93 protein-coding genes, 8 tRNA genes and 3 pseudogenes are annotated in these 103085 nt (G+C 73.7%); 43 read left to right on the top strand and 61 right to left on the bottom strand.

From position 1 onward, the window contains the following. Positions 1 to 127 precede the first annotated feature (127 nt). From ACZ6S5_RS03770 to ACZ6S5_RS03755, 4 genes are all read left to right on the top strand, one after another. The gene (locus ACZ6S5_RS03770; RefSeq protein WP_465997412.1) at positions 128 to 595 is read left to right on the top strand and encodes a hypothetical protein; all 468 of its coding nucleotides are present in this window, start codon (positions 128 to 130) and stop codon (positions 593 to 595) included. After that, positions 592 to 2562: a copper resistance protein CopC gene (locus tag ACZ6S5_RS03765; protein WP_465997410.1), complete on the top strand. Its 1971-nt coding sequence runs from the start codon at positions 592 to 594 to the stop codon at positions 2560 to 2562. Before ACZ6S5_RS03770 ends, ACZ6S5_RS03765 begins: the two co-directional genes overlap by 4 nt. Positions 2563 to 2708: 146 nt before the next feature. Then, positions 2709 to 4367: an NAD(P)/FAD-dependent oxidoreductase gene (locus tag ACZ6S5_RS03760; protein WP_465997409.1), complete on the top strand. Its 1659-nt coding sequence runs from the start codon at positions 2709 to 2711 to the stop codon at positions 4365 to 4367. Beyond that, a complete protein-coding gene (locus tag ACZ6S5_RS03755) occupies positions 4364 to 5788 on the top strand; it encodes an ATP-binding protein (RefSeq protein ID WP_465997407.1) in 1425 nt (474 codons plus the stop codon). The genes ACZ6S5_RS03760 and ACZ6S5_RS03755 overlap by 4 nt, the downstream gene beginning before the upstream one ends. Before the next feature lie 18 nt (positions 5789 to 5806). Here ACZ6S5_RS03755 and ACZ6S5_RS03750 read toward each other — a convergent pair whose 3' ends face one another. The 3 genes from ACZ6S5_RS03750 to ACZ6S5_RS03740 form a co-directional block, all read right to left on the bottom strand. Then, positions 5807 to 7009: a low temperature requirement protein A gene (locus ACZ6S5_RS03750; protein WP_465997405.1), complete on the bottom strand. Its 1203-nt coding sequence runs from the start codon at positions 7007 to 7009 to the stop codon at positions 5807 to 5809. Positions 7010 to 7108: 99 nt separating this feature from the next. Next, positions 7109 to 7765 carry a peptide chain release factor H gene (gene prfH, locus ACZ6S5_RS03745; protein WP_465997422.1) on the bottom strand — a complete coding sequence of 219 codons (657 nt, stop codon included), beginning with the start codon at positions 7763 to 7765 and terminating at the stop codon, positions 7109 to 7111. Positions 7766 to 7779: 14 nt separating this feature from the next. Continuing rightward, positions 7780 to 8955 carry an RNA ligase RtcB family protein gene (locus tag ACZ6S5_RS03740; protein ID WP_465997404.1) on the bottom strand — a complete coding sequence of 392 codons (1176 nt, stop codon included), beginning with the start codon at positions 8953 to 8955 and terminating at the stop codon, positions 7780 to 7782. Between the two features lie 299 nt (positions 8956 to 9254). Between ACZ6S5_RS03740 and ACZ6S5_RS03735 the strand changes: the two genes are divergently transcribed. Together ACZ6S5_RS03735 and ACZ6S5_RS03730 are read left to right on the top strand one after the other, a co-directional pair. Next, positions 9255 to 10358 carry an SdiA-regulated/phytase-like domain-containing protein gene (locus ACZ6S5_RS03735; RefSeq protein WP_465997402.1) on the top strand — a complete coding sequence of 368 codons (1104 nt, stop codon included), beginning with the start codon at positions 9255 to 9257 and terminating at the stop codon, positions 10356 to 10358. Positions 10359 to 10491: 133 nt separating this feature from the next. Further along, positions 10492 to 11544 carry a cation diffusion facilitator family transporter gene (locus ACZ6S5_RS03730; protein WP_465997400.1) on the top strand — a complete coding sequence of 351 codons (1053 nt, stop codon included), beginning with the start codon at positions 10492 to 10494 and terminating at the stop codon, positions 11542 to 11544. A gap of 22 nt (positions 11545 to 11566) precedes the next feature. Here ACZ6S5_RS03730 and ACZ6S5_RS03725 read toward each other — a convergent pair whose 3' ends face one another. Together ACZ6S5_RS03725 and ACZ6S5_RS03720 are read right to left on the bottom strand one after the other, a co-directional pair. Continuing rightward, positions 11567 to 12781: a PP2C family protein-serine/threonine phosphatase gene (locus ACZ6S5_RS03725; RefSeq protein WP_465997398.1), complete on the bottom strand. Its 1215-nt coding sequence runs from the start codon at positions 12779 to 12781 to the stop codon at positions 11567 to 11569. A gap of 132 nt (positions 12782 to 12913) precedes the next feature. Further along, complete coding sequence (locus ACZ6S5_RS03720) at positions 12914 to 13930, bottom strand: LacI family DNA-binding transcriptional regulator (RefSeq protein ID WP_465997396.1); 1017 nt, start codon at positions 13928 to 13930, stop codon at positions 12914 to 12916. A 177-nt stretch (positions 13931 to 14107) separates the two neighbouring features. Here ACZ6S5_RS03720 and ACZ6S5_RS03715 point away from each other — a divergent pair. Together ACZ6S5_RS03715 and ACZ6S5_RS03710 are read left to right on the top strand one after the other, a co-directional pair. Next, positions 14108 to 14951 (top strand): annotated as a pseudogene (locus tag ACZ6S5_RS03715) (acetylxylan esterase). Positions 14952 to 15018: 67 nt separating this feature from the next. Beyond that, entirely contained in the window at positions 15019 to 15834 is an 816-nt protein-coding gene (locus tag ACZ6S5_RS03710) for a M15 family metallopeptidase (RefSeq protein ID WP_465997394.1), read from the top strand. Between the two features lie 37 nt (positions 15835 to 15871). Here ACZ6S5_RS03710 and ACZ6S5_RS03705 read toward each other — a convergent pair whose 3' ends face one another. Further along, a complete protein-coding gene (locus tag ACZ6S5_RS03705) occupies positions 15872 to 16912 on the bottom strand; it encodes a M4 family metallopeptidase (protein WP_465997392.1) in 1041 nt (346 codons plus the stop codon). Between the two features lie 101 nt (positions 16913 to 17013). Here ACZ6S5_RS03705 and ACZ6S5_RS03700 point away from each other — a divergent pair, with 101 nt between their 5' ends. Together ACZ6S5_RS03700 and ACZ6S5_RS03695 are read left to right on the top strand one after the other, a co-directional pair. Further along, complete coding sequence (locus ACZ6S5_RS03700; RefSeq protein WP_465997390.1) at positions 17014 to 17520, top strand: DinB family protein; 507 nt, start codon at positions 17014 to 17016, stop codon at positions 17518 to 17520. A gap of 102 nt (positions 17521 to 17622) precedes the next feature. Then, positions 17623 to 18663, top strand: a complete 1041-nt coding sequence (locus ACZ6S5_RS03695) for a zinc-dependent alcohol dehydrogenase family protein (RefSeq protein WP_465997388.1) — start codon at positions 17623 to 17625, stop codon at positions 18661 to 18663. 51 nt (positions 18664 to 18714) lie between these two features. Here ACZ6S5_RS03695 and ACZ6S5_RS03690 read toward each other — a convergent pair whose 3' ends face one another. The 3 genes from ACZ6S5_RS03690 to ACZ6S5_RS03680 all read right to left on the bottom strand — a co-directional run bounded on the left by ACZ6S5_RS03690 (position 18715) and on the right by ACZ6S5_RS03680 (position 20648). Then, the gene (locus tag ACZ6S5_RS03690; protein ID WP_465997420.1) at positions 18715 to 19440 is read right to left on the bottom strand and encodes an alpha/beta hydrolase; all 726 of its coding nucleotides are present in this window, start codon (positions 19438 to 19440) and stop codon (positions 18715 to 18717) included. 87 nt (positions 19441 to 19527) lie between these two features. Continuing rightward, positions 19528 to 20316, bottom strand: coding sequence for a permease prefix domain 1-containing protein (locus ACZ6S5_RS03685; protein ID WP_465997386.1), 789 nt, complete (start codon positions 20314 to 20316; stop codon positions 19528 to 19530). Next, on the bottom strand, positions 20313 to 20648 hold the full coding sequence (locus ACZ6S5_RS03680; RefSeq protein WP_465997384.1) for a PadR family transcriptional regulator: 336 nt from the start codon (positions 20646 to 20648) through the stop codon (positions 20313 to 20315). Before ACZ6S5_RS03680 ends, ACZ6S5_RS03685 begins: the two co-directional genes overlap by 4 nt. 172 nt (positions 20649 to 20820) lie before the next feature. On the opposite strand from ACZ6S5_RS03680, the gene ACZ6S5_RS03675 reads away from it, so the two are divergent. After that, positions 20821 to 21213 (top strand): hypothetical protein, encoded by a 393-nt coding sequence (locus ACZ6S5_RS03675; RefSeq protein ID WP_465997382.1) that lies wholly within the window; start codon positions 20821 to 20823, stop codon positions 21211 to 21213. Between the two features lie 224 nt (positions 21214 to 21437). Here ACZ6S5_RS03675 and ACZ6S5_RS03670 read toward each other — a convergent pair whose 3' ends face one another. Beyond that, positions 21438 to 22049: a DUF6058 family natural product biosynthesis protein gene (locus tag ACZ6S5_RS03670; RefSeq protein WP_465997380.1), complete on the bottom strand. Its 612-nt coding sequence runs from the start codon at positions 22047 to 22049 to the stop codon at positions 21438 to 21440. A gap of 32 nt (positions 22050 to 22081) precedes the next feature. Then, positions 22082 to 22768: a class I SAM-dependent methyltransferase gene (locus ACZ6S5_RS03665; RefSeq protein WP_465997378.1), complete on the bottom strand. Its 687-nt coding sequence runs from the start codon at positions 22766 to 22768 to the stop codon at positions 22082 to 22084. 85 nt (positions 22769 to 22853) lie between these two features. Here ACZ6S5_RS03665 and ACZ6S5_RS03660 point away from each other — a divergent pair, with 85 nt between their 5' ends. The 10 genes from ACZ6S5_RS03660 to ACZ6S5_RS03615 all read left to right on the top strand — a co-directional run bounded on the left by ACZ6S5_RS03660 (position 22854) and on the right by ACZ6S5_RS03615 (position 25787). After that, positions 22854 to 23444: a TetR/AcrR family transcriptional regulator gene (locus ACZ6S5_RS03660; RefSeq protein ID WP_465997376.1), complete on the top strand. Its 591-nt coding sequence runs from the start codon at positions 22854 to 22856 to the stop codon at positions 23442 to 23444. A 288-nt stretch (positions 23445 to 23732) separates the two neighbouring features. Next, positions 23733 to 23805 (top strand) — tRNA-Trp (locus tag ACZ6S5_RS03655). Positions 23806 to 23906: 101 nt separating this feature from the next. Beyond that, positions 23907 to 23979 (top strand) — tRNA-Pro (locus ACZ6S5_RS03650). Between the two features lie 32 nt (positions 23980 to 24011). Further along, a tRNA-Glu gene (locus ACZ6S5_RS03645) sits at positions 24012 to 24084 on the top strand. A 25-nt stretch (positions 24085 to 24109) separates the two neighbouring features. Next, a tRNA-Gly gene (locus ACZ6S5_RS03640) sits at positions 24110 to 24183 on the top strand. A gap of 33 nt (positions 24184 to 24216) precedes the next feature. Continuing rightward, entirely contained in the window at positions 24217 to 25416 is a 1200-nt protein-coding gene (locus ACZ6S5_RS03635; RefSeq protein ID WP_465997374.1) for an RtcB family protein, read from the top strand. A 42-nt stretch (positions 25417 to 25458) separates the two neighbouring features. Further along, positions 25459 to 25530 (top strand) — tRNA-Arg (locus ACZ6S5_RS03630). Between the two features lie 23 nt (positions 25531 to 25553). After that, positions 25554 to 25626, top strand: a tRNA-Gln gene (locus ACZ6S5_RS03625). Positions 25627 to 25631: 5 nt separating this feature from the next. Continuing rightward, a tRNA-Arg gene (locus ACZ6S5_RS03620) sits at positions 25632 to 25704 on the top strand. 12 nt (positions 25705 to 25716) lie between these two features. After that, positions 25717 to 25787 (top strand) — tRNA-Cys (locus ACZ6S5_RS03615). A 62-nt stretch (positions 25788 to 25849) separates the two neighbouring features. On the opposite strand, the gene ACZ6S5_RS03610 is transcribed toward ACZ6S5_RS03615, so the two are convergent. Both ACZ6S5_RS03610 and ACZ6S5_RS03605 read right to left on the bottom strand, forming a co-directional pair. Continuing rightward, positions 25850 to 26257, bottom strand: a complete 408-nt coding sequence (locus ACZ6S5_RS03610; protein ID WP_465997372.1) for a RidA family protein — start codon at positions 26255 to 26257, stop codon at positions 25850 to 25852. Next, a complete protein-coding gene (locus ACZ6S5_RS03605; protein WP_465997370.1) occupies positions 26254 to 27075 on the bottom strand; it encodes an NAD(P)-dependent oxidoreductase in 822 nt (273 codons plus the stop codon). Before ACZ6S5_RS03605 ends, ACZ6S5_RS03610 begins: the two co-directional genes overlap by 4 nt. Positions 27076 to 27163: 88 nt before the next feature. Between ACZ6S5_RS03605 and ACZ6S5_RS03600 the strand changes: the two genes are divergently transcribed. Further along, the gene (locus ACZ6S5_RS03600) at positions 27164 to 28063 is read left to right on the top strand and encodes a LysR family transcriptional regulator (RefSeq protein WP_465997369.1); all 900 of its coding nucleotides are present in this window, start codon (positions 27164 to 27166) and stop codon (positions 28061 to 28063) included. 73 nt (positions 28064 to 28136) lie between these two features. Next, positions 28137 to 28355 (top strand): hypothetical protein, encoded by a 219-nt coding sequence (locus tag ACZ6S5_RS03595; protein ID WP_465997367.1) that lies wholly within the window; start codon positions 28137 to 28139, stop codon positions 28353 to 28355. A 46-nt stretch (positions 28356 to 28401) separates the two neighbouring features. On the opposite strand, the gene ACZ6S5_RS03590 is transcribed toward ACZ6S5_RS03595, so the two are convergent. The 12 genes from ACZ6S5_RS03590 to ACZ6S5_RS03535 form a co-directional block, all read right to left on the bottom strand. Beyond that, complete coding sequence (locus tag ACZ6S5_RS03590; protein WP_465997365.1) at positions 28402 to 28614, bottom strand: hypothetical protein; 213 nt, start codon at positions 28612 to 28614, stop codon at positions 28402 to 28404. Beyond that, positions 28611 to 29054, bottom strand: a complete 444-nt coding sequence (locus ACZ6S5_RS03585; protein ID WP_465997363.1) for a hypothetical protein — start codon at positions 29052 to 29054, stop codon at positions 28611 to 28613. The genes ACZ6S5_RS03590 and ACZ6S5_RS03585 overlap by 4 nt, the downstream gene beginning before the upstream one ends. Next, entirely contained in the window at positions 29051 to 30892 is a 1842-nt protein-coding gene (locus tag ACZ6S5_RS03580) for a hypothetical protein (RefSeq protein WP_465997361.1), read from the bottom strand. The genes ACZ6S5_RS03585 and ACZ6S5_RS03580 overlap by 4 nt, the downstream gene beginning before the upstream one ends. Next, complete coding sequence (locus ACZ6S5_RS03575; RefSeq protein ID WP_465997359.1) at positions 30889 to 32232, bottom strand: lipopolysaccharide biosynthesis protein; 1344 nt, start codon at positions 32230 to 32232, stop codon at positions 30889 to 30891. Before ACZ6S5_RS03575 ends, ACZ6S5_RS03580 begins: the two co-directional genes overlap by 4 nt. 87 nt (positions 32233 to 32319) lie before the next feature. Further along, entirely contained in the window at positions 32320 to 33135 is an 816-nt protein-coding gene (locus tag ACZ6S5_RS03570) for a polysaccharide deacetylase family protein (RefSeq protein WP_465997357.1), read from the bottom strand. Next, a complete protein-coding gene (locus tag ACZ6S5_RS03565; RefSeq protein ID WP_465997355.1) occupies positions 33132 to 35540 on the bottom strand; it encodes a glycosyltransferase in 2409 nt (802 codons plus the stop codon). The genes ACZ6S5_RS03570 and ACZ6S5_RS03565 overlap by 4 nt, the downstream gene beginning before the upstream one ends. Continuing rightward, the gene (locus ACZ6S5_RS03560) at positions 35485 to 36528 is read right to left on the bottom strand and encodes a phosphotransferase family protein (RefSeq protein ID WP_465997353.1); all 1044 of its coding nucleotides are present in this window, start codon (positions 36526 to 36528) and stop codon (positions 35485 to 35487) included. The genes ACZ6S5_RS03565 and ACZ6S5_RS03560 overlap by 56 nt, the downstream gene beginning before the upstream one ends. Then, complete coding sequence (locus tag ACZ6S5_RS03555) at positions 36525 to 37841, bottom strand: hypothetical protein (RefSeq protein ID WP_465997351.1); 1317 nt, start codon at positions 37839 to 37841, stop codon at positions 36525 to 36527. The genes ACZ6S5_RS03560 and ACZ6S5_RS03555 overlap by 4 nt, the downstream gene beginning before the upstream one ends. A gap of 143 nt (positions 37842 to 37984) precedes the next feature. Next, entirely contained in the window at positions 37985 to 39094 is a 1110-nt protein-coding gene (locus tag ACZ6S5_RS03550) for a GNAT family N-acetyltransferase (protein WP_465997349.1), read from the bottom strand. Then, positions 39091 to 40404: a hypothetical protein gene (locus tag ACZ6S5_RS03545; protein ID WP_465997348.1), complete on the bottom strand. Its 1314-nt coding sequence runs from the start codon at positions 40402 to 40404 to the stop codon at positions 39091 to 39093. Before ACZ6S5_RS03545 ends, ACZ6S5_RS03550 begins: the two co-directional genes overlap by 4 nt. Then, positions 40401 to 41330, bottom strand: a complete 930-nt coding sequence (locus ACZ6S5_RS03540) for a glycosyltransferase family 2 protein (protein ID WP_465997346.1) — start codon at positions 41328 to 41330, stop codon at positions 40401 to 40403. Before ACZ6S5_RS03540 ends, ACZ6S5_RS03545 begins: the two co-directional genes overlap by 4 nt. 466 nt (positions 41331 to 41796) lie before the next feature. After that, positions 41797 to 43062 (bottom strand): MFS transporter, encoded by a 1266-nt coding sequence (locus tag ACZ6S5_RS03535; RefSeq protein WP_465997344.1) that lies wholly within the window; start codon positions 43060 to 43062, stop codon positions 41797 to 41799. Between ACZ6S5_RS03535 and ACZ6S5_RS03530 the strand changes: the two genes are divergently transcribed. Continuing rightward, positions 43061 to 44137, top strand: coding sequence for an ArsR/SmtB family transcription factor (locus ACZ6S5_RS03530; protein ID WP_465997342.1), 1077 nt, complete (start codon positions 43061 to 43063; stop codon positions 44135 to 44137). The two genes, ACZ6S5_RS03535 and ACZ6S5_RS03530, sit on opposite strands and share 2 nt — an antisense overlap. Positions 44138 to 44164: 27 nt before the next feature. On the opposite strand, the gene tnpB is transcribed toward ACZ6S5_RS03530, so the two are convergent. Together tnpB and ACZ6S5_RS03520 are read right to left on the bottom strand one after the other, a co-directional pair. After that, complete coding sequence (tnpB, locus tag ACZ6S5_RS03525) at positions 44165 to 45544, bottom strand: IS607 family element RNA-guided endonuclease TnpB (RefSeq protein WP_465997340.1); 1380 nt, start codon at positions 45542 to 45544, stop codon at positions 44165 to 44167. Beyond that, entirely contained in the window at positions 45541 to 46119 is a 579-nt protein-coding gene (locus tag ACZ6S5_RS03520) for an IS607 family transposase (protein WP_465997338.1), read from the bottom strand. The genes tnpB and ACZ6S5_RS03520 overlap by 4 nt, the downstream gene beginning before the upstream one ends. 52 nt (positions 46120 to 46171) lie before the next feature. Here ACZ6S5_RS03520 and ACZ6S5_RS03515 point away from each other — a divergent pair, with 52 nt between their 5' ends. Then, entirely contained in the window at positions 46172 to 46603 is a 432-nt protein-coding gene (locus ACZ6S5_RS03515) for an NUDIX domain-containing protein (RefSeq protein WP_465997336.1), read from the top strand. Here the strand turns inward: ACZ6S5_RS03515 and ACZ6S5_RS03510 are convergent. From ACZ6S5_RS03510 to ACZ6S5_RS03495, 4 genes are all read right to left on the bottom strand, one after another. Next, positions 46595 to 46732 carry a hypothetical protein gene (locus ACZ6S5_RS03510; protein ID WP_465997334.1) on the bottom strand — a complete coding sequence of 46 codons (138 nt, stop codon included), beginning with the start codon at positions 46730 to 46732 and terminating at the stop codon, positions 46595 to 46597. The genes ACZ6S5_RS03515 and ACZ6S5_RS03510 overlap by 9 nt on opposite strands. 126 nt (positions 46733 to 46858) lie before the next feature. Next, entirely contained in the window at positions 46859 to 47620 is a 762-nt protein-coding gene (locus ACZ6S5_RS03505; RefSeq protein WP_465997332.1) for a hypothetical protein, read from the bottom strand. 91 nt (positions 47621 to 47711) lie between these two features. Next, positions 47712 to 48287 (bottom strand): hypothetical protein, encoded by a 576-nt coding sequence (locus ACZ6S5_RS03500; RefSeq protein ID WP_465997330.1) that lies wholly within the window; start codon positions 48285 to 48287, stop codon positions 47712 to 47714. A 4-nt stretch (positions 48288 to 48291) separates the two neighbouring features. Further along, complete coding sequence (locus tag ACZ6S5_RS03495) at positions 48292 to 48912, bottom strand: HD domain-containing protein (protein WP_465997328.1); 621 nt, start codon at positions 48910 to 48912, stop codon at positions 48292 to 48294. A gap of 110 nt (positions 48913 to 49022) precedes the next feature. Here ACZ6S5_RS03495 and ACZ6S5_RS03490 point away from each other — a divergent pair, with 110 nt between their 5' ends. From ACZ6S5_RS03490 to ACZ6S5_RS03465, 6 genes are all read left to right on the top strand, one after another. Then, positions 49023 to 50855, top strand: a complete 1833-nt coding sequence (locus ACZ6S5_RS03490) for a glycoside hydrolase family 15 protein (RefSeq protein WP_465997326.1) — start codon at positions 49023 to 49025, stop codon at positions 50853 to 50855. Positions 50856 to 50998: 143 nt separating this feature from the next. Further along, positions 50999 to 51775: a class I SAM-dependent methyltransferase gene (locus tag ACZ6S5_RS03485; RefSeq protein ID WP_465997324.1), complete on the top strand. Its 777-nt coding sequence runs from the start codon at positions 50999 to 51001 to the stop codon at positions 51773 to 51775. A gap of 55 nt (positions 51776 to 51830) precedes the next feature. Next, positions 51831 to 52832, top strand: a complete 1002-nt coding sequence (locus ACZ6S5_RS03480) for a hypothetical protein (protein WP_465997322.1) — start codon at positions 51831 to 51833, stop codon at positions 52830 to 52832. Further along, positions 52829 to 53482 (top strand): hypothetical protein, encoded by a 654-nt coding sequence (locus ACZ6S5_RS03475; protein WP_465997321.1) that lies wholly within the window; start codon positions 52829 to 52831, stop codon positions 53480 to 53482. The genes ACZ6S5_RS03480 and ACZ6S5_RS03475 overlap by 4 nt, the downstream gene beginning before the upstream one ends. Positions 53483 to 53497: 15 nt before the next feature. Next, on the top strand, positions 53498 to 54403 hold the full coding sequence (locus ACZ6S5_RS03470; protein ID WP_465997319.1) for an inositol monophosphatase family protein: 906 nt from the start codon (positions 53498 to 53500) through the stop codon (positions 54401 to 54403). Between the two features lie 155 nt (positions 54404 to 54558). After that, positions 54559 to 55395, top strand: coding sequence for a polysaccharide deacetylase family protein (locus ACZ6S5_RS03465; protein WP_465997317.1), 837 nt, complete (start codon positions 54559 to 54561; stop codon positions 55393 to 55395). 41 nt (positions 55396 to 55436) lie between these two features. On the opposite strand, the gene ACZ6S5_RS03460 is transcribed toward ACZ6S5_RS03465, so the two are convergent. The 4 genes and pseudogenes from ACZ6S5_RS03460 to ACZ6S5_RS03445 all read right to left on the bottom strand — a co-directional run bounded on the left by ACZ6S5_RS03460 (position 55437) and on the right by ACZ6S5_RS03445 (position 57446). Beyond that, positions 55437 to 55838, bottom strand: coding sequence for an arsenate reductase ArsC (locus ACZ6S5_RS03460; protein WP_465997315.1), 402 nt, complete (start codon positions 55836 to 55838; stop codon positions 55437 to 55439). A 14-nt stretch (positions 55839 to 55852) separates the two neighbouring features. Continuing rightward, positions 55853 to 56347 carry a GNAT family N-acetyltransferase gene (locus tag ACZ6S5_RS03455; protein ID WP_465997313.1) on the bottom strand — a complete coding sequence of 165 codons (495 nt, stop codon included), beginning with the start codon at positions 56345 to 56347 and terminating at the stop codon, positions 55853 to 55855. Between the two features lie 20 nt (positions 56348 to 56367). Beyond that, positions 56368 to 57075: pseudogene (locus tag ACZ6S5_RS03450) on the bottom strand (aquaporin); the annotation flags it as partial. Then, on the bottom strand, positions 57072 to 57446 hold the full coding sequence (locus ACZ6S5_RS03445; protein WP_465997311.1) for an ArsR/SmtB family transcription factor: 375 nt from the start codon (positions 57444 to 57446) through the stop codon (positions 57072 to 57074). The pseudogene ACZ6S5_RS03450 and the gene ACZ6S5_RS03445, both read right to left, overlap by 4 nt. Before the next feature lie 119 nt (positions 57447 to 57565). On the opposite strand from ACZ6S5_RS03445, the gene ACZ6S5_RS03440 reads away from it, so the two are divergent. After that, a complete protein-coding gene (locus tag ACZ6S5_RS03440; protein ID WP_465997309.1) occupies positions 57566 to 58024 on the top strand; it encodes an ArsI/CadI family heavy metal resistance metalloenzyme in 459 nt (152 codons plus the stop codon). A gap of 147 nt (positions 58025 to 58171) precedes the next feature. After that, a complete protein-coding gene (locus ACZ6S5_RS03435; RefSeq protein ID WP_465997307.1) occupies positions 58172 to 58690 on the top strand; it encodes a GNAT family N-acetyltransferase in 519 nt (172 codons plus the stop codon). Positions 58691 to 58698: 8 nt separating this feature from the next. Here ACZ6S5_RS03435 and ACZ6S5_RS03430 read toward each other — a convergent pair whose 3' ends face one another. Then, positions 58699 to 59487: an SDR family oxidoreductase gene (locus ACZ6S5_RS03430; RefSeq protein ID WP_465997305.1), complete on the bottom strand. Its 789-nt coding sequence runs from the start codon at positions 59485 to 59487 to the stop codon at positions 58699 to 58701. A gap of 145 nt (positions 59488 to 59632) precedes the next feature. Here ACZ6S5_RS03430 and sigJ point away from each other — a divergent pair, with 145 nt between their 5' ends. After that, positions 59633 to 60517: an RNA polymerase sigma factor SigJ gene (sigJ, locus tag ACZ6S5_RS03425; protein WP_465997303.1), complete on the top strand. Its 885-nt coding sequence runs from the start codon at positions 59633 to 59635 to the stop codon at positions 60515 to 60517. A gap of 116 nt (positions 60518 to 60633) precedes the next feature. Further along, entirely contained in the window at positions 60634 to 61512 is an 879-nt protein-coding gene (locus tag ACZ6S5_RS03420) for an LLM class flavin-dependent oxidoreductase (protein ID WP_465997301.1), read from the top strand. A gap of 56 nt (positions 61513 to 61568) precedes the next feature. Here ACZ6S5_RS03420 and ACZ6S5_RS03415 read toward each other — a convergent pair whose 3' ends face one another. Genes ACZ6S5_RS03415 through ACZ6S5_RS03405 form a run of 3 tightly spaced genes read right to left on the bottom strand, consistent with a single transcriptional unit; the run spans position 61569 to position 63552 of the window. After that, positions 61569 to 62198 carry a class I SAM-dependent methyltransferase gene (locus ACZ6S5_RS03415; protein WP_465997299.1) on the bottom strand — a complete coding sequence of 210 codons (630 nt, stop codon included), beginning with the start codon at positions 62196 to 62198 and terminating at the stop codon, positions 61569 to 61571. Continuing rightward, positions 62195 to 62881: a TIGR04282 family arsenosugar biosynthesis glycosyltransferase gene (locus ACZ6S5_RS03410; protein ID WP_465997297.1), complete on the bottom strand. Its 687-nt coding sequence runs from the start codon at positions 62879 to 62881 to the stop codon at positions 62195 to 62197. The genes ACZ6S5_RS03415 and ACZ6S5_RS03410 overlap by 4 nt, the downstream gene beginning before the upstream one ends. Further along, positions 62878 to 63552 (bottom strand): glycosyltransferase family 2 protein, encoded by a 675-nt coding sequence (locus ACZ6S5_RS03405; protein ID WP_465997295.1) that lies wholly within the window; start codon positions 63550 to 63552, stop codon positions 62878 to 62880. The genes ACZ6S5_RS03410 and ACZ6S5_RS03405 overlap by 4 nt, the downstream gene beginning before the upstream one ends. A gap of 145 nt (positions 63553 to 63697) precedes the next feature. Between ACZ6S5_RS03405 and ACZ6S5_RS03400 the strand changes: the two genes are divergently transcribed. Further along, the gene (locus ACZ6S5_RS03400; RefSeq protein WP_465997293.1) at positions 63698 to 65188 is read left to right on the top strand and encodes a hypothetical protein; all 1491 of its coding nucleotides are present in this window, start codon (positions 63698 to 63700) and stop codon (positions 65186 to 65188) included. A 142-nt stretch (positions 65189 to 65330) separates the two neighbouring features. Further along, positions 65331 to 65813: a hypothetical protein gene (locus ACZ6S5_RS03395; RefSeq protein ID WP_465997291.1), complete on the top strand. Its 483-nt coding sequence runs from the start codon at positions 65331 to 65333 to the stop codon at positions 65811 to 65813. A 31-nt stretch (positions 65814 to 65844) separates the two neighbouring features. On the opposite strand, the gene ACZ6S5_RS03390 is transcribed toward ACZ6S5_RS03395, so the two are convergent. Continuing rightward, the gene (locus tag ACZ6S5_RS03390) at positions 65845 to 66906 is read right to left on the bottom strand and encodes an NAD-dependent epimerase/dehydratase family protein (RefSeq protein WP_465997289.1); all 1062 of its coding nucleotides are present in this window, start codon (positions 66904 to 66906) and stop codon (positions 65845 to 65847) included. 160 nt (positions 66907 to 67066) lie between these two features. Here ACZ6S5_RS03390 and ACZ6S5_RS03385 point away from each other — a divergent pair, with 160 nt between their 5' ends. Together ACZ6S5_RS03385 and ACZ6S5_RS03380 are read left to right on the top strand one after the other, a co-directional pair. Next, positions 67067 to 68386, top strand: a complete 1320-nt coding sequence (locus tag ACZ6S5_RS03385) for a molybdopterin-dependent oxidoreductase (protein ID WP_465997287.1) — start codon at positions 67067 to 67069, stop codon at positions 68384 to 68386. Next, positions 68379 to 68828 (top strand): hypothetical protein, encoded by a 450-nt coding sequence (locus ACZ6S5_RS03380; RefSeq protein WP_465997286.1) that lies wholly within the window; start codon positions 68379 to 68381, stop codon positions 68826 to 68828. The genes ACZ6S5_RS03385 and ACZ6S5_RS03380 overlap by 8 nt, the downstream gene beginning before the upstream one ends. Before the next feature lie 10 nt (positions 68829 to 68838). Here ACZ6S5_RS03380 and ACZ6S5_RS03375 read toward each other — a convergent pair whose 3' ends face one another. Both ACZ6S5_RS03375 and ACZ6S5_RS03370 read right to left on the bottom strand, forming a co-directional pair. Then, positions 68839 to 69162 carry a nuclear transport factor 2 family protein gene (locus ACZ6S5_RS03375; RefSeq protein ID WP_465997284.1) on the bottom strand — a complete coding sequence of 108 codons (324 nt, stop codon included), beginning with the start codon at positions 69160 to 69162 and terminating at the stop codon, positions 68839 to 68841. A gap of 25 nt (positions 69163 to 69187) precedes the next feature. Continuing rightward, positions 69188 to 69979, bottom strand: coding sequence for an SDR family oxidoreductase (locus ACZ6S5_RS03370; protein ID WP_465997282.1), 792 nt, complete (start codon positions 69977 to 69979; stop codon positions 69188 to 69190). A gap of 115 nt (positions 69980 to 70094) precedes the next feature. Between ACZ6S5_RS03370 and ACZ6S5_RS03365 the strand changes: the two genes are divergently transcribed. Continuing rightward, positions 70095 to 70598 (top strand): winged helix-turn-helix transcriptional regulator, encoded by a 504-nt coding sequence (locus ACZ6S5_RS03365; protein WP_465997280.1) that lies wholly within the window; start codon positions 70095 to 70097, stop codon positions 70596 to 70598. 6 nt (positions 70599 to 70604) lie between these two features. On the opposite strand, the gene ACZ6S5_RS03360 is transcribed toward ACZ6S5_RS03365, so the two are convergent. Continuing rightward, positions 70605 to 71444, bottom strand: coding sequence for a PhzF family phenazine biosynthesis protein (locus tag ACZ6S5_RS03360; RefSeq protein WP_465997278.1), 840 nt, complete (start codon positions 71442 to 71444; stop codon positions 70605 to 70607). Next, a complete protein-coding gene (locus ACZ6S5_RS03355; RefSeq protein WP_465997276.1) occupies positions 71441 to 72667 on the bottom strand; it encodes an ArsB/NhaD family transporter in 1227 nt (408 codons plus the stop codon). The genes ACZ6S5_RS03360 and ACZ6S5_RS03355 overlap by 4 nt, the downstream gene beginning before the upstream one ends. A 96-nt stretch (positions 72668 to 72763) precedes the next feature. On the opposite strand from ACZ6S5_RS03355, the gene ACZ6S5_RS03350 reads away from it, so the two are divergent. After that, positions 72764 to 78562, top strand: a complete 5799-nt coding sequence (locus tag ACZ6S5_RS03350) for a WD40 domain-containing protein (protein ID WP_465997274.1) — start codon at positions 72764 to 72766, stop codon at positions 78560 to 78562. A gap of 336 nt (positions 78563 to 78898) precedes the next feature. Beyond that, positions 78899 to 88582: a hypothetical protein gene (locus ACZ6S5_RS03345; RefSeq protein ID WP_465997272.1), complete on the top strand. Its 9684-nt coding sequence runs from the start codon at positions 78899 to 78901 to the stop codon at positions 88580 to 88582. A 52-nt stretch (positions 88583 to 88634) separates the two neighbouring features. Here the strand turns inward: ACZ6S5_RS03345 and ACZ6S5_RS03340 are convergent, their stop codons facing one another. The 17 genes and pseudogenes from ACZ6S5_RS03340 to ACZ6S5_RS03260 all read right to left on the bottom strand — a co-directional run bounded on the left by ACZ6S5_RS03340 (position 88635) and on the right by ACZ6S5_RS03260 (position 101004). Beyond that, on the bottom strand, positions 88635 to 89486 hold the full coding sequence (locus ACZ6S5_RS03340) for a PhzF family phenazine biosynthesis protein (protein ID WP_465997270.1): 852 nt from the start codon (positions 89484 to 89486) through the stop codon (positions 88635 to 88637). Between the two features lie 16 nt (positions 89487 to 89502). Next, positions 89503 to 90021 (bottom strand): GNAT family N-acetyltransferase, encoded by a 519-nt coding sequence (locus ACZ6S5_RS03335; RefSeq protein WP_465997268.1) that lies wholly within the window; start codon positions 90019 to 90021, stop codon positions 89503 to 89505. A 74-nt stretch (positions 90022 to 90095) separates the two neighbouring features. Next, the gene (locus tag ACZ6S5_RS03330) at positions 90096 to 91328 is read right to left on the bottom strand and encodes an RICIN domain-containing protein (protein ID WP_465997266.1); all 1233 of its coding nucleotides are present in this window, start codon (positions 91326 to 91328) and stop codon (positions 90096 to 90098) included. A 188-nt stretch (positions 91329 to 91516) separates the two neighbouring features. Then, a complete protein-coding gene (locus tag ACZ6S5_RS03325) occupies positions 91517 to 92032 on the bottom strand; it encodes a DsrE/DsrF/DrsH-like family protein (protein WP_465997264.1) in 516 nt (171 codons plus the stop codon). A 14-nt stretch (positions 92033 to 92046) separates the two neighbouring features. Continuing rightward, complete coding sequence (locus tag ACZ6S5_RS03320) at positions 92047 to 92361, bottom strand: TusE/DsrC/DsvC family sulfur relay protein (protein WP_465997262.1); 315 nt, start codon at positions 92359 to 92361, stop codon at positions 92047 to 92049. Between the two features lie 5 nt (positions 92362 to 92366). Then, positions 92367 to 93596 carry a type III sulfide quinone reductase, selenoprotein subtype gene (gene sqr, locus ACZ6S5_RS03315; protein WP_465997260.1) on the bottom strand — a complete coding sequence of 410 codons (1230 nt, stop codon included), beginning with the start codon at positions 93594 to 93596 and terminating at the stop codon, positions 92367 to 92369. A 79-nt stretch (positions 93597 to 93675) separates the two neighbouring features. After that, entirely contained in the window at positions 93676 to 94962 is a 1287-nt protein-coding gene (locus tag ACZ6S5_RS03310; protein WP_465997258.1) for an MFS transporter, read from the bottom strand. Next, on the bottom strand, positions 94959 to 95534 hold the full coding sequence (locus ACZ6S5_RS03305) for a helix-turn-helix domain-containing protein (RefSeq protein ID WP_465997256.1): 576 nt from the start codon (positions 95532 to 95534) through the stop codon (positions 94959 to 94961). Before ACZ6S5_RS03305 ends, ACZ6S5_RS03310 begins: the two co-directional genes overlap by 4 nt. 86 nt (positions 95535 to 95620) lie before the next feature. Continuing rightward, positions 95621 to 96073, bottom strand: a complete 453-nt coding sequence (locus tag ACZ6S5_RS03300) for an HIT family protein (RefSeq protein ID WP_465997254.1) — start codon at positions 96071 to 96073, stop codon at positions 95621 to 95623. A 41-nt stretch (positions 96074 to 96114) separates the two neighbouring features. After that, positions 96115 to 96600, bottom strand: a complete 486-nt coding sequence (gene smpB / locus ACZ6S5_RS03295; protein ID WP_465997252.1) for an SsrA-binding protein SmpB — start codon at positions 96598 to 96600, stop codon at positions 96115 to 96117. Between the two features lie 117 nt (positions 96601 to 96717). After that, positions 96718 to 97266 carry an SUKH-4 family immunity protein gene (locus tag ACZ6S5_RS03290; RefSeq protein ID WP_465997250.1) on the bottom strand — a complete coding sequence of 183 codons (549 nt, stop codon included), beginning with the start codon at positions 97264 to 97266 and terminating at the stop codon, positions 96718 to 96720. A gap of 178 nt (positions 97267 to 97444) precedes the next feature. Then, positions 97445 to 98389 (bottom strand): phosphotransferase, encoded by a 945-nt coding sequence (locus ACZ6S5_RS03285; protein WP_465997248.1) that lies wholly within the window; start codon positions 98387 to 98389, stop codon positions 97445 to 97447. A gap of 29 nt (positions 98390 to 98418) precedes the next feature. Then, positions 98419 to 98610 (bottom strand): DUF397 domain-containing protein, encoded by a 192-nt coding sequence (locus ACZ6S5_RS03280; protein WP_465997246.1) that lies wholly within the window; start codon positions 98608 to 98610, stop codon positions 98419 to 98421. Next, positions 98601 to 98699: pseudogene (locus ACZ6S5_RS03275) on the bottom strand (XRE family transcriptional regulator); the annotation flags it as partial. The pseudogene ACZ6S5_RS03275 and the gene ACZ6S5_RS03280, both read right to left, overlap by 10 nt. A gap of 117 nt (positions 98700 to 98816) precedes the next feature. Then, a complete protein-coding gene (locus tag ACZ6S5_RS03270) occupies positions 98817 to 99443 on the bottom strand; it encodes a lysoplasmalogenase (protein ID WP_465997244.1) in 627 nt (208 codons plus the stop codon). Between the two features lie 11 nt (positions 99444 to 99454). Continuing rightward, a complete protein-coding gene (locus ACZ6S5_RS03265) occupies positions 99455 to 100282 on the bottom strand; it encodes a sterol desaturase family protein (RefSeq protein WP_465997242.1) in 828 nt (275 codons plus the stop codon). Further along, positions 100279 to 101004, bottom strand: a complete 726-nt coding sequence (locus ACZ6S5_RS03260) for a FadR/GntR family transcriptional regulator (RefSeq protein WP_465997240.1) — start codon at positions 101002 to 101004, stop codon at positions 100279 to 100281. The genes ACZ6S5_RS03265 and ACZ6S5_RS03260 overlap by 4 nt, the downstream gene beginning before the upstream one ends. Positions 101005 to 101202: 198 nt before the next feature. Between ACZ6S5_RS03260 and htpG the strand changes: the two genes are divergently transcribed. After that, complete coding sequence (gene htpG, locus ACZ6S5_RS03255) at positions 101203 to 103035, top strand: molecular chaperone HtpG (protein ID WP_465997418.1); 1833 nt, start codon at positions 101203 to 101205, stop codon at positions 103033 to 103035. The last annotated feature ends 50 nt before the right edge of the window (positions 103036 to 103085 follow it).

Below are 103085 nucleotides of genomic sequence, written 5' to 3'. Positions count from 1 at the left end.
GGAGGACTGGATGGGGGGTTTCGGACGGGGGGGGGGGGTCTGTGGGTGTCGCCCCCCCCCCCCCCCCGGGGGGGGGGGGGGGGCGGGCCCCCCCCCCCCCCCCACCGTCCCCTGAGGAGTCCTGACCATGGTCGCGATCCCGTTCCGCATCCCGCGTCCCCGCCTTGGCCGGCTGATGCTCCCGCTGCTCGTCCTGGCGCTGGTCGCGGTGTCGATCGTCCGCTTCGGCGGGTACGCCGACGCCCGGCAGGGCTACGCCGTCCCGCACGACGGGCAGCTGGAGGCCCAGCTCGGCATCCGCTTCACCCAGGCGGCCGTGGTCGGCGACGGCGGCCTGGTGGAGCTGCGCTACGTGGTGCTGGACACCCAGAAGGCGTCGGCCTTCCAGAACGACACGAAGCATCCGCCCCGGCTGCGCAACGAGCGCTCCGGCAAGCTGGCCTGGCGGGCGGCCCTGATGAAGCAGGGCCACGAGCTGCGCCCCGGCCAGAGCTACTACCTGCTCTACCTGAACAACGGCGGCGCCATCAAGCGCGGCGACACCATCGAGATCACGTCGGGGCAGCGCCGCCTGGCCCACGTGCCGGTGCGGTGACCGGCGTGCCCCGGCCGGTCCGCCTCCTCGCCGCGCTCGCCGTGGCGGGCCTGGCCGTGCTGGTCGGGCCCGCGCCGGCGCAGGCCCACGCGTACCTCGCCGGCAGCGCGCCCGCCGACGGCGCGGTGCTGGACCGGGCGCCGGAGACGCTCACCCTCGCCTTCACCGAGCACGTGGAACTCGCCGCCGCCCGGATCACCCTGGTCGACGGCGACGGCCGGCACTGGGCGGTGACCGGGCTGGCGCTGCGCGACTCCGACGGCGCCCCGGCCACCGAGGACGCCGACAGCGAGGAGGCGGTCACCCTGGTCGCCGGCCTGCCGGCGCTGCCGCCGAACACGTACCACGTCGCCTGGCGGACGCTCTCCTCCGACGATCTGCACACCACCAGCGGCACCCTGGTCTTCGGCGTCGGGCGGCAGGTCACCGCCGCCGGCGTCGCCGGCCCGGTCGGCCCCGGCCCGCGGGAGACCGCCGCCCGCGCGCTCGGCCTGCTCGGCCTGTCGGTGCTGCTCGGCGGCAGCGCGCTCGCGTTGCTGCACGCCGCCGTCGCCCGCCGGCGGCCCGACCCCACGGCGGCCGCGCTGCGCCGCCGGCTGCTCACCGTCGCCGGGTACGCGGGTGTCGTCGCCCTGCTCGCCGCGCCCCTGCAACTGGCCGTCCAGCTCGCCGGGGCGGGTGACCGGTGGCGGCTCCTGGCCGACCAGCTCACCGGCGGCCGCTGGCTGCTCCGCGAGGCCGGCACGGCCGCGCTGCTCGTGGTGGCGCTGCGCGCCAGCCGCCGGCCCCGCGCGGTCGCCGCCCCCGACCCCTCGGGCGCCGTCCCGCCGGCCAGTCGCCCGGGTCCCGGCGTGCCGGCGTCCGTGGTCGTCGGGATGACCGGGGCGATCGCCGCGGCGGCGGGCACCGCGCTGCTCGGTCACCCGATGGGCGGGCCGTCGCGGACCGCGCTGGTCGGCGGCGTCCATGTGCTCGCGGCCGGCGGCTGGGCCGGCAGCGTCCTCGCCGCCGCTCTCGTCCTGCTCCCGCTGCTCCGGCACACTCCCGACCGGGCCGCCCAGGTCCGCGCCCTGCTGCGCGCCTTCGCCACGCTCGCGGTCGGCTGCCTCACCCTGCTCGTGCTCACCGGGCTGCTGCTGACCGGCCCCCAGGTGGCCACCGTGGACGCGCTGGTCGGCTCGCCGTACGGGCTGCTGATGCTGGCCAAGGCGGCGGTGGCCGGCGTGGCCGTGCTGCTCGGTGCCCGGACCGCCCGCCGGCTGCGCCGGGCCGGCCTGCCGGGGCGCGGGCTACGCGCGGAGGCGGCCCTGCTGGCGGTCGCCCTCGGTCTGGCCGGAGCGCTCGCCGCCACCGGCCCGGGCCGGGGGCCTGCCTTCCCGGTGGCCGCCGCCCGGGCCGAGCCGCAGGTCAGCGGCCAGGTCGCGGACCTCGTCGACACGGTGGCCGTACGCCCCAACCGGCCGGGACGCAACATCGTCAGCGTCGGCGTCGGGGACACCCGCCGCCCGGCGCCCGGCCCGGTGACCGGGGTGTCGCTGCTGCTCAGCGGGCCCAACGGGGAACGCGCGGTGCACCCGGTCACCCGGACCGCCGATGGCTGGGTGGTCGCCGTGGACGACATCCGTACCCCGGGACAGTGGCGGGTGGGCGTGACCGTGCTGCGCGACGGCCTGCCGCCGGTCACCGACACCCACCCCTGGCTGGTCCCGGCCGGCGGGTCGGCCGCCCCTCCCGTACGCGTCTCGGCGGCGCCACTGCGGCCGGTGCTGGACCGGGCGGCGCTGCTGCTCGGGGTGGCCGTGTTGGGCGCGGCGGTGGGGATCGGGTGGCGGTGGTGGCGCCGGCGTCGGGCCGACGGCGGCCGGGCCGGCGCCGGTGCCGAGCGACCGCCGGGGCACCGGCCCGGTGCCGACGGGGTGCCCGACGCGGAGGACCGGCAGCCACTGGCCTCGGCCGGACGTCGCTGATCGGCCGGGTCCCGCCGCCCCGCCCGCGCGGCGCCGGGCCGGGCTCCCGGCGCCGCCCGGGTCGGGTCGCCGCGCTCCGGTGGGCACCCGCCAACCGGCGGTCGCGAGCGCGAATCCGGCTCGACCGCCGTGCTTCACTAGACGGCATGCCCAACCCCGCGATCCTCACCGTCGACGACGACCCGGCCGTCTCCCGCGCGGTCGCCCGCGACATCCGTCGCCGGTACGGCGACCGGTACCGCGTGGTGCGGGCCGACTCCCCGGAGACGGCGCTGGAGGCACTGCGGGAGTTGAAGCTGCGCGGCGAGCAGGTGGCCGTGTTGGTCGCCGACTACCGGATGCCGCAGATGAACGGCATCGAGTTCCTCGAGGCGGCGATGGACCTCTTCCCCGCCGCCCGCCGGGTCCTGCTGACCGCGTACGCCGACACCGACGCCGCGATCAACGCGATCAACGTCATCGACCTCGACCACTACCTGCTCAAGCCCTGGCACCCGCCGGAGGAGAAGCTCTATCCGGTGCTGGACTCGCTGCTGGAGGCGTGGACGGCCAGCGCCCCCGCGCCCGCCACCGACCTGCGCGTGGTCGGGCACCGCTGGTCCGCCCCGTCCTTCAAGGCCCGCGACTTCCTGGCCCGCAACCTGGTGCCGTTCCGCTGGGTGCTCGCCGACGAACCCGAGGGCGCGCAGTTGCTGGCGGCGGCGGGAGTGAGCGCGAACGACGTACCCCTGGTCGTGACGACCGACGGCAAGTCGCTGGTGCAGCCGACGGAGGCCGACCTGGCCGCGCACGTCGGGCTGGCCACGACCCCGGCCGCCGACTTCTACGACCTGGTGGTGGTCGGGGCCGGCCCGGCCGGGCTCGGGGCCGCCGTCTACGGCGCCTCCGAGGGGCTGCGAACCGTGCTGATCGAGCGGCGGGCCACCGGTGGCCAGGCCGGGCAGAGCAGCCGGATCGAGAACTACCTCGGCTTCCCGGACGGCGTTTCCGGGTCGCAGCTGACCGACCGGGCCCGCCGGCAGGCGCTGCGGTTCGGCACCGAGCTGCTCAGCGCCCGCGAGGTGGTGGCCCTGGAGGACGCCGGGGCGGCGCGGGTGCTGCGGTTCGCGGACGGCAGCAGCGTCGCCGCGCACACGGTCGTGCTCGCCACCGGCGTCTCCTACCGGATGCTGCCGGCGCCGGGGCTGGCCGAGCTGACCGGTCGTGGCTGCTTCTACGGGTCGGTGTCGAGCGAGGCGCCGAGCTGCTCCGGGCAGGACGTCTACATCGTCGGCGGGGCGAACTCGGCCGGTCAGGCCGCCGTGCACTTCTCCCGGTACGCCCGGCGGGTGCACCTGCTGATCCGCGGCGACGACCTCACCCGGTCCATGTCCAGCTACCTGATCGAGCAGCTCGCCCGGATCGACAACGTCGAGGTGCATCCGTACACCGAGGTGGTCGGCGGCGCCGGCCAGGAGCACCTGGAGGAGGTGACCCTGCGCGACACCCGTACCGGGGAGTGCCGCCGGGTCGACACCTCGTGGCTGTTCGTCTTCATCGGCGCGGAGCCGTGCACCGACTGGCTCGACGGCGCGGTCGCCCGGGATCCGCGTGGCTTCGTCCTGACCGGCCCCGACCTGACCCGCGGCGGCCACCGGCCGGCCGGGTGGACGCTGCCGCGCGACCCGTACCACCTGGAGTCCAGCATGCCCGGCGTGTTCGCCGCCGGTGACGTGCGGGCCGAGTCGGTGAAGCGGGTGGCCTCGGCCGTCGGCGAGGGCGCGATGGCGGTCTCGCTGGTGCACCGCTACCTGGAGGCGCAGTGACCATCGAATCCGACCGGCTCACCCCCGACGAGCTGCGCCGCCTCTTCCTCTTCGAGTCGCTCGACCCGGACCAGTTGGCCCACCTGTGCGAGCATGGCCGGGTCGAGCGGCGCCGGGCCGGGGAGGCCGTGTACGTCGAAGGGGAGCAGGCGAGCTGCTTCTACGTGCTGCTCCACGGCACGGTGACGATGCACCGTCGGGTCCAGGGCGACGACGTCGAGCTGAGCCGGACCAGCCTGCCGGGCGTGTACGGCGGCGCGATGCAGGCGTACATCGGGGACCCGGCCGAGCAGCGCTACCTGAACAGCCTCTTCGCGGTCACCGACTGCGCGGTCTTCGCGCTCCCCGCCGCGATCATCGCCGACGCGATGCGGACCTGGTTCCCGATGGCCACCCACCTGCTGGAGGGGCTCTTCATCGGGATGCGCAACACGCAGACCATCGTCGGTGAACGGGAACGGCTGCTGGCCCTGGGCGCCCTCTCGGCGGGCCTCACCCACGAGCTCAACAACCCGGCGGCGGGGGCGGTCCGGGCCACCGCCGCGCTGCGCGACCGGGTCGCCAAGATGCGGCACAAGCTGGCCATGATCGCCGACGGCAGGCTGGACGGCCGGCGCCTGCACGAGCTGGTGGGGCTCCAGGAGGAGGCGGTGAAGCGGGCCGCCGCGGCGCCGCAGCTGACGCCGCTGGCGGCCAGCGACGCCGAGGACGAGCTGACCGACTGGCTGGACGACCACGGGATACGCGGCGCCTGGGACCTCGCCCCCACGCTGGTCGCCGCCGGCATCGACAGCGGGTGGTTGAGCCAGGTCGACGCCGCGGTCGGCGGCGACGACGTCGAGTCGGCGATCCGCTGGATCGTGTACACCATCGACACCGAGCTGCTGATGGGTGAGATCGACGACGCGGTGTCCCGGATCTCCGGCCTGGTCGGGGCCGCGAAGCAGTACTCCCAGCTGGACCGTGCGCCCTACCAGACCGTCGACGTCCACGACCTGCTCGACGCGACCCTGGTCATGCTCCAGGCGAAGATCCCGCCCGGGGTGCGGGTGGTGAAGGAGTACGCCGAGAACCTGCCGGCCGTCCCTGCCTACGCGGCCGAGCTGAACCAGGTGTGGACCAATCTGATCGACAACGCGCTCGGGGCGATGGGCGGCACCGGCACGCTGACCATCCGGACCGCGCGCAAGGAGGACCGGCTGATCGTGGAGGTGCGGGACACCGGCGGCGGGATCCCGCCGGAGGTCCGGCCGCGCATCTTCGAGCCGTTCTTCACCACGAAGCCCGTGGGTGAGGGCACCGGCCTCGGGTTGGACATCTCCTACCGCATCGTGGTCAACAAGCACCACGGGGACATCCGGGTGCAGTCGGAGCCCGGGGACACCCGGTTCGTCGTGCTGCTGCCGATGACACCTGCCTGACCGTGCGGAGGCCCGGCCTCACTCGCCGCGCAGGCCGGGCCGGATGTCGGCGTACCGGATGGTTTCGCCGACGATCAGGGCGGCGAGGATGACCACCAGGACGGTGAGCCCGACCAGCGGGGGCAGCACCGCGGCGGCCAGCAGCCAGGCCAGCAGGGCGAGCAGGGTGACGGACCGTCCGACGTGCAGCCCGTAGTGCATGCGGTTGGCGAACAGCAGGTGCCCGGCGAGGTAGAGCGCCGTACCGCCGCACAGGGCGGCCGCGTAGAAGACGCCGAGCGGCTCGTGCCCGGCCGCGTGCGCGAGGACGCCCTCGACGCCGAGCGCGGCGAGCACGATGCCGGCGATGATCGGGAAGTGGCCGTAGGTGTAAGCCTCGACGGCGAGGGTCGCCCGGGCCCGGCCCTGCGCCTCGCGGAGCCGGTGCTCGTAGGCCGGTGACACGAGGTCGAAGTAGAGCCACCACAGGCCGATCGCCACGGCAACGCCGAGCACGGCCGCCACCAGCAGCGGGGTGCTGACCGGCTGACCGGTGGCGCCGACCCCGATCGCGAGGATCGACTCGCCGACGGCCAGGATGACGAACAGGCCGTGCCGCTCGGTCCAGTGGGTGGCGCTGTGGATTCGCCAGTTGCCCCGGCGGGAGGTGACGTAGACGAGGGTCCCCTCCACGACCAGCGCGCCGGCGAAGAGCAGCGTCTGCCGCCCGCCGCCGAGCACCACCCCGACCAGGAGCAGGGCGGCGCCGGCCAGGGTGGGCACCCAGGTGATGGCCAGCTGGCGCCGCAGGCCCGGGTCGCCGGCCGCCGCCACCGAGTAGACGACCAGGTGCACGCAGCGGACGACGAGGTAGGCGCAGACCAGCACCAGGGGGCCGTCGAGGCCGCCCGGCGCGTCGTGCCACGCCTCGGGGATGGTCAGGTCGACCACGAAGATGGCGGCCATCGCCACCGACATCGCCGCCCGCAGCAGGCCCTGGTCCGCGCGCGCCTGGTTGCCGAGCCACGCGTACCCCGACCAGGTCCACCACAGCAGCGTCAGCAGCAGCAGGCCCTGTACGACCCCGTGGGCGTCGTGGGCGTGCGCCATGTACTCCGAGACGCGGGTGACCGCGAAGACGTACACCAGGTCGAACAGCAGCTCGAACCGGCTCACCGACTGGCCCTCGCCGGTGGGACTGACCGCCGGGTGCCGGCCGGGCCGCCGGCCGTCGTTGTCCATGGTCCGCCACCTCCGTTTCGCCCTTCCCTCGGGATCAACGTCGCCGCCCGCCGCGGATGACGCACCGTTGCGAACGCTCAGCCCCTGGGCGGCGGGGCTTCACGGTCGACGGGCCGGCCGGGTCGATCCTCGTCGCCGCTGCGCCGTGGCGTCCCGGCCGGAAGGGTCCGGACACTCGACCCGCGTGGGATCGCCGCGGACGAGTTCGTCGTGGATGCGCCAGCGCGCGGTGGTGTCGGCGCGCCGGGCCGCCTCGTCGCCCTCCTCGATCCGTCGGCGCAGCAGGTCCAGGGCGATCCGGCGGTTGAGGCCGAACTGCCGCTCGGTGTCCACCACCACGACGAGTCCCGAGGGTCGGTGGGTGGCCCGGACCGCCGTGCTGGCCTTGTTCCGGTGCTGGCCGCCGGGGCCGCCGGTCCGGCAGGCCACGACGTCGACGTCCGCGTCCCGGAACGTGGTGACCGGCGTGTCGACCCGGCACGGCCGGGCGACGACGTACCAGTTCTTGCGGCCGGTGGACGCCCGGTACGGGCTGGGGGCCTGCCAGCACAGAGTTCCGGTCCAGCCGGCGGCGAACGTCTCGGCATCGGCGCCGGTGATCCGGACCAGGACCGACCGGTAGGTGCCGGGCCGGTCACCGGGCACGGTCTGCGCCCGGTGGATCGTCAGACCGTGCCGGGCGGCGTCGGCCTCCAGCCGGCCCAGCAGCCGCGCCAGGGCCCAGGCGCATTCCTCGGGGCCGCGCCCGGTGGACATGAGCAGGTCCACGGTCACGACCGGCCCCGCCGGCGGCGGTCGTTCCGCCGGTCCGCCCGGGGCGCGGACCCGACGTCGGGCGTCTTGTAGGTGACCACGGGAACCGTGCTGGCGATCGGGGTGGCCAGGCCGTGGTCGACGAGGTCGGCGATCACCTGCTCGATGCGTTTGTAGGCCGCGGGCGCCTCCTCGAAGAGCAGTTGCCGGTCGCCGCACACCACCAGGGATCCCGCCGGGGTGCGGCGCAGTTCCTCGACGGTGTGCTTGGCCCGGCCCCGGCGCAGCGCGTCGGCCCGGGACATCTTGCGACCCGCGCCGTGCGCCACCGAGTGGTTGGCCGCCGGCCCGGCGTGGGCGGCCACCAGGTAGGAGGGGGTGCCGCGGGTGCCGGCGACCAGCACGTCCCGGCGGTCGCCCGGCGCCGCGCCCTTGCGGTGCAGGTAGACCCCGTCGCGGACCTCGACCAGGTTGTGGCACTGGTCCACGACCGGCTCGGTCGGCTCGGCGCCGAGGGCGTGGGCGACCCGGGCGGCCAGCAGCCGCCGGTTGAGCGACCCCCACCGTACGGCCTCGTCGTGCCGGGTCAGGTAGGCGGCGGGGTCGGGGGCCGGGCCGGCGCCGTGGACCTCGGTGTGCGCCCGCAGGATCCGCTCGCCCAACCCGCGGGAGCCGCTGTGGACGACGAGCACCAGGTCGCCGGCGTCCAGCCCGAGGCGGCTCGCGTGGTCGGGCGCGAACACGGTCCCGATCCGGGCCAGCTCGACGAAGTGGTTGCCCCGGCCGACCGTCCCGAGTCCGTCGAGGTGGCCGGCCGGGACGTCGCCGGTCAGGACCGCCCAGGCCGGGTCGTCGGCGTCCTCCTCCGGGTCCAAGGCGCGGTCGAGGTCGGGGAACCGGGCGGCGAGCTTCTCCGGTACGGGTCGCCTGAGCGCGATGGGGAAGACGGCGATGCCGCAACCGATGTCGGAGCCGACGAGGAACGGGTACAGCACGGTCGACGCCATGGCGGCGCCGATCGGGGCGCCCTTTCCCGGGTGCAGGTCCGGCATGCCGGCGACGTGGACCATGCCGTCGAGGGCGGCCACCTGGTGGCACTGCGCGACGGCATCCGACTCGATCCAACTGGTCGGGGAGGCGAACACGGTGATGGTGGCCGGTGCGGACGCCGGCCGATGGGAGTGTGCAGACAAAGACGCTCGCTTCTCGCGAAGAGGGATGGGCGGACGGCAGGCCGGCGCCGGCCGGGCGCCGGGGGCCTGGAGAGCAACGGGGTGCAGCCGTCAGAACGTCATGGACCGCACTCTCCCGGAGGCGGCCGTGGCCGGCAACCGACTTTCCGTGGCGCCCCCGTGCGCAGGCGCCGTACCCCGGTGCGTCCGGCCGTCCACGTATCCTCTACGAGCACCGGTCACGCGGCCCGGGCCGTGCCCCGCGGCACGGGTGCCGGGCGCGGACGCCGGACGGGCGGCGGGGAGCGGAGGCGCGGGCCGTGGGGAAGCAGCGCAGGTCGCCGCGGTGGCGGTGGCGGTGGGCGGTCGCCGGGCCGGCCGTAGCCGTTGCCCTGCTCGTCGCGGTGCCGGCTGACGCGGCGGTGGCCGGCCCGTCTCCGCAGCCGTCGCCGGCCCACGGGTCGCCGGTCTGCCGGGTACGGGACAGCCGGCTCACCGAGATCTCCGGGATGGCCGCGACGGCCACCGGGTACGTGATGGTCAACGACAGCGCCGACGAGGAGCCCCGGCGGCGGATCTTCTTCCTCGACAACCATTGCCGGGTGGTACGCGCCCTGCGCTATCCCTCGCGGCCGCGGGACACCGAGGACCTGGCCGTCGCGGCGGACGGCACGATCTGGATCGCCGACATCGGCGACAACGACCGCTCCCGGGACACCGTCGCCGTGTGGAAGCTGCCGCGGGGGGCCGCCCGGCCGGTGTTGCATCGGTTGACCTACCCGGACGGGCCGCACGACGCGGAGGCGCTCCTGCTGACCGGCGACGGTCGCCCGCTCCTCGTGACGAAGCAGGGCGGCGCGGCCGGCATCTACAGCCCGGCGCGGGCGCCGGTGCCCGGTACGACGGTGCCGATGGTGCGGCGGGGGCAGGTGGCGCTGCCCGGCACGGACACGAGCAATCCCTTCGGCTTCCTGGGCCGCGCCGTGGTCACTGGCGCCGCGGCCGCGCCCGACGGGCGGCGGGTGGTGCTGCGCACCTACGCCGACGCGTTCGAGTTCGACGTCCCCGACGGGGACGTGGTCGCCGCGCTGACCACCGGGCGGCCGCGGGTCGTCAGCCTGCCCGACGAGCCGCAGGGCGAGTCCGTCAGCTACACCCCGGACGGCCGCTTCCTGCTCACCGTCTCCGAGACCGCCGACCAGCCGGGCGGCACCCGACCGACCGTCCTGCGCTACCCGACGCCCCCGCGGCCGGCCCCGGCACCTCGACCGACCGCCGCCGGGGTCGCCGGGTCGCCGGCTGTCGCCGATCCGCCCCGCCGGCGGGACGTCGGGGCCCCGTGGGGCGTGCTGGCCCTGCTGGGGGTGGGCGTGGTCGGCGTGGGACTGGTCGGCGCGGCCCGTTCCCGCCGCGCGAAGCGCTAGCCCGCGGGCCCGGCGATCGCCCCGCCAGCATGGCGTTGTTGCAGGTCACTGGCATCTGCCGCGTTGTCGCACCGGGGTCGGGCCGCATATCGTCGCCTCGCCACGGACGGATCCGTCCGGATGAGGGGGAGCGGTGCACGACCACGAGCACGACCACGACCACGCGCACGAACACGCGCACGCGCACGAGCGGCGGCTCGCCGCCTGGTGGCACCAGCTGCGGCACGTCGTCGTCCCGCACTCGCACGACTCCCGGGCGAAGGTCGACCCGGCGTTGGAGTCCTCCCGGGACGGGCTGCGCGCGTTGTGGATCTCGCTGGTCGGCCTTGGGGCCACCGCCCTCGCCCAGGCGGCCGTCGTGGTGCTGTCCGGGTCGGTCGCCCTGCTCGGGGACACCCTGCACAACGTCGCGGACGCGCTGACCGCCGTACCGCTGGGGATCGCCTTCCTGCTCGGCCGGCGGGCCGCCACCCGCGCCTACACCTACGGCTACGGCCGGGCCGAGGACCTCGCCGGCATCGTCATCGTCGCGGTGATCGCCGCGTCCGCCGTCGCCGCCGCCTGGACGGCCGTCGACCGGCTGGTGCGCCCGGCCGAGGTGGCCCACCTGCCGTGGGTGGCCGCCGCCGGGCTCGTCGGGTTCGTCGGCAACGAACTGGTCGCCCGGTACCGCATCCGGGTCGGCCGCCGGATCGGCTCCGCCGCGCTGGTCGCCGACGGGCTGCACGCCCGGACCGACGGCTACACCTCGCTCGCCGTGCTGGCCGCCGCCGCCGGCGCCGCCCTCGGCTGGCGCTGGGCCGACCCGGCGGTCGGGCTGGTCATCGCGGTCGCGATCGCGTTCGTGCTCAAGGACGCCGCCCGCGAGGTCTACCGGCGGCTGATGGACGCCGTCGACCCGGAACTGGTCGACCGGGCCGAGGCCACGCTGCGGGCCGTCGACGGCGTCCGGGACGTGGCCGGGGTACGGCTGCGCTGGATCGGTCACCGTCTGCACGCCGAGGCCGATCTCGTCGTGGACGCCACCCTCAGTCTGGTCGCGGCGCACGAGATCGCGGCCGATGCTGAGCACCAGCTCACCCACGCCGTGCCGCGGCTGTCCAGCGCGACCGTGCACACCGACCCGGACAGCCATCCCGGCGGGCACCACCACACCGACCTGGCCCACCGCCGCCGGCGCCGCTAACTCGCCGGTCCGTCCAGAACGGTCAGCCGGTGACCCGACGGATGGCCAGCAGGGCGATGTCGTCCGTGGGGTGTTCGGCGTCGAGGGTTGCCATGATCGTGTCGCACACCGCCTCGACCGGTCCCACCGCGACCGCGGCCGTCAGCCGGGCCACGCCGGCGTCGAACAGTTCGCCCCGGCGTTCGACGAGTCCGTCGGTGTAGGACACCAGGACCGCGCCGGCCGGGAGATCCACGGTCGTGGCCCGGCGTTCGCCGTGCCTCCCGGCGGCGCCCAGTGGCGGGTCGACGGGCGCGGCGAGCATGGCGGCCGGTCGGCCGGGCGCGGCCAGGATCGGCTGGGGGTGCCCGGCCAGGGACATCCGGACGGTGGCGCCGTCCGGCGAGATCATCGCGTACAGGGCGGTGGTGAGGCTGCCGGCCTCGAAGTGGACCACCTTCCGGTCGAGGAGGGTGAGGGCCTCCGCCGGATCGGCGCAGACGAGGGCGTACGCGCGCAGGGCGCTGCGGACGCGCCCCATCACCACCGCAGACTGCAGCCCGTGACCGGACACGTCTCCCATGACCACGCCGAGCCAGCCGGAGGGGAGGGTGAAGACGTCGTACCAGTCGCCGCCGACGCCGGAGGCGTGCCCGGGCACGTACCGCCCGGCCAGCTCCAGGTTCGGCACGTGAGGGAACTCGGCAGGGATCAGGCTCCGCTGCAGGGCCAGGGCGGCCGAGTGGTCAAGGCTGCTCTCCCGCGCCCGGTTGGCCAGCGCGACGTGGTTGGCGACGAGTTCCAGCAGTCGGACGTCGTCTCCGGTGAACCGGCGCGGGGTGAGGGTGCCGACGTGCAGCACACCGATCAGCCGGCCCTGCGACATGACCGGTACGCCGAGCAGGGAGCGAACCCCGGCCTGCAACAGGACCGGGTTGACGACCCGGTCCGAGGTCACGTCCTCGATGATCACGGGTTGCCGGGTCATCGCGATGCGGCCGGCGAACCCCCGCCCGATCGAGACACGGAAACCCTGACGGACCTCCTCCTCCAGCCCCTTCGCCGCGGTGGCCACCAGGTGCCGGGCGCGTACGTCGAGCAGCAGGATGGCGGCCGTGTCGACCTGCAGCAGCTCGCGCACCCGGTCGAGGACCTCGTCGAAGAGGTCGGCGGCGTCGAGCCGCGACAGGGTGGCAGCGGCAACCGCGTCGATGCGGCGTAACCGCTGCTCATCTCGCTGGCGCTCCGCGCGAACCACCCTCGGATCGTAGTTGCCGGACCGCGGCTTCTGCTCGGAGCGCCCCGCCCGCCGCCGGCCCCCCGGTGGCCGCCGTCCCGACGCCGAATTCCCCCGGCTGCCGAAAATTCCGGAAGGCGGGTGAGACGGTGGTCAGTGCCGGGCGGCGGCGCTGTCCCGCACCACCAGCTCGGTGGCCAGCTCGACCCGGGGGGACTCGATCTCCTCGCCCTGGGACAGCCGCAGCACCGTGCGGGCGGCGAGCCGTCCCATCTCGACCAGCGGCTGCCGCACGGTGGTCAGCGGCGGTGACGCCCACCGGGCCTCGGGCAGGTCGTCGAAGCCGACCACGCTGACGTCGTCGGCGACCCGCAGCCCGCGGCGGCGGACCGCCTCGTAGACGCCGAAGGCCATCTGGTCGCTGGCCGCGAAGATCGCGGTGGGCGGATCGGCCAGCTCCAGCAGGGCCGAGCCCGCGGCGAAGCCGGCGGAGTGGTAGAAGTCGCCCGGCTGCACCAGCCGGTCGTCCACGGGCACCCCGGCCCGCTCCAGGGCGGCCCGGTGGCCGTCCAGCCGGGCCCGGCTGCACAGCAGATGGCTGGGCCCGGCCACGAAACCGATCCGCCGGTGCCCGAGGCCGAGCAGGTGCTCGGTGGCGGCGAGGCCGCCGGCCCAGTTGGTGGCGCCGATGGTGGGTACGTCGGTGGTCGGCACGCCGGCCGGGTCGACCACCACCACGGGCACGTTGAGCCGGCGCAGCTGGGCGTGCACCGGAGGGCTCAGGTGCGAGGTGACCACGATGACCCCGTCCGAGGCGCGGGAGCGCAGGTTCTGCAGCCACTGCCGGGTCGAGGTGGACTCCCGGTGGATCGCCGAGACCACGGTGCCCACCCCGGCCGCGTGGCCGACGTCCTCGACGCCCCGGATGATCTCCACCGCCCAAGGGCTGTCCAGGTCGGGGAAGACCAGGTCGAGCAGGCCGGCCCGGCGAACGGTGCGGCTGCCGCGCCGCCGGTAGCCGTGGTGGCGCAGCAGCTCCTCGACCCGTTCCCGGGTGTCCGGGGCGACGTCCGAGCGCCCGTTGAGAACCCGGGAGACGGTGGGCACGGAGACCCCGGCCTCCTGCGCGATCGCGGTGATGGTCACCCTGCGTTCGTCGTCCGCGTTCACCCGCGTCTCCTTCGCCCGGCCGGCTCGCCCCACGGTCATCTTGCCGTACCGGCAAGGGGTTGACGACACGCCGGGCCCGCCCTAGCGTTCTGAGACGTTCCGACAACTTTCCGGAAAGCAGCCAGGCAGCTTTCGGGTCGACGCGCTCGGGGTGGTTCCGGCGGACTGAGGAGCCTCGTGTACACGGACCTGCCCGAGGCGCAGCTGCGCGCCCACCACAGCGACCTGCGCGAACCGGAGGACTTCGACGCGTTCTGGGCCGACACCCTCGCCGAGGCCCGGAAGTGCGGCGGCACGGTCGAGGTGACCGCCGTGCCCACGCCGCTGGCCTGCCTGGACGTCTTCGACGTGACCTTTCCCGGCTTCGCCGGTCAGCCGGTGAAAGGCTGGCTGCGCGTCCCGCGCGGCGCGTCCGGGCGGCTGCCCACGATCGTGCAGTACGTCGGCTACGGGGGCGGTCGTGGACATCCACTGGAGAACTTGCTCTGGGCCGCCGCCGGCTGTGCCCACCTCCAGATGGACACCCGTGGCCAGGGCTCCGGCTGGAGCCGCGGCGACACCCCGGACCTGGCCGGGGCCGGCCCGCAGGCGCCCGGCATGGCCACCCGGGGCATCGAGGACCCGCGCCGCTACTACTACCGCCGGTTCCTCACCGACGCGGTCCGCGCCGTCGACGCGGCCCGCGGGCTGCCGGCCGTCGACCCGGCTCGGGTCGCGGTGCTCGGGCACAGCCAGGGCGGCGCCGCCGCGCTGGCCACCGCCGCCCTGGTGCCGGACCTGGCGGCGGCGGTCGCGTACGTGCCGTTCCTCTGCGACATCCCGCGCGCCGTGACGATCACCGACGCCCACCCGTACCGGGAGATCCTGCGAGATCGTGCCCCCGTCCACCGTCTACGCCGCGGTCAACGCCTACCGGGGGCCGGCCGAGCTGGCGGTGTGGCGCTACAACGGCCACGAGGCCGGCGGCGTCGACGACGACGTCGCCGCGCTCGACTTCCTCCGTGCGGCGTTCGACGGGTGACCGGTTGCCGGCCTACCGGGCCGGCGATCCTGGTAGACACGGCAGAGTGAGGACCGGGAGACGAGCGGTGGCCGTCCTGGCCGTGCTGGCCGCGGCGCTCGCCGCCGGCTGCCAGCGGCCCGCGCCGCGCCCGTCGCCCGCCCCGACGTCGGCACCCGCGCCGTCGGCCACCCCGACGGGGCCGCGCGCCCCGGCCGACTTCGTCGACCTCGCCGCCGTCGACCCGAGCATCCGCACCGACGTCCGGTACGCCACCGCGCACAACTTCGTCGGCCGGCCGGTCACCGGCTACGCCGAACCGCGCTGCCTGCTCACCCGGCGGGCGGCGGACGCGCTGCACCGGGTGCAGACCGCCGCGCTCGCCCAGAACCGCAGCCTCAAGGTGTACGACTGCTACCGTCCGCAGCGGGCGGCGAACGACTTCGTCGCCTGGGCGAAAGTCCCCGCCGAGCAGCAGATGAAGGGCGAGTTCTACCCCGACGAGCCGAAGGACCGGCTCTTCCCCGACGGCTACATCGGCGCGCCGACCGCGCACAGCCGGGGCAGCACCCTCGACCTCACCCTGGTCCCGGTGCCCACCCCCGACCAGCCGGCGTACGCGCCGGGGCAGCCCCTGGTGGCCTGCACCGCGCCCGCCGGTCGACGGTTCCCCGACAACTCGGTCGACATGGGCACCGGCTTCGACTGCTTCGACGCGCGCGCCCACACCGCCGACCCGCGGATCACGGGGGCGGCGCGGGACAACCGGGAGCTGCTAAAGCGGCTGATGACCGCGCAGGGTTTCGAGAACTACGCCCGCGAATGGTGGCACTACCGCTACGTCGACGAGCCGTATCCGAAGACGTACTTCGACTTCCCGGTGGCCCGGTCGTCGCTGCGGTGAGCGCCGCCCCGGCGGGGAGCGGCGCTCACCGGCGGCGTCAGAGGATGCCGCGGGCGACGAAGGCCGCCCGGGTCGCGTTCGCGGCCTGGGTGCCGTAGAGCCGCTGGGCGGCGGCCACGGTGGCCAGCGCGGCGTCGCGGAACGTGGTGTCCTTGGCGAAGTCGAACTGGGCGTCCACGATCAGCGTGGTGGCCTTGCGGTCACCGAGCGCGGTGCGGATGTCCCACAACGCGCGGGACCAGATCTCCCCGTCGGCGTGCACCTCACCGCGCAGGTCGGTCGGGTAGACCTTGGTGCCGTCGAGGCGGCGCAGGCAGTGCGGGACGGTGCGGGTGTAGGAGACCGAGTCCCAGTCGGCCACGCAGGCCTCCGGGGTCTTCGTCGGCACGCCGGTGGCCCAGCTGGTCACCACGACCGCCAGGTAGTCGCCGAACGCCTCACCGATGGCGCCGGACTCCAGCGTGGTGCCGAAGCCGGGCACCTGGCCGTCCTGCACCGAGTGGCCGTACTCGTGGACGATCACCTCGGCGTCCTCGGCGTCGTCCACGCCGCCCTTGCCCAGGGTGATGTTCGCCTTGTCCTCGCGGAAGAACGAGTTGTCGCCGCCGTACTGGTCGATGCGCAGCTCGATCTGCCGCTGGTTGACCGGGCGCAGCGTGCCGCCGAAGCCGAGCGACTGCAGGTACGCCTGGGCGGTGTTCACCCAGTGGTAGCCCATCACCTGCTCGAACTGGTCGGCGTCGCGGTGCCACGCCGGGTAGGCGCCGTCCACCGCCAGCGCGGCGTTGCCGGTGCTGCTCTTGACCACCACGTACTTGCCGGTGAGGGTGCCGGAGCCGTCCAGGTTGGTCAGCAGCACCGACCGGTACGCGCCGGCCAGGGCCGGGTAGTCCGCGTCCTTCTGGTCGGTCAGCGACTCGTCGCCGAGCTGCTGCACCGGATTCGGTGCGAAGACCGTCGCGGTGGCGGTGTGGTCGTAGGTCTCGCCGGCCGCCTGGACGGTCGTGCCGCCGGTGACCAGCGCCGCGGTGACCGCCGAGGCGACCAGCGCGGAACGTCGGATGTGGGGGTGCATCATGATCCCTTCGGAGGTGGATCGATCCGCCGAGACTAAGCTCCCCGTCGAGCACTGCCAAGCATCGACGAGCAGGCCAGCCGGTCTGTGTGGGAGGAAGAACCGTGGAGACCGAACGGATCGGCCCGCCGCTTCAGGCCGGGGAGCGGGAGATGCTGCGCGCGTTCCTCGACTTCCACCGGGCCACCCTGGAACTCAAGTGCGCGGGGCTGACCGACGACCAGCTACGACGGCAGTCCTCGCCGCCGTCGACGCTGTCCCTGCTCGGCCTGCTCCGGCACATGGCCGAGGTGGAACGCCAGTGGTTCCGTCGGGTGATCAACCAGGAGGACCTCCCGCTGGTCTGGTCCGACAGCTTCGACTTCCAGGCGGCGTACGACGCCGAGAACGCCGACGTCGCGGGGGCGTTCGAGGCGTGGCGGCGGGAGGTCGAGCACGCCCGGCGCATCGAGCGCGAGGCCGAGTCCCTCGACGTCACCGCCTGGAACGCGCGCTGGGAGGAGGACGTCTCGCTGCGCCTGGTGATGATGCACATGATGCACGAGTACGCCCGCCACAATGGCCACGCGGACTTCCTCCGCGAGGCCATCGACGGCACCGTCGGCGTCTGACCGGCGGGCGGGACGGAGGTCCCGCCCGCCGGTCCCTTCGGCCCTGCCCGCCGGCCTTCCACCGGAGAAGCGTGGAAGGAGAAATCGGCGTGAGGAGGAGCCATGAAGGCACTCGTGTACGGCGGGCCGGGCGAGAAGTCCTGGTCCGAAATCCCGGATCCCACCATCGCCGGCCCCCGCGACGCGATCGTCCGGGTCGACGCGGTCACCATCTGCGGGACCGACCTGCACATCCTCGGCGGTGACGTGCCCGAGGTGCCGGCCGGCCGCGTGCTCGGCCACGAGGCGGTGGGCACGGTCGTCGCGGTCGGCGACGGCGTCGGCAACCTGAAGGAAGGCGACCGGGTCCTCGCTTCCTGCATCTCCGCGTGCGGCGTCTGCCGCTACTGCCGCGAGGGCGCCTACGGGCAGTGCCTGGGCGGGGGCGGCTGGATCCTCGGCCACACGGTCGACGGCGTGCAGGCCGAGTACGCCCGCATCCCGTTCGCCGACCTGTCCACGTACAAGCTGCCCGAGCAGGTGTCCGACGAGGCGGCCGTGCTGCTGGCCGACATCCTGCCCACCTCGTACGAGGTCGGCGTGCTCAACGGCCACGTGCGCCCCGGCGACACCGTCGTGGTGGTCGGCACCGGCCCGATCGGGCTGGCCGCCATCCAGACCGCGAAGCTCTACTCGCCGACCCACATCGTCGCCGTCGACAAGGCACAGAGCCGACTGGACGCGGCCAAGCGGTTCGGGGCCGACGTGACCGTGCTCGCCGACGGCGACCCGCTCGAGGTGGTCCGCGCGGTCACCGGCGGGCTCGGCGCCGACGTGGTGATCGAGGCGGTCGGCACCCCGGCCAGCTTCGAGCTCTGCACCACCCTGGTGCGCGCCGGTGGCCGGGTCGCCAACATCGGCGTGCACGGCAAGCCGGCCACCCTGCACCTGGAGCGGCTGTGGATCCGCGATGTCACCATCACCACCGGCCTGGTCGACACCCGGACCACCCCGACGCTGCTGAACATGCTGGTCGCCGGCCAGCTCGACACGGCGCACATGGTGACCCACCGGTTCGCGCTGGACCAGATCGTCGAGGCGTACGACGTCTTCTCCCGGCCGGCGGAGACCGGCGCCCTCAAGGTCGTGCTGACCCGCCGCTGACCCGGCACGCCCCGCCGCATCCCCGACCCCGGCCGGAGGTGCGGCGGCCGGTCACCGGTCGCGGCGCAGCGGCAGCCAGGCCAGCACGTCCTGGATCTTCGCGTCCCAGTACGCCCAGTCGTGGTCGCCGGGGGAGAAGTCGACGGTCAGGGGCACGTCGCGCCGGCGGGCGGTCTCGACGAACCGGACGCTGTCCTCGTGGAGGAAGTCCTCGGTGCCGCAGGCGACGTAGAGCGCGGGCAGGTCGCCGCCGGCCCGTTCCAGCAGTGCCACGGTGTCGTCGTCGGCGCCGGCGACCTCCCGGTCGCCCCAGACCGTGTGCCAGACCGCCGGGTCCATCGGGCTGCTCGGATGGTCGCGCCGGTGCGCGACGTCGAGCGCGCCGGAGAGGCTGGCCGCCGCCGCGAACCGGTCCGGCTGCCGCAGCGCCCACTTCACGGCCCCGTAGCCGCCCATCGACAGCCCGGCGACGAAGGTGTCCTCCCGCCGCTCGGAGAGGCGGAAGAAGGATCGGCAGACCTCGGGCAACTCCTCGCTGAGGAAGGTCCAGTACCGGTTGCCGTGCGTCTCGTCGGTGTAGAAGCTCCGGGCGACCTGCGGCATCACCACCGCCAACCCGAGCGACGCGACGTACCGCTCGATCGCGGTGCGCCGGGTCCAGATGGTGTCGTCGTCGGTCAGCCCGTGCAGCAGGTAGAGCACCGGCGGGTCACCGGCGGGAGCGCCACCGGGCATGCCGATCCCGGCCGAGCTCCGTTCCGGCAGCAGCACCGTCATCGCGGTGCCCAGGCCGAGCGCCTCGGAGAAGAAGTCACATCGGATCCGCGCCACGACGTCGGATCGTACGCGCCGGGACGGTGGCGCTCAGTCCGCGTACCGCAGGCGGCGCAGGCCCACCACGGCGGCGGCCACCGCCGCGACCAGGGCGACCACCCCGGCGGTGAGGTCGGCGCCGATCCCGGCCGGGTCGCCGGCTGCGGCCCGGGCCAGGTCGGGCAGCGTGAGCGCCGCCGCGGCGAGACCGAACAGGGTGACCGCGACCAGCGCCAGCGGCGCGGCCGGGGGCAGCCAGCCGGCGTCCCGCAGCGGCCCGACCCGCCGGGCCAGCAGGTACAGGGCGAGGGCCAGCAGGCCGAGTACGCCGGCGGCGACCCGGTACTGCACGACCTCGCCCCAGTGGTGCAGCTCGGCGGCGCGGGCGCAGTCCGGCGCGCCCGGCACCAGCCGCAGGTATTCGGCGCAGCGTTGCGTGGTGTACGTGACCCCGGCGCCGTCCCCGGCCACCAGGTGCGCGCCGAACACCCGCCCGGCCAGCTCGGCGAGCAGACCGCTGACGCCGACGGCCAGCAACCCGACCGCGCCGAGCAGCCAGGCGCCGGTGAGGCCGCGGCGCAGCACGTCCCTGATGGACAGATGGACCCGCCGCAGCCCGGCGGCGAGGTCGTCGGCGGTGCCGAAGCGCGCCACGGCGATCCGCTCGGCCTCGGTGGGGTCCGCGCCCTCGGCGACCGCCTGGGCCGCCGCGCTGCGCAGGTGGTCCTCCGCCTCGACGAGCGCCCGCCGCCCGGCCGGACCGGTGCCGGTCAACCGGTCGAAGAGCCGGTCGAGGTGGGCGTCGATCGGTGACTCGATCCGCTCGCTGCGCTCGCTCATGCCGGTGCTCCCTGGGTCGGTGCGAGGATCGCGGCCACGCCGCGGACCAGCGCCTGCCACTCGGACTGTTTCGTGGCCAGCGCGGCGACGCCCCGGTCGGTCAGCTCATAGCGGCGGCGGCGCCGGCCGGGGCCGTCCTGCCAGGCGCTGGCCACCAGGCCGGCGCGCTCCAGCCGGTGCAGGGCCGGATAGACGGTGCCCTCGGGCAGGTCGAAGGTGCCCGCCGAACGCTCTCGCAGCGCCTGGATCAGGGCGTAGCCGTGGGTCGGGCCGGCGCCCCGCAGGGCCGCGAGGATCAGCAGGTCGAGGTGTCCACGCAGGTCCATCGCCATACCTAGAAACCCTAGGCATAGCGAATCCAGGGGTCAAGGGGCCGATGGACCTGTAATCGGCCGTTCCTATTGCCGAGGGGCGTCCGCGAGGGACAGGATGACGATGCGCGCCGGAAACACACCCGTAACCTGCGTGCAGCTGGTCTCTGTCACAAGGAAGTGGGAGTCAGTCATGAGCGACGCGTCGACGGCACTGGGTGTGCGTCTCTACCCGGACCTCGTCGAGCAGGGCGGGCTGGCCCCCGCGCTCGCCGACGCGGCCGCCCGGCACGGGCTTGACCTCGGACAGGTGACCGCCCCCGACCACGGGCGCGCCCGGTTCACCTGTGCCGAGGTCAACTCCCCGCAGGGCGTCGTCTGCGTCGGACTCGGCTCCCAGGCCCGCTACTTCATGATCGACCTGCGGGTGGCCGGCGAGGTCCAGGCCCGCGGCGACGCCACCGACCTGCTCCAGGTGGCCCAGGTGGCCGCCGCCTGGCGGGCCGGCGCGACCATCGCCGAACTCACCGCGCGGTTCCCCTTCATGGAGGAAATGAAGCGCTACCCGGTCGCCCAGGCCGGCTAGCTCAGCCACCGTCTTCACGTCGGTCACCGACCGGGCGCGGGCCGTCATACCCCGGGTTAATGTCCCACCAGGAAGGAATGACCGCCTGCTCGAAGGCCATCACGCCTCGTGACAACCCTCAATCTCGGAATTCTCGCCCACCTCGACGCCGGCACCCAGCCGCCCCCGCTGGGACCACGACCCGCTGCACCGGAAGGAGTATCTGCTCGCCGTCGCCCGCCGGGTCACCGCCCGGCCGGAGCGATGACCGGCCGGGGCCAGCGGCACCGCACCGCGTCCACGCAGGTGTCCCGCGAGGTGGGGCCGCCGAACCGGAGCCGGTCGTACCCGGTGAACGCCGGTTCGAGGGCGTCCAACTCGTCGACCAGCGCGTGCAGCCGGTCGAGCCAGCCGGGCGACCCGGCGTCCGGCTCGTCCGGGGCCGCCCGGATCGCCGCCGTCAGCTCGTCCTTGCGGCGGATCGTCTCCGGGCTGACCGAGCGCAGGCAGACGTACTGGCCGCTCAGGTAGGCGTCCCACTCCGCCGCCCCCTGCGCCGGGTCGGCCCACTGTCCGACGAACCATGCCGCCAGCCGCGCCACCCCGCCGGCCCGCTCGGCCAGGCCGAACAGGTCGGCCGGCACCATCTCCGCGCCGTCCGAGCGCAGATAGCCCGGCAACGGCAGCCGCCGGTCCAGCATCAACCGGCGTACGTCGTCCGGGTCCCGCCCGGTCGCCGCGCACAGCTCCTCGAGAACCACGAACTGCGCGCTCACGTACGCGTCATCCGCCGCCGTCATCGGGTGCAACCCGTTGACCTGCCGGAACCGCTCCGCCACCTGCTGCCGCAAGGCCATTCCGGTCCCTCCTGTCGTGTCCTGTCGACAGGCTAGGGTCGGGATCCTTCGGCCTCCGCCGAACCATCGGCCGCCGGCCGCCGGGCCTGCACGTAGCGCAGGGCGGGCCAGCGGTCCCCGGATCCGACGAGCTCGAAGCCGGCCCGCTCGACCAGGTCGGCGAGATCGGCCATCGCGTGGTGCTGCCGCGCATGCCGGGCCATCACGCCGAACAGGTTGGCGACGCGGAGGTGGCGTGGCTGCTCACGGAAGTCGACGAGGAGGATCCGGCCGCCGGGGCGCAGCACCCGGCGCATCTCCCGGACCGCGGCCGCCCGGTCCTCGGCCGGCAGGTGGTGGATGGCGAGGCTGGAGACGACCGCGTCGAAGGAGGCATCCGCGTGGGGCAGGGCCTGGGCGCCGGCCACCTCGAAGGTGCAGTTGACCGGCGACCGCGTCGACGCGTAGGCGATGACCGAGGGGGACGGGTCGATGCCGACGACAGCTCCGTCCGGGCCTACGGCCCGCGCCACGCGCCGGGTGAGGTATCCGGTGCCGCAGCCGATGTCGAGCACCCGGTCGCCGCGCCCGATCCCGCTGAGGGCGACCAGGCCGTCGTAGACCTGCCGGCGGCGCCCCAGCATGCCGATCGCCGCGCTCCACTCGTAGCGGCGTGCGCCGCGGATCAGCGCCCCACCCTCGTCCCCGCCGTGTTCGTGCCCCTGCTTCCTGAGTGCCATCGAGCCCCACCCTTCGAGTTTGCGATACATATTGTCTACACCAGCACGGACTGTCGCGCCAGGGGCGAGCTGTATGATGAACGTCGTGCCGAAGCTGTGGAACGAGACCATCGAGGCGCACCGGCGAGCGGTGCACGACGCGATCCTGGACAAGACCGTCGAGTTGGCCGGCGAGCACGGCGCCCTGACCGTGACCATGTCTCAGATCGCCGAGCGGACCGGCATCGGGCGCGCCACCCTCTACAAATACTTTCCGGACGTGCGGGCGATCCTGCTCGCCTGGCACGACCGGGAGCTCGCCGCCCACCTCGCGCAGCTCACCCAGGCCCGGGATCGCACCGACGACGCCGGCGCCCGGCTCCAGGCGATGCTCGACACGTATGCCCGCCTGCAGAGTGAGCGGACGGGACATCACCGGCATGCCCGCTTCGGCGCGGAACTCGCCGCACTCCTGCACCGCGACGGGCACGTCTCCGACGCGCATCGCCAGGTCACCGCCCTGCTGACCGACCTGCTGACCGAGGGCGCCCGAGCCGGGCAGGTCCGCGACGACGTACCCCCGGCCGAGCTGGCCGCGTACTGCCTGCACGCCCTGCACGCCGCCGCCGCACTGCCGTCCGCCGCCGCGGTCCGCCGGCTCGTCACCGTCACCCTGGCCGGCCTCCAACCCGGCTGACGCCAGGCCCTGCCGAAATCCATTGCGGTGCCGCAGCCGCCCGCCTACCGTTGTGGAGCAACGTCAACCGGTTCCACACCCAGGGAGCACACCGTGTCGCAGCAGTACCGCACCCAGGCCGAGCGGCCCACGCCGCGCGGCGGTGCCCTGCTGCCGGAAGGCAACCTGGGCCCCTGCCGACGGCAGCGGTGGCAACCAGGGCGGTGGCGCGACTAGCGCCCGCGCGACACCCGCGCAGCCGCCCGCCCTGCGACCAGGGAACGGGCGGCTTTTTCGTCACCGGGTCCGAGGGGCGTAGCTCAACCGGAAGAGCACCGGACTCCAAACCCGACGGTTGCAGGTTCGAATCCTGTCGCCCCTGCTCCACCTGTCCCGGCCCGCGGCCGGCGACGTCGATTCTTTTCAACTCCACAGCGGACGGCATGAGCACGATCCCGGCCGGCGCACGCGCCGGCCGGGCATCCGGGACGAGGGAGCTGGCTGACCCGCTCGCCTTGGGCGCGAGAGACACGCGGTTCGATTCCGCGGTCCCGGACTCCGCGTGGACGGCGACCTGCCGCCCCGCACGGGCCGTTGGAGCAACAGGAAGCTCACCCGGTTCTCACCCGGGAGGCTGCGGGTTCGAGTCCCGCACGGCCTACGCCGGTCCCACCCGGGACCGACCCGCGGCTGTAGCGCAGCCCGGCAGCGCGTCACCCCGCCACGGTGAAGATCGCCGGTTCGAATCCGGCCAACCGCTCAGACGAACAAGTGCAGAACAAGGAGACGAACGATGGGTTTCACCCCGCTGGCCGGTACCCGGGCGCCGGTCCGGGTCTGGACCGACCCGTACACGATCGAGGCGCAGGCAGCCCGGCAGCTGCGCAACATCGGCGCGCTGCCGTGGGTGCAGGGCGTCGCGGTCATGCCGGACGTGCACTTCGGCAAGGGCGCCACCGTCGGCTCGGTCATCGCGATGCGCCAGGCCGTCTCGCCGGCCGCCGTCGGCGTCGACATCGGCTGCGGCATGTCGGCGGTCCGCACCTCGCTCACCGCCGCGGACCTGCCGGACGACCTCGCCCCGCTGCGTACGGCGATCGAGGCCGCCATCCCGGTTGGCTTCGCCATGCGCGACAACGCGGTCGACCCGCGCCGGGTCCGGGGCCTGGAGCAGGGCGGCTGGGACGACTTCTGGCGGCGCTTCGGCACCCTCGACCGGAAGGTCGCCCAGCTGGAGACCCGGGCCCAGCGCCAGCTCGGCACCCTCGGCGGCGGCAACCACTTCATCGAGGTCTGCCTCGAGCAGGGCGGCCCCGACGACGGCCGGGTCTGGCTGATGCTGCACTCCGGCTCGCGCAACATCGGCAAGGAACTGGCCGAGCGGCACATGGCGGTGGCCCGCGGCCTGCCGCACAACGTCGACCTGCCCGACCGGGACCTCGCGGTGTTCCTCGCCGGCACGCCGGAGATGGACGCCTACCGCCGGGACCTCTGGTGGGCGCAGGAGTACGCGCGGCGCAACCGGGCGGTCATGCTGGCCCTGCTCTGCGGCGTCGTACGCGACGCGTTTCCGCAGGTCAGCTACGACGAGCCGATCTCGTGCCACCACAACTACGTGGCGGAGGAGAGCTACGACGGGGTGGACGTGCTGGTCACCCGCAAGGGGGCCATCCGGGCCGGGAAGGGCGACCTGGGCATCATCCCCGGCTCGATGGGCAGCGGCTCGTACATCGTGCGCGGCAAGGGCAACCCTGACGCGTACCACTCGGCGTCGCACGGCGCCGGGCGGCGGATGTCGCGCGGGCAGGCGAAGCGGACGTACAGCACCGAGGACCTGGCCCGGCAGACGGCCGGCGTCGAGTGCCGCAAGGACGCCGGGGTGGTCGACGAGATCCCCGGCGCGTACAAGGACATCACCCAGGTGATGGCCCAGCAGGAGGACCTGGTCGAGGTGGTCGCCCACCTCAAGCAGGTCGTCTGCGTGAAGGGCTGACACCCGACCGGCGCCCTTCGGGGGTGGGGCGCCGGTCATCCCGCCCCGGTGGCGCAGCGGACAGCGCGCCGGCCTACGAAGCCGGATGCCCAGGTTCGAGTCCTGGTCGGGGCACGGTCTGCCGTCGGCGGACACCATGCGAGCTGGTGCAAGTGGCAGCACGTCCCTCTCTGGAAGGGAAGGTTGGAGGTTCGAGTCCTCCGCTCGCAGCTCAAGCCCCTGTGGCGCAGTGGAGAGCGCGTCGGAATCCGGATCCGAAGGCCGCTGGTTCGATCCCAGCCGGGGGTACTGCTTCTTCTCGACCAGATGCCCGAGTGGTGAGGGAACGGTCTGCAAAACCGTGCACGCGGGTTCGATTCCCGCTCTGGTCTCGACCTGCCGTCCGCTGTGGAGGGACCTGTGGGGCGCCCGGACCGGGCGCCCCGCGGCCTTGTCAGCGCGTGGTGACGGCGGCGGTCACCTCGACCTCCAGCACCGCGCCGTTCAGGAAGAGCCGGCTCACCTCCACCGTCGTGCTGGCCGGTCGGGCGCGCGGGAAGTACCGGTTGCGGACCGCCGCGTAGCCGGCCAGGTCGCCCAGGTCGGTCATGAACGTCCGCACGTGCAGGACGTCGTCGAAGGTGGCGCCGTGCGCGGCGAGCAGGCCGCCGATCAGCGCGAAGATCCGCTCGGACTGGGCCCGGACGTCGCCGGGCTCGGCGATCACGCCGTGCTCGTCCACGCCCACCTGGCCGGAGAGGACGAGCAGGGCGCCGCCCGGCAGGTCGAGGCGGGCGACGTGGGCGAACCGGTCGCCGAACGGCGCGGGGACGGTCGCCGGGTTGTCCAGGGTGATGGTCATGGATGCTCCTTGTCGGGGTGACCGGTGAGGGTGGCGATGTCGTGGTCGGGGTGGGGCGCGGCCGCCAGCACCGACGCGGCGGCGCGCAGCAGGGGCGCGGGGGCGCCGTCGAGCGCGTCGAGCGCGAGCCGGGCGTCCTTGGCGGCGAGGGTGACGGCGAACGCGGCGTCGGTGGTGGTCGCCCGGGCGACCGCGCCGCCGAGCGGTCCGCCGGTGAGGGCGTCGAGCGCGGTACGTCGGTCGATGCCGACCGCCTCGGCGACCGCGAGCGCGTCGGCGACCGCGGTGACGGCGGTGACGAGGGCGGTGTTGAGCACCAGTTTCCACGCGGCGCCGCGGCCGGGGCCGCCGCAGCGGCGGACCGTGCCGAGCAGGTCGAGCACCGGGGTGACCCGGTCGACGGCGGTCTCCTCGCCGCCGGCCAGCACGGTGAGTCGGCCGGCTTCGGCGGCGGCGGCGCTGCCCGCGACGGGCGCGTCGATCAGCGGCACGCCCAGCGGCAGCAGCGCGGCCAGTTCCGGCAGCGCCGCCGGGCCGACCGTGGACATCTCGATCAGGTGGGCGCCGGGCCGCAGGGCGGGGGCGGCGGAGCGCAGCACGTCCCGTACGGCGGTCGCGTCGGTGAGCATGGTGATCACCACGTCGGCGTCCCGGACGGCGTCGGCCGGGGTGGCGGCGGGGTGGGCGCCGACCGCGACGAGCGGCGCGCTCCGGGCGGGGGTGCGGTTCCAGACGGTGGGTCGGTGCCCGGCGGCCAGCAGGCGGCGGCCGATGGCGCCGCCCATCGTGCCGGTGCCGAGCAGTGCGATGGCGTCCATGCCCGGGAACGTTAGAGCGGGCAGAGCCATGCCACCAGCGAATGTCTCGCATACCTGCCATGCGTACGCAGCATGGCAGTATGGCGCTGTGCTGCCCGAGGCTCTCCACACGTTCCGTACCGTCGCCGCGCACGGATCCATCACGGCGGCGGCCCGGAGCCTGCGCTACACCCAGTCCGCAGTGTCCCGGCAGATCGCCGCCCTGGAGGCCGAGGTCGGCGCGCCCCTGTTCGACCGGCTGCCGCGCGGTGTCGCGCTGACCGAGGAGGGGCGCTGCCTGCTGGGTCACGCCGAGGCCGTGCTCGACCGGCTCGACGCTGCGCGTCGGGACGTGGCCGCACTGCGCGACCTGACCGCCGGCCGGCTGCGGGTCGGCGCGTTCCCGACGGCGGTCGCCGCGCTGGTGCCGCGGGCCCTGGCCGCGTTCCGGTCCGCCCATCCGCAGGTGGCGGTGCAGCTCGTCGAGGGGCTGACGCCGGGGCTGCTGGGCCGCCTGGTCGCCGGGGACGCCGACGTCGCCGTGGTGAGCGCGGCGCCCGACCAGCCGCTCGACGACGCGCGGTTCGACCTGCGGCACCTGGTCGACGAGGCGCTGCTGGTGGCGGTGCCCCGCGCGCACCGGCTCGCCGACCTGGGTACCGTCCGGCTTCGCGAGCTGGCCGACGACCCGTTCATCGCCGGCTCGGCCACGGCCGAGGAGACCCTGCTGCGGGCCACCCTGGCCGCCGGATTCCAACCCCGCGTCGACATCGTGGCCGCCGAGTGGACCGGCAAGCTCGGCTGCGTCGCGGCCGGGCTGGGCGTCGCCCTGGTGCCCGCGCTCGCCGTCCGGGCCACCCCGCCCGACCTGGCCCTGCTCCGACTGCACCCCGACGACGCCTCGGTCCGGAGGGTCTTCGCCGCCACGGTCGCCGGGCGCAGCCGGTCGGCCGCGGTGCGGCGGTTCCTCACCGACCTGGCGGAGGCGGCGGCCGGGTTGACCGGTTGACGTGCCTCCTCGCGGGGGGAATCGAGTCCGCAACCCGCCGCAGGGGCCGCTGCACGTCGCTACCCTCGGTGACGTGGCAAATGTGAGAGTGCGTTTCCGTGGCGGGCCGTACGACGGGGTGGCGGTGGACTGGGAGGTGCCGGACGCGGACGATCCGCCGGCGACGTACCCGCTCAAACTCCACGGCGCCCACGAGAAGACGGGGAGCGTCGAATACCGGCGGCTGGAGCGCGCGCCGCGGGGCGCGGCCGAGTCGTGGATCTACGAGACGCCCGAGGCGGCCGCCGGATAGTCCGCCGGCCGATCGGGCTGCGGCGGTGCGGGGCGGAGTTGGCCGGTCAGCTCAGGTCCCGGAACCGCTGGAGAATGATGATCAGGAACGCCACGAGCAGCTGTACGGTGGCCAGGTCGAGGACCCGGAGGGCCGTCCGTCGCGGCGACGCCGCGCTGAGCTGCACCACGATCCGGGCGATGAGCGCCAGCATCAGCAGGGCGAGCACGCTCGCCTGGACGGGCCCGGCCCGGGCCACGCTCAGCGCGATGTCCATCATTCCGCCTCCATTCGTCGCCGCCGCCGGTGCTGCACCGCGACCCGGCCCAGCTCGACCAGGGCGGCCAGCGACGCGATTGCGGTGAGGGTGGTGAGCCCGAGCTGCGGCGACCATCGGTGCAGATGGATCATTCCCTGCGCGATCAGGACGCCGAGGGCGAGGCTGAGCGCGACGCCGACGACGAACGTGCTGAGGCGGTCCGGTATCCGGATCAGCCGCGCGCAGGCCAGTCCCGGGACCACGGAGAGGTAGCCGAGGACGCCGACCGCCCGCAGGGTGCCCGGCACGTCCCAGAGCACGAGGTTGACGACACCGGCGCCGGCGATGAGGGTCGCCAACGCCGGCCACGGCGTACGCGGGACAGCGCCCTCCTCGTCGGCGTAAGCGGCCTGCGGGCCCGGCGGAGCCGGAATGGCATCGGGCTCGGCGATCTGTGTCACGAACCGCTCCTTTCGCTGCCGCCGAGGACGTAGATCCTCGCCTCGGGATTGGAGTAGACGAGCTTGAACCGTCCTGAATCGATGACCTGGCGTTCCAACTCCTCGCCCCAGCCCCGCGGCTTGCCGAGGAACGACTCGGCGAAGACGAACTGTCCCTTCGTGACGAGCAGGTAGGCGCCCTTCGGGTTCCGCCGCATCTCCTCCTCGATCCCGGGGACCGTCGTCGGCCCGAGGTCCTCGCCGAGAGGCCGGTACTGGAACCGTTCGACGGCCTGTCCCCGCCAGGGGACGTTGGAGGTCACCGAGACGAACGTGGCGTCCGCCGGGGCGTGCGCGTAGAGCCACTCCACCGCCCGGTGGTCGCCCCGGCGTACCTGCTCGAAGGCGTCGTTGCCGTACCGGGCGACGAAGAACGCGCCGATGAGGACGGTGCTCAGCACACCGGCCATGAGCGCCGCGGGGACGCGGCGTCGCGCCGGCCACGCCGGGACCACCAGGGCGGCCAGCAGGATCGTCATGAACGGCAGGGCGAAAGCGTAGACCCGGAGGAAGATCTCACCGCCGTAGCTCTGCATCCCGAGGAGAAGGAACGGTGCGCCGGCGAGCGCCAGGAGCCCCAGGTCGCCATGTCCGCGGCGCATCCGTCGCCACGCGCCGACGGCTGCCAGGCCCCAGACCGCCATCGCGAGGACGACTCGCAGCAGCACCACGATCTGGTGCCCCTCGTCGCCCCGCACCCGTTCGACCGCCCCGTCGTTGATGGTGCCGCTGACATTTCCGAAGGAGCCGAACATGACGTTCAGGTGCCCCGACCAGTACCCGACGGCGCCGTAGCTGATGTAGGCCATCAGCATGACGCCGAGCAGGACCGGCAGCGTACGGAGCGTGCAGCGGCGGACCAGCACCAGCGCACCGACGCAGACCACGATGGCTATCGGGGTGAGCTGGTGGCTCACGGCGCTGGCGGCGAAGACGGCGAGGACCACCGCCACCAGACCGACCAGGGACCCGGGGCTGGTCCACTCGGGCACCGGCTCGAGCAGCAGCGGCCTCGGCGGAAGCCGGAGCAGGCGCAGCAGCGCCCTGACCGGGCTCCACCGCGACCGCTCGAGGAGTGGGCCGTCGGACCGGACCGGCCGGAACCAGCGCAGCAGCACCAGCATCAGGACCAGGTAGAAGAGGTAGTTCATCGCCTGGGGGCCGAAGTAGTCCTGCCCCACCCAGTTGGCCGGGAAGAACAACCAGAGGGCGAGCCACGCTGCCCGGGGGTCGGTCGACGTCGCCCGGGCCAGCCGGAACACCACGGCACCGTAGATCAGGTTGAACCCCACGGGCGCCCAGGCCAGCAGCGGCATGGCGTCCGGCATCCCGGCCAGCCGCGTCGCCATGGCCGTCAGCGCGAAGAATCCGGGCCAGCTGAAGCGGGCGTCCAGCCCGGGCAGCGTCTCCCCGGTACGGGCGATGTAGTCGGCGAAGCCGACGTGCAGCCAACCCGAGATCAGGCGTGGCAGTGGCTCGATGATCGGCGCCGCGCCGAAGAGCAGGATGACGAGTACCGCCACGTGCGCGGCGAGCAGAGCGTCGGCGGCCGGCCGGGTGCGGAAGACGCCCCGGAGGAAGCTCGCGGTCAGCAGGGCCAGCGCGACGTACAGTTCGGGGCGGAGCGCGGTGACCAGGCCGAGCGACCCGATGTCGGCGACGTCCCCCCGCCGCAGGCCCCAGATCCCGAGCGCGAGCGCCGCCGCGGGCACGGTCCACTCGGCGCCCGCGATCAGGCCGGCTCGTATCCGCTGACCGGCGGTGACCCGGGCGGTCAGCAGGGCCGCGCCGCCGCTCACGACGCGCCCCGCAGCAGCCGCGTCATCGACGGCAGGACGGCGGCCATCACCACGACCTGCCCGGCGAGGTACGCGACGCCCACCCCGACGACCCCGATCTCGGGCATCGCGACCAGCGCCAGCGACACGACCAGGACGCTGGTGGCCGCCTGAACGGCGATGATGCGTCCCACCCGGCGTTGCACCCGGGACGCCGCGACGAAGACGGTCAGCACCAGCTTGGGCAGCACCGCGACGGCGAAGAGCCGCAGGGTGTCCGCGCCGGTCGAGGCGTAGTCGCGGCCGAACAGGGTCAGCAGCAGCGGCGCCGACACGCAGAGCAGGACGACTGCCGGTGCGAAGAGGAGCAGGCCCCGGCGCAGCACCTGCCGCGCGTACCCCGCGAGCCGTGATTCGTCGGCGGCGGCCTCCACGGTCAGCGAGGTGCCGAAGTGGTACGCCACCAGCTCCAGGGAGCCGCCGAGCAGCCAGGCCACGTAGAAGACGCCGTTCGCCTCGGCGCCCAGCCGGGCGGTCACGATCAACGGCAGGGCGTTCGTGCCGGCCTGCATGAACAGGTATCCGACGTAGTCCAGCGCCACGAACCGGGCGAGCACCCGGCGGTCCGGCAGCGCCGCCTCGGCGCGGCGCGCCCGCTGCCGGGGCAGCAGGCGGCGGAAGACCAGCACGTTGACGGGGATGAGCGCCACGACGACCGCGACGTTCCACGAGATGAAGATGCCCAGACTCGGTACGGCGCCGGCGAACAGCACCAGCAGCGCGATCTTGGCGAGCCCGAAGGCGGTGTTCTCGACCGGGACCCAGACCACTCCCCGCAGGGCGGTCAGCACGCTGTCCTGCAGGGTGAAGACGCACCAGGCGGCGACGGAGAGCGCGAACGCGACGGCGAGCAGGGGAGTGCCGTTCAGGAAGTCGAGCCGCTCGCTGACCCGGGGCGCGAGCAGCAGGAAGCCGCCGCTCAGGGCGAGGGCCGCAACGCAGGTGACCACGTAGGCGTACCCGACCAGCCGGCTGCCCTGCTCCGCCGCGGCAGGCAGGAATCGGGCGAGGGCTCCGTTCAGATTGAGCTGGGCGAGGTTGCTCAGGAACGTCATCGTGGACACCATCGCCGCCCCGACGCCGAGCTCGCCCGGCGAGTAGAGGCGGGCGGCCAGTGCCCAGTACGCGATGCCGAGCAGCGAGCTCACCGCCGTGTTGAGCATCAGCGCGTAGACGTTGCCGTTCAGCGGGTCGCGCAGGTGCTGGCGCAGCCGTACGCCGATCGGCTCGGCGGCGGTGCCGACGCCGGAAGCCGCGCGGCCGACCGACGGGTCCGCGGTCCCGGCACGTTGGGCGCTCATGAGGTCACCCCTCCTCCCGTCCCTGGTGCTTCCCGATGGCGACTTCCCGGGTCCGCTCGGCCGGGCCGCTCGCCGGCGTTCGTGCGGTCACGAGGTCGGCTGGCTCAGCTGCGGACGCCCTGCGTGTACGAGGTGACGCGCCCGTCGGTACGCCCGCCAGCCCCGGGTGCGCAACCGCTCGCCGCGCCAGGCCCGCGGCCAGCCGGTGCCGTCGAGCAGGGCCGCGACTCCGGTGACGCCGGTGTCCCGCTCGATGAGCACCCGGGCGATGGCGAAGACGTCGTCGTCCGGGTGGCTCAGCGCGTTCTTGACTCCGCAGGCGGAGGAGTAGCCGGCGGCGCGCACCGCGGTCCGTACGGCGTTGCTGTGGTAGCCGTACGGATAGGCGAACGACCGGACCGACGCCCCCATCCCGTCCTCCAGCACCTGTCGGCTCGCCGCGACCTCCTGCTGCAGTTCGATGGGGCGGAGGCAGTCGAGCGCGCGGTGGCTCCGGCTGTGCGACCCGATCTCCACCCCGTGCGAGCGCAGCTCACGGAGCTGATCCCAGTCGAGTGAAGGATCCTCGCCGGGCGACGGTGCCGCGCCCACCCGTGCGACGATGACGTAGGCGGTCGCGGTGAGCCCGTGCCGGCGCAGCACCGGCAGCGCGGTGTCGGCAAGGTCGGGGAAGCCGTCGTCGAAGGTGATCAGCACTGGTCGCGGCGGCAGTGGGGCCAGCCCGCGCAGCGCGGCCGCGTAGCCGCTCACCGTCATCGGGGTGCACCCCCGCTCCCGGATCAGCGCCATCTGCTCGTCGAAGTCACCCGGCGACACCGACCAGCGCAGCGTGTCGTCGCGGCGTACGTCGCCGATGCTGTGGTAGCAGAGGACGGGCACGATGGCCTTCGGTGAACGGTTCACCGGCGGCTCCTTCGGGATCGGGCCGCCGCGGCGGCGTAGTGGAGCGGTCCGAGTGCCAGTCCGCAGAGTTCGAGGACGGTCAGCGAGGCGGGATAGCCCTGCTGTTTCCGGCTGTTCTTCGCCGACCCCGGCCGCAGGGCGTAGGCGATGCCGCGGGGCAGCCGCCCCAGCAGTTCGCGTCGGGCGGTGGGATCGCTCGCCAGGCATTTCGTGAGTACGGCGCCGAGGCCGGCCCCGTACTGGTACATGGTCCGCCGCAGCGCCCGCAGCTCACGTCGGTGCGTGTGCCAGGCGATGGCCCCCGGCTCGTAGGCCAGCGTGTGTCCGGCGAGCACCGTACGCAGCAGCACGTCGATGTCCTCCCCGCTGCGCAACCGCGGATCGAAGCCGCCCAGCCGGCGCAGCGCGTCGGTGCGGAACGCCATGTTGGCGCCGGAACCGTACGAGCCGGGCAGGTACGGGTGGAGCGACGGCGGTGTCAGGTCGACGCGACCCGTGCCGCCTGCCCCGAGCGTGGCGACCCCGGCCCGGTCGAACCGCCGCCGCTGGCAGCCCTTGCCGTAACCGCCGTACTCCTCCAGCCAGATCTGTGCCGGCGTGTCCAGTTCCCGGGCGAGGACCTGACCGGTCACCCCGACCACGTCATCGTCGCCGAACCCGTCGACGAGGCTGCGCAGCCACGCCGGGTCGAGGATGACGTCGTCGTCGGCGAAGGCCACGATCGCGCCCCGCGCCTCGGCCAGCCCCCGGTTGCGGGCGTGCGCGACGCCGCGCCGCGGCTCGCTGGTGTAGCGGAGCCGGGGATCGCCGGCGGCGCGCCGGGCGACGATCCGCGCCGTGTCGGTGACCTGCGGCGCGTTGTCCACGACGACGATCTCGAAGTGGGGATGGTCGAGCGCGGCGAGCGTGTCGAGGGTGGACTCGAACAGCGGCGTGCGGCCGCATGTGGGCACCACCACGCTGACGAACGGGGCGTGCTCGGCCGCAGGTCGGCGGGACGGGCAACGTCCAGCGCCGGCGGCTGCGGGGGCCACGGCGAGGCGGGCCGGCCCGGTGCCGCCGGTCTCCCCGGCCGGGCCCGGGTCGAGCTGGTCGAGCGTGGGCAGGCCGTCGTGTCGCAGGTGCGCGTCGATCGCGGTGCGGAGGCGGTCCAGGATCGCGGCGCCGAGCGCCGGCGCGGTCAGCCCGCCGGCCGGCAGCGCGATGTCGACCAGCCCCAGCGGCTGCCCGTGCAGCCGGACCAGGACCTGCGCGGCGCCGTACCGGGTATCGTCCGGCTCGCCCGTGTCGGGCACGGCGGGCACCCCCTCGGAGAGTTCGACGGCGACCACCCGTACCGGCGCCGGATCCCCCCGGCGGCGGGGGACCGGCTTGCCGACCGCCTGCGAGGTGCGTAGGGCCTGGGCCGAGACGTAGCCGGCGGCGGTCACCAGCAGCCCGGCGACGATCGCGCCGGAGCGCAGCAGCCCGGCGCGGTCGCCGGCACGGAGCTGGCGCAGGCCGCGGCGCACCCCGGCGGGCAGGGTGCGGAGGGTGTACGCGCGCTCCGTGGCGAGCCCGGCGTCGCTGCCGACCAGCCGGGCGACGACCGCCTTGGACCGCCCCTCGGCGAAGCAGCGCTGCCGGAAGTACCGCCACGTCGCCCGGTCCACGGTCACCCGGTGCCGGACCCGGGCCGCGGGCTCGTAGAGCACCACGCCGTCCGGTTCGAGCCGTCGGACCCGGATGCAGAGTTCCGTCTCCTCGCAGCCGACCGGCGTCCGGCCGACCCGGCCGAGCGCCGGGTCGAAGCCGGTGGTGCGGTCCAGGACCGACCGGCGGAAGGACATGTTGCAGCCGATGACGTTCCGCACGGGGGCGACCTCCGTGGGCTGGCCGGTGAAACTGCACCCGACCACCCAGTCGAACTCGGCGGGCAGCCACCGCGGCCGGTCCTCCTCCCAGGCCGGTACGGCGTGCCCACCGACTGCGAGCACCCGCTCGTCCCGGTAGTGCGGCAGCAGCCGGGCCAGCCAGTCGGGCTGCGCCTCGGCGTCGTCGTCGAGGAAGGCGACGATCTCGCCGGTGGCCCGGGCCAGCCCGGTGTTGCGGGCCGCGGACAGGCCGCGCGGGCCGGTGCTGGGGACGACGGTCAGCTCGGGGAACGTGGCCCGCACCCGCTCCAGCAGCGCCGGGTTGTGGTCGACGACCACGACGACCTGTGCCGCCGGTAGGTCCTGGGTCAGCACGGAGCGGATCGCCAGGACGATCTGCGCCCACCGCCGCTCGGTGTAGACGCAGACGACCACGGTGACGGTCGGGGTCGAGCCGGTCCCGGCCGGCGCCGCCGGATCGAGAACGGCGACCGGCTCAGACGTTGACGAGGACGCGTTCGACGTTGCCGCGGATCCAGCGTGGATCGTCATGGTCACCTTCCGAGTCGATGAAGAGCAGGATGTGGCGTAGCCAGTAGAGGAGCAGGGCCGGTCGGGGCGGAATGCCGTCGAGCCAGCCGGCCGCCTCGGTGGCGGGGACGTCGAGCGTCCGGTCGATGCCGTGCCGCAGCGCCTGGACGACGATCTCGCCGAGCTCGTCGCCCCGGGCCAGCCGACGGGCGAGGACGTGCAGGTGCAGCAGGTCGTGTAGGGGCAGTTGGCCGGGCGCGGCGCGGTCCCAGTCGACGATCCCGGTCACCCGGCCGCCCGGAGCGGTGGCCAACAGGTTGCCGGGCCAGAAGTCGCCGTGGATCCACGAGGTGTGCACGGCGCGACCGACGAGGGCGATGACGAGTTCCTCCCGTAGTCGGCAGACGGTGTCGAAGAAGCGGTCACCTCGCGGGTGGGTGGCGGCGAACTCCTCCAACCGCCGCAGCGGCAGGTCCACCCATTCCGCCACCGCCGGCCGGTCGAGCAGGGTCCGTTCCCGGGTGCGCTGGTGGAGGTCGCGGATGACCCGGCCGGCGGAGGCGAGCAGCGCGGCCCGCCGGGTACGCCGCAGCATCATCCCGCTCGCCGGCACGCCCGGCAGCGCCTCCTCGACACAGTAGAAGCGCCCCTCGACCTCGCCCTGCGCCGCGCAGTACGGCAGGAGCGGGCGCAGGCCGGGCAGGCGCGGGTTCGTCCGCAGTTGGTCGAGCACCGCGGCCTGGCGCCGCAGCCCCGCGGCGGCCCGGTCGGTCCAGGGCACCTTGACCATGTACCGCCCGGCGGCCCCGCCGCCCCGTACGGTGGCCACGGCGACGGACGTGCCGGTGAAGGCGACGGTCTCGGTCCGCCACCGCGACTCGTCGGTGGCGGTCGCCCGGGCGACGAGACGAGGAGCGACGGTGGCGGTCCAGCTCCGCTCGGGCCGGTGCAGCCAACAGGCCAGCCGGTCCCGCAGGACCGGCTGTGCCCACTCCAGGGCGCCCCTCACCCGGCGGTCCGCTCGACGTAGTGCCGCCAGATCCGGCTGAGCGCGTCGGCGAGTACCAGGTCCGGCGCCCGGTCGGCGTCCACCCGCTCCAGGTGCGGAATGCGCCGGCGCAGCCGCCGGTACTGCTCGCGTTCCGCCTCGAGGTGCTCGGGGTCGTACTCCCCGGAGCGGCGGTGCATGACCGGACCGGGGACGTCCAGCAGCAGCACCACGTCGGGTGCCGGGCAGAGTCGGCTCAGCAGTTGGAAGTACGGCCGCTTGAGCCAGACCAGCGGCCCACGCGGCGTCAGCAGGGCGTCGTAGACGTAGCGGTCGAAGACCACCATTCGGCCCAGCGCCCGGTGGCGCACCGCCGCCAGGTAGCGACGCCACACGGTGAATGGGCGCAGCAGAATGCGGATGCTCTGCTCAGCGGTGCTGCGTGGCGCCTCGTTCGACGGCCAGAGCCCCATGTAGACGCGGCGTACCGGAAAGTAGAACGCCGACTCGAGGCCCCGGGCCAGGGTGGACTTCCCGGATCCGTCCGGGCCGATCAGGGCGACGCAGGCACCCCGCCGACTCCACGCCTGCAACGGCCGCTCGATCGAGCGCAGGGCGGCCGAACCGACGAGACGACGGGCCGCGCTGGCCGGACGGGCCCAGCGCAGCTCGGTGAGCAGTTGCCGCCGGACGGCCGGCAGCGCAGCCGGGCGATCGGCCCGCCAGTACGCCAGCAGCTTCCGGGCCGCCCGCTCGGGCAGCGCCCGGGCGAGTGGACCGTCGAGCGTGGAGTGGTCCGCGAGCTGGCGCAGACGACGCAGGTGGTGGTCGGCGACGGCGCCCTTGTCGAGCACGCAGTGCAGCAGCAGCGCCCAGAACTCGTCCTGGGGCGCGAGAACCCACACGTCGCCCTGGCGGGTCCGCCGGCCGAGGCACTGGGCGGCGGCCGGAGTGCGCACCTCGAAGTGTCGGCCGTAGGCGAGTTCGGTCACCAGGTCCAGTTCGACCCATGAACTGGTGGCCTCGTCGAGCCCGAGGAAGAACCGGTGACTGCCCCGGCCGTGACCGGCCAGGCGGACCAGGCCGTGGGCCGCGATGACACCCACGGCCCGCGCGAGGTCGGCCGGCGCCACCAGGAGGTCCACGTCCCCAGGGGCGATGAGCGCCTCCGGGCCGCCGCGCAGCAGGCACCAGCGCACGCCGGCCTTGTCGAGGTCGGCCAGCACCGTTCGGGTGAGCCCGGGCGGGACCGTCGTCGGTGCCGCCGGCCGTGGCGGGTCCGAGCGACCCGACACCGCGGTCATCGTCGGCGCGGTCGTGTCGTCGCCGCTCATCGTGCCTCCGGGGGCTGCGCGGACGGGTCGGTCAGCCGGGTCACGAGCAGGGCGATCGCGATCACGGCCGTGGGAAGGACCAGCCGGCGGAGGCCGGCCGGCCGGAGCGTGCGCGGCCGGCGAGGCGGTGTACGGCGCATGTGCTACCCCCGCACCGGCCGGAGCGCCAGGATCCGCCGTACGCCGCCACGGGCGCGTTGGACCAGCGGGGTGATCGGCACCCGCTCGATCCGGTAGGCGGCGTAGTCCTGGCTGACGGCGCCGAAGCGGCTCTTGAACAGCTCCAACGAGGAGACCCGTGCCGAGTCGCCCATGTTGTACGCCGTGCACCCCGCCTCGATCGCGTCCGCGATCGCCGTCTTGTGCAGCAGGTAGTTGGCGTAGACCGGGCCGGCGAGCTTTTCCAGCATCGCGCCGCGCCAGTACATCGCCGTGGTCGCCCCGAGCAGCACGACGATCGCGGCGACGGGTCGTCCGTCGTGGTGTGCGGTGTATATCCGGCATCGGGAGCCGAGCATGGCCGCGACGGTCTGCAGCTTCCGGTCCGGCTCCCGTCGGGCCGCCAACCGCCGGGCGAGCGGGAGCGGGAGCCGGTCCCGCCGCGCCCAACGGTCGACGGACTCGCGGTAGAGCTGGTGGAAGACGGGGACCAGACGGCCCGTGTCGTCACACTCGACGTGGACGCCGGCCCGCTCCGCGCGGCGGATCCGGTTGCGGGTGTCGCTGCGGAACCGCTTGCGCCAGACCTCGTCGAAGCGGCCGTCGAGGAAGACCGTCTGGGTCATCCGCTCCTCGCGCAGCACGCTCGCCGGCACCACCGCGTCCCACGTCGGCGCCGTCGCCGGGTCGGGACGGACCAGGGTGCTGAGCACGTGCCGCTGCGCCAGGTCGGTGACCACCATCCGGACGTCCTCCGGGCGCAGTTCCCCGCCGTCGCAGACCAGCCCGCCCGGTCCCCAGCCGACCGGGAGTCCGAAGTCCGTCGCGAGGATCGGGCCGAGCCCCGGGCGTCGTACGAGCGGAAGGACGAGGCGCCTTCCGTCGGCGGTCTCGTAGAGGCGCGAGACGTCCTCGTAGCCTTCCACGATGCACACGCAGCGGAGCCAGGTCGGCGTCTGGCTCGGCAGGGCGTTCGGCGCGGAGGCGAGCACCTGCTCCCACACGTCGGCCGGAGCCGGACTCGTCACCCGCAGCGGTCGCGGGTCCTCGGGTGCCGGTCCGACCCGGGGCTCGACGCTGGTCCCGGCGCTCACGACGAGCCCAGCTGGATGTCGGCGTGCCAGTAGCGCGCGGTGGCGTCGTTGCTGGCCATGACGACCATGCCGGTGACGCCGGTGACGTCCTGCTTGGTGGAGGTCACATTGTTCATGTTGGGCGAGTCGGCGTCCCTGATGACCGGGGTGCCGCGCCCGATCGGGAAGGCGATGCTGCTCATCGGCGAGCTCTTCATGAAGATCGTTCCGGGGTAGCCCGTGTAGGGACACCCGCTGTCCGGGGCGGTCATGAAGACGTACAGCGTCTGATGCTCGGAGTCGAGCAGCAGGACCGGCCGGGTGTGGCAGTCGCTGATCCGCGCCACCGGGTAGCTGGACCAGGCACCGGTCGACGGATCCCGGGCGAGGAGCATGATCAACGGTGCCGAGGACGAGGCGCCGGCGTCGTCGAGGCTGGTCTTGATGACCGCGAAGACCCGTCCGGAGGCGTCGGCCTGGAGTGCCTTGAGGTTGATGTGGTCGTCGGCGGTGTTCGGACCCTGGACCGCCGTACGCGTGACGTCCCAGGTGGAGCGCGACGCGCCGTCGACGTGCTCGGCGAAGTACACCGCGGAACTCACCTGGTTGCTCCACATCACGCCGACCCGGGTGCCGCCGATGCTCACCACCGACGAGATGTCGTCGCTGGACAGGCCGGTGGCAGCGGTGACCGGGAGGACGAACGGGGTGCCCCAGAGCGCGTCCCCGCCGGTCGTGTTGTTCACGTAGACCTTCGAGCCCTGCGTCCAGGTCGCCCAGAGCACGCCCGTCGAGTCCTTGTCGATGGTGAGGGTCTCGCTGGAGTAGCTGGTGATCTGGACCGGGAAGCCGGTGTCGCGGGTGTAGGTCCTCGTCGTGGCGTTGTAGCTGAAGCGGTAGAGCCGGGCCGGGTTTCCGGAGGCCGCGCCCGAGGAGGAACTGGCCCGGACGTGTGAGGAGACGTAGAGCCGGCTGCCGTCCCACAGCACGTCGGACCGGGTCTTCGGTCGGTTGTCGACGATGGTCCCGGTGTCGACCCACTGCTGCGTGGCGCGGTCCAGTCGGTAGATGTGGTGGGTCTGGCTGCTGGTGTGGAAGAGCACCGCCCACCAGGCGCCGTCGTTCCACCACAGCTTGCTCTCCGGTTTCTCTCCGGTCGCCGCCGAGCCGTCGCCCGAGGTGGACGGACCGACGTAGCCGATGTCGCCGGTGTCCGCCCGGGCCGGTGCGGTGAACCCGGGCACGGGTGTGACGGCGAACAGGACGCCCAGCAGCAGGGCGAGGGCGTGGGAACCGCGCACCACCCGGGATCGCCGAAGCGAACGCGTCATCGGGACACCTCGCTCAGCGTCGGGTTGGTCGGCTCGGCGGTCGAGGGCTGCCACCGGTGCAGCACGCGGTGGTCGATCGGGTCCACCACCGGCCGAGGGCGCCGTAGGACCCGCTCCCGGATCAGGGTTCGGAGCACCCGCTGACCGTCCCGGAAGGTGTGCAGGTTGGAGGTGCCGCAGCGGCGGGGGAGTTCGTTGCTCGGTACCTCGGCGATGCGCAGATTCGCCTTCAGCGCGTGCACCACCAGCTCGGTCTCGATCTCGAAGCCGTGCGCGGTCAGCGCGAGTGCCGGCAGGCAGTCGCGGCGGAACGAACAGAAGCCGTAGCACAGGTCGGTGAAGCGGACGAGGAAGAAGGTGTTCGTCAGCCGGACCAGCACATGGTTCCCGGTTCGGCGCAGCGGAGTCAGGTCGGTCGATCCGCCGCCGGCCAGGAACCGCGAGCCCTTGACGAAGTCGTACCCGTTCATGAGCGGGGTGACGAAGCGGTGGATCTCGTGGGGATCCATGCTGCCGTCGGCGTCGATCATCACGATCAGGTCGCCGGTGGCCGCGGCGAACGCCACCCGCGCCGCGTCTCCCTTGCCCCGGCAGTGTTGGGTCAGCACCACGATGTCCGGCCGGATGGCGCGGGCCACCTCGACCGTACGGTCACGGGAGTGCCCGTCGACGAGGACCACCTCGTCGACGATCGGCGGCATCCGCTCGAGCACCCACGCGATGTTCTTCTCCTCGTTGAGCGTCGGAATGACCACACTCACGGTCTGTCGCTCGGGACGAGCGCTGACCACTCCGGTTCCGCTCTCGGGCCGTTCCCGCATCCGAAGAATGCTCAGTGTCCGGTCGCCATGCCCCGGCGGTGCGGCGGCTGGCAGCTCGGGTCGCAGGCTGGAGACGTGCGTGTCGATGTCCCGATCCAGCGTCACCGGATCCCCTCCCCGTGGGATGCGATGAGGCCGTTCCGCAGTGCGAAGTCGGCTCTCCTCGGACCTCCGGCGGTGACATTGGATGTACCTCTCATCAGCTCCTCTTCCCCCCGTACTCGCGCAGCGTTGGGCGCTTTGGTGCCCTATGTCCGGATCATTCTGATTCGACCTCTTTGGGCCGAGATGAACGCAGAGGCAAAGCTAACATTGCCCAAAGGTAAACACGCCGGATTTATGTGATGGATCAGGGCGATTGAGGACAACATGTCGGCGGCCTGGCCCGTCCAGGGCGGCCTGGTCGAGCGTTCGGCCGATGTCCCTCGGTCGCGAGTTGATCGCGGTCGGGGACAAGAGGATCCGGGCGGAGGGCACCGGGCGGGGACGCGCCCGGAGGTGTCCCTCGGTGCTGGGCCGGCACTCGGGGTGCGGCGGTCGGTGGCGGCGTCCGCCGAGCGGCAGGCGGCCGCTACCGGTCGACCACCGGCAGCGCGGCCGGGTCGGCCAAGCCCCGCAGCGGCGAGCGGAACACCGGGAGCCAGGTGAGTGCCACGCCGACGGCGCCGACCCAGATCGAGGTACGCGGGCCCGCGTACTGGCCGAGCAGGCCGGCCAGCCCGGCGCCCACCGCGATCGCGCCGGTGAGCAGGAACCGGAAGGTGGCGTTCATCCGGCCGAGCAGCGCGTCCGAGGTGACCCGCTGCCGCAGGCTGACCCCGATCACGTTGCCGATCCCGGTCCGCCAGGCCAACACCAGCCAGCCGAACCCGGCCAGCCACAGCCACGGCCCGGTGTCGACCAGCGCGACGAGCATGCCGGCCGGCGCCACCAGCACCCCGGGCAACCACAGCGCGCGGCCGTGCCCGATCCGGGCGGCCAACGGACGGGCGGTCACGGCGCCCAGCAACGCCCCGATCCCACCGGCGCCGAAGAAGAGCCCGAGCAGGCCGGCGCCGAGTCCCAGCTCGCGCAGGAAGACCACCGGCAGCATGGCGGTCATCAGGTTGACGGTGAGATTGATGCCGGCCAGCGAGACGGCCAGCGGACGCAGCAGCGGGTTGCCCAGCACGTGCCGTACCCCCTCGGCGAGCTGCCGGCCGAAGCCGCCGACCGGGCGGTCCCGGCCGGGCGCGGCCGCGGTGGTGGGGCGTACGCGGGTGAGGGCGAGCGCGGAGAGCAGGTGGGTGACCGCGTTGAGGGCCAGCGTGACCGGCGCACCGAGCCACTGCACGATCAGTCCGCCGAAACCGCGGCCACCGATCTGCACGGTGGCGTTGGTGGTCATCAACAGGGAGTTTGCCGCCACCAACCGCTCCCGGCCCACCAACTCGGGCAGGAAGCTCTGCGCGGCCACGTCTCCGAAGACCGTGGCGATGCCGGCGAGCAGCACCACCGCGTACAACTGGCCGATGGTCAGCACGTCCGCCCACCAGGCCAGCGGGATCGAGGCGTACAGGGCTGCGCGGGCCAGGTCGGCGGTGACCATCACGGTGCGGCGGGGCGACCGGTCGACCCACACCCCGGCGGGCAGTCCGATCACCAGGAACGCGGCGGTGCCGAGCACGGCGAGCAGGCCGACCTGCCCGGGGTCGGCGGCGAGCACGGACACGGCCAGTACCGGCACCGCCAGGTAGCCCACCTGGTAGCCCAGGCTGTCGGCCAGGTTGGCGGCGTAGACGTGGCGGAACGGGCGGGGCCAGCGGGTCGACGCCGACGGCAAAGCGGTGGTGGTCATGGCAGCGACCCTTACGGCCGGCGGCGGCGGGGTCGATAATTTTGAGCTACGTCGAATCCGTCGGGAGGTGCCGGTGCTGAGCGTCGCGCTGGGGGTGCGGGACCTGGCCAACATCCGGTTCGCGGTGTCACCGCTGTGGGAGGCGGTCGCCAGCGTCCGGGTGGTGAAGAACCCGGACTGGTTTCCCGCCCACCAACCCTGGCACCAGCAGGTCCGGCCGCGGCTCGCCGCCGTGGACTGGCGGATCCTCGCCGACCTCGTGCCGTTACCGACCGGCGTGATCCCGGGGTTCGTCTGCCCGCCCCCGCTGGCCGCGCAACCCACCATCGAGTGGGAACTGGCCGCACTGGCCGCCACCCCGCCAGAGGTGGTCCGGTCCGGGTTGGACGAGTTGCCCGGTCCCCGCCCGCCCCGACTCACCGCCCTGTACGACAACCCGCCGGCCGGTCTGGCCCGGCTCGCGGAGGTGATCGCCGACTACGTCGACGCGGCGATCGCCCCGTACTGGCCCCGGATGCGGACCCTGCTGGAACGCGAGGTGCTGGTCGGTGCCGGGCGGATGGCGGCCGAGGGCGTGCGTGGCCTGCTGAACCGGATCGATCCGCACGTCTCGTGGACGGACGGGACGCTGCACGTCGACCACCTGACCCGGGCCGGCACGGTCGACCTGGAGGGCCGGGGTCTGCTGTTGGTCCCGTCGGTCTTCGCCGGCTCGCGGGTCTGGTCCAACCTGTCCGAGCGGAGCGCTCAGCCCGTCCTGCGCTACGCGGCGCGGGCCGTCGGGACGCTCTGGGAGCGCAGCACCGACCCGGCCAGTGCGGCGCTCGCCCGGGTGCTGGGACGGACCCGGGCCACCCTGCTGCACGAGCTCGCCGTACCGGCCGCCACCACCGAGTTGGCTCGGCGGTGCGGCCTGTCCGCCGGCACGGTCTCGCACCATCTGACCGCGCTGCGCGACGCCGGCCTGGTCGGCACCCACCGGGCGGGGCGGTTCCTGCTCTACGCCCGGACCGGTTCGGCGGAGGCGTTGCTTGCCGGGGCCGGCCCGGCGGCGGATCCGGATCGCGCAGAATGAGCTGATGTCTGCGCGTACCGTTACCTCTCAGTGCGTTCTAGTGAGCACACGGTCGGTAGTCCCGCCTTGCGATGGGACGGTCCCGGTCTGACCGGCGGGTGCCGTGCCGGGTTCACGCTTCGCAGCCACCTGCCCAGCGAACTGGGTCTTCCGGTCGGCTCCACGTGCTGCCACCGGGCCACTCCCGGCGGTGTCGAACTCAGCCGCGAGAGCGGCCAGATTAGCGGCGGCGTTGCGGTCTCGGTCCATGACGAGGCCGCACGCCTGGCAGTGGTACTCACGCTCGGACAGGGCCAGCTTGGCTTTCGCCGCGCCGCAGCCCGAGCAGGTTTTCGAGGACGGATACCAGCGGTCGGCCACGGCGAGCCGGCCGCCGTTCCACCGAGTCTTATACGCCAACTGACGGCGGATCTCCGCGAATCCGGCATCGGCAATGTGCCGGGCCAACCTGCGGTTGGCGAGCATGCCGGTGACGTTGAGGTCTTCCACCACGACCGTGCCGTGCTCGCGGGCGAGTCCAGTGGTGAGCTTGTGCAGCCCATCGCGGCGCAGGTTCGCCACCCGGGCATGAGCGCGGCCGAGCCGATGCCCGGCGCGCTGCCAACGGTTCGAGGGGCGGCGGCCGGTCCTGCGGTCCGGGCCGGTCTTGCGCGACAGTGCCCGTCCGAGGTGCCGCAAACGCTGTTGGGCGGCGGCCAGGTGGCGCGGGTTGTCCACCAGCTCACCCGTCGACAGCACCGCGAGATGCTTGATGCCGACGTCGACACCAACCACGGAGCCCGGCCGGGCAGGTACCCGCTCGGCGCGCTCGACCTCGACGCAGAACGAGACGTGCCAGCGTCCACCGTCACGGCGCACCGTCGCGGACATGATCCGCGCCGTGCCGTTGTCAATGCGGCGGGCGAGCTTGCGGGCCGACTCGTGCAGCTTCAACCGGCCCAGCCGGGGCAGCACCACATGCTTGCGGTCCGGCTCGACCCGGATCGCCCCGGTGGTGAAATGCACGGACGCGGTCGTGCGGCGGCGGGACTTGAACCTCGGGAACCCGACCGGCCGACCGGCCCGCTTACCGCTGCGGGACTCGGCCCAGTTCTTCAACGCGCGGGCGAGGGCGTCCAAGCCAGTGTTGAACGCCTCCTTCGAGCACTCGCGCCACCACGGCGCGACCTCCTGCTTGGCGGCGTTCCACGCCCTGCGCAGCGCGGGCAGGCTCCACGACATGCTCTCGGTGAGCTGGTCGTCCGGGATGCCGTACGTGCGTTCAGCGGCCCGCTGGTCCATGACCGCTCTCACTCGGGCCAGCGCCCAGTTGTGCGCCACCCGGGCCGCCCCGGCGTGCGCGAGCACGCCACGCTCCTGCACGGCAGTGAGGTCAAGCGCGAACCGGTACGCCTGGATCGTTTTCACGCAGGGTCCCCGGTGACGGCTTCGACGGCGCGGCGGGCGCGGTTCGCCGCAGCGCGGCGGCCGTACAGGCGGGCGCACAGCGATGTCAGGATCTCGGTCACGTCACGCACCAAGTCGTCGTCCACCTCGACCGGGTCGACCACAAGCAGCTGTCGGCCCTGCGCGGCAAGGGCGGCCTCAACGCACTCGGCACCGAAGCGAGCAAACCGGTCCCGGTGCTCGACCACGATCGTCGACACGGCCGGGTCGCGCAGCAGGGCGAGGAACTCCTTGCGATGGCCATCGAGTGCGCAGCCGACCTCGGTCACCACCCGGTCAACGGCGAGGCGCCGCCCGGTCGCCCACACGGCGACCCGGGCAACCTGCCGGTCCAGGTCCGGCTCCTGATCGGCCGATGAGACCCGCGCGTACACCACGACCTGCCCCGAGTCCGGAACCGCGCCGGTCAGTGGCTCACCCACCATGATCAGCCGCCCGAGCCGGTACGTGGGAACAGGCAGCGTCCCGGACTCGTAACGACGCCGTGCGGTCGCGTACGAGATGCCGGTTGCCGCCGCCCACTCCTTCAAGTTCACACCGTCACTCTAGCAAACCTATGAGCACTAATGACGGCCACCAGGCCAGCAGTTGCCAGCCCCCTCGGTGTCCTGCGTCTTCGTCTGCCACGACGGCGCGGGCCGGCTGCTGCTCGCCCGGCGTGGGGCCGGCGCCCGCGACGAACCCGGCACCTGGGACACCGGGGCGGGGGCGCTGGAGTTCGGCGAGACGTTCGAGGCCGCCGTCGCTCGGGAGGTCCGCGAGGAGTACGGCGCCTCGCCGCTGGCGACCACCCTGCTCGGGGTCCGCAACGTGGTGCGGGACGACCCGCCGTCGCACTGGGTCGCGGTGGTGTTCGCGGTTCACGTCGACCCCGCCGAGGTCACGCTCGGCGAACCGGAGAAGTTCGACCGGCTCGGCTGGTTCACCCGCGAGGCGTTGCCCACGCCCGCGCATTCGCAGCTCGCGCCGACCCTGGCGCTGCTGCCGGACCACCTCGGCCGCACCGGGCGTCTACCGTGACCGGATGCCCGTACCCGCCGTCGACTCCTCCAGGCCGCCGGTGCCGCCGTCGGCCTCGCCGGCCTCGGCACGGGCGGCATCGCCCTCGTCGACGCCGAGAAGCTGCCCGGCAGGTCCGTGCTGGACCACGCCCTCGGCCGGTGCGGCGCTGCCGCACGGGGCCGCCCCGTTCGCCCTCGCCGCCGGACCTCCGCCGCCCCGGGTCGGGTTCGCGCGATCGGCGCGGCGCTGGCCGGCTGACCGGCAGCCGTCGGCTCACTCCCGACAGGACGGAAAGTGCGGGTCGTCCCACCGCTGCGGTCCGGTGAGCCCGAGCAGCCGGACCCGGTGCACCAGCAGCTCGGACGCCCCGTGCGCCCGTAGCCGGTCCGGGGCGTGCCGCGCCAGCCAGTCGGCGAGCTCGGCGGCGCGCTCCCGCTCGTCGTTCCGCCAGCCGCTCCACGGCAGGTCGTCGCCGAGCAGGTCGACCACCCACTCGTCGGCGGCGTCGGCGAGCTGCCGGTCCGCCGCCGGGCCGGTCGTCCCCGCCCAGACGTCGAGCCAGCCGGGCAGGCTCCCGCCGGCCTCGGCGAGGAACGGCAGCACCTGGTGCGCGGGAACCACCGGCTCCGGCTCGGCGAGGGTGCGGTCCCACCATGCCGTCAGGAAGTCGCCGACCGCCGTGGCCTGCGCGGCCGGCCAGGCCTGCCAGTCGGCGCGGCCGAATCTCTCCCCGGCGGTGTCCGTCCCCAGCGGCGTGACCTCGCCCCGGACCAGGGCGGTGGCGAACTGCGGCAGGATCCGCCGCAGCACGTCCGCCGGGTAGGTCCAGGTGCCGCCGAACCAGGTGCGGGTCAGCAGGTCCGGCTCCAGCGCCACGTCCGGCGTCTTGAGCAGCGCCAGCTCCTCCGCGCTGCCCCAGTGGCACGCGCAGTCGTACTCGTCGGGGTGGGCGGTCATCCCGCGGAAGGTGGTGGCCAGGCCGGACAGCGCGGCGTCGAGGCGGCGACGGGCTGCCGTGGTCGTGGGATCGGTCATGGGTACGCCCTCGGGTACTCCGGCGGCGCGCGGCGGCCGAAGAGCGCGACGCTACCGACTCGCCGACCGGCCCGCCATCCGGTTTCCGGGTTCAGGGGCGCGGGCAGGCCGGGGCGGCGTAGATGGTGAGGTAGATCAGGGCGGGACTGACCACCGACCACTGTGGGGAGGGCGGCCGGTCCGCCGAGCTGGGTCGCACGTCCATCAGTTGCGCGGCCTGCGCCCGGATCAGCAGCCGGCTCGTGATCCCGTGCACCCTGCGGCAGTAGGTGAGGGTCGTCTCGCCCGCCACGCCGGGCACGGCGTCGGGGTCCACCGCGTACCGCCAGCCGGCGTCGCCGGCGACCGGGTCGTAGAGCCGGCGCAGGGTGGCGCCGTCGATGTCGCGGTCCGGACGCCAGGAGAGCGTCACCGAGGTGTTCGAGACGTCCTCCTTGTTCAACTGGTGGCACCCGGTGCTGCGGACGACGTCCCCGACAGGCCGGGCGCCCGTCGGCCGGACCGCCAGGACGGGATCCTTCGCGTACGCGTCGAGCAGCGCGTTCTCCTGCTGCGGCACGGCGCAGCCCGGCACCCGGGGACCGTCCGCCCCGTCCGCCCGCGCACACCCGGTCAGGGCCGCCAGGGTCAGCAGCACCGCCGCCGGCCACCACCGCCGTGGTTTCATCGACTCAGGTTAGGGGGCGGAAGTCCGCGCGGCTGTCCTGTACCGGATGGAGGGCCTGGAAGGCGAGCCGGCGGTCCGCGTCGGCCGCGAGCCGGTCGAGGATCTCGTCCAGTTCCAGGAACACCGACCACCGCTCGCGGCCGGTGACGGCGGCCAGCCGGTCCACGACCAGGTCCTCCAGGTCGCCGACCCGCTTGCCCTTCCACACCTTGTCGGCCACGCTGACCAGCAGGTCGTCGACGCCGATCCCGGGCTGCCGCCAGGCGGCGTGGGTGGCCGCGAACCGGGCCAGCGTCGGCGACACCCCGTGTCCCACCAGCAGGTCGCGGCCGGCGGGCTCGTGCGCGGAGCCGGGCCCGGACAGTTCCTCCGGGTGCACGACCTTGCCGATGTCGTGGCTGGCCGCGCCGAAGAGCACCGCCGTTCGGTCGACCGCGAGCTGCGGGAACCGCTCCGCCAGTGCGTCGGTGAGCTGCGTGGCCACGTCGTGCACGGCGCGCAGGTGGGCGGCCAACCGGGGCGGCGCGTGCAGCGCCACCAGCAGCGCGGCGACCTGGTCGGGCAGGGGACGCAGCGGTGGGTCGCCCGGCGAGGTGAGGGCGCGGTGCAGCGCGTCGGAGCTCACCGCGCCAAGGGTACGACTGCCGGTCCGCCGGGTGGGCGCCGATGAGCCGGGTCGGCATGTCGCCCGCGACAGCGGGTATGCGGCCCGCACGACGAACGGGGAGGTTCGTGGTGGAGTCGTACCCGGCGGTGGAGAACCACGGGCTGATCGGAGACCTGCAGACCGCCGCGTTGATCAGCCGGGACGGCACGCTTGACTGGTTCTGCGCGCCCCGGTTCGACTCGCCGAGCATCTTCGGCGGGCTGCTGGACCGGCGAAAGGGCGGATTTTTCCAGATTTCGCCCTGCGGCGTCGACTACGTCAGCAAGCAGCTCTACCTGCCCGGCACGCCGATTCTGATCACCCGTTTCCTGAGCCCGGACGGGGTGGGGGAGCTCCTCGACTTCATGCCGGTGGCGGGGGATGTGGCCACCGACCGGCACTGCATCGTTCGGATGATCCGGGTGGTGCGCGGCACCATGCGGTTCGTGCTGAAGTGCCAGCCGCGCTTCGACTACGGCCGGGAACCGCACACGATCGACTGCACCGTCGACGGCGCGGCGTTCCGTAGCCGGAGCCTCAGCGTCACCGTCAACCGGGTGCGTCAGGGCGGGATGCTGCTGAACGCCGAGGCCTTTCAGCAGGACGAGCAGGGCGGGGTCAGCGTGATGGGGACCCTGCGGGAGGGGGACACGGGTGGCGTGGTGCTGCGCACCGCCTCTCCTGACCCGCCGCGGGTGGTCACCCCGGCCGAGGTCGTGGAGATGTACGAGCGGACCCGCGACTTCTGGCGGCGCTGGCTCGACTGTTCCCGCTATACCGGGCGGTGGCGGGAGATGGTGGAGCGCTCCGCGATGACGCTGAAGCTGATGACGTACGCGCCGACCGGCGGCCTGGTCGCCGCCCCGACCGCCGGCCTGCCGGAGCAGGTCGGCGGCGAGCGCAACTGGGACTACCGCTACACCTGGGTCCGGGACGCCTCGCTCTCGGTGCACGCCCTGCTCAGCCTGGGCTTCACCGCCGAGGCGCAGGGCTACCTCGACTGGCTCACCCAGCGGATCCGGGAGGCCGACGAGTGCGGCGAGCCGGTGCAGATCATGTACCGGGTGGACGGTTCCCGGGATCTTGCCGAGGAGAGGCTGCCGCATCTGGAGGGCTACCGCGGGTCGAGGCCGGTGCGCGTCGGCAACGACGCGGCCCGCCAGCTGCAACTGGACATCTTCGGTGAGGCGATGAACTGCCTGCACCTGGCGAACCAGCAGGGCCTGCGCGGGTCCCACGAGGGGTGGCGCAGCGCGGTCGAGATGATCGACTGGCTCTGCGAGCACTGGGACCAGCCGGAGGACGGCATCTGGGAGACCCGGGCCGGCCGGCAGGACTTCACCTACGGCCGGCTGATGTCCTGGGTGGCCTTCGACCGGGCGATCCGGCTGGCCCAGGACAACGGCCGCCCCGGCGACGTGGTCCGCTGGGCGGCGGCCCGGAACCTGGTCTACGACCAGATCATCGAGCGCGGCTTCCATCCGGGCCGGGAGGCCTTCGTCCAGCACTACGGCACCGACATCCTGGACGCGTCGCTGCTCTTCATGCCGGCCGCCGGCTTCATCTCACCGACGGACCCGATGTGGCAGTCGACGCTGCGGGCGATGGACGCGGAGCTGGTCTCCGACAGCCTGGTCTACCGGTACAACCCGCAGGCGTCCCCGGACGGCCTGGCCGGTAACGAGGGCACCTTCTCCATGTGCACCTTCTGGTACGTCCGGGCGCTCGCCGAGTCGGGTCGGCTCGACGACGCCCGGCTCACCTTCGAGAAGATGCTCACGTACAGCAACCATCTCGGCCTCTACTCGGAGGAGGTCGCGCCGAGCGGTGCGCAGGTCGGAAACTTCCCGCAGGCGTTCAGCCACCTGTCGCTGATCAGCGCGGCCAGCGTGCTCGACCGGCTCCTCGACGCCCGCCGCTGAGCGGCGGCCGGACCGCACGACCTGCGCGCGCGAGAACCGCCGCCCCGACGCCGGCACGGATTTCCGGCCACCTCACCGGGTACGGTGCGAGGCTGAAGGCGGGCGCCGCCGCCCCCGGGGCGACGACCGCAGTGGAGGGTGCGATGGCCGAGCCGCCGACCGGGGTCCCGTCGCGCAGCGCGCAGGCCCACGGCCGCCGCGCCAACCGGCGTAGCTACCACGACGGCGCGCAGGTCAACGGGTACGTCGACGACCCGTACCATCGGATCCGCCGCGCGGTCGCGGCCCGGCTGGTGGTCGACGGCGTCGCCGGGGCCGGGCCGGTGCTGGAGCTGGGCTGCGGCCCGCGCAGCATGCTCGACCCGGCGGAGCTGCCCGGGCCGCTGGTGGTGGCCGACATGGCGGAGACCGCGCTGAGCGACGCCCGGCGGGCCGTGGCCGGCCGGGCCCTGCCGGTCTGCCTCGACGCCACCCGCGGCCTGCCGTTCCGCGCCGGCAGCTTCGCCGGGCTGCTCACCGGCGAGCTGATCGAGCACGTCTACGATCCGGTGGCATTGCTGCGCGAGTGCCACCGGGTGCTCGCCCCGGGCGGGCTGCTGGTGCTCACCACCCCCAACCTGGCGACCCTTCAGGACCGGCTGGCCTTCCTCGCCGGGCGGGCGCCGCGGCAGGTGGACCCGCTGCACCCGTACCTCTGGCTGCACATCCGCCCCTTCACCGCGTCGCTGCTGCGCCGGGTGCTCTGCCGGGCCGGGTTCGCGCCGTTGGCGATCCGCTCCAACCAGGTGGGTTGGCGGCTCCCCGGTGGACGCTGGGTGTCCTCCCGGCTGCTGGCCCGGTGCGCGCCCGGGCTCGGCGGGTCGCTGATCTGCGCGGCACGGCGGCTCGGCGCTCCGCCACCGTCACGGAACAGCGCGTGATCGTGATATTGACAAAGGGCTATCATGGAGGTTCCGTCGTCGACCGGGGGACGTCATGGCGCGCCTGTTCAACTGGGTCGTCAACAATCTCGACGCGTTCATCGGGCTGATCCTGGCCGTGACCGTGGCGGTCCTCGGGCTGACCAACACGGTGAGCCAGGACGTGGTCAACAGCGCCATCCTGCTGGTCCTCGGGCTGCTCGCCCAAGCGGTGCTGCGGGACCGGCTGCGCCGGGAGACCAGGGAGCAGCAGGTGCGGCAGGTCGTCCGGGACACCCGCGACCGGCTCACCGAGCTGGTGCCCCAGATGCGCGAGATCACCGGCCCGGAGGGTGCGCTGAACCGGGCCCGCGAGGCGATCGACAGCGTCTCGATGGTCCGCGTGCTGCACGGCAGCGAGGTCGGGCAGGCCCTCGCGGAGGCCCGCCGGCACACCGACCGGTGGAACTTCAAGGGCGGCACCGGCACCTACACCCGCGCGGTCACCCTGCCCGAGTGCCTGGAGCACGCCCGCGAACGCAACGCCACCCTGCACGTCGCCATCGAGATCATCGACCCCACCGACGAGGTGGTCTGCGAGCGGTACGCGCGGTTCCGGCGCAGCCTCGCCCCGGACGCGCCGGGGGAGCGGTGGACCGTCGACCGCACCCGCAAGGAGTCGTACGCCACCGTGCTGGCCGCCTGCTGGCACCTGCAACGCTCCGGCCTGCTCACCATCGACGTGCGGCTCTCCGCCCAGATGACCACCTTCCGGTACGACCTCTCGTCGAGCTGCGTCATCATCACGCAGGAGAACCCGCAGACCCCGGCGCTGCGGATCGACCGCAGGGAGCTCTACTACAACCGCTTCAACATCGAGCTGCAGTACAGCCGCGAGCAGAGTCGGCGGGTGCCCATCGAGGCCGCCACGCAGGTCAAGCTCGACGACGAGCCCTCCGTGGAACAGGTCCGTCGACTCTTCACCGCGGTCGGGCTGCCGCTACCCCGGTCCTTCGGTGACCGCGAGGTCGCCGACATCGTCGGCCGGGCCGTCCAGCCGAGGAACCCGTACGCATGATGAGCTACGCCGACCTCGAACGGGAGATCGACCGGGGCACCCGGCCGGAGCTGCTGCGCGACTGGGTGCTGGTGGTCCTCGGGGACATCGCCGAGGGACGCCGGGCGCTGCGGGCGGTCCGCCACCCGCTCGGCTTCACCTGCCTGCCGGTGGAGCGCGACGGGCCGGACGGGATCTGCGTGCACGCCTGGCCGGCCGGCCCGCCGGCCGCGCGGCCGACCACCTCGACGATGCACTCGCACAGCTGGGACCTGCTCAGCCATGTGCTGCACGGGCGGGTCCGCAACGAGCTGGTCGAGGTCAGCGACGCGCCCGCCGACCCCGACTGGCGGGTGTACGAGGTGCACAGCCGCGGCGAGATCGACGAGATGGCCGCCACCGATCGGCTGGTCACCGCGGTCACCGCCGCGGTGGAGTCGCACTCCGCCGGCGACTCGTACGCGCTGCGCGCCGGCGGCTTCCACACCTCCGAGGTGGACCCCGGGCGGCCGGCGGTGACCGTGGCGCTCGGCCGGACCACGCCCGGCGTGTCGGACCTGAGCCTCGGTGCGGTGGACGGGCGCAGTCACCGGATCCGCCGGGACCGGTGCGACGTGGCGGAGACCGCGCGGCTGGCGCGCGAGATCGCCCACCTGGTGGCACGGGGCTGAGTGGCGGGAGGAGCCATGGACGTGGAGCCGAGCAGATGCGTCGGACCTGACCTGCGGGAGGCGCACCAATTCGCGGTGGACGCGGCCCGCGCCGCCGGGCGGCTGCTGCGTCGCGGCGCCCGGGGCCAGCTGCACGCCCGGGCCAAGAACGCCACCGGTGACCTGGTCACCGACCTGGACCTGGCCGCCGAACGGCTGATCGTCGACCGGATCCGGGCCCGGTGGCCCGAGCACGGGGTGATCGCCGAGGAGGGCGGCGAGTACGCCCCCGACCAGTCCTGGGCGTGGCTGGTCGACCCGCTCGACGGCACCAACAACGTGGCCATCGGTCTGCCCGCGTACGTGGTCGGGATCGCGCTCTGCGAGCGGGGCTCGCCGGTGGTCGGGGTGGTGCACGACCCGGTGGCCGGCCGCACCTGGTCCGCCGTACGCGGTCGGGGCGCGTTCGTGCACGCTGCCGCCCCGACCGGCCGCCCGCTGCTCGCGCCCCGCCGGCCGGTTCCGGCCGCGCCGGTGCTCGCCTGGACCCAGGGCCACGCGGTACGCCGCGACGACAGCACCGCCCGCGCGCTGAAGGTGGTGCTCGACTCCACCGCCCGCCGGGTGCTGCAACTGTGGGCGCCGCTGCTGTCCTGGGTGATGCTGGCGCGCGGTGACATCGACGGCATCGTCGGCTACCGCCCCGAGGCGGTCGACCTGCCGGCCGGCATCCTGCTCGCCGCCGAGGCCGGCATGGTGGTCCGGGCCCTCGACGGCGGCTGCTTCGACGACCGGTACGGCTGCCCGGCCGACCGGCGCAGCTTCGTCGCCGGCCCGCCGGAGACCATCGACCGGCTGGTCAAGCTGGTGACGGCGGCCCAGTGGATCGAGCCGCAGGTACGCCAGCTCACCCCGATCAGCCTCAGCTCCGTGGGCTGGTGAGTCGGCGATCGCACGGCAGGTGTGGGGCGATTTGTTCGTATAGGCACGGCTTGGGGTGTTTGCCAGCTAGCGTGGCGGCTGTCGGAATGGAAAGAAGGAGCGACAGTGGCCAGCTATGACATGACCGTGGCGGCAGACAGCCGAAGGACAGCCTGATGCGCCGGTTTCCGGCGCTGCGCGTCGCCGCCGTCCTGACCGTCGTCCTGGCGGTGCTGCTCAGCGGGGCCTATCTGATAGGCCGGCCCATGTTGCGGCACGCGTCACCGTCCGATCACACGCCGTCCGCCACCGCATCCGCTTTCCCCGCCGGTGTCCTGATGACCACCGGCTCGGCGCAGGTGGCGCTGACCTTCAACGACGGCCCCGATCCCACGTGGACGCCACTCGTCCTGAAAGCGCTGCGCCAGTTCGACGTCAAGGCGACGTTCTGCCTGCTCGGTAAGAACGCCCAGGCATATCCGGAGCTCGTGCGGGCCATCGTGGCCGACGGTCACACCTTGTGCAACCACACCTGGAGCGAGGACCTCGACCTCGGCAGTCGGCCGCGGCTGAGCATCGAGAGCGATCTGCTCCGTACCAGCCAGGCCATCCACGCCGCTGCACCGCGGGCCCCGATCAAGTACTTCCGCCAGCCGGGCGGGAACTGGACCCCGCAGCTCGTCGCCGTCGCCGAGGACCTGGGCATGACCAGCCTGCACTGGGCAGTGGACCCCCGGGACTGGGAGGAACCGGCGGCAGCCGCGATCATCGCCACCGTCTCAACGGGCACCGGGCCGGGCGCCATCGTGATCTTGCACGACGGCGGCGGCGACCGGCAGAACACCGTCACCGCCCTCACGACCCTGCTGCCCGACCTGCTGAGCCGCTTCCACCTCGGGGCGTTGCCCGTCAACCCACCCGAGACCGGCCAGACCCCGGTGCCGTCCGCATCCCCCCTGCAACAAGTGGGGCAACCGCAGGGCACCGCCGCCGAACCGGGCAAGGGCAGCTGACACCCGCCCAACCGGTTCGACCAGTGGGTTCGGGTGCGCTACTAGGGGCGTAGCTCGGTCAGCAGCGCCGTCACCCGCTCCCTGATCTCGTCGCGGACCTGGCGGACGACCTCGATCGGCTGGCCGGCGGGGTCGGTGAGCGGCCAGTCCTCGTAGCGCTTGCCGGGGAACACCGGGCACGCGTCGCCGCAGCCCATGGTGACGATGACGTCGCTGGCCTCGGCGGTGTCCCAGGTGAGGCGTACCGGGGTCTGGTCGGTGATGTCGATGTCGACCTCGCGCATCGCCGCCACGGCGACCGGGTTGATCCGGTCGGCGGGCGCGCTGCCGGCGGAGCGCACCTCGACGGCGTCGCCGGCGAGGTGGCGCAGCCAGCCGGCGGCCATCTGAGAGCGGCCCGCGTTGTGCACGCAGACGAACAGGACGGTGGGCTTGTCCGGCATCGGTGGTCTCCCGGTCAGCTGATGGTGGGACTGCGGCGCTCGATGAGGGTGACGTCGCGCCAGGCGCCGTGGTGGCGGCCGACGCGTTCGCGGGTGCCGACGACGCGCCAGCCGCAGGCGGCATGGAGGGCGAGGCTGGCGGTGTTCTCGGGGAACACGCCGGACTGGATGGTCCAGATCCCGGCCTGCTCGGTGGAGGCGATCAGGGCGTCGAGCAGCAGGCGGCCGACGCCCCGGCCGCGGGCGTCCGGGTGGACGTAGACGGAGTGCTCGACGACCCCGGCGTAGACGCACCGGTCGGACACCGCCGCGCAGGCGACCCAGCCGAGCATCCGGCCGGTGGGGTCGACGGCCACCCAGCGGTGGCCAGGCAGCCGGCCGGCGGTGAACTTCTCCCAGGTCGGCGGCTCGGTCTCGAAGGTGGCGTTGCCGGTGGCGATGCCGAACCGGTAGATCTCCAGCACGCCGTCGACGTCCTCGTCGCCCATGGGCCGGATGCTGATGGTCATCGGTTCTCCTCGGCCAGCCGGGGCACGACCACGGCGTCGGCCGCGTCGGCGGCATCGGGATACCAGGCGGCCAGGGCGGCGACGGCGACCAGGCTGCCGACGAGCTGGGCGGCGACGAAGCCTGGCACGGAGGTGGGGGCGATCCCCGCGAAGGTGTCGGTGAAGGCCCGGCCGATGGTGACGGCGGGGTTGGCGAACGAGGTGGACGAGGTGAACCAGTACGCCGCGCCGATCCAGGCGCCGACGGCGGCCGGGGCGGCGGCGGAGCGGCCGGTGCGGGCCAGCGCGAAGACCAGGACGACCAGGCCGGCGGTGGCGACCACCTCGGCCAGCCACAGGTGCCCGCCGGTCCGGTCGGTGCGGGACCAGGCGACGGCCGGCAGCCCGAACATGAGGTCGGCCAGGACCGCGCCGGCGATCGCGCCGCCGACCTGGGCCACGGTGTACGCGGCCAGGTCCCGGGCGGTCAGACCGGTGCCGGCCCGGCGACCCAGCCACCAGTCGACGGCGGAGACCACCGGGTTGAAATGCGCGCCCGACACCGGGCCGAAGGTCAGAATCAGCGCTCCCAGGGCGAGGGCGGTGGCGATCGCGTTCTCCAGCAGTTGGAGCCCGACGTCGGTGGGGGAGAGCCGGGCGGCGGCGATCCCGGAGCCGACGACGGCGGCGACGAGCAGGGCGGTACCGGCGAATTCCGCCGAGGCCCGCCGGGTCAGGGCGAGGCTCACGCGCCGCCGCCGGCGGTCCGGTTGGCGGAGATCTCCAGCAGGGCGCCGAGCTGCCGGAACGCCTCCGGCTTCACCCGGTACCAGACCCAGGTGCCGCGCCGCTCGGAGTCGACCAGGCCGGCTTCCCGCAGCACCTTGAGGTGGTGGGAAATGGTCGGCCCGGACAGGTCGAACGCCGGGGTCAGGTCGCAGACGCAGATCTCCGGCACCGAGGCGATCATCGACATCAGGCGCAGCCGGATCGGGTCGCCCAGCGCCTTGAACATCGGCGCGACCACCGCCGCCTGATCCGCGTCCATCGGTCGGACGGCGATCGGGGCGCAGCAGGCGACCGCGTTCAGGTCCACCACCGGCAGGTCTTGTTTCGACATGCCTCTAGGTTGACAGATTTGAAAACAGCATGCCACAGTGGGGTCCCTGCTTCGAAAATCATCTAGACAAGGACGAAGCCATGAGGCGCACGTCCGCTGAATCCATCAGGAGGAAGATCATGTCCCGCGTCCAGCTCGCCCTGCGTGTGTCCGACCTCGAAGGCTCCGTCGCCTTCTACAGCAAGCTGTTCGGCGTCGAACCGGCCAAGCGCCGCCCCGGCTACGCCAACTTCGCCGTCGAGAACCCGCCCCTGAAGCTCGTCCTGCTCGAAGGTGAGCCCGAGCAGCCCACCGTGCTCGACCACCTGGGCGTCGAGGTGTTCAGCACCGACGAGGTGACGGCCGCCACCCGGCGCCTCACCGACGCCGGCCTGATCACCCTGGAGGAGAACGACACCGAGTGCTGCTACGCCCTCCAGGACAAGGTCTGGGTGCGCGGCCCCGGCAACGAGCCCTGGGAGGTCTACACCGTCAAGGCCGACAGCCCGCAGTTGGCGAAGGCCGCCGAGAGCGCCTGCTGCACCTCCGCGGGTGACCAGGAGCCCGTCACCAGCGGTGCTGCCGCCGGCTGCTGCTGACCGCCCCGGTCCGCGCGCCCGTCCTCGATCCGGGGGCGGGCGCGTCCGGGTCCCACTTCAGTATGTCGGCCGGGCCGGGGCTTGCCTCGACATCGGGTCGTGCGGCGGGACCTGGATCACCAGCGGGCCAGCCGGTACGGTCGCCCGATGGAGAGCGGGGCGGCCGAACCGTACGCGCGGGCGGGTGTCATCGTCCGGCCGGCGACCGGGGCGGACGTCCCGGCGCTGGTCGGGTTGCGGATGGCCAACGCCGAGGCGCATCGCTCCCTCGATCCGGACGTCTACCGCGTGCCGCGCCGTGAGGCCGTCGTCCGCCACTTCACCGCCACCGTGGCCGACGGGCCAGGGGGAGACGCGGTGCTCGTCGCCGAGGCGCCCGACGGCCGGGTGGTCGGGATGATCGAGGTGCTGCGGTACGGCGACCCGCCCGAGCACCAGATCCTCCGTCCCGAGCCCTCGGCGCAGGTGCACACGGTGGTGCTGCCCGACGCCCGAGGACTCGGGGTGGGCTCGGCGTTGCTGGCCGCTGCCCACGCCTGGGCCGCCGGCCGGGGGATCAGGTATCTGTCGGCCGGTATCCACCACCGCAACGCCGGCGCGGTGCGTTTCTACGGCCGGCACGGCTACACCGACTCGGGGTTGTCCCTGGGCCACCGGCTCGACTGACGCGCGGGTCACCGCCGGGCGGCCACCGGGCCGGGCTGCGGGAGCCGCTCGGCCAGGAACGCCTCCCAGGTCCGCGCGCCGACGCTCGCGCCGTCGAGCGTGAGGTTGTCGCCGTTCCGGTACGCCCGCCCGGCCTTGCCGGGCATCCGGACCGGCAGGAACGGCCGCCGCTTGCCGACCGCCCGCAGGTAGCTCCGCATCAGCTCGTCCAGCCCGTACAAACGCGGGCCCACCAGGTCGGGCACCAGGCCGGCCGGCGCGCCGAGGGTCAGCTCGACCAGCCGGTCCGCCACCTCACGGGCCTCGACCGGCTGGAACCGGAGCCCGCCGGGCACCGGCACGACCGGCAGCTTCGCCATCTTCTCCGCCATTGCCAGGACGAGGTCGTGGAACTGCGCGGCGCGCAGCGTCGTCCACGGGATGCCCGAGTCGGCGATGGCCCGCTCGGCGTCCAGCTTGGACCGCAGCCAGGCGAGCGGCACCCGGTCGGCGCCGACGACCGAGATGTAGACCAGGTGCCGTACGCCGGCCCGCCGCGCGGCCCGGACCAGGTGGCGGGTCGCCTCGTCGTCGCCCTTCTGCCCGCCGGCCAGGTGCAGCACGGTCTCGACACCGCGTACCGCGGGCTCGACCCCCGCGCCGGTGAGCAGGTCCGCGGTCACGTGCGCGACGCCGTCGGCGGGGCGGCCGCCTCGGCGGCTGAGCACCCGCACGGGGCCCCCGGCGTCGCGCAGCAGCGGGGTGACCAGCCGGCCGAGGGTGCCGGTGCCGCCGGTGACCAGGATGGGTGCGGTCATGTCGTCCTCCGTAGGGTGTCGTGGCTCCACCCGCTCGAACCCGGGGAACCGGGAAGTGTGACCGGAGTGATCGGGGTCACATGACGTCACACGGGCGGGCCGTTCGGGGTCGGCTCGGTGGGACACCGCGACGAAGGGACGGGACATGGGCGAGGACGGCTGGCTGGCCGAACGGTTCGAGCAGCAGCGGCCGCAGCTGCGGGCCGTGGCGTACCGGATGCTCGGCTCGCACGCCGAGGCCGACGACGCCGTGCAGGAGGCCTGGCTGCGGCTGGCCCGTACCGACACCAGCGGGGTGGACAACCTCGCCGCCTGGCTGACCACGGTGGTCGCCCGGGTCTGCCTCAACACCCTGCGGTCCCGGCGGGCCCACCCCGAGGAACCCCTCGAAACGCGCATGCCCGACCCGGTGGTCCGCACCGAGGAGACCGACGACCCGGCGTACGCGGCGGTCCTGGCCGACTCGGTCGGGCTGGCGATGCTGGTGGTGCTGGACACCCTGACCCCGACCGAGCGGCTCGCGTTCGTGCTGCACGACATGTTCGCCGTGCCCTTCGACGAGATCGGCGACATGATCGACCGGACGCCGGCCGCCGCCCGTCAGCTGGCCAGCCGGGCCCGGCGCCGGGTGCAGGGCCGCGCCCCGGTCCCCGACCCGGACCTGTCCCGCCAGCGGGAGGTCGTCGACGCGTTCCTCGCCGCCGCCCGCGACGGCGACTTCGACGAGCTGGTCGCCGTGCTGCACCCCGACGTGGTGCTGCGCGCCGACGGCGGCGCCACCCGGGCCCGGCACACCACCGTGCTCACCGGCGCCCGGACCGTGGCCGGGCAGGCCGTCACCTTCGGACGGTTCTCCCCGTTCGCCCGCCCGGTGCTGGTCAACGGCGCGGCCGGCGTTCTGGTCAGCGCGGGCGGCCGCCCGCTGTCGGTGATGGCGTTCACGGTCACCGGCGGGCGGATCGCGACCATCGACGTGATCGCCGACCCGGAGCGGCTGCGCCGGCTCGACCTCGCCGACCTCGACGACTGACGGAACGGGGCGGCGGCCCACCGCGCGGAGCGGTATCGTGCCCGGCGGAACTCCGCATCCCGCGTCCGGAAACACGTCGCAGATGGACCCGGGACTCCGCCCGTCGCGGGGAGGAGGTGGCGACAGCACTGTTCGCTGCCCTCCTCAAGGAGTTCATCATGGATCTCGGCCTCGGCCTCCCCATCAGCGATCCGGGCCGGCTACCCGCCTGGGCCCGCCGCGCCGAAGCCGCCGGCTTCGACACCCTCGCGCTGCTCGACCGGCTCACCTACGACAATCCCGAGCCGCTCGTCGCGCTCGCCGTCCTGGCCGGCGCGACCACCCGCATCCGGTTGCAGACGGAGGTGCTCCTCGCCCCGCTGCGGGCCACGGCGCTGCTGGCCAAGCAGGTCGCCACCCTCGACCGGATGTCCGGCGGGCGGTTCGTGCTCGGTGTCGGCGTCGGGGGCCGCCCCGACGACCACGCTGCCGCCGGCACCCCGATCAACCGTCGGGGTCGGCTGCTCGACGAGCAACTGCCCGTGCTGCGCCGGATCTGGCGCGGCGAGCCGTACGCGGGATCGCCGATCGGCCCCCGCCCGGCCGCACCGGCCGGGCCGCCGATTCTGATCGGCGGTTTCGCGCCGGCCGCCCTGCGGCGGGTCGCCGCCCACGGCGACGGCTTCCTCTGCGCCGCGCCGTTGCGGTGGGCGGGTCCCCTGGTGGAGACCGTCCGTGAGCAGTGGGCGGCGGCCGGTCGGACCGGCCGGCCACGCCTGGTCTGCCAGGTGAACGTCGCGGTCGGACCGCCCGAGACGGTGGACCGGGCGCGGCGCGCCGTCGCCGACTACTACGCGTTCACCGGCCGGCCCGGCTGGGGCGCGCCGGTGAGCGACCCGGGCGAGATCACCGATCTGGTCGGGGCGTACCGGGAGTTCGGCGCGGACGAGCTGGTGCTCTATTGCTATGGCGACGACCCGGCCCAGGTCGACATCCTGGCCGGGATCCTGCGCTGAGCGGACGGTCCCGGTGCCGGTTCGGTGCCGGTTCGGTGCCGGGACCGTCCGGAGCGCTACGCCGTGACCAGCTCGGCGAACCAGCGTCGGCCGGCCGGGTAGACGTCGCGGACGGCCAGCCCGGCCGGCGCGGCCACCTCGTGCACCGCCCGGGTGTCCAGCCGAGCCCAGCGGAAGCTCGGCCCCCGGTGCCGGCCGGAGACCACGTGCGCCTGCCCCTGCCACGCGCCGCTGCCCGGCGGGTCCAGCTCGACCAGGACACTGCCGCCCGGTTGCAGCAACTCCCGGCACCGCCGCAGCAGCGTCACCGGGTCGCCGCCGATGCCGATGTTGCCGTCCAGCAGCACCGCGTGCCGCCACCGGCCCTCCGCCGGCAACGGATCGAACAGGTCGGCCTGCACGGCGACCGCACCGCGCGCCCGGGTCAGCGCCACCGCCCGGGGCGAGACGTCCACGCCGAGGGCGGTGAGCCCGGCCCGGGTGAGCTCCTGGGTGAGCCGGCCCGGCCCGCAGCCCAGGTCCAGCGTCGGCCCGGCGCAGCGGGCGACCACCGCGGCCGTCGCCGCCTCGGCCGGCCCGTGCCACCGCTCCACCGGCAGCCGGCTGCGCGTCCCGTCGGCGTGCACGAGCCAGTGCGGGTCGGCCGCCCGCCGCCGCAGCGCGGCGCCGAAACCGTCGACGATCACCGGCGGCCCCCGACGACCAGGGTGTGTCGCAGCGCGGTGACCTCCCGGGCGAACCGGCCGTCGGGAGCCAGGTCGGCGACCGCGAGGGCGTCGGCCCAGTTGTCCACGTCCCGCAGCACCGGCAGCGCCCCGGTCCGCAGGCCCCGCCCGGCCAGCGCCGCCTCCGTGAGCCGACCGGTGGCCGGGGTGGACATCGGCACCCCCCGCAGCACCGCCGCGTGCCGGGGATCCCGCAGGCCCAGCGCCCACCAGCCACCGTCGGCGGCCGGGCCCAGCACCGCGTCGGTTCCGGTCGCGGCCAACCGGCGTACGGCCGCGGCCAGCCGCGCCGCGGTCAGCTGCGGGGTGTCCATGCCGATCTGCAGCACCGGCTCGCCCGGGTACGCCGCCGCCACGGCGGCGTGGGCGTTCGCGAGCCGGGCGGCGAGGCCGTCGCCCCGCTGCGGCAGGACCGGCCAGCCGGCGACCGTGGCGGCGAGCCGCGCGCCGTCCACCGCGTCGGCGAACCGGCCGGCCAGCGCCAGCGCCGGCGTGACGTTCGGGGTGGCGGCGACCGCGTCCAGGGTGTCGCGTAGCGCGGCGGCGGCGATCCGGGCCGCCTGCGCCGCGGTGGCCGGCGGGCAGAGCCGGGTCTTCACCGCCCCCGCCACGGGCGCCTTGGCCATCACCAGCAGGACGGTCATCGTCGACCCTCCACCTGGCGCAGCACGGCGACGAAGTCGCGGGTGGCCCGCAGGGTGCCGCGTACCGAGCCGGAGACCTTGGAGCGGGTGCCGGCGGCGCGCGGGGCGTATGCGACGTCCCGCTCGTGGATTCGCCAGCCGGCCGCGGCGGCCCGGATCATCAGTTCGAGGGGGTAGCCGAAGGCCCGGTCGGTGATCCCGAGGGCGAGCAGCGCGTCGCGGCGGGCCACCCGGATCGGGCTGAGGTCGCGCAGCGGCACCCCCCGCTGCCGCAGCAGCGCGGCGACCAGCGCGGTGCCGGCCCGGGCGTGCCACGGCCAGACCCCGGCGCGCACCGGCCGGCGCCGGCCCACCGACAGGTCGGCCGTCCCGGCCGCCACCGGGGCGACCAGGGCGGGCAGCTCACCGGGATCGAACGAGCCGTCGGCGTCGAGGACGCAGACCAGCTCCGTCTCGGCGTGCTCGATCCCGGTGTGCACGGCCGCCCCGTAGCCCCGGCGGGGCTCGCGCACCACCCGGGCGCCGTGCCGGGCGGCCACCTCCGGCGAGCCGTCCCGGGAGCCGTTGTCCACCACGATGGCCCGGTAGCCGGGCGGCAGCGCGGTCAGCACACCTGGCAGCGCGGCGGCCTCGTCCAGGCACGGCAGCACCACGTCGATCTGTGTCGGCATGCCGCCGACGCTAGGCCGGCTCGCGCCCGCGCAGGCCTCGATCGTGCTTACGAGACCCTTACCGAGCAGGGATTTCTTACCGTCCGGTGACGGGACGCCGGTTCGGCGGGCGCGGCGCCCGGGCACGCCGTACCGTCCGGTCGTCATGAGACCCGCACCCACCCTGACCCGGGCCGCCGCCGCGGGCCGCCCCGCGTCCCGGGACCGGGGCGACCTGCTCGTGCTGGCCGTCGAGGCTGCGTTGCTCGCCGCCGCGGTCGTGGTCGGGCTGGTGCTGAACCGGCGCGGCGTGGGCCTGCACGCGGACGCCGCCCCGCTCTACGCCACCTGGCGGCCGCACATCGGCTGGGGCACCCCGCTGGCGGTGCTGGTCGCCGCCGCCGTGCTCGGGCCGGGCCTGCGCTGGGGGCGTAGCGCCCGGTGGGGGGCGCTGCTGGCCGCCGGCTGGCTGGCGGCGGTCGCCTGGACGCTGGCCCTGGCCCTGGTGGACGGCTGGTCGGCCGGGCTGACCCGGCGGCTCACCCCGCAGGCGGAGTACCTGCACGAGGTGCCCGGGGTGGCCGACATCCCCCGGATGCTGGCCGGTTTCACCGACCGGATCCTCGACTTCCAACCCGACTCCTGGTCCACCCACACGGCCGGCCACCCGCCGGGCGCGCTGCTGGTCTTCGTCTGGCTGGACCGGGTCGGCCTGGGCGGCGGCACCGCCGCGGCACTGTGCTGCGTGCTGGTCGGGGCGACCACCGTGGTGTCGGTCCCGGCCACCCTGCGGGCGCTGGGGGCCGCCGACGCGGCGCGGACGGTGCTGCCGTTCCTGGTGCTGCTGCCGGGCGCGGTCTGGCTGGGCGCCTCGGGCGACGCGGTCTTCACCGGCGTGGTCGCCGCCGGACTCGCCCTGCTGGCGATCCGCGGGCCGGTCGCCGCGCTGGCCGGCGGGCTGCTGCTCGGCTTCGCGCTGCACCTGTCGTACGGGTTCGTGCTGGTCGGCGCGCTGGCGCTGGCCGTGGTGGCGTTGCGCCGGGGCGGCCGCCTCGCCGCGCTGCTCGCCGGGACGGCCGGCGTCGCCGTGGTGACCGCGCTCTTCGTGCTGGCGGGCTTCCGCTGGTGGGAGGGGTACGCGCGGGTCGTCGAGCGCTACTACCAGGGCTGGGCGGGCGACCGCCCGTACGGCTACTGGGTCTGGGCCAACCTGGCGGCGCTGCTGCTCTCCGCCGGGCCGGTGCTCGGGCCGGCGCTGCGCCGCACCGTGCTCGCGGCCCAGGCCACCTGGCGGTCGAGCGGTGCCGCCGCCGGGTCCGGGGTCGGCGAGGGCCGGCCCGGGCACCACACGGCCGGCCGTGTGGGCACGCTCGCAGGCGGGTCCGTGGCGCGGCTGACCGCGCGCGGACGGGGGCCGGTCGCGCGGGTGGTGGCGCTCGGGCCGACCGTGCTGCTGCCCGCCGCCGCCGCGCTGGTGGTGCTGGTTGCTGACCTGTCCGGGATGAGCAAGGCCGAGGTGGAACGGATCTGGCTGCCGTTCGTCGTCTGGCTGCTGGTGGCCACCGCACACCTGCCGGCGCCGGCCCGCCGCTGGTGGCTGACCGCGCAGGCCCTGACCGCCCTCGCCGTCAACCACCTGCTCTTCACCGTCTCCTGAATGCCCGCAACGGTCCCGGCGTGCGCGGACCGTGCGGGGCTTAAGATCCGGGCAACTTCGGGGAAGTTGCTGCCTCAGCGTGCCGGGAGACAGCAGTTTCGGGGAAGTTGCCGCGAGCGTGGGCGAGTCTTTTGGGGGTCGGGTGGGGAAGCGGGTCGGTGTCGGCCTCGTGGTGGCGGCGTTGGGGCTGTGCGTCGGCGGCTGTGGCGACCTGGGCGACGCCATCTCGGGTGACCGCTCCGCCCGTGACTGCCACCCGGACCCGAAGACGGTCGCCGCGCTGCGTCAGGAGCCGGTGCTGACGCGGACGCCACCCGGTGCCACCCTCGGGGCGGTCTCCGAGACCGTCAGCTGTGGTTGGGAGAGTTCCGGGCCACCCCGGCTCGGAATGCTCGAGCGCGAGGTCACCGGGGCCGGGGCCGCTGACGAGGTGACGCGATTCTACGCAGACCTCGCCCGCCCCAGCGGCTGGACGGCATTCGACCACGACACCCATGCCTTCGACGCCCAGAAGGCGGACGGGACCCACTGCACGTGGGGTCTCCGGGTGCTCAGCACCGCCGGGGGGACCTACCTCGTGCAGATCACCTACACGCCGAGAGATGTCCGGCCCAGCTGCATCTGACTCCCGCCGGCCCCGGGCGTGCCGGCCACGGTCAACCGACCAGGGCGGCGGGCTCGCGCAGCGGGTCGGAGGCGAAGGCGGTGATGCCGTCGGCGAAGCGGACCCGGGCGGTGTAGCCGAGCAGTTCCCGGGCCCGGGCCGGATCGGCCACCACGTGCCGGACGTCGGCCGCCCGCTCGCCACCGACCACCTCCGGCTCCGGCCCGCCCATCGCCCGGGCCAGCTCGGTCGCCAGGTCGCCGACCGTGTGCGGCTCGCCGGAGCAGACGTTCACCGGGACCAGGCCGTCCGGGGTGGGCGCGGTGAGCGCCAGCAGGTTCGCCCGGGCCACGTCGGTGACGTGCACGAAGTCGCGGCGCTGCCGGCCGTCCTCGTACACCCGGGGTGGCCGGCCGCCGGCGAGCGCCGACCGGAACAGCGAGGCGACGCCGGCGTACGGGGTGTCGCGGGGCATCCGGGGCCCGTAGACGTTGTGGTAGCGCAGCGCCCACACCCCGCCCCCGGTCTGCCGGGCCCAGGCCGCAGCGTAGTGCTCCTGGGCGAGCTTGCTGGCCGCGTACGTGCTGCGCGGCTCCAGCGGGGCGTCCTCGGGGACCAGCGCGGGCTCCAGGGTGTCGCCGCAGTCCGGGCAGGTCGGGTCGTACCGGCCGGCGGCGAGGTCGGCGGGGCGGCGCGGAGCGGGTCGGACCACGCCGTGTCGGGCGCAGGTGTAGCGGCCCTCGCCGTAGACGACCATGGAGCTGGCCAGCACCAGCCGGAACACCCGGGCCCGGTGCATCGCGGCGAGCAGCACCGCCGTGCCGTGGTCGTTGTGGCCGGCGTAGTCGGGGGCGTCGGACGGGTCCAGCCCGTGTCCCACCATCGCGGCCTGGTGGCAGACCGCGTCCACCCCGGGCAGCAGGCGGTCCAGCAGCCCGGCGTCCCGTACGTCGCCGACCACCGGGTCGTGCCGCCGGGACCACTGCGGCAGCGTGCCGCCGTGCGCCTGCGGCAGCAGCGCGTCCAGGCAGACCGCCTCGTGTCCCTCGGCGACCAGCAGGTCGGCGACCTGAGATCCGATGAATCCGGCGGCGCCGGTGACCAGTACCCGCATGTCTGCCCACGCTAGGGCACCGCAGCGGTCCGGCCGGCCGGTTCGTGGTCGACGTCAGCACTCCGTAAGGGACGGCGGTAAGGCTTCGGTAATGCGGCAAAGCGGACCGCCCGGCGGCGCGGGCGTCTAGCGTCTGGCTGGACACCTCAGGAGGAGAAGCGTGCCCACCAGCCCAGCGTCACCGGACGGCCGGCCGTCCGCCGTCCCGGCCCGGCTGTGGCGCGGGCTCGACCGGCACCGGCCACCGGGCGCCGACGCGGTCGCCCGCGCCTGGCGCAGCCCGGTCCGCGGGCCCTGGCTGACCTCGGTGCTCGGCGCGGTGCTGCTGGCCACCCTGCCCCTGGTGATCGTCACCGGGCTGCTCGACTGGATCGCCTACGGCCCGCGACTGGGCCAGGCGTTGCCCCGCGACGTGGGCTGGCTGCACCCGCCGGCCTTCGCCTGGCCGACCCGACCCGCCTGGCTGTTCCGGGTCACCCAGGGGCTGCACGTGACGCTGGGGATCGTGCTGGTGCCGGTGGTCCTCGGCAAGCTCTGGTCGGTGGTGCCCAAGCTCTTCGAATGGCCGCCGGCCCGCTCGGTCGCCCAGGTTCTGGAGCGGCTGTCGCTGCTGCTGCTGGTCGGTGGGATCCTGTTCCAGATCGCCACCGGCCTGCTCAACATCCAGTACGCGTACCTGTTCGGCTTCGACTTCTACACCGCGCACTGGTTCGGCGCCTGGATCTTCACCGTCGCCCTGGTCACCCATGTGGCGATCAAACTGCCCCGGCTGGTCACCGCGCTGCGCGGGCCGGGCTTCGAACGTACGCCGCTGGCGGAGACCCGGCCGGAGCCGGCGGACCCGGACGGCCTGGTGGCCCGGCGGCCGGGATCGCCGACGGTGAGCCGGCGCGGCGTGCTGGCCCTGGTCGGCGGCGGGGCGCTGCTGCTGGCGGCGCTGACCGTCGGGCAGAGCGTCGACGCGCTGCGGCGCACCGCGCTGCTGCTGCCGCGCGGCCGGCGGATCGACGACGGCCCGAACGGCTTCCCGGTCAACCGCAGCGTCGCCGCGGCCGGGGTCACGCCGGAGCAGACCGGGCCGAACTGGCGGCTGACCCTGCGCGGCGCGGACCGCACGGTCACGCTGGACCGGGCCCGGCTGCTGGCCATGACCCAGCACACCGCCACCCTGCCGATCGCCTGTGTGGAGGGCTGGTCCACCGCGCAGACCTGGACCGGGGTCCGGCTGCGTGACCTCGCCGCCCTGGTCGGCCCCGGGGGACCGGCCGGGGCGCGGGTCCGGTCGCTGGAACGCGGCGGCCTGTTCCGCCAGGCGACCCTGCAGGGCAACCAGGTGGCCGACCCGGACGCGCTGCTCGCCCTGCGGGTCAACGGCGTCGACCTCAGCCCGGACCACGGCTACCCGGCGCGGATCATCGTCCCCGCGCTGCCCGGGGTGCACTGCACCAAGTGGGTGGAGGAGATCACGTTCGATGGCTGAGTTCCGGCGGGCGTACGGCGCGGCGCTCTGGCACCTGCTGCTCCTGCTCGGCTGCTTCGCGGTCACCGGGTGGATCGCGCTGCGGCTGGCCGGCGAGCCGACGGCCGGGCGGATGCTGCTGTGGTTCGTGGGCGCGGCGATCGCGCACGACCTGGTCCTCTTCCCGGCGTACGCGGCGGTCGACCGGGTGCTGCGCGCCGGGTGGGGCCGGGGCGGCCGCCCGTCGGTGCTGAACCACGTCCGGGTGCCGGCGCTCGGCGCGGGGCTGCTCCTGCTGGTCTACCTGCCCGGGATCCTCGGGCTCGGTGACGGCACGTACGCCTCGGCGACCGGCATGGCCCCCCGGGCGCGGTTCGGCCAGTGGCTGGCGGTCGGCGCCGTGCTCTTCGCCGCCAGCGCGCTGCTGTACGCCGTCCGTCGGCTGTCCCGCCGGGCCCGCTGACCGCCGAGGGTCAGGGCGCGATGCGCAGCCGGCGGATCTGGCTCTCGTCGTAGTCCTCGAACCGGAATTTCAGCCCGGCGAAGGGGCTGCCGGGGAAGTCGCCGCTGATGGTGGCGGTCACCACCGTGCCCGCCGGGGTGTCCTCGACATCGGTGATCTCGTACGAGACCATCGGCGTCTCCCGGCGCCACTCGCGGATCTCCGCGATGCCCCGATGGGTCCTCCCCTCGTCCTCCACCACGGCGTCGTCGGTGAAGAGGGCGAAGTAGGGGCCCTTGTCCGACTGTTCGGCCAGCTCGAAGTAGCGGCGGATGATTTCCGGTGCGGTCTTCACGGGTTCTCCTTGCCGATCAGGTGGGTCAAACGGTGGGGAGGGTGCCGCCGTCGATGACGTGTTCGGCGCCGACGATCGCCGAGGCGCGGTCCGAGACGAGGAAGGCGACCAGGTCGGCCACCTCCTGCGGGTAGGCGGGACGGCCCAGCGGGATGCCGCCGAGGCTGTCCATCAGCTGGCCGAGGGCGGCCTCGCGGTCGGTGCCCGACGCGGCGGCGAGCCGGTCGATCAGCGCGTCGGCCGCCGAGGTCTGGATGAACCCGGGCGCCACGCTGTTGACCCGGATGCCGTGCGGGGCGAGCTCGTTGGCGAGCCCCTTGCTGTAGGTGGTCAGCGCGGACTTCGCCGCGGCGTACGCCAGGGTCGCCTCGTACAGCGGCTTGCGCCGCTGGATCGAGGAGACGTGCACGATCGCGCCGCGCCCCGACGCGATCATGGCGGGGACGAGCCGGCGGTCCAGCCGGACCGCCCCGAGCAGGTTGCGGTTGAGCTCCTCGAGCCAGGTCGCCTCGTCCAGGGCGGCGAAGCCGCCGCCCGGGGCGTGCGAGCCGCCCACCACGTGCACCAGGATGTCCAGGGCGCCGGCCGCCGACAGCCGGTCGGCGACCGTGTCCGCGCCATCGACCGTGGCGGTGTCGGCGGCGATGAACCGGTCGGGGTACGGGTGGTCGGGCGGCTGGTTGCGGGCGGTCACCCAGACGGTCGCCCCCGCCTCGCGCAGCCGGTCGACGATCGCCGCCCCGGCGCCCTTCGTACCGCCGGTGACCAGGGCCTGTCGGCCGGCCAGCGAGTCCCGGTCGGGCAAGCTCGGCGCCATCACACGTCCTCTCCTCGGGCAGCACGGGACGGACGCCCGCCGGCGTCGTATCCTGTAACTGCTGAACTAGAAGTGAGTCACTTCGACCTTAGCACCTACTCGGCGAGGAGCACGCATGGCAGGGAAGATCCGCCTCGAGGACCGCGAGTGCCCGCTCTCGGCGACGCTCGGCGTGGTGGGCGAGTGGTGGACCCTCCTGATCCTGCACGACGCCTTCGACGGATACACCCGGTTCGATCAGTTTCAGGAGAACCTGCGGATCTCCTCCAGCATGCTGACCAGCCGGCTGCGGACCCTCACCGCCAACGGGCTGCTGGAGCGTCGCCGCTACCAGACGCACCCCGACCGGTACGAGTACGTCCTCACCGAGCTGGGCCGCAGCCTGCGCCCGGTGATCGTCGCGCTCGCCGCCTGGGGCAACTCCCGACTCGCGCCCGAGCGGCGCAGCATGATCCTGGTCGACCGGGAAACCGGCGCCGAGGTCGAGCCGGTCGTGGTGGACCGGACCACCGGTCGCCCGCTGGACCCGGAACACTTCGTCTTCGCCGCCGGCCCCGCGGCGAGCGAGGTGATGCGCGCCCGGTATGCCGACGTCGTGCCGGAGCGGCCCGAGGGGTGACCCCGCTCAGCCCAGGGCGCAGCTCCCCGTGATCGTCGCGGCGCCACCGACCTGGACCAGCGGGCCGGCGGGGCCGGGCCGGGTGGTGGCGAGGACGGTCGAGGGTTCGCCGAGCGCGTCACCCATGTCGACCGCCAGCGCGGACCCGCCCCGCTCCGCCAGGTGCGCGGCCAGGCAGGCGGTGCTGTTGGCGTTGGCGATGTCCTCCGGGACCCCGATCGACGGTGCGAACATCCGGGCCGCCGCCCGTCCGTCCGGGCCCGGCGGGCAGTGGACGTAGCAGCCCAGCAGACCCGACCGGTCGCAGGCCTCGCGCAGGCGGGCCAGGTCGGGGACCAGTGCCGCCAGGACCGCGCGGTCCGGAACCTGCACCAGCAGCCGCGACCGGCCCACCGACGCGACCCGGCAGGGCGCCTCAGGACCGAGGCCCAGGGCGGACAGGACCGGCGCGCGCTCCGCCGCGGCGGGGACGCGCAGCGCGACCGGTCCGGGATCGAAGACGGCCTCGTACCGGCCGCCGCCGCCGGTGGCCCGGCCGGGAAAGACCCGGCCGCCGGACCGCAGCACCGTCTCGTACTCCCCGATGCCGGCGCGTTCGGCGAGGACCGCCAGCGCGGCCACCGTGCCGTGCCCGCAGGCCGGCAGCTCCCCGGCGGCGGTGAAGAACCGCAGCGACACGCCTCCGGGCCCGTCGGTGGAGAGGAACACCGCGTGCGACGTGCCCGCCGCCACCGGCACGGCCCGCCGCTCGGTGTCGGTCAGCGACGTGTCGTCGAGCACGGCGGTCGGACTGCCGCCCCGCCCGGCCCGCTGGCAGGCGTGTACGACCGTGACGCGGCGGGTCACGGGCCCACCAGCAGGGCGGCGACCGTGGCCGTGGTGGCCAGGGCGGCCAGCGCGGCGCTGGTGGCGACGAACCGGCCCAGCGGCACGGCCACGCCGGCGGCCCGGCAACGCTCGTACCAGATCAGGGTGGCCAGCGACGCCCACGGCGTGGCGAGCGGGCCGACGTTCGTGCCCACCAGCAGGGCCAGCAGTTGGGTGTGGTGGTCGGCGGCGATGACCGCCTCGCCGGCGACGTACGCGGGCAGGTTGTTGACCACGTTGGCGAAGAGGGCGCCGACGGCGCCGGCCCGCAGCGCGCCCTCCGCGCCCGGGTCGCCGCCGATCAGCGTGCCCATCACGGTGTCCAGGCCGTGCCGGCCGATGGTCTGCACCACCAGGAACAGGCCGGTCACGAAGACCAGCAGCCGCCACGGGATCAAGGCGAGCTTCAGGCTGCCCCGGGCCCGGACGGCGAAGCCGGTGACCAGGATCGCGGCAGCCACCCCGGAGGCGACTCCGATCTCGACACCAACCAGGATGCCGGCCACGAAGAGCAGGCACGCGGCGAACGCGGTGCGGTAGAGCACCGGGTCCGGCGGCACGTGCGGCGGTGGCGGGACGAACGGGTCGGCGCCGGCCCGCGCCGGCCGCCAGTACCACCACCAGAGCAGCAGCATGGTGATCACGATGGCGATCAGTTGCGGCCACCACATCCGGGCCGCCCACGGCACCGGGTCGAGGCCGATCCGGTCGCTGGCCAGGATGTTGGTCAGGTTGGACACCGGCAGCAGCAGGCTGGCCGTGTTGGCCAGCCACACCGTGGTCATCGCCAGCGGCGTCGGCGGCACCCCGAGCTTGCGGGCCAGCGCGATCATCACCGGGGTGAGCAGCACGGCCGTGGTGTCCAGGTTGAGCGCGATGGTGGTGACCGAGGCGAACCCGACGCAGAGCCAGAACAGCGCCCGGAAGCTGCCCCGCGCGGTGATCGCCACCCGGGCGGCGAGGGCGTCGAAGACCCCGGCCACCGCCGTCAGCTCGGCCAGCACCACCACCGTGCCGAGGAAGATCAAGATGGGCACGATCCGGCGCACGGTGGCTTCGGCGTCGGCGCGGGGGAGCAGTCCGGTGAGGACACAGGCCAGCCCGACCACCGCCAGCCCGATTGCGACCCAGTCGAGCACGTGCAGCCGGCCCCAGCGGGATCGGTCCGGCGCGGCGGACGGCGGCTCGCCGACGGTCTCCACGAGGGATGATCCTCGCACACCGCCGACCGGGCGGACGCGCCCGACGCGGCTGCCGAGGGTGTCCACGGATTGACGGTCAGTGGCCATAATGATCGGGTGGCTGTAGGCGCGCACCCCACCCGGTCCGACCGCCCCATCGACTTCTTCATCAGCTACTCGCCGGCCGACGAGCGCTGGGCGACCTGGCTGGCGTGGGAGTTCGAGGCCGCCGGTTACCGCACCCTGCTGCAGGCCTGGGACTTCGTGGCCGGCACCAACTTCATCGACTTCATGGACCGGGGCGTCCGGGAGGCGGCCGTCGTGGTGGCCGTCCTCTCCGAGCGCTACCTGCACTCCACGTACGGGAAGCTGGAGTGGCAGGCCGCGCTGCGCGCCGACCCGGACGGCACCGGCAACAAGCTGGTCACCGTGCGGGTGGAGGACTGCCCGATCGACGGCCTGCTGGCCACCATCACCTACGTCGACCTGGTCGGGGTCACCGACCCGGCGCAGGCGCGGGGCCGGGTGCTCGACCGGATCCGGGAGGCGCTCGACGGCCGGGCCAAACCCGTCCTGCAACCCGCCTTCCCGCACCACCCCGCCGACCCGGCCGGGGTGCTCGCCACCCCGGCCGCCGGCCCGCCCGCGCAGCGCCGCGCCCGGCGTACGCCGATCAACCCACCGCCGTTCCCACCCGCCGTGACCGCCGCGCCGGTGGCGCGCGGCGCGCTCACCGTGCTCCAGGTGGGCGGGCCGCGCTTCGGCCGGGGCGTCATCGAACCGGGCGCCCCGGTCACCCCCGGTGAGTTGCAGGAACACCTGATGGGTGACCTCACCCTGCTGATGAACGACGGGGTGCCCCGACCCGACCTGCTGGTGGTGTCCGGCAACCTGACCGAGTCGGGCAGTGCCCGGGAGTTCTCCGACGCGCTGACCTTCCTCACCGGGCTGCGGGTGCTGCTCGGGCTGGAGCCGCACCGGCTCGTGGTGGTGCCCGGGCCGCGGGACGTCACCATGGCCGCCAGCCGGGCGTACTTCGCCACCTGTGAGGCCGACGACGTCGACCCGCAGCCGCCGTACTGGCCGAAGTGGCGGCACTACGCGCGCCTCTTCGACGAGCTGTACCAGGGCCTCGAGGACCGGATCTTCGACAGCGAGCAGCCGTGGACCCTGTTCCCGGTGCCCGACCTGCGGGTGGTGGTGGCCGGGCTGAACTCCACCGTCGCCATCACCCACCGGGAGGAGGACCGGTACGGCTTCCTCGGCGAGGCCCAGTCCACCTGGTTCGCCCAACGGCTGCGCCACTACCAGCAGTCCGGCTGGCTGCGGCTGGGCGCGATGGCGCACGCCCCGGGCACCCGCCACCCGTACGCCGAGGAGGTGGCCGTCCCGGACGGGGTGACGCTGCGCGACCGCGGTTCGTTCCACCGGCTGGTCGGGCCGATGCTCAACCTGCTCCTCTCCGACGCCGCGCCCGGCGCGCGGGCCGACCTCGGGATGCCGCTGGCCACCACCTCGCGGGACGGCCGGGCACAGGTGCTCCGGCTGGCCGCCGACGGGTTGACCCGCTGGGTGCTCGGCCGCGACGACCGGCACGACGTGGGGGAGCCGACGGCGGTGGGCTGGCCCCAGGCCGAGGCGACCTTCGGGGCGGCCGGGCCGGCGCAGGTGCCCGACCCGCGGCTGCCCACCCCGGTGGAGGGACCGACCCAGGGCACGCCCGCCGCCGGGCCGACCACCGCGCCGGCCCTGGTCCCGTCGGCTCCGGTGGACCGGCTGCTCGACCGCCTCGCCGAGGTCTGCGAGGCCCGCCACGACCGGGTGCTGGTCCGCCGGGTGCCGGCCGAGCCGCCGCACCTGTTCGTGACGTACCGGGCCGACGGCGTGGTCCGGCAGCAGCGGGTCGGCGGCCACGTGGGCACCCCCACCGCCGCCGACATCGACCACTTCGCCCGCCGGGTGCACGCCACCGACCCCGACATCCCGTCCGAGCTGGTCTACGACGGCGACCGGGCGCCGCGCGGGCTGGCCGAGGAGGCGCAGCGGCGCGGCGTCCGGGTGCTGCACCTGACCGAGTTCCAGGGCCTGCTCGACCTGCGGGAGTACGTGGCCGCGCAGACCGCCCGGCTACAGGCCGACCGGCTCTACCCGCCCGGCCAGTACGTCCCGCAGCGCTACCGCCACCTGGTCGGCGCCGACCAGCGGGTCCGCGAGGACGTGGTGGACGAGCTGCTCGAACTGATCTCCGCGCCGGACGGCCGGTTCGTGCTGGTGCTCGGCGACTTCGGCCGGGGCAAGACGTTCGCGCTGCGCGAGGTGGCCCGCCGGCTGCCCACTGCCGCCCCCGACCTGATCCCGATCCTGGTGGAGCTGCGCGCGCTGGACAAGGCGCACTCGGTCGACGGCCTGGTCGCCGCGCACCTGGCCAACCACGGCGAGCAGGTGATCGACCTCAAGGCGTTCCGCTACATGCTCCGCCAGGGGCGGATCGTGTTGCTCTTCGACGGCTTCGACGAGCTGGTGGCCCGGGTGACGTACGACCGGGCGGCCGACCACCTGGAGACGCTGCTGCAGGCGGCCGAGGGCAACGCGAAGATCGTGGTGAGCAGCCGTACCCAGCACTTCAAGACCAACTCGCAGGTGCTGACCGCGCTCGGCGAGCGGGTGGGCCTGCTCCCGCACCGCCGGGTGCTGGCCGTCGAGGACTTCACCCCCGGCCAGATCGAGGCCTTCCTGCGCCACCGGTACGGCGGTGACGAGCGGGCCGCTCGGGACCGGATGGACCTGCTCGCCGGGGTGAAGGACCTGCTCGGCCTCTCCCGCAACCCGCGGATGCTCGGCTTCATCGCCAACCTCGACGAGGGGCGGCTGGCCGCCGTGGCCGGGGCTGGCGGCACGTTCAGCGCGGCCGCGCTCTACCGGGAGATCCTGGAGTCCTGGTTGGACTTCGAGGAGCGCCGGACCCAGGGGATCCCGGGCGCGCCGGTGAGCCTGCGCCGTCCTGAGCTGTGGCACGCGGTGGGCCGGCTCGCCTTCCAGCTCTGGGAGAGCGGCGAGTCCTACCTTCGGCTGGCCGAGGTGACCGAGGCCACCGGCCAGCTCACCGGGCTGGCCGAGTCCCGGCTGTCCGGCCCGCAGGCCGCGCACGCGGTGGGCGCCGGCAGCCTGCTGGTCCGCACCGACGACGGGCTCTTCGGGTTCATCCACACCTCGGTGATGGAGTGGCTGGTCGCCGAGGGGATCGCCGAGCAGCTCAACCGGGGCGAGGAGCCGGCCGCGCTGGCCGTGCGCCCGCTCTCGGCGCTGACCGTCGAGTTCCTCGGCGACCTCGCCGACCCGGCCCGGTGCACCGCGTGGACCGCGCGCGTGCTCGGCGACGAGACGGCCGGGGAGACGGTCCGGGCCAACGCGCTGCGGCTGAGCGCCCGGCTGCGGCTGCCCGACCGGGCCGACCTGCGCGGCGCGGTGCTGCGCGGCGAGGACCTCTCCCACCGGGAGTTGGCCGGCGCCGACCTCACCGGGGCCGACCTGACCGACACCCGGCTGGTCTCCGCCAACCTGACCGAGTCCCGGCTGGAGCACGCCCGGCTGCGCGGCGCGCGGCTGGACCAGACCCGGCTCGCCGGGGCCGACCTGCGCGACGCCGAACTGGCCGGGGCCCGGCTGTTCCGGGCCGACCTGCGCGGCGCGCGGATCTCCGGCAGCAGCTGGCACCGGGCCGCGCTGATCGACGTGAGCGCCGACGCCGCGCTGCTGCGTGCGCCGGAGCTGCGCGGCGCGGTGATCGCCCCCGGCCGGCCGGTGGCGCCCGGCCTCGCCCCGCCGGCCGTGGGCGTCGCGTACGGCTTCGAGGTGGGCCGGCTGCCGGTGCCCGTCGCGTACAGCCCGGACGGGGCGGTGCTCGCGATCGGCAGCGACGACGGTGGCGTGCTGATCTGCGACACGGCCACCGGGCTGCCGGTGCGGACCCTCCAGGGCCATCGCGGACGGGTGTACGCGGTGCGCTTCGACGCCGCCTCGCACCAGCTCGTCACCGGCGCGGCCGACCTCACCGTCCGGCTCTGGGACGCCGACCACGGCGACGTGCGGCACGTCATCGAGGACGTCTTCGCCGGCTGGGTGTGGCCGCTGCTCACCGACGGCGCGCGGGGCCGGCTGGTGGTGGGCGACGCGGCCGGCGTGGTCCGGCTCTACGACACCCGCACCGCCCGCCTGCGGCACGAGTGGCCCGGCCACGCCGCGCCGATCTGGGGCACCTCGTTCAGCCCCGACGGCCGCCGGATCGTGGTGGTGGACAGCGCCGGCGTGGTCCGCGGCTGGGACGTCGCCTCCGGCAAGCCCGCCTTCGAGGTCCGCGAGCCGGAGGTGGTCTATCGGGTGGTGCACACCCCCGACGGCCGAGCCTTCGTCGCGGTCGGCCAGCACGGTCGGGTGTGGATCCGCCGGGCCGTCGACGGCGAGCTGCTGCGCCAGCCGCGCGGCCACGAGGCCGACGTGTACGCCCTGGACGTGCACCCCGACGGCGGGTTGATGGCCACCGGCGACACCCACGGCGCGCTGCGGTTGTGGGAGGTGGAGTCCGGGCGGCCGGTACGGGTGCTCGGCCGGCAGCGCGGCGCGATCTACAGTGTCCGGTTCAACGCCGACGGTACGCTGCTCGCCACCGCCGCCAGCGACGGCGCCATCCAGCTATGGGAGACGGCCGACGGTCAGCTCCGGCACGAGCTGACCCGGCACCGCGGCTCGGTCTGGCCGGTGGCCTGGCGACCCGACCAGGCCCAGGTGGCGACCAGCAGCAACGACGGCACCACCCGGATGTGGGACGTGCGCAGCGGGCAGCTCCAGCACACCCTGCGCGGGCACGGCCGGAGGGTCACCGCGCTGTCCTTCCGGGACGACGGCGAGGTCCTCGCCGCCTGCGGCAACGACGGCGTGGCCCGGCTGTGGGAACCGCGTACCGGCCGGCTGGTCCGGCAGCTCGCCAGCCCAGCTGACCGGTTGCTGTCGGTGGTCTTCTGTCCGGGCGAGTCGCTGGTCGCCGCGCCCAGCGGCGACGGCGGGGTGCACCTGTGGAACACCGACACCGGCGCCGACGAGCGGGAGCTCAACGTGGACACCGACCACGTCTGGGCGGCCGCGTTCAGCCCGGACGGGGACGCCCTGGCCACCGCGAACGACGACGACACGGTCCGGCTCTGGTACCGGCGGACCGGACGGCACTTCGCCACCCTCACCCCGCACCGGGGGCGGGTCCGGGCGGTGGCGTTCAGCCCGGACGGCGAGACCATCGCCACCGGCTGCGACGACCAGCTCGTCCGGCTCTGGGACGCCGCCACCGCCACCTGCCGGCTCACCCTCGAACAGCACACCGACCGGGTGTACGCGGTCAGCTTCAACGCGGAGGGCACGCTGCTCGCCAGCGCCAGCAACGACGGCACCGCGGTGGTGTGGGACGCGCTCACCGGCGAGCGGCGCACCGTGCTCACCGAGCACACCGGCCGGCTCTGGTCCTGCGCGTTCAGCCCCAATGGGGCGCTGCTGGCCACCGCCGGGGACGACCTGATCATCCGGCTGTGGGACCCGGGCACCGGCCGGCTGCACGGCACCCTGGCCGCGCACACCCGGCGGGTCTGGTCGGTGGCGTTCAGCCCGGACAGCAGCCTGCTGGCCAGTGCCGGCGACGACGGCACGGTCCGGCTGTGGGACGTCGTCGACCCGGAGCACGCCCAGCTGCGCGCCACGCTGATCGGCCTGCCGGACGGCTGGGCCGCGGTCAGCCCGGACGGCCGGTACAAGCTGGACGGTGACCCGGGCGGCCAGTTCTGGCACGTGATCGGCACCTGCCGGTTCGAGGTGGGGGAGCTGGATCCCTACCTGACCCAGGTGCGGCGGCTGGCGGTGGACGCTCCGTTCTGACCCCGCCTCGGCGGCCCACGGGTGACCGAAACACCATGACCGATCCGGACCATACGGGTGCGGCCGGCGTACGGCTGGTTGATCCCGGCGGGTGCCGCGCAACTGTCCGAAAGCGTCGGCCGTCCGTCATGGACGGCCGGGTTTTCCCGTCCGGTGCGGTCGACCGGTCGAGCTGAGCGCCCAGTCGGCACGGCACCCTCGGCGAAGTGACGTCGACCGATCGGCCTGACACCCTGTCACCATCTCGACACAGAAGTTGTGAGTCGCTTCCGCGATCGATGTGCTGGCGCCTGACCAGCGCCGTCGAGTGACGGCCATCGAGGAACGAGGTGGCTCATGGTGGCTCTACGGCGGCTGCTCGCCGCGCTCACCGCGATGGTGGTGACCGCCGCGCTCGCCCTGGTGTGGACCGCGGCGCCCGCCCACGCGGACGAGGCGTGGGAGACGGCGCTCAAGAACCTGATGTCGCGGACCGCCACCTGGGCGGAGGGTGGCCTGTCCCGGGTGGGCCTGCTCGGCCAGCCGCTGCCGCTGCTCGGGGTCAGCCCCGGTGCGCTGGTGGACACCGACAAGCTCGCCCGCAAGGCCTCCGACGCGTTGGCCGGCGGGCTCACCAAGGACGACGTCGACCTGGGCGGCGGCACCCGGCTGACCAGCACGGTCAGCACCAGCGGTGGGGACCACCTGCTCGACGTGCTGCTCACCACCAAGCGGCAGGTCACCGACAAGGACCTCGCCGTCGGCGGGGTGACCCTGGCCAAGGCGGTCGACGTCACCGGCTGGGCGACGCTGCACCTGAAGGCGCGGCACACCGCCGCTGGCGAGACGTACCTGGTCCGCGACGGGGACACCCCGCGCATCGACGTCGACGCGGCCGCCAGCCTCCGGTCCGACCTGGACCAGGCCACCGCCTCGGTCGGCATCCTCGGCGTCACGCTCACCGCCGGCAGCACGCTGACCGCCCGGACCCACGTGAAGGTCACCCTCACCGACCCGAACGGCGACGGCCGGCTCGCCTTCGACACCTCGGCCGGCGCCGGGACCGGTGAGCTGGGCGCGTCCGGGTCCCTCGCCGGGCTTGTCCAGGTCGCCCTGGACAACTCCGGTGGTGGGAAGGTCTCCGACACCGAGACCGAGCCCGGCCCCGGCTCCGTGCACGGCGTGGTCAAGCTCGGCGCGGCCACCTCCGGCGCCCCGTTCGACCTGCCCGCCGTCGCGGCGACCGTGAACGTCGACTGGAACGACATCTCCGTCGGTAGCCCGACCGTGACGACCACCGGGCTGGACGAGACGATCGCCAAGTTCCGCAACATGAGCCCGCTCGACCTCGCCGCCGGCCTGGCCCAGCTCGCCACCCTGCTCGGTGGGGTGCAGCAGAGCGGGCCGGCCGGCAACCTCAGCCTGCCGTTCCTGCGCGGCACCTTCGCCGACGCGGTGAAGGTCAACGAGAAGCTCACCGGCTTCCTCAAGAAGTACGTCCACCCGAAGCCGGACGACCCGGAGTTCAACCCGGCCACGGACGACCCGGCCAAGGCCGGCCAGCCGAAGTTCAGCTCCATCCAGGAACTGGTGAAGCTGCTCGCCGCCGAGGGCCTGCCGGTCGACAACCTCTCCTTCGCCGGCGAGAAGCTGGTCTTCCGGGTGAAGCTGGAGCGGGAGTCGACCGTCGCGGTGCCGCTGGACCCGGGCGCCGCCTCGGTCTCCGGCCGCGGCGCCACGTTCACCGCCAACGGCTTCAGCCTTCCCGCCGACGACCACCGGTTCACCCCGGGCGAACTGGTCGGCCAGCGGGTCGTCGCCGGCACCTCGGCCGGCACCATCGCCGCCAACACGGCCACCTCGGTCACCCTGGCGGAGAACTGGATCGGTGGCCAGCCGGCCGCGGACAGCGTCTGGGTGATCAGTGGCTCCAGCCCCAACATCGGCGCCGTCGAGCTGGCCGGAACGCTCACCAAGCCGGCCGGCGGGGACAAGAAGGTCGGCCTGCGGGCGGCCAACGCCCAGGCCAGCTTCGCCACGGTGAAGCCGAAGTACACCGCCGCCGTCACCCTCGTCCTCGACCTGCGCGACGACCTCGGCAGCCCGGCCGCCAACGCGGACCGGGTGCTGCTGCGCACCGACCCGGCGACGCCGCTGTTCGCCGCCGACTTCCCGATCGCCACCGGCGTCGACTTCTACGCCAACGCCGGCTTCCTCAAGGTCAAGCTGGGCGGCGACCTCGCCGTCGGGCCGGCCGCCGCCGGCCAGCGGATGCTCCAGGTCAGCTTCAGGCAGGCCCAGGACATCAGCCTCGGCGAGCTGTTCCGCCGGCTCCAGTCCGAGCCGGCCACCCTGCTCGCCGTCTCCTCGTCGGTGAAGACCACCGGCCGGGTCACGGTCAGCGTCCCGGGCGCCACCGGCGCCCTCGGCCAGGGCGTCGGCGTCGACGTGAGCTGGCAGGCCGGCCAGCAGCCGGTCGTCGACACCAGCAGCCTCGCCGGGCTCTTCGCCGTCGACTTCAACCCGGACGACCCGAAGGCCCTGTTCGCCGTCGTCGTCGAGGCGCTGCGGCTGGTCAACGCCGCGCTCGTCCAGCCGGACGGCGGCAGCGGCCCGCTGAACGCCGAGATCCCGCTGCTCGGCCGCTCGGCCCGGGAGCTGCTCGGCGCCGACGAGAGCGGCGTCGGCAAGGGCGTCACGTTCGTCGCCGACGGCGGGAACTTCCTGCTCAAGGACGGCAACCGCAGCGGCGACGCGGCGTTCGACGAGCGGCTGACCGGCCGGACCGTGGTGATCGGCAGCCAGGCGTACCGGGTGCTGGACCGGGTCGACGGCCAGACCCTGCGGGTCGCCGCGGCCGGCACGCCGAGGCCCGCGGACGGCACCGCGTACGCGCTGCGCCCCGAGCTGGCCGACGCGCTGGACAAGCTGCTCGCCTCGCCCCCGGACACTCTCCAGGACGCCCTCGACCTGCTCAACAACGCCATCGGCGCGGGCAGCGGGATCCAGTTCACGCTGGACGAGCGGGCCGGCGGGCCGTACCTGCGGATCGGGCTGGACTGGAAGCGCAACGTGCGCACCGCCGGGCCGCTCGCCTTCGCCTGGGACGGCGCCCGGGACCTGGTCAGCCTGGACAGCTCCGGCACCTTCGCCCTCGACGTCGACGCCCGGGCCCAGCTGGGCCTGCTGCTGCCGCTCAAGCTGAACGCGGCGCCGCTGCTGGACAAGACCTCGTCGGCGAAGGTCACCGTCAGCGGTGGGATCAACGACGCGGCCCTCGCCGCCCGGGTCGGCCCGCTGGCCCTGGACCTCGGCAAGGACCCCGACTTCGCCACGGTCAAGGCCAACCTCAGCGTCGGCCTCGGCGGGCTCGCCGCCGACGGGCCGGTGACCGACCTGCTCGGCCTCACGCCGACGTTCACCACCGCCGGCGTCGACTGCGGCGGCGGGGTCGGCGGGGCGAGCACCCCGATCTGCGCCCGCGCGCCGCTGTTCGTCAACAACTGCGAGCCGGCGGACGCCACCAACCTGCTCACCTTCACCATGGGCCTGGACCTCACGCCCACGGCCAACACCCCCGACCTCACCTCCTGCTTCGCCAACCTGTCGCTGAAGCTCACCGACTTCAACGTCGGCATCGACGGCTACCTGGCGAAGGTCGAGGAGGCGTTGCGGCTGGCCAGCTTCGACGGCAAGCTGCCCCTGGTCGGCGACGACCTCCAGCAGGGCCAGAAGTTCGTCGCCCAACTGCGTGAGCAGGTCAAGGCGGCGATCGGCCCGGTGCTGGCCAACGCCACGCTGGACAGCGCCGGCATGCAGTCCGCCCTCGACGCGGCCCTGCACGACCTCGACCCGGGCGTGAGCGCGGTGGTCGGCTGCCGCAGCGGGGTGGCCACGCCCTGCCAGCCGGAGGACTTCCAGTCCATCCGGATCAAGCTCACCAGCTCCCGCGGCGCGCCCTCGGCCGCCGACGGCTGCGAGGACGCCAGCGACACGGACAAGTGCCTCACCGCCAACGTCCCGCTCAACCTCGGCATCCCGGGCCTGTCCCTGAAGGCGAAGAAGGGCGCCACCGACGGCATCCAGGCCAAGCTCGGCTGGAAGCTGCACCTGGACCTGGTCCTCGACCGGGACGAGGGCTTCTACGTCCCCACCCACGACGGGGACACCGCGCCCGAGGTGCAGATCGGCGCGAACTTCGACACCACCGGCGACCTCGCCGCCCAACTCGCCTTCATCCAGGTGAAGGCGACCAAGCAGGCCACCGGGCCGCTGGTGAAGGCGTACTTCGGGATCGACCTGAAGGGCTCGGTGGGGGAGAAGAGCTGCTTCGACCCCACGGTCACCGACAACTGCACGGCGAAGCCGGCGGACAAGCTCACCCTCGCCGAATTCGCCGACCTGGGCTCGCTCATCGCCACCGACCTGAGCGCCGACGTGAACATCGACTGGCGGTTGGCGGCGGCGGTCGACACCGGCGACGACGTCTCCGCATTGCCCGGCATCAGCGCCCGCTTCACACTGAAGTGGGGCCTGAAGCACCAGCAGGGCGGACTCACCGCGACCGGCGGCAACGTCACCACACCGCTCCAGGTCACCTTCACCGAGATCGCGCTGGACGCCGGCTCCTTCTTCACCAAGATCCTCAAGCCGGTGGTGGAGAAGATCAAGGCCGTCACCGGCCCGCTCCAGCCAGTCATCGACACCCTGTACGCGCCGATCCCGGTGCTGTCGGACCTGTCGAAGGCCACCGGCGGCCCGGACATCACCCTGGTCTGGCTGGCCAAGACGTTCAGCACCCTCGCCGGCGGGCCGAAGCTCGACTTCGTCGACACCGTTCGCGAGGTGATCACCTTCGTGAATCGGATACCCACCAGCTGCGCCACCAACTGCTCGATCCCGCTCGGCGCGTTCCAGGTGAACGCGGCGAAGGCGCTGACCACGGAGGTCTCGCCGGCTTCGGCGGACAGCCTGATCGACCGCACCACCGGCTACCAGCCGGCGAAGGACACGGACGTCAAGGCGGCGGTGGACGGTGCCTCGCCCACCACCGGCGGGAAGCTGTTCACCCCGGACGACAAGGGCAAGACCAACGCCCAGAAGACCGGCTTCAGCTTCCCGGTCTTCGACAACCCGGGCTCGCTGTTCGGGCTGCTCATGGGGCAGGACGTCGAGCTGGTCAGCTTCGACTCCGGGCCGCTGTCGCTCGGCTTCAGCTGGCGGCAGTCGTTCGGCCCGGTCTACGCGCCGCCGCCGGTGCTGGTCACCCTCTCCGGCAGCGCCTCGGTGACCGCCCGGTTCATCGCCGGCCTGGACACCGCGGGCATCCGGCACGCCGTCGAGGCCGCGACCGACGGCACCGCCCTCGACGCGGTCGGCCTCCTGGACGGCCTCTACTTCAAGACCACCGACACCAGCGGCACGCCCGTCCCGGTGGTCACCCTGCGCGGCGAGATCGGCGCCGGGGCCGAGGTCAGCGTGCTCATCGTCAAGGCGGGCATCGAAGGGGGCATCCGGCTCACCGTCGGGTTCAGCTGGAACGATCCGAACAACGACGGCAAGTTCCGGACCAGCGAATTCCTCCAGGCGCTCCTGGTCAACCCGATCTGCCTCTTCACCACCAGCGGCCAGCTGTCGGTCTTCCTCAAGGTCTACATCACCATCGACCTGTTCCTGTTCTCGAAGACCTTCGACTTCACCCTGGTCGACGCCACCCTGCTCGACTTCCGGGCACAACCCGACTGCAAACCGAAGCCACCGGAGCTCGGCGGCACGGTCGGGGACACCCTGGTGGTCTTCGCCGGCAAGTTCGGCAAGAAGGAGCAGCGCGGGGACAAGGCGTGGGACAACGGCGCCGGCACCTACGCCGGTGACGTCGTGAAGGTGTACGCGCTGCACTACGCCGACGCGGGCACCACCGGCGCCAGCGACGACTTCGACGGCTTCGCGGTCGAGGCGCTCGGCCGCAAGCAGGAGTTCCTCGATCCGAACCTGACCCGGGTGGTCGTCGACGGACGCGGCTACCAGGTCGCCGACGCGGACAAGACCTCGCTGTCGATCCTGCTGCTCGGCGACGGCGACACCAGCGGCGACGGCACGCGGACGTCCCCGTTCGACAAGTCGGCGGTGATCATCGGCTCCGACGGCAAGGACCAGATCCGCACCGGCACCGGGCCGGCGTACGTGGACGGACGCGGCGGCGACGACGTGATCGTCACGGCCGAGGCGGCCGGCCAGGTGAGCCGCGTCGCCGGCGGCGCCGGGCAGGACACCGTCACCACCGGCGACGGCAACGACGTGGTGGCCGGCGACAGTGGCCTGGACCCCGTCGACCGGGCCGGCGGCACGAGCGTGCACACCTCGGTGGGGGACAAGACCCTCGCCGGGTTGGTCGACTGGACGAAGCTCAAGGATCCCACCGAGGAGACCACGGGCGCGGCCGACCACGTCACCGTCGGGCACGGCGCCAGCACGGTCTACGGCAACGGCGGCGACGACGTGCTCGGCGTGGTCGTCGACGACCGGCCGAACGGGAAGAACACCCTGGTCGGCGGTCCGGGTTCGGACATCCTCAACGGCGGCAAGGGCGACGACACCGTCCACACCGCGAGCAGCACCGTCCCGTCCGACCCGGACGCGGCCGGCAGCGGCGACGCCGGGCTGGTCAACAAGGTCGACACCGGCTCCGGCCAGGACACCGTCCACGGCAGCGCCGGCAGCGACCTGGTCGTCTCGCACTCCGCCAACGGGCAGACCGGCCACCTGTACGGCTACGGCGGCGACGACGTGCTGGTCGGCGGCTACGGCACCGACGAGCTGTTCGGCGGCCCCGACCAGGACTACGTGATCGCCGAGCCGTCCACGGTCGGCGACCCGGACGGCACCGACGGCTACGGCCCGGCCCGGCAGGTCACCCACCAGCCGCTGCCGGCCGGCACCCAGTCGCAGACCAAGCTGCTCGTCGGCGGCCTGGGCAGCGACCACGTGATCGGCGGCGACGGCGGGGCGACCGTCTTCGGCGACCGGCGCATCGTCGACGAGACCTGCGCCGACGCCAATCTCGCCGGTGCCCAGCCCACCCCGACCGACCAGGGCTCGGCCGACCTCATCCTCGGCGGCGCCGGGGTCGAGGTGGTCACCGCCGGCAGTGGCGACGACCGGGCCGACCTCGGTGGCGGCGACGACCGCGCCTGCGGCCAGCTCGGCGACGACACCCTGCACCTGGGCGGCGGCGCCGACCGGGCCTGGGGCGGGCCGGGCGTCGACCAGCTGCACGGCGACGACGGCGTCGACCTGCTCTTCGGTAACACCGGCGACGACGGCCTGTACGGCGGCACCGGCGAGGACACCGCCGAGGGCAACGAGGGCGGCGACCAGGTCTTCGGCGGCCCCGACGGCGACGTGCTCTACGGCGGGGGCCGGGTGGCCGGCGTGGCCGACGGCCGGGACTTCGTCTACGGCGAGGAGGGCGTGGACCGGCTCGTCGGTGACAACGGCACCCCGCGGATCGGGGACGTCGGGCCGTACCCGCTGGACCTGGCCGGGGACGTGGCCGCGGCCGGCGCCGGGGACGTGATCTCCGGCGGCCCGGACGACGACGTCGCGTACGGCGGGCTCGGCGACGACCGGGTCGACGGCGACGGCGGGGACGACCAGATCGAGGGCAACAACGGCGCCGACCTGGTGCACGGTGGCCTCGGACGGGACGAGATCGTCGGTGGCTCCGCGCAGGAGCCGACCGCCGGCACCGGCCGCCCGGACACCGGCGACCAGCTCTACGGCGACGCCGACGCCGACCTGATCGCCGGGGACAACGCCCGGTTCGCGCCGGCCACCGCCGACGCGACCCGGGTCACCCAGGGCCGGTCCGGTACGCCGCGCAAGGTCACCCTGCTCGACCTCGGGTTCACCCCGGCGGCCGGCACCAGCGGCGGTGACCTGATCTCCGGCGGCGACGCGGACGACGTCATCTTCGGCCAGGGCGGTCCGGACCGGGTGCACGCCGACGCGGGCGTGGACTTCGCCGAGGGTGGGCCCGGCTCCGACTGGGTCGAGGGCAACGCCGGCGACGACGACCTGGTCGGCGGTTCCAGTACGGCGTACGACGGGACCGGGGCGGCCACCACGGGCCAGCCGGACACCGCGGACGCCCTGTTCGGCGGACCCGGGTCCGACGCGGTCATCGGCGACAACGGCGCGGTGCTCCGCCCGCTCGCCGGTGAGCAGCCCACGGCGGTGACGGTCCGGCTCGGCGCGGACGGCAACCCGTTCGGCCCGCGGATCGTGGTGCTGCTGGACCGGGCGGCGGCCACCGCCAACCGGTACGGCGCGGACCGGATCAGCGGCGGCGACGGCGTCGACACCCTCTGGGGCCAGGACGGCGACGACGCCCTGACCGGTGACGGGGACGGCGACTACCTGGAGGGCAACGGCGGGGCGGACACGCTGCGCGGGGACAACCCGCTCGGTGCGGCCGGCCGAAGCACGGTGACGCCGCTGCCCGACGCCGGCTGGCCGGGCGACCCGGCGGCCCCGGCCGAGCTGGTCGGCGCCGGCACGCCGGACGGGCAGGACGACCTGATCGGCGGCAGCGCGGCCGCCGGGTTCCGGGACACCGGTGACGTGGTCGAGGGCAACGGCGCCGACGACGTGGTCCTCGGTGACAACGGGTCGCTGCTGCGGACCGTGACCACGGTCGACGGGAAGGCGGCCGAGCGGGTCTACACCGAGCGGTACCCGACCGGCGCGGTGCCGGTCGACGCCACGGTGGCCCGGACCCACGATCCGGCGCTGCCCGGGCCGTCCACCCGGTTCTGCACCACCGCCCAGTCCACCTGCGAGCCGGCCGGGGCCTACGGCAACGACCAGCTCTACGGCGACGGGGGCAACGACGGGGTGTGGGGTCAGGACGGCGACGACCTGATCCGGGGCGGCTCCGGCGACGACGACCTCTTCGGTGAGCTGGGCGCCGACACCCTGTACGGCGACGACGGCCGGGACGCCATCCTCGGCGACCGGGGCGGCGTGGTGAACCAGTACCTCAACGCCGACGACGTAGCCGCGCTCGGCTTCACCGCGACCCTGTCGTCCGTCCCGCAGGAGACGTTCACCGGGTTCCGGGCCGGCGGCTACGACCGTCGGGTGGACCTGCTGCACGACACCGACGGGGACGCCTGGATCGGCTCGGCCACCTCGGCGCCGATGCCGTACCCGGGCCTGACCTCGGGTGCGGGCGACTACATCCGGGGCGGGGCTGGCGCGGACAACATCCACAGCGGTTCCGGCGACGACATCGCCAACGGTGACAGCGGCGGTGATGAGGTGTTCGGCGGCGAGGGCGCGGACGTGCTCTGGGGCGGCAAGGGCTGTGACCCGGTGCTCGACGCGGACAACCCGCAGTGCCTGGTGGACGGCGTGTTCAGCGCCGCCGCGCGGGGCGACCGGGACCAGTACGTCGACCACCTGTTCGGCGGGGCCGGGGCCACCAGTGGCCCGGCGGTGACCGCGGTGCTCGGGGCCGACCTGCTGGACTTCCGGCCGCGCGGCTCCTACCCGGACAACTGCGCGGCGGGTGCCTGGCCGGTCGACCTGGCCGCCGGGACGATCGACCCGTGCCGCTGGTTCGAGGCGACGAACCTGGACAACGACGTCCTCGCCGACAACCAGCATCACCACGGCACCGACTGGATCTACGGCGGTTGGGACCGGGACGTGCTGCAGGGCGATGTGACCCAGAACGGGCCGAACAACGGGGACCGGCTGTTCGACTGGAACGGCGCGTACAACCTGTACACGCACTGCAACGCCGCGTACGGCGGGTTCAACGACATCCGCCAGCACAGCCCGGCGATGCAGGACTTCCTCACCCGGCTGGCCTGGGCCACCGGCGCCGGCCGCAGCGCGAGCGACGTCACCACCGCGGGCACCTCGGCCTTCATCGAGCTGTCCTACGTCTATCCGCGGGACAACCCGGACCAGGGGGCCGGGGCGGCGTTCCCGACCACCCCGGGGCACTTCGACACCCCGTCCTGCACCGACTGAAACAAGCGGACCGGGGCCCGGCTCTCCTGTGGGAAGCCGGGCCCCGGCCTGTTCAGCTCTCCGACGGGTCGGGCATGGCCACGGCGTTGCCGGTCACCCGGATGCCGCCCGCGGCCGGAACGTCGACCACCAGCAGCCCCGGCCGGCCCAGGTCCGCCCCCTGGTGCAGGCGCAGCGTGGTCGGCGGTTCGACCAACCCATGGGTACGCAGGTAGCCGCCGAGCGCGGCGGCGGCCGCACCGGTCGCCGGGTCCTCGACGACCCCGCCGACCGGGAACGGATTGCGTACGTCGAACTCCGTGCCGGTGGCACGCCACACCAGCGCGACGGTGGTCCAGTCCTGGCGCCGCATCAGGTCGCGGAGCCGGTCGAAGTCGTAGTCGAGGGCGGCCAGCCGCTCCCGCGTCGCCGCGGCCAGGATCAGGTGGTGGGCGCCGGCGTACGCGACCCGGGGCGGCAACGCCGGGTCGAGGTCCCCGCGGGCCCAGCCCAGGGCGGCGAGCGCCTCGGCGAGATCGTGCTGAGCCACCGGCGTGTCCGAGGGCGCCACGCTGGTCAGGGTCGCGGTGGGGCGTCCGTCGGCGTCCCGGGCCGTCGACACCGCGACGGTCCCGGCGCGCGTCCGGAAGGTCAGCTCCCCGGTGCCGCCGCGCTCGGCGACCGCGACCGCCGAGGCGATGGTCGCGTGGCCGCAGAACGGCACCTCGGCCTGCGGGCTGAAGTAGCGGACGTCGAAGTCGCCGGGGCCGGTGGCGGTGAGGAACGCCGTCTCTGAGTATCGGATGCCGGCCGCGATGTCCTGCATCTGCGGGTCGGTGAGGCCACCCGCGTCGAGGACCACGCCGGCGGGGTTGCCGGCTGCCGGGTCGGTGGTGAAGGCGGCGTAGCGCAGGACTTCCGTCATGGCGCCAGGTTACGCGTCAGCTCCCGGTGGACCTGGTCCAGCGGATCTCACCCTCGTCCCGGACGTCGGTGGGGGTCAGGCCGGCGGCGGTGGCGACGGCGGCGGATGCCCGGTGCTCCGGGTGGATGTGGGCGATGATCGTGTGCACCCGTTGTTCTTCGAGCCAGGCCACCAGCCCTCGGGCTGCTTCGCCGGCGATGCCCCGCCCCTGCCAGGGAGTCCCGACCACCCAGGCGACCTCCGCGACGCGTTCGGAGGCGAGGCCGGTGACGGTCGCCTGGACCGTCCCCACCAGGCACGCCTCGTCGCGGAGCTGGATCACCCAGTTGCACCAGGAGACGGTCGGGTCGGGGGACCCGGCGACGAGCCGTTCGTAGCGGGCGCGCAGGGCCTGTTGATCGGCGGGAGCGCCGCCGATGAAGGTGTGCAGGTGCGGGTCGGCCAGGACGGCGGCCATCTCCTCGGCGTGCCGCACGAGCAGCGGCAGGAGAACCAGCCGGTCGGTGCGGATGGTGTCGGCCCGGACCGGACTCATGCCCCTCACGGTATCCCGGACCGCCGGTGGGGCCCGGTGCCCCCGAGGGAGAGCCGGGCCCCGGTCGGAGCGCGTCAGCGTTGCCACTTCTGGTTGGCGCCGCCCGTGCAGTCCCAGATCTGCAGTCGGGTGCCGTCGGCGGAGCTGACACCGGTGGCGTCCAGGCACTTGTTGGACTGCGGGTTCACGATGTCGCCGGCCGAGGTGAACACCCAGCGTTGGGCGCCGGTGCCGTTGCAGTCGTAGAGCTGCACCTTGGCGCCGTTGGCGGTGGACCCGGCGGTGACGTCCATGCACTTGCCGAGGGCGCGGACCGAGCCGTCGGACGCCCAGGTCCACCGCTGCGCGGCGGTGCCGTTGCAGGTCCAGAGCTGGATCGGGGTGCCGTTGGCGGTGTTGGCGCTCGCCACGTCCACGCACTTGCCGCCGTAGCCGACGATCGGGCCGCCGGTCCCGCCGCCGCTGTCCCAGGCCTGCACCCGGACGTAGTCGACGACCATGGTCTGCGGGAAGACGGTGCTGCCGTCCGGCGAGCCGGGCCAGTTGCCGCCGACGGCGACGTTCAGCAGCATGAAGAACGGGTGGTCGAAGACCCACTTGTTGCCGCCCACGTCGGCTGGCGTCTTGCGGGAGTACGCGACCCCGTCGAGGTACCAGGTGATCGAGTCGGGCGCCCAGTCGACGGTGTAGGTGTGGAAGGCGTCGGCGAGGGCCTGCCCGTTGGGGAGCGAGGTGGCGCCGCCGAGCCCGCCGGCGCCGGAGTAGCCCGGCCCGTGGATGGTGCCGTGCACGGTGGACGGCTCGTAGCCGACGTTCTCCATGATGTCGATCTCGCCGCTGTTGGGCCACGGGTTGGTGCCGATGTCGTTGCCCAGCATCCAGAACGCGGGCCACATGCCCTGCCCGCGGGGGATCTTGATGCGCGCCTCGAACCGGCCGTACGCCTGGGCGAAGGTGCCCCGGGTCAGCAGCCGGGCCGAGGTGTACTGGCAGCTGCCGTACCAGCAGTTGAAACCGCTCGGGTTCTCCTTGCGGGCGGTGATGACCAGGTTGCCGTTGCCGTCGAGGGCGGCGTTGCGGGTGCTCGTGGTGTAGTACTGCAATTCGTTGTTGCCCCAGCCGCTGCCGCCGGTGTCGTACCGCCACTTGCTGGCGTCGGGCGCGGCGCCGGCGGCACCGTTGAAGTCGTCGGACCAGGTCACGGCGCCGGGTCCGGCCATGGCGGGGGTGCTGGGGATGGTGGTGAGCGCGGCCGTGAGACCCACGGCCGCGAGTGCCACGGCGGCGATGGTGCGGATGCTGCGCACGGGTGCCTCCCTCGGGTTCGGGTTGTCCCCGCGCGGCCGGGGGACGGGCCGGCCGAACGGTAAACAAACTATAAAGATAGACTTCGATGAAGCTATGAACGAAGTCCCGAACTGTCAAGAGAGCGCTTCCCGAAAGGAAGGGTCCCCTGTTAACGCCTCGCGTTGTACAGGGGGCCCCTCCTAACACCTCAGATGAACAGCAGCTGCGCCCCGTCGGTCTTCTCGATGAAGTCCGCGGCGCTGATGATGCCCTCCACCCGCTCGTACAGGTCGTCCTCGGTGAGGTGCATCAGGTCGGCCGACATCCGGCAGGCCCAGAGGTGCCCGCCGGAGGCGACGATCTGGTCGAGGAACTCCGGCACGTCCGGCACGCCCAGCTCGGCGATCTGCCGGCGGAGCTGGTGGGTGGCGAGCGCGGTCATCCCGGGCAGGCCGCCCAGGCCCTGCGGGACGTGCGTGGCCGGGTTGCCGACCGGGGTGAACTTCAGGTCGGCCATCCGCGACTTCGTGATCATGTCGAAGCCCCAGAAGGTGAAGAACAGGTGGGTCTCCACCCCCTCGCCGAGTGCGGCGTTGGCCAGCACCAGGCCCGGGTACGCCATGTCGAGGCTGCCCTTGGAACAGATGATGGCGAGCTTGCGGCCGGTGTCGGCGTCGAAGTCCGGCACCACGGTCGGTCGGGTCGCCGTGGCGGTGGTGGTCATGGCCGTTCCTCCTCTCACACGCAGCCGCGCGGCTTAGGCAGGCCGGCGACGTACGCCATCTTCTTGGCCGGCTTCTTCGGAAAGAGCGCGAACAGCTCCCTGGTCGGGACGCCGGTCAGGCCGGTGACCCGGCGCAGGGTCGCGGTCTCCCCGTGTTGCCGGTAGTCGGCGCGCAGCGCGGTGAGGATCCGCCGGTGCGCGTCGGTCAGCTCCAGGCCGATCTGCGCGGCGAGCTGGGTGGCCAGGTCGTCGTCCCACTCGTCGTACGCGGTGAGGAAGCCCTCGGCGTCGACGTGGATCTCGCGCCCGGCGATGCTGGTGACGGTCATCGCGATCACTCCTCGGGGTGCTTGCCGGCCATCGACATCCGGGCCGGCAGGGGGACGGGGCGCCCGGGCAGCAGCACGTGCCAGTACAGCCAGCGGAACGCGAGCTTGCCCCAGTGGTTGACCGGGCTCTCCCGGAGCAGCCGGAACGGGCCGACGCCGGGGATCGGGTAGCTGCCGGGCAGGGGTTCGGTGTCGTAGTTGAAGTCGATGAGCAGGCCACGGCCGTCGCCGGACTCGACGAAGCAGTTGGCGTGCCCGTCGAAGCTGCCGGTCATCGGCTCGCCGCGGACGTGCCGGAGGAAGTTGTCCACGAACACCTCGGCGGAGAAGTGCGCCACCGAGCCGGCCTTGGAGGTGGGCAGGTCGTTGGCGTCGCCGACGGCGAAGATGTTCGGCCAGGCGGTGGAGAGCAGGGTGTGCCGGTCCACCGGGACGAGGTTCAGCTCGTCGCCCAGCCCGGACCGGGCCACGTATTCGGCGCCCATGTTCAGCGGCACGGTGACCAGCAGGTCGTACGGGATCTCCCGGTCGTCGTAGGAGACCAGCCGGTGGTCCTCGACCCGCTCGACCAGGAAGTCCGGCTCCAGGGCGATCTTCCGCTCGGCCAGCATCGCGCCGAGGTGTCGGGCCGCCACCGGCTTGGTGAACGCGCCGGCCAGCGGCGTGGCGTAGACCAGGTCCACCCGGTCGCGCATGCCGCGCTCGCGGAACCAGGCGTCGGCGAGGAAGGCGAACTCCAGCGGCGCCACCGGGCACTTGATCGGCAGGTCGGTGACGTGCACGACCATCCGCCCGCCGGGGAACCGCCGCAGCGCGTGCGACAGTGCCACCGCCCCGTCGTAGGTGTAGAAGTCGAAGACGCTCTTCCGCCACCGGCTCGGGTCCAGCATGCCGGGCGTCTGGTCGGGGCGGGGTGTCACGCCGGTGGCGATGACCAGTTGGTCGTAGGGGAGCCGCTCGCCGCCGACGAGCAGCACCTCGTTCTCGGCGGGTAGCACCCGGTCGATCTCGCCGTGCCGCAGGTTCACCCCGGAGCGCAGCAGCGACCCGGTGGGCCGGAAGGCCGTGGCGGGGGCCGCGCCGAACGGGATGAACAGGAATCCGGGCTGGTAGTAGTGCCGGTCCCGCTGCTCGACGACGGTGACGTCCCAGTCGGCGCGGTCCAGCCGGCGGCGGAGCTTGTTGGCCACCATAGTTCCGGCCGTGCCCGCGCCGAGCACCAGAAGTCGTCTCATCGTGGACCACCTCCTATACCCCTAAGGGTATGTGCGAAGTGGTCGGTGCGGGCAGGGCCGGAGGTCCCGTCCCGGGCCGTCAGTCGGCGGCGTGGCCGGCGGTCGCGGGCGACGGGTGGGGCTGCTCCTGATCGGCGGTCGGGGGTCGGCGCATCGACCGCCAGGGCCCGCCGAGCAGGGGAGTGACCACGACCAGCAGGTAGCAGGTGCCGACGGTGACCAGGGTGGCGGTGGTGCCGAACCGGTCGGCGGCGAGACCGGCGCCGAACGCGCCGACCGGCATCGCGGCCCAGGCGCCCGCCCCGACCACGCCGTACACCCGGGCCCGCATGTGCGCCGGCACCCGTTCGAGCTTCACCGCGCCGATCAGCGGGTTGATCGCGCCGGCGGCGAGCCCCGCCAGCGCGAACACCGCGGCCACCACCGGCAGTGGAGGTGCGGCGGCCAACGCCCAGAACGGCGGCGCGCCGGCGAGGGTGAACGCGGTGACGAAGGTGGCCCGCCGGGGCAGCCGGTGTCCCACCGCGCTGAACAGCAGCGAGCCGACCAGCGCGCCACCACCCATCGCGCCGACCAGCAGGCCGAACGCGGTCGCCCCGCCGAGGTCACGGGCGGCGACGACCGGCAGCAGGACATTGCTCTTGGTGGCGTCGAAGAGGTTGGTCACCAGCACCAGCAGCACCATGGCGCGCAGCAGCGGCTCGCGGACCAGGAAGCGCAACCCCGCGGCGAAGTCCCGCCAGTACCCGCCGGAGGAGGCCGGCGCCGGATCGGCCGGGCGCAGGGCGGCCGGTACCAGGACGGCGACCGCCAGCGCCGAGACGGCGAAGGTCGCCGCGTCCACCGCCAGCACGGGCAGCGCGCCGAGCGCGCTGACCAGCAGGCCGGCGACCGGCGCCCCGATCAGGCGGGCGCCGCGCTCGGTGGCCTCGAACCAGCCGATCGCCCGTTCCGTCGGTACGTCGGCGGCGGTCGCCGCCTCGGGCAGCAGCGCCGTACGGGCGGTCTGGCCGGGGGTGTCGAGCAGGCCGCTGACGAAGACCAGGCCGAGCAGCGCCGGGAAGGGCAGCCCGACCGTGGTGTGCAGCACCGGGATGGCGGCGACCGTCACGCCGGAGACCAGGTCGGCGAGGACGCTGGCCCGGCGGTAGCCGATCCGGTCGACGAGCACCCCGCCGAAGGCGCCGCCGAGCACGACCGGGGCGGTGGCGCACGCCCCGGCGAGGCCGGTGGCCGCCGGGGATCCGGTCTCGGCGAGCACGTACAGCGGCAGCGCGATGAGGGTGAGCATGTTGCCGGTCAAGGAGACGACGTGCGCGCCCAGCAGGCCGATCAGCGGGGCCCGACGCGCGGCGGCCGTCGTCATCGAGGGCTCCGGAACGCGTGGTACATCAGGGTGACCATGCGGGCGTCGGGACGGTTCGCGTCGCTGCGGGCCCGCCAGCGTTCGGCCAGCGCGGCCAGGTCCGCCCGCAGCTCCACCAACTCGTCGCTGGTCAGGTGCAGGGTGGAGTCGCTGCTGGTGGTGCCGCGTACCCACTGCGGGTCGAGGGTGGCCTCGGCGTCGAGGTAGTTCCGCAGCTGGTCGACGTACCGGTCGAGGATGGCGCGGCGCAGCAGGTCGGAGGCGGCCTTGCGTTCCGGGTCGGCGAGCGTCTCGACCGGCTCCCACGAGGTGCGGGCGTGCGCCGCCCGCCACCAGCGTTCGCGGCGGTTGCGGGCCAGCTCGGGAGCCTCCCGGACGAAGCCGTGCTCGGCCAGCTTGCCCAGGTGGTAGCTGACCGACCCGACCGCCTCGTCGGTGATGTCGCTGAGCATTCCCACGGTCTGCGGGCCGCGGACGCGCAGTTCGCCGAGCAGGCGTAGCCGGGTGGGGTGGGCCAGCGCCCGCATGGCGCGGGGGTCGGTGAGGTGCAGGGTGGTGGGCTCGTCCGTCACGAGCCTCACCCTAGACCGACAACATATGATGTACAAGAAGTCTTGTTGACGTGCCGTCGGCGGCTCACGGCCCGCTACCGGCCCGTTCAGGCGAGATGGGGCCGCAGCCGCGCGCACAGGCGCGCGACCTCGGCGCCGGTGCCCCGGGGAGCGTCCGGCCACTGGCTCCCGGAGAACCAGTCGTACTCGTCAGGGGTGCCGGCGTGCCGTACGAACAGGTGCTGGTGGAAGTGGGCGACACCCATACCGACCACGGCGGTGAACACGAACTCGGGACGCAGCTCCGCCCGCAGGCCGACGGCGGCGCGCCGGGCCAGGCGGCCGACCGCCTCCGCCTCGGCCTCGGTCAGGTCGGCCAGGTAGGGGACGTGGCGGCGGGTCTCCACGAACAGGTAGCCGAGCATGACGGTGCCGTCCGGGCCGACCGGGCGGTGCGAGACCATGAGCTGCTCGTCCGCCCACAGCACCTCCCCGACGAGGGCGCCCTCGCCCCGGTGCTTGGCGCAGATCGGGCAATCCGGCTCGGGTCGAGAGGTCACGGGCGGCAGGTTAGCGTGCCGCCCACCGTCGTGGGGACCGGTCAGCGGGCGACGGTGCGGCCCTTGAGGCGGCGGCCCAACTCCCGGGCGATCTCCCGGTTGGCGTCCCGCTCGGCGAGCGCCTGCCGCTTGTCGTACGACTTCCTGCCCTTCGCCAGACCCACCTCGACCTTGGCCCAGCCGTTCGAGAAGTACATCGACAGCGGCACCAGGGTGATCCCGCCGTCGCGCAGCTTCTCCAGGATCCGGGCGATCTCCACCCGGTTCAGCAGCAGCTTCCGGGTCCGCCGGGGCGCGTGGTTGGTCCACGTGCCGTAGCCGTACTCGGCGATGTGCAGGCCGTACAGCATGATCTCGCCGTCGCGCTCCTGGGCGAACGCGTCGACCAGCGACGCCCGCCCCTCGCGCAGCGACTTCACCTCGGTGCCGGCCAGCACGATCCCCGCCTCGTACGTCTTGAGGATGGTGTAGTCGTGCCGCGCCTTCTTGTTCGAGGCGATCAGCTTGCGCCCGTTCTCCCTGGCCACGCCGGCAGGATACCCGCCGGCGCGGCGCCCGGAGGCGCCCCGCGCACCACCTGGCACTCCCAGGCGAGCAGCGTCGACCGGAAGCCGGTGCCGGATCCGCCTGGCACCGGCGCGCCGTCAGTAGAGCCAGCGATCGAGAACCGCCGGCCAGAACCAGGACGAATGGTCGTCGCCCGCGAAGGCGGCCGGGTCGACGGCTCTGATCTCGTCCGCGATGGCGGCTAGTTCGGCCAGGGCGGCGTCCTCGTCCTCATCGTCGTCGGGCCCGGTCAGGACGCTCGACGCGGCGAGGCGGCTGCCCAGGATGTGCAGCGAGCACAGCAAGTGGCAGACCGAGGAGTTGACGAACCAGGCATGCCCGTCCGACTCCGCGACCCGCAACACCCGCCCCGTCTCCGGCGCGGCGACGTACGCCATCGACATATCGCCGGCGGCCATGCCGCACTCCTCCGCCAGCCGGTACCGCGACCGGTCCGGCCGGAACACCACCGCGTCGACCAGACCGTCGATCAGGGGTACGCCCGACTCCACGAGCGCGGACCGCTGGACGGCGGGTAGCCGCCATCCGGTCAGGGCCGCCCGATCCGCCCGGACGACCCGCCCGGCGCCCGCCCAGGCGGTGAGCTCCGCGAAGGTCGGCGGCTCCGGCAGGTCGCTGTCGCGCACAGGGCATGCTAGCCGGCCGGCCGGCCCCTTGGTCGAAACCACAGGTTGTCTCAACCACGCCATCGCTTCTCCAGGCGTGGCCGCCGTGCAGCAGAACCGGGACCCGCTCGGCGCGGACAACGAACTCCTCTCCACCCCGGTCCAAGTCAACTGACCGGGTGACGGGCGCTTGAGTGGATCAACGGTCGGCGAGCAGGTGTCCGAACCGGCCCAGCGCGGCCTCGCCCCGGTCGAGCATCTCCTCGGCCGGCTCCGGCCCGAACCGTTCGGCGACCGCGCCGACGAACATCGCACTGCTGAAGGCGGTCGCCCAGGCATGCCCGGCGTGCGCCTGCCACGGATCGAGCGGACGCCCGGCGACGTCCTCCCACGCCCGCAGGTACGCGGAGAACCCGGCCGATGACGTGTCGGCGGACAGCGCGACGTCCAGCATGAGTGGGCCGACCCGGGAGCTTCCCCAGTCGATCAGACGAGGCGGGTCGGACTCGTCCTCGGCCACGACCACGTTGTGGCCGTACACGTCGCCGTGCAGCAGGGTGGCGGGTAGCAGGTGCAGCCCGGCGTGGATGCGCTCGTCGCGGCACCATCGATCGAGCAGGTCCAGGGCCCGATCGTGGACGAGGTGGGGATCTCTACGCTGAGCATGGCGAATTCCCGAGGTGGCGAAGCCCAGGAACGTGTGGCGGCAGAACGCTTCATCGACGCGGGAGAGAGCGGCCGGCAACGCGCGCGAACGCCCGAGGTGCCGGTGGTGCAGCCGGGCCAGACTCGCGAACACCGCCTCCGGGACCGCCGCATCCCACGGCAGGGTCGAGCCCGGATAGTAGGGCGTCACCACCCACGGGCCGGACTCGTCGGCGCCGGCGTCGATCAGATGCGGGAAAGCGTCGGCGGCGGGTGTCGCCGCGGCCTCGCGCAGGGCGATCACCTCTGCGGCGGAGGCATGCTTCGCGACCACGTCGCACCGATCTCGCCGACCGTCCGACCGTACGGCGACGACCTCGACCCGCTCGACCAGCGGTGACACGACGCCGCCAGCGAGGCGACGCCGTACTCCGATCTCCACAGCGGTGGGATCAGCGCGGGTACCGAGCAGCCACCGGGCGAGGGCGACCCTTCGCACCGGCACAGCCTGGTTGCTCCGCGTGGGGATCAGCCTCGTTCGGCGAGGTCGGCGACGAAGGACTGCCAGGCCGACGGCGTGAAGGCGAGGACCGGGCCGTTGGGGTCCGTGGAGTCCCGTACGGCGACGACGCCGGGCAGGTTGCCGGCCACCGCGGCGCAATCGCCGCCGTTGCTGCCGCTCTTCGTGCTTTTGCGCCACCGCACGCGGGTCAAGTCCATGATCCTGCTGCTTCCCTGATCACGTCTAGGGATTGCGTTCGGGACAGGCACTCGCCGCGAATACGCTCCCATCGCCGGTCCAGCGTAGCGCGGGTAGCCCGGCGGTTGTGATCGACTCGCCCTGCGGCAGGTCGGGGTGTCCGCCGCGCCGGAGACCGCGACCTGCCGCATCCCGAGTGGATCAACCGGGCGGGCGCCGCGTCGTGTCAGGCGAGCACCGCCGACGGCGGAGGGGCCGCCGCGGCGGGGGCCGGGGCGACCGACCAGCCGGTGGTGATCAGGAACAGCGCGGCGATGTACGTCGTCATCACCAGCAGGCCCTGACCGGGCAGGGAGAGCCCGGCCGCGCCCACCCCGATCAGCAGGTCGGAGACGAGGAAGAGCGCCCCGCCGGTCGCCGTACGGGCCGACACCCCGGTCGCCGCCGCGGCCATCAGGGACAGCGCCAGGCTGTAGCCGAGCACCGGCAGTCGCAGCGGCCCGAGCGCACCCCAGAGCAGACCGTTGGCGACCGCCCACAGGGCCACGTACGCCACCACCGCCGGAATGGGCGGCCGGCGGCGCCGCAGAAACGCGGTGCCGAAGCCGACCTGGGTGCCGAGGAAGCAGCCCATGCCGACCAGGAACGCGGTCCGGCCCGGCACCAGCAGGGCCACGTCCCCGGCGGTGGCACAGACCAGCCCGACCGCCACGCCGTCGACCCGCCGCCGCACCGACCACAGGTACGCCAGCAGCACCGGTGCGAGCAGTGGCTTGGCCGTCCACTGGAGCACGGTGGAGTCCACCGCCACCGCGACCAGTTCGAGCAGAGCCACCGCCCCGAACAGGGGCAACCAGGAGCGCCTCACCGGGAGGGCTGCCAGCCGGGCCGGCCGAACACGTAGCCGAGGCGGTCCCGCCAGGAGCCGGCGGACCGGGCGTCGGCCCAGATCGCGGCGAACTCGTGGGTGGCCACCCGTAGCGGGTTGTAGGTGGTGATGTTCTTGGTCAGCCCGTACCGGACGGCGGCGCGTTCCGGCTCGAAGGTGCCGAAGAGCCGGTCCCAGACGATCAGGATGCCGCCGTAGTTGCGGTCCAGGTACTCCGCGTTGGAGCCGTGGTGGACGCGGTGGTGCGACGGGGTGTTGAAGACCAACTCGATCGGCCGGGGCAGCACGTTGATCCGCTCGGTGTGCAGGAAGAACTGGTAGAGCAGGCTGATCGACTGCTGCAGGAAGATCATCCACGGCGGGATGCCGAGCAGGGCCAGGGGCAGCCAGAACGGCAGCGAGGTCATCGGCGTCCAGCTCTGTCGCAGGGCCGTGGAGAGGTTGTAGTAGACGCTGGAGTGGTGGACCACGTGGCTGGCCCAGAGCACGCGTACCTCGTGGTGCAGCCGGTGGAACCAGTAGTAGGCGATGTCGTCGGCGAAGAAGACGATCACCCAGGTCCACCAGTCGCCGGGGGAGAGGTGGATCGGCGCGACCAGCCATAGCCCGGCGTAGAGGCCGGCCGTGAGCAGCTTCCACGGCACGCCGATGATCTGGCTGCCGAGCCCCATGGAGAGGCTGGTGGTGGTGTCGCGTACCTCGTAGCCGCGTTCGTCGTCGTCGGGGAGGAACCGGTACGAGACGGCCTCGATGATGACGAGCAGCAGGAACGCCGGGACGGCGTAGAGCACGGCGGGGATCATGCTCGGGCTTCCCTTCGGGTGGCGGGGGTGGGGGTGGTGACCGGCGCGGTCAGCAGCGCCCGGGCGTGCCGGGCGGCCGCCGTACCCTGGCCGGCCTCGATGGCGGCGGCGAGCCGGCGGTGGCCGGCCACGTCGAGCAGCTCGGCGGCGCGGGCGTCCGGGGGGACGTCGCCGATGGCCAGCGTGCCGGCCACCAGGCTGTTGAACGCCAGCAGGTAGGCGGTGTTGCCGCTGCCGGTCACCACGAGCCGCCAGATCGCGATGTTGGCCTCGGCCATCCGGCCCAGGTCGGGCGCGAGCGAGCCGTACTCCTCGGCGGCCGCGACCAGCGCGGTGGTCACCGCCGGGTCGGCCCGCTCGGCGCAGAGCCGGGCCGCGTCGATGCCGACGCACGCCCGCATTTCCAGCATGTCGCGGACCAGCGTCTCCACCGGGAGTACGTCGCCGGAGCGGGCCAGCGACAGCGCCAGGTCCAGCCCGGCGTGCACCCGCCAGTCGAGCACCCGGGTCGCGCCGCCCTGGCTGACCCGGACCAGGCCGAGCTGCTGGAGCCGGCGCAGCGCCTCCCGCACGGCGTGCCGGTTGACCGCGAACGTAGCGGCCAGCTCCCGCTCGCCGGGGAGGGTCTCCTCGGGCCGGTAGCGGCCGCTGACGATGGCGTCGCGGAGCTGGCCGAAGACGTGGTCGGAGACCGAGGCGCGGGGGACGGGGGCGAAGGCCATGGCCAGCAGTGTGGTCCCGGACACATCAACCCGTCAACTGGTTGGACCAGTCGAGTTTCCGCCACCCTGCGCTGCACCGATGCGCACGCCTCGTATCCTTTCCGCCGGAAGCCCCGAGAACTGGTGGAAGGAGTCGGTGTGAGCGACCGGGTTGAGACGTTGGAGTTCCAGGCCGAGGCCCGTCAGCTGCTCCAGCTGATGGTCCACTCGATCTACTCGAACAAGGACGTCTTCCTGCGGGAACTCATCTCGAACGCGTCCGACGCGCTGGACAAGCTGCGGTTGGAGTCGCTGGTCGACAAGGACCTCGAGGTCGACACCGCGGACCTGCACATCGAGCTGGAGGTCGACAATGACGCCCGGACGCTGACCATCCGGGACAACGGCATCGGCATGTCCCGCGACGAGGTGATCGCCCTGATCGGCACCATCGCCAAGTCCGGCACCGCCGAGCTGCTGCGCAAGCTGCGCGAGTCCCAGGACGCCGCCGCCTCCCAGGAGCTGATCGGCCAGTTCGGCGTCGGCTTCTACGCCACGTTCATGGTCGCCGACCGGGTGACCCTGCTGACCCGCCGGGCCGGGCAGCGCGGCGGCACCCGCTGGGAGTCCACCGGCGAGGGCACCTACTCGGTGGAGACGGTCGACGAGGCCCCGCAGGGCACCTCGGTCACCCTGCACCTCAAGCCCGCCGACAGCGAGGACAACCTGCACGACTACACCGCCGAGTGGACCATCCGGGAGATCGTCAAACGATACTCCGACTTCATCGCCTGGCCGATCCGGATGACCGTCGAGCGGTCCGGCGAGGACGGCGCGACCACCCGCGAGGAGCAGACGCTCAACTCGATGAAAGCGCTCTGGGCCCGCTCCCGCGACGAGGTCGACGAGGCCGAGTACAAGGAGTTCTACCGGCACGTCGCGCACGACTGGGCCGACCCCCTCGAAACCATCCACATGCGCGGCGAGGGCACCTTCGAGTACGAGGCGCTGCTCTTCCTGCCCTCGCACGCCCCGCTCGACCTGTTCTCCCCGCAGGGCCGTCGCGGCGTGCAGCTCTACGTCAAGCGCGTGTTCATCATGGACGACTGCGACGCGCTGATGCCCAACTACCTGCGCTTCGTCAAGGGCGTGGTGGACGCGCACGACCTGTCGCTGAACATCTCCCGGGAGATCCTGCAGCAGGACCGGCAGATCCGCGCCGTACGCCGCCGCCTGGTGAAGAAGGTCCTGGCCACCCTGAAGGACCTGAACGCCGAGGCGTACCGCACCTTCTGGACCGAGTTCGGCGCGGTGGTCAAGGAGGGCCTGCTCGAGGACCCGGACAACACCGAGGCCCTGCTCGACCTGGTCCGGGCCGCCTCCACCAACGACCCGGCCGAGCTGACCACCCTGCGCGGCTACGTCGAGCGGATGAAGGACGGCCAGACCGAGATCTACTACGCCACCGGCGAGAACCGGGCCACCATCGAGAACTCGCCGCACCTGGAGGCGTTCCGCGCCAAGGGTTACGAGGTGCTCATCCTCACCGACCCGGTGGACGAGGTGTGGGTCGAGCGGGTCGGCGCGTACGACGGGAAGACGCTGCGCTCGGTCGCCAAGGGCCAGGTCGACCTGGAGACCGACGAGGAGAAGGAGAAGGCCGAGGCCGAGCGGCAGGAGTACGCCGACCTGCTGACCTGGATGACCGGCGCGCTCGCCGACAGCGTCAAGGAGGTCCGGCTCTCCACCCGGCTCACCACCTCGCCGGCCTGCGTGGTCGGCGACGCGCACGACATGACGCCGACGCTGGAGAAGATGTACCGGGCGATGGGGCAGGAGGTGCCCCAGGTGAAGCGGATCCTGGAGCTGAACCCGACCCACCCGCTGGTGACCGGGCTGCGCAAGGCGCACGAGCAGGGCGCCGACAGCACCGTGTTGACCGAGACCGCCGAGCTGCTGTACGGCATGGCGCTGCTCGCCGAGGGCGGGGAGCTGGCGGACCCGTCCCGGTTCACCCGGATCCTCGCCGACCGGCTCGCCCGTACCTTGTAGCCCTGCGGGAGCGACAGACCCTGGCCGGCCCGGCGTTCGCCGGGCCGGCC

The sequence above is a fragment of the Micromonospora sp. NPDC051924 genome, from assembly GCF_055586005.1.
The sequence above is the reverse complement of the archived record's forward strand: the minus strand, read 5'-3'. Positions and strand labels throughout refer to the sequence as shown.

What these genes read in the sequence shown, in the direction of transcription:
- ACZ6S5_RS03770 (WP_465997412.1), top strand. Translation starts at nt 128, where the DNA reads ATGGTCGCGATCCCGTTCCGCATCCCGCGTCCCCGCCTTGGCCGGCTG.
- ACZ6S5_RS03760 (WP_465997409.1), top strand. Translation starts at nt 2,709, where the DNA reads ATGCCCAACCCCGCGATCCTCACCGTCGACGACGACCCGGCCGTCTCC.
- ACZ6S5_RS03750 (WP_465997405.1), bottom strand. Translation starts at nt 7,009, where the DNA reads ATGGACAACGACGGCCGGCGGCCCGGCCGGCACCCGGCGGTCAGTCCC.
- prfH (WP_465997422.1), bottom strand. Translation starts at nt 7,765, where the DNA reads ATGTCCACCGGGCGCGGCCCCGAGGAATGCGCCTGGGCCCTGGCGCGG.
- ACZ6S5_RS03705 (WP_465997392.1), bottom strand. Translation starts at nt 16,912, where the DNA reads ATGATGCACCCCCACATCCGACGTTCCGCGCTGGTCGCCTCGGCGGTC.
- ACZ6S5_RS03695 (WP_465997388.1), top strand. Translation starts at nt 17,623, where the DNA reads ATGAAGGCACTCGTGTACGGCGGGCCGGGCGAGAAGTCCTGGTCCGAA.
- ACZ6S5_RS03690 (WP_465997420.1), bottom strand. Translation starts at nt 19,440, where the DNA reads ATGACGGTGCTGCTGCCGGAACGGAGCTCGGCCGGGATCGGCATGCCC.
- ACZ6S5_RS03685 (WP_465997386.1), bottom strand. Translation starts at nt 20,316, where the DNA reads ATGAGCGAGCGCAGCGAGCGGATCGAGTCACCGATCGACGCCCACCTC.
- ACZ6S5_RS03680 (WP_465997384.1), bottom strand. Translation starts at nt 20,648, where the DNA reads ATGGCGATGGACCTGCGTGGACACCTCGACCTGCTGATCCTCGCGGCC.
- ACZ6S5_RS03675 (WP_465997382.1), top strand. Translation starts at nt 20,821, where the DNA reads ATGAGCGACGCGTCGACGGCACTGGGTGTGCGTCTCTACCCGGACCTC.
- ACZ6S5_RS03670 (WP_465997380.1), bottom strand. Translation starts at nt 22,049, where the DNA reads ATGGCCTTGCGGCAGCAGGTGGCGGAGCGGTTCCGGCAGGTCAACGGG.
- ACZ6S5_RS03665 (WP_465997378.1), bottom strand. Translation starts at nt 22,768, where the DNA reads ATGGCACTCAGGAAGCAGGGGCACGAACACGGCGGGGACGAGGGTGGG.
- ACZ6S5_RS03635 (WP_465997374.1), top strand. Translation starts at nt 24,217, where the DNA reads ATGGGTTTCACCCCGCTGGCCGGTACCCGGGCGCCGGTCCGGGTCTGG.
- ACZ6S5_RS03610 (WP_465997372.1), bottom strand. Translation starts at nt 26,257, where the DNA reads ATGACCATCACCCTGGACAACCCGGCGACCGTCCCCGCGCCGTTCGGC.
- ACZ6S5_RS03605 (WP_465997370.1), bottom strand. Translation starts at nt 27,075, where the DNA reads ATGGACGCCATCGCACTGCTCGGCACCGGCACGATGGGCGGCGCCATC.
- ACZ6S5_RS03590 (WP_465997365.1), bottom strand. Translation starts at nt 28,614, where the DNA reads ATGATGGACATCGCGCTGAGCGTGGCCCGGGCCGGGCCCGTCCAGGCG.
- ACZ6S5_RS03575 (WP_465997359.1), bottom strand. Translation starts at nt 32,232, where the DNA reads ATGAGCGCCCAACGTGCCGGGACCGCGGACCCGTCGGTCGGCCGCGCG.
- ACZ6S5_RS03565 (WP_465997355.1), bottom strand. Translation starts at nt 35,540, where the DNA reads ATGACGATCCACGCTGGATCCGCGGCAACGTCGAACGCGTCCTCGTCA.
- ACZ6S5_RS03555 (WP_465997351.1), bottom strand. Translation starts at nt 37,841, where the DNA reads ATGAGCGGCGACGACACGACCGCGCCGACGATGACCGCGGTGTCGGGT.
- ACZ6S5_RS03545 (WP_465997348.1), bottom strand. Translation starts at nt 40,404, where the DNA reads ATGACGCGTTCGCTTCGGCGATCCCGGGTGGTGCGCGGTTCCCACGCC.
- ACZ6S5_RS03530 (WP_465997342.1), top strand. Translation starts at nt 43,061, where the DNA reads ATGGCAGCGACCCTTACGGCCGGCGGCGGCGGGGTCGATAATTTTGAG.
- ACZ6S5_RS03535 (WP_465997344.1), bottom strand. Translation starts at nt 43,062, where the DNA reads ATGACCACCACCGCTTTGCCGTCGGCGTCGACCCGCTGGCCCCGCCCG.
- ACZ6S5_RS03505 (WP_465997332.1), bottom strand. Translation starts at nt 47,620, where the DNA reads ATGACCGATCCCACGACCACGGCAGCCCGTCGCCGCCTCGACGCCGCG.
- ACZ6S5_RS03500 (WP_465997330.1), bottom strand. Translation starts at nt 48,287, where the DNA reads ATGAAACCACGGCGGTGGTGGCCGGCGGCGGTGCTGCTGACCCTGGCG.
- ACZ6S5_RS03485 (WP_465997324.1), top strand. Translation starts at nt 50,999, where the DNA reads ATGGCCGAGCCGCCGACCGGGGTCCCGTCGCGCAGCGCGCAGGCCCAC.
- ACZ6S5_RS03480 (WP_465997322.1), top strand. Translation starts at nt 51,831, where the DNA reads ATGGCGCGCCTGTTCAACTGGGTCGTCAACAATCTCGACGCGTTCATC.
- ACZ6S5_RS03475 (WP_465997321.1), top strand. Translation starts at nt 52,829, where the DNA reads ATGATGAGCTACGCCGACCTCGAACGGGAGATCGACCGGGGCACCCGG.
- ACZ6S5_RS03470 (WP_465997319.1), top strand. Translation starts at nt 53,498, where the DNA reads ATGGACGTGGAGCCGAGCAGATGCGTCGGACCTGACCTGCGGGAGGCG.
- ACZ6S5_RS03465 (WP_465997317.1), top strand. Translation starts at nt 54,559, where the DNA reads ATGCGCCGGTTTCCGGCGCTGCGCGTCGCCGCCGTCCTGACCGTCGTC.
- ACZ6S5_RS03460 (WP_465997315.1), bottom strand. Translation starts at nt 55,838, where the DNA reads ATGCCGGACAAGCCCACCGTCCTGTTCGTCTGCGTGCACAACGCGGGC.
- ACZ6S5_RS03455 (WP_465997313.1), bottom strand. Translation starts at nt 56,347, where the DNA reads ATGACCATCAGCATCCGGCCCATGGGCGACGAGGACGTCGACGGCGTG.
- ACZ6S5_RS03445 (WP_465997311.1), bottom strand. Translation starts at nt 57,446, where the DNA reads ATGTCGAAACAAGACCTGCCGGTGGTGGACCTGAACGCGGTCGCCTGC.
- ACZ6S5_RS03440 (WP_465997309.1), top strand. Translation starts at nt 57,566, where the DNA reads ATGTCCCGCGTCCAGCTCGCCCTGCGTGTGTCCGACCTCGAAGGCTCC.
- ACZ6S5_RS03435 (WP_465997307.1), top strand. Translation starts at nt 58,172, where the DNA reads ATGGAGAGCGGGGCGGCCGAACCGTACGCGCGGGCGGGTGTCATCGTC.
- ACZ6S5_RS03430 (WP_465997305.1), bottom strand. Translation starts at nt 59,487, where the DNA reads ATGACCGCACCCATCCTGGTCACCGGCGGCACCGGCACCCTCGGCCGG.
- sigJ (WP_465997303.1), top strand. Translation starts at nt 59,633, where the DNA reads ATGGGCGAGGACGGCTGGCTGGCCGAACGGTTCGAGCAGCAGCGGCCG.
- ACZ6S5_RS03410 (WP_465997297.1), bottom strand. Translation starts at nt 62,881, where the DNA reads ATGACCGTCCTGCTGGTGATGGCCAAGGCGCCCGTGGCGGGGGCGGTG.
- ACZ6S5_RS03405 (WP_465997295.1), bottom strand. Translation starts at nt 63,552, where the DNA reads ATGCCGACACAGATCGACGTGGTGCTGCCGTGCCTGGACGAGGCCGCC.
- ACZ6S5_RS03400 (WP_465997293.1), top strand. Translation starts at nt 63,698, where the DNA reads ATGAGACCCGCACCCACCCTGACCCGGGCCGCCGCCGCGGGCCGCCCC.
- ACZ6S5_RS03390 (WP_465997289.1), bottom strand. Translation starts at nt 66,906, where the DNA reads ATGCGGGTACTGGTCACCGGCGCCGCCGGATTCATCGGATCTCAGGTC.
- ACZ6S5_RS03380 (WP_465997286.1), top strand. Translation starts at nt 68,379, where the DNA reads ATGGCTGAGTTCCGGCGGGCGTACGGCGCGGCGCTCTGGCACCTGCTG.
- ACZ6S5_RS03370 (WP_465997282.1), bottom strand. Translation starts at nt 69,979, where the DNA reads ATGGCGCCGAGCTTGCCCGACCGGGACTCGCTGGCCGGCCGACAGGCC.
- ACZ6S5_RS03365 (WP_465997280.1), top strand. Translation starts at nt 70,095, where the DNA reads ATGGCAGGGAAGATCCGCCTCGAGGACCGCGAGTGCCCGCTCTCGGCG.
- ACZ6S5_RS03345 (WP_465997272.1), top strand. Translation starts at nt 78,899, where the DNA reads ATGGTGGCTCTACGGCGGCTGCTCGCCGCGCTCACCGCGATGGTGGTG.
- ACZ6S5_RS03340 (WP_465997270.1), bottom strand. Translation starts at nt 89,486, where the DNA reads ATGACGGAAGTCCTGCGCTACGCCGCCTTCACCACCGACCCGGCAGCC.
- ACZ6S5_RS03335 (WP_465997268.1), bottom strand. Translation starts at nt 90,021, where the DNA reads ATGAGTCCGGTCCGGGCCGACACCATCCGCACCGACCGGCTGGTTCTC.
- ACZ6S5_RS03325 (WP_465997264.1), bottom strand. Translation starts at nt 92,032, where the DNA reads ATGACCACCACCGCCACGGCGACCCGACCGACCGTGGTGCCGGACTTC.
- ACZ6S5_RS03320 (WP_465997262.1), bottom strand. Translation starts at nt 92,361, where the DNA reads ATGACCGTCACCAGCATCGCCGGGCGCGAGATCCACGTCGACGCCGAG.
- sqr (WP_465997260.1), bottom strand. Translation starts at nt 93,596, where the DNA reads ATGAGACGACTTCTGGTGCTCGGCGCGGGCACGGCCGGAACTATGGTG.
- ACZ6S5_RS03310 (WP_465997258.1), bottom strand. Translation starts at nt 94,962, where the DNA reads ATGACGACGGCCGCCGCGCGTCGGGCCCCGCTGATCGGCCTGCTGGGC.
- ACZ6S5_RS03280 (WP_465997246.1), bottom strand. Translation starts at nt 98,610, where the DNA reads ATGGACTTGACCCGCGTGCGGTGGCGCAAAAGCACGAAGAGCGGCAGC.
- ACZ6S5_RS03265 (WP_465997242.1), bottom strand. Translation starts at nt 100,282, where the DNA reads ATGATCCCCGCCGTGCTCTACGCCGTCCCGGCGTTCCTGCTGCTCGTC.
- ACZ6S5_RS03260 (WP_465997240.1), bottom strand. Translation starts at nt 101,004, where the DNA reads ATGGCCTTCGCCCCCGTCCCCCGCGCCTCGGTCTCCGACCACGTCTTC.
- htpG (WP_465997418.1), top strand. Translation starts at nt 101,203, where the DNA reads ATGGTCCACTCGATCTACTCGAACAAGGACGTCTTCCTGCGGGAACTC.